Origin of the sequence: Vibrio sp. AIC-3 (assembly GCF_013114515.1) — a bacterium.
Taxonomy (GTDB): domain Bacteria; phylum Pseudomonadota; class Gammaproteobacteria; order Enterobacterales; family Vibrionaceae; genus Vibrio; species Vibrio crassostreae_C.
Genome location: NZ_VTXG01000002.1, coordinates 173,014 through 288,356, shown reverse-complemented (window position 1 = coordinate 288,356; position 115,343 = coordinate 173,014). Strand labels below are relative to the sequence as shown.

The 115,343-nt window shown below is 44.5% G+C and carries 97 protein-coding genes, 1 pseudogene, 1 riboswitch and 1 other annotated feature (2 of these 100 only partly in view); of the genes and pseudogenes, 59 read left to right on the top strand and 39 right to left on the bottom strand.

The window, feature by feature from the left end; genetic code table 11:
- The 3 genes from F0229_RS02865 to F0229_RS02855 form a co-directional block, all read left to right on the top strand.
- Positions 1-1,076 carry the 3' portion of a replication-associated recombination protein A gene (locus tag F0229_RS02865; RefSeq protein ID WP_017060249.1) on the top strand. Its footprint begins 280 nt before the window's first position, so 1,076 of the gene's 1,356 nt are visible here — the last part of the coding sequence; its start codon lies beyond the left edge, outside the window; the stop codon is at positions 1,074-1,076.
- Between the two features lie 142 nt (positions 1,077-1,218).
- Positions 1,219-2,526: a serine--tRNA ligase gene (gene serS / locus F0229_RS02860; RefSeq protein WP_017060250.1), complete on the top strand. Its 1,308-nt coding sequence runs from the start codon at positions 1,219-1,221 to the stop codon at positions 2,524-2,526.
- 221 nt (positions 2,527-2,747) lie between these two features.
- The gene (locus tag F0229_RS02855; RefSeq protein ID WP_171732193.1) at positions 2,748-3,014 is read left to right on the top strand and encodes a DksA/TraR family C4-type zinc finger protein; all 267 of its coding nucleotides are present in this window, start codon (positions 2,748-2,750) and stop codon (positions 3,012-3,014) included.
- Positions 3,015-3,138: 124 nt separating this feature from the next.
- On the opposite strand, the gene bioA is transcribed toward F0229_RS02855, so the two are convergent.
- A complete protein-coding gene (gene bioA / locus F0229_RS02850) occupies positions 3,139-4,416 on the bottom strand; it encodes an adenosylmethionine--8-amino-7-oxononanoate transaminase (protein WP_171732192.1) in 1,278 nt (425 codons plus the stop codon).
- A 159-nt stretch (positions 4,417-4,575) separates the two neighbouring features.
- Here bioA and bioB point away from each other — a divergent pair, with 159 nt between their 5' ends.
- Genes bioB through bioD form a run of 4 tightly spaced genes read left to right on the top strand, consistent with a single transcriptional unit; the run spans position 4,576 to position 8,310 of the window.
- Positions 4,576-5,628, top strand: a complete 1,053-nt coding sequence (bioB, locus tag F0229_RS02845; protein WP_136974658.1) for a biotin synthase BioB — start codon at positions 4,576-4,578, stop codon at positions 5,626-5,628.
- Complete coding sequence (gene bioF, locus F0229_RS02840; protein WP_171732219.1) at positions 5,615-6,826, top strand: 8-amino-7-oxononanoate synthase; 1,212 nt, start codon at positions 5,615-5,617, stop codon at positions 6,824-6,826. The genes bioB and bioF overlap by 14 nt, the downstream gene beginning before the upstream one ends.
- Complete coding sequence (gene bioC, locus F0229_RS02835; protein ID WP_171732191.1) at positions 6,827-7,630, top strand: malonyl-ACP O-methyltransferase BioC; 804 nt, start codon at positions 6,827-6,829, stop codon at positions 7,628-7,630.
- A complete protein-coding gene (bioD, locus tag F0229_RS02830; RefSeq protein ID WP_017065314.1) occupies positions 7,627-8,310 on the top strand; it encodes a dethiobiotin synthase in 684 nt (227 codons plus the stop codon). The genes bioC and bioD overlap by 4 nt, the downstream gene beginning before the upstream one ends.
- A gap of 84 nt (positions 8,311-8,394) precedes the next feature.
- On the opposite strand, the gene F0229_RS02825 is transcribed toward bioD, so the two are convergent.
- On the bottom strand, positions 8,395-8,562 hold the full coding sequence (locus tag F0229_RS02825; RefSeq protein ID WP_017057057.1) for a hypothetical protein: 168 nt from the start codon (positions 8,560-8,562) through the stop codon (positions 8,395-8,397).
- A 276-nt stretch (positions 8,563-8,838) separates the two neighbouring features.
- Here F0229_RS02825 and htpX point away from each other — a divergent pair, with 276 nt between their 5' ends.
- Complete coding sequence (gene htpX / locus F0229_RS02820; protein ID WP_029235495.1) at positions 8,839-9,702, top strand: protease HtpX; 864 nt, start codon at positions 8,839-8,841, stop codon at positions 9,700-9,702.
- A 314-nt stretch (positions 9,703-10,016) separates the two neighbouring features.
- On the opposite strand, the gene purB is transcribed toward htpX, so the two are convergent.
- From purB to mnmA, 3 genes are all read right to left on the bottom strand, one after another.
- Entirely contained in the window at positions 10,017-11,387 is a 1,371-nt protein-coding gene (gene purB / locus F0229_RS02815; protein WP_017068077.1) for an adenylosuccinate lyase, read from the bottom strand.
- Between the two features lie 143 nt (positions 11,388-11,530).
- The gene (gene hflD, locus F0229_RS02810; protein WP_017060259.1) at positions 11,531-12,148 is read right to left on the bottom strand and encodes a high frequency lysogenization protein HflD; all 618 of its coding nucleotides are present in this window, start codon (positions 12,146-12,148) and stop codon (positions 11,531-11,533) included.
- Between the two features lie 43 nt (positions 12,149-12,191).
- The gene (gene mnmA / locus F0229_RS02805) at positions 12,192-13,328 is read right to left on the bottom strand and encodes a tRNA 2-thiouridine(34) synthase MnmA (RefSeq protein WP_017060260.1); all 1,137 of its coding nucleotides are present in this window, start codon (positions 13,326-13,328) and stop codon (positions 12,192-12,194) included.
- 204 nt (positions 13,329-13,532) lie between these two features.
- Between mnmA and F0229_RS02800 the strand changes: the two genes are divergently transcribed.
- Positions 13,533-13,802: a hypothetical protein gene (locus tag F0229_RS02800; protein ID WP_010439986.1), complete on the top strand. Its 270-nt coding sequence runs from the start codon at positions 13,533-13,535 to the stop codon at positions 13,800-13,802.
- A 102-nt stretch (positions 13,803-13,904) separates the two neighbouring features.
- Positions 13,905-15,209: an inosine/guanosine kinase gene (locus F0229_RS02795; RefSeq protein WP_017060261.1), complete on the top strand. Its 1,305-nt coding sequence runs from the start codon at positions 13,905-13,907 to the stop codon at positions 15,207-15,209.
- 194 nt (positions 15,210-15,403) lie between these two features.
- On the opposite strand, the gene F0229_RS02790 is transcribed toward F0229_RS02795, so the two are convergent.
- The gene (locus F0229_RS02790) at positions 15,404-15,814 is read right to left on the bottom strand and encodes an H-NS family nucleoid-associated regulatory protein (RefSeq protein ID WP_017060262.1); all 411 of its coding nucleotides are present in this window, start codon (positions 15,812-15,814) and stop codon (positions 15,404-15,406) included.
- 364 nt (positions 15,815-16,178) lie between these two features.
- Positions 16,179-16,356, top strand: a riboswitch (Lysine riboswitch).
- A gap of 112 nt (positions 16,357-16,468) precedes the next feature.
- On the opposite strand from F0229_RS02790, the gene F0229_RS02785 reads away from it, so the two are divergent.
- The 9 genes from F0229_RS02785 (at position 16,469) to hisIE (ending at position 25,715) form a co-directional block, all read left to right on the top strand.
- Positions 16,469-18,061 carry a Na+/H+ antiporter NhaC family protein gene (locus tag F0229_RS02785; RefSeq protein ID WP_017060263.1) on the top strand — a complete coding sequence of 531 codons (1,593 nt, stop codon included), beginning with the start codon at positions 16,469-16,471 and terminating at the stop codon, positions 18,059-18,061.
- Positions 18,062-18,251: 190 nt separating this feature from the next.
- Positions 18,252-18,387 (top strand) — a sequence feature (His leader region).
- A gap of 53 nt (positions 18,388-18,440) precedes the next feature.
- Positions 18,441-19,337, top strand: a complete 897-nt coding sequence (gene hisG / locus F0229_RS02780) for an ATP phosphoribosyltransferase (protein ID WP_017060264.1) — start codon at positions 18,441-18,443, stop codon at positions 19,335-19,337.
- A complete protein-coding gene (gene hisD / locus F0229_RS02775; protein ID WP_017065318.1) occupies positions 19,337-20,638 on the top strand; it encodes a histidinol dehydrogenase in 1,302 nt (433 codons plus the stop codon). The genes hisG and hisD overlap by 1 nt, the downstream gene beginning before the upstream one ends.
- Before the next feature lie 9 nt (positions 20,639-20,647).
- Positions 20,648-21,688, top strand: coding sequence for a histidinol-phosphate transaminase (gene hisC / locus F0229_RS02770; protein ID WP_017068074.1), 1,041 nt, complete (start codon positions 20,648-20,650; stop codon positions 21,686-21,688).
- A gap of 131 nt (positions 21,689-21,819) precedes the next feature.
- The gene (gene hisB, locus F0229_RS02765; protein WP_017060267.1) at positions 21,820-22,908 is read left to right on the top strand and encodes a bifunctional histidinol-phosphatase/imidazoleglycerol-phosphate dehydratase HisB; all 1,089 of its coding nucleotides are present in this window, start codon (positions 21,820-21,822) and stop codon (positions 22,906-22,908) included.
- A gap of 9 nt (positions 22,909-22,917) precedes the next feature.
- Positions 22,918-23,532 (top strand): imidazole glycerol phosphate synthase subunit HisH, encoded by a 615-nt coding sequence (gene hisH / locus F0229_RS02760; protein WP_017060268.1) that lies wholly within the window; start codon positions 22,918-22,920, stop codon positions 23,530-23,532.
- 43 nt (positions 23,533-23,575) lie between these two features.
- Positions 23,576-24,313, top strand: coding sequence for a 1-(5-phosphoribosyl)-5-[(5-phosphoribosylamino)methylideneamino]imidazole-4-carboxamide isomerase (gene hisA / locus F0229_RS02755; RefSeq protein ID WP_012604374.1), 738 nt, complete (start codon positions 23,576-23,578; stop codon positions 24,311-24,313).
- Complete coding sequence (hisF, locus tag F0229_RS02750) at positions 24,295-25,068, top strand: imidazole glycerol phosphate synthase subunit HisF (RefSeq protein ID WP_017060270.1); 774 nt, start codon at positions 24,295-24,297, stop codon at positions 25,066-25,068. The genes hisA and hisF overlap by 19 nt, the downstream gene beginning before the upstream one ends.
- Positions 25,065-25,715, top strand: coding sequence for a bifunctional phosphoribosyl-AMP cyclohydrolase/phosphoribosyl-ATP diphosphatase HisIE (gene hisIE, locus F0229_RS02745; RefSeq protein ID WP_017060271.1), 651 nt, complete (start codon positions 25,065-25,067; stop codon positions 25,713-25,715). The genes hisF and hisIE overlap by 4 nt, the downstream gene beginning before the upstream one ends.
- 273 nt (positions 25,716-25,988) lie before the next feature.
- On the opposite strand, the gene F0229_RS02740 is transcribed toward hisIE, so the two are convergent.
- The 4 genes from F0229_RS02740 to F0229_RS02725 form a co-directional block, all read right to left on the bottom strand.
- Positions 25,989-26,501, bottom strand: coding sequence for a YchJ family protein (locus tag F0229_RS02740; RefSeq protein WP_171732190.1), 513 nt, complete (start codon positions 26,499-26,501; stop codon positions 25,989-25,991).
- A gap of 136 nt (positions 26,502-26,637) precedes the next feature.
- Positions 26,638-27,855: an EAL and HDOD domain-containing protein gene (locus tag F0229_RS02735; protein WP_029235300.1), complete on the bottom strand. Its 1,218-nt coding sequence runs from the start codon at positions 27,853-27,855 to the stop codon at positions 26,638-26,640.
- 123 nt (positions 27,856-27,978) lie between these two features.
- Entirely contained in the window at positions 27,979-28,713 is a 735-nt protein-coding gene (gene lpxH / locus F0229_RS02730) for a UDP-2,3-diacylglucosamine diphosphatase (RefSeq protein WP_171732189.1), read from the bottom strand.
- 77 nt (positions 28,714-28,790) lie between these two features.
- Positions 28,791-29,285, bottom strand: coding sequence for a peptidylprolyl isomerase (locus tag F0229_RS02725; protein ID WP_017060275.1), 495 nt, complete (start codon positions 29,283-29,285; stop codon positions 28,791-28,793).
- Between the two features lie 365 nt (positions 29,286-29,650).
- Here F0229_RS02725 and cysS point away from each other — a divergent pair, with 365 nt between their 5' ends.
- Entirely contained in the window at positions 29,651-31,036 is a 1,386-nt protein-coding gene (gene cysS / locus F0229_RS02720; RefSeq protein WP_171732188.1) for a cysteine--tRNA ligase, read from the top strand.
- A gap of 98 nt (positions 31,037-31,134) precedes the next feature.
- Positions 31,135-31,713: a thymidine kinase gene (locus F0229_RS02715; RefSeq protein ID WP_171732187.1), complete on the top strand. Its 579-nt coding sequence runs from the start codon at positions 31,135-31,137 to the stop codon at positions 31,711-31,713.
- A gap of 172 nt (positions 31,714-31,885) precedes the next feature.
- On the opposite strand, the gene F0229_RS02710 is transcribed toward F0229_RS02715, so the two are convergent.
- From F0229_RS02710 to F0229_RS02700, 3 genes are all read right to left on the bottom strand, one after another.
- On the bottom strand, positions 31,886-32,551 hold the full coding sequence (locus tag F0229_RS02710; protein WP_032545711.1) for a YdcF family protein: 666 nt from the start codon (positions 32,549-32,551) through the stop codon (positions 31,886-31,888).
- Positions 32,544-33,398, bottom strand: coding sequence for an NAD(P)H-binding protein (locus F0229_RS02705; protein WP_017060279.1), 855 nt, complete (start codon positions 33,396-33,398; stop codon positions 32,544-32,546). Before F0229_RS02705 ends, F0229_RS02710 begins: the two co-directional genes overlap by 8 nt.
- A 114-nt stretch (positions 33,399-33,512) precedes the next feature.
- The gene (locus F0229_RS02700) at positions 33,513-33,743 is read right to left on the bottom strand and encodes a TIGR02647 family protein (RefSeq protein ID WP_171732186.1); all 231 of its coding nucleotides are present in this window, start codon (positions 33,741-33,743) and stop codon (positions 33,513-33,515) included.
- 257 nt (positions 33,744-34,000) lie between these two features.
- Here F0229_RS02700 and F0229_RS02695 point away from each other — a divergent pair, with 257 nt between their 5' ends.
- Positions 34,001-35,308 (top strand): ATPase, encoded by a 1,308-nt coding sequence (locus tag F0229_RS02695; protein WP_171732185.1) that lies wholly within the window; start codon positions 34,001-34,003, stop codon positions 35,306-35,308.
- A gap of 362 nt (positions 35,309-35,670) precedes the next feature.
- Positions 35,671-36,513 (top strand): formate transporter FocA, encoded by an 843-nt coding sequence (focA, locus tag F0229_RS02690; protein ID WP_048614492.1) that lies wholly within the window; start codon positions 35,671-35,673, stop codon positions 36,511-36,513.
- A gap of 318 nt (positions 36,514-36,831) precedes the next feature.
- On the opposite strand, the gene F0229_RS02685 is transcribed toward focA, so the two are convergent.
- Positions 36,832-37,626 carry an ABC transporter permease gene (locus F0229_RS02685; protein ID WP_171732184.1) on the bottom strand — a complete coding sequence of 265 codons (795 nt, stop codon included), beginning with the start codon at positions 37,624-37,626 and terminating at the stop codon, positions 36,832-36,834.
- A 438-nt stretch (positions 37,627-38,064) separates the two neighbouring features.
- Here F0229_RS02685 and torE point away from each other — a divergent pair, with 438 nt between their 5' ends.
- The 3 genes from torE to torA are packed head-to-tail and all read left to right on the top strand — an operon-like array spanning position 38,065 to position 41,967.
- Positions 38,065-38,247 carry a trimethylamine N-oxide reductase system protein TorE gene (gene torE, locus F0229_RS02680; RefSeq protein ID WP_017060298.1) on the top strand — a complete coding sequence of 61 codons (183 nt, stop codon included), beginning with the start codon at positions 38,065-38,067 and terminating at the stop codon, positions 38,245-38,247.
- Positions 38,248-38,298: 51 nt separating this feature from the next.
- The gene (gene torC / locus F0229_RS02675; protein ID WP_171732183.1) at positions 38,299-39,480 is read left to right on the top strand and encodes a pentaheme c-type cytochrome TorC; all 1,182 of its coding nucleotides are present in this window, start codon (positions 38,299-38,301) and stop codon (positions 39,478-39,480) included.
- Between the two features lie 24 nt (positions 39,481-39,504).
- Positions 39,505-41,967 carry a trimethylamine-N-oxide reductase TorA gene (gene torA / locus F0229_RS02670; protein WP_171732182.1) on the top strand — a complete coding sequence of 821 codons (2,463 nt, stop codon included), beginning with the start codon at positions 39,505-39,507 and terminating at the stop codon, positions 41,965-41,967.
- Between the two features lie 343 nt (positions 41,968-42,310).
- Here torA and F0229_RS02665 read toward each other — a convergent pair whose 3' ends face one another.
- Complete coding sequence (locus F0229_RS02665; RefSeq protein ID WP_171732181.1) at positions 42,311-43,531, bottom strand: putative manganese transporter; 1,221 nt, start codon at positions 43,529-43,531, stop codon at positions 42,311-42,313.
- Positions 43,532-43,734: 203 nt separating this feature from the next.
- On the opposite strand from F0229_RS02665, the gene F0229_RS02660 reads away from it, so the two are divergent.
- Both F0229_RS02660 and F0229_RS02655 read left to right on the top strand, forming a co-directional pair.
- Positions 43,735-44,640 (top strand): manganese-dependent inorganic pyrophosphatase, encoded by a 906-nt coding sequence (locus F0229_RS02660; protein ID WP_017065328.1) that lies wholly within the window; start codon positions 43,735-43,737, stop codon positions 44,638-44,640.
- A 149-nt stretch (positions 44,641-44,789) separates the two neighbouring features.
- Positions 44,790-45,179, top strand: coding sequence for a DUF2750 domain-containing protein (locus F0229_RS02655; protein WP_004734596.1), 390 nt, complete (start codon positions 44,790-44,792; stop codon positions 45,177-45,179).
- Between the two features lie 98 nt (positions 45,180-45,277).
- Here F0229_RS02655 and F0229_RS02650 read toward each other — a convergent pair whose 3' ends face one another.
- The 7 genes from F0229_RS02650 to pspF all read right to left on the bottom strand — a co-directional run bounded on the left by F0229_RS02650 (position 45,278) and on the right by pspF (position 52,457).
- Complete coding sequence (locus tag F0229_RS02650) at positions 45,278-46,057, bottom strand: DUF2927 domain-containing protein (RefSeq protein WP_171732180.1); 780 nt, start codon at positions 46,055-46,057, stop codon at positions 45,278-45,280.
- A gap of 36 nt (positions 46,058-46,093) precedes the next feature.
- A complete protein-coding gene (locus tag F0229_RS02645; protein ID WP_017060304.1) occupies positions 46,094-46,876 on the bottom strand; it encodes an ATP-binding cassette domain-containing protein in 783 nt (260 codons plus the stop codon).
- Positions 46,873-47,874, bottom strand: coding sequence for an oligopeptide/dipeptide ABC transporter ATP-binding protein (locus F0229_RS02640; RefSeq protein ID WP_171732179.1), 1,002 nt, complete (start codon positions 47,872-47,874; stop codon positions 46,873-46,875). Before F0229_RS02640 ends, F0229_RS02645 begins: the two co-directional genes overlap by 4 nt.
- The gene (gene sapC / locus F0229_RS02635; protein ID WP_017065331.1) at positions 47,874-48,761 is read right to left on the bottom strand and encodes a putrescine export ABC transporter permease SapC; all 888 of its coding nucleotides are present in this window, start codon (positions 48,759-48,761) and stop codon (positions 47,874-47,876) included. The genes F0229_RS02640 and sapC overlap by 1 nt, the downstream gene beginning before the upstream one ends.
- Positions 48,748-49,710 (bottom strand): ABC transporter permease subunit, encoded by a 963-nt coding sequence (locus tag F0229_RS02630; RefSeq protein ID WP_171732178.1) that lies wholly within the window; start codon positions 49,708-49,710, stop codon positions 48,748-48,750. Before F0229_RS02630 ends, sapC begins: the two co-directional genes overlap by 14 nt.
- A complete protein-coding gene (gene sapA / locus F0229_RS02625; protein ID WP_017065332.1) occupies positions 49,710-51,332 on the bottom strand; it encodes an ABC transporter substrate-binding protein SapA in 1,623 nt (540 codons plus the stop codon). The genes F0229_RS02630 and sapA overlap by 1 nt, the downstream gene beginning before the upstream one ends.
- A gap of 102 nt (positions 51,333-51,434) precedes the next feature.
- On the bottom strand, positions 51,435-52,457 hold the full coding sequence (gene pspF / locus F0229_RS02620) for a phage shock protein operon transcriptional activator (protein ID WP_017060309.1): 1,023 nt from the start codon (positions 52,455-52,457) through the stop codon (positions 51,435-51,437).
- 273 nt (positions 52,458-52,730) lie between these two features.
- Between pspF and pspA the strand changes: the two genes are divergently transcribed.
- The 7 genes from pspA (at position 52,731) to F0229_RS02585 (ending at position 60,055) form a co-directional block, all read left to right on the top strand.
- A complete protein-coding gene (pspA, locus tag F0229_RS02615) occupies positions 52,731-53,402 on the top strand; it encodes a phage shock protein PspA (RefSeq protein WP_010440091.1) in 672 nt (223 codons plus the stop codon).
- Between the two features lie 14 nt (positions 53,403-53,416).
- Positions 53,417-53,650: an envelope stress response membrane protein PspB gene (gene pspB / locus F0229_RS02610; protein WP_004734605.1), complete on the top strand. Its 234-nt coding sequence runs from the start codon at positions 53,417-53,419 to the stop codon at positions 53,648-53,650.
- Positions 53,643-54,029 (top strand): envelope stress response membrane protein PspC, encoded by a 387-nt coding sequence (gene pspC / locus F0229_RS02605; protein ID WP_017065334.1) that lies wholly within the window; start codon positions 53,643-53,645, stop codon positions 54,027-54,029. The genes pspB and pspC overlap by 8 nt, the downstream gene beginning before the upstream one ends.
- 158 nt (positions 54,030-54,187) lie before the next feature.
- Entirely contained in the window at positions 54,188-55,222 is a 1,035-nt protein-coding gene (locus F0229_RS02600; protein WP_081228758.1) for an efflux RND transporter periplasmic adaptor subunit, read from the top strand.
- A gap of 1 nt (position 55,223) precedes the next feature.
- Entirely contained in the window at positions 55,224-56,309 is a 1,086-nt protein-coding gene (locus F0229_RS02595; RefSeq protein WP_171732177.1) for an efflux RND transporter periplasmic adaptor subunit, read from the top strand.
- Positions 56,302-59,412 (top strand): efflux RND transporter permease subunit, encoded by a 3,111-nt coding sequence (locus F0229_RS02590; RefSeq protein ID WP_136985593.1) that lies wholly within the window; start codon positions 56,302-56,304, stop codon positions 59,410-59,412. The genes F0229_RS02595 and F0229_RS02590 overlap by 8 nt, the downstream gene beginning before the upstream one ends.
- Before the next feature lie 76 nt (positions 59,413-59,488).
- Positions 59,489-60,055, top strand: a complete 567-nt coding sequence (locus F0229_RS02585) for a DNA-3-methyladenine glycosylase I (RefSeq protein WP_171732176.1) — start codon at positions 59,489-59,491, stop codon at positions 60,053-60,055.
- A gap of 244 nt (positions 60,056-60,299) precedes the next feature.
- On the opposite strand, the gene F0229_RS02580 is transcribed toward F0229_RS02585, so the two are convergent.
- Positions 60,300-61,484: a cystathionine beta-lyase gene (locus F0229_RS02580; protein ID WP_171732175.1), complete on the bottom strand. Its 1,185-nt coding sequence runs from the start codon at positions 61,482-61,484 to the stop codon at positions 60,300-60,302.
- Positions 61,485-61,666: 182 nt separating this feature from the next.
- Positions 61,667-63,121, bottom strand: coding sequence for a cardiolipin synthase (gene cls / locus F0229_RS02575; protein ID WP_171732174.1), 1,455 nt, complete (start codon positions 63,119-63,121; stop codon positions 61,667-61,669).
- Positions 63,122-63,487: 366 nt separating this feature from the next.
- Here cls and F0229_RS02570 point away from each other — a divergent pair, with 366 nt between their 5' ends.
- The 4 genes from F0229_RS02570 to F0229_RS02555 all read left to right on the top strand — a co-directional run bounded on the left by F0229_RS02570 (position 63,488) and on the right by F0229_RS02555 (position 68,559).
- Positions 63,488-64,921: a sodium-dependent transporter gene (locus F0229_RS02570; RefSeq protein ID WP_050546918.1), complete on the top strand. Its 1,434-nt coding sequence runs from the start codon at positions 63,488-63,490 to the stop codon at positions 64,919-64,921.
- Between the two features lie 182 nt (positions 64,922-65,103).
- Positions 65,104-66,720 (top strand): methyl-accepting chemotaxis protein, encoded by a 1,617-nt coding sequence (locus F0229_RS02565; protein ID WP_171732173.1) that lies wholly within the window; start codon positions 65,104-65,106, stop codon positions 66,718-66,720.
- 178 nt (positions 66,721-66,898) lie between these two features.
- The gene (locus F0229_RS02560) at positions 66,899-67,597 is read left to right on the top strand and encodes a TIGR01621 family pseudouridine synthase (protein WP_017060318.1); all 699 of its coding nucleotides are present in this window, start codon (positions 66,899-66,901) and stop codon (positions 67,595-67,597) included.
- 8 nt (positions 67,598-67,605) lie between these two features.
- Positions 67,606-68,559 (top strand): class I SAM-dependent methyltransferase, encoded by a 954-nt coding sequence (locus F0229_RS02555; RefSeq protein WP_065583884.1) that lies wholly within the window; start codon positions 67,606-67,608, stop codon positions 68,557-68,559.
- 93 nt (positions 68,560-68,652) lie between these two features.
- Here the strand turns inward: F0229_RS02555 and F0229_RS02550 are convergent, their stop codons facing one another.
- The 5 genes from F0229_RS02550 to F0229_RS02530 form a co-directional block, all read right to left on the bottom strand.
- A complete protein-coding gene (locus tag F0229_RS02550) occupies positions 68,653-69,270 on the bottom strand; it encodes a CDP-alcohol phosphatidyltransferase family protein (protein ID WP_017060320.1) in 618 nt (205 codons plus the stop codon).
- A complete protein-coding gene (locus tag F0229_RS02545; RefSeq protein WP_017065359.1) occupies positions 69,260-69,910 on the bottom strand; it encodes an ATP-binding cassette domain-containing protein in 651 nt (216 codons plus the stop codon). Before F0229_RS02545 ends, F0229_RS02550 begins: the two co-directional genes overlap by 11 nt.
- Positions 69,876-71,576, bottom strand: a complete 1,701-nt coding sequence (locus tag F0229_RS02540) for an ABC transporter permease (RefSeq protein WP_171732172.1) — start codon at positions 71,574-71,576, stop codon at positions 69,876-69,878. Before F0229_RS02540 ends, F0229_RS02545 begins: the two co-directional genes overlap by 35 nt.
- 5 nt (positions 71,577-71,581) lie before the next feature.
- Positions 71,582-72,748: an ABC transporter substrate-binding protein gene (locus F0229_RS02535; RefSeq protein WP_171732171.1), complete on the bottom strand. Its 1,167-nt coding sequence runs from the start codon at positions 72,746-72,748 to the stop codon at positions 71,582-71,584.
- A gap of 428 nt (positions 72,749-73,176) precedes the next feature.
- On the bottom strand, positions 73,177-73,623 hold the full coding sequence (locus F0229_RS02530; RefSeq protein WP_004734625.1) for an META domain-containing protein: 447 nt from the start codon (positions 73,621-73,623) through the stop codon (positions 73,177-73,179).
- A 188-nt stretch (positions 73,624-73,811) separates the two neighbouring features.
- Here F0229_RS02530 and F0229_RS02525 point away from each other — a divergent pair, with 188 nt between their 5' ends.
- Together F0229_RS02525 and F0229_RS02520 are read left to right on the top strand one after the other, a co-directional pair.
- Positions 73,812-74,075: a DUF1289 domain-containing protein gene (locus tag F0229_RS02525; protein WP_017060324.1), complete on the top strand. Its 264-nt coding sequence runs from the start codon at positions 73,812-73,814 to the stop codon at positions 74,073-74,075.
- A 109-nt stretch (positions 74,076-74,184) separates the two neighbouring features.
- The gene (locus F0229_RS02520) at positions 74,185-74,352 is read left to right on the top strand and encodes a hypothetical protein (protein ID WP_017060325.1); all 168 of its coding nucleotides are present in this window, start codon (positions 74,185-74,187) and stop codon (positions 74,350-74,352) included.
- 57 nt (positions 74,353-74,409) lie between these two features.
- Here the strand turns inward: F0229_RS02520 and F0229_RS02515 are convergent, their stop codons facing one another.
- The 3 genes from F0229_RS02515 to F0229_RS02505 form a co-directional block, all read right to left on the bottom strand.
- Complete coding sequence (locus tag F0229_RS02515; protein ID WP_017065764.1) at positions 74,410-74,712, bottom strand: thiamine-binding protein; 303 nt, start codon at positions 74,710-74,712, stop codon at positions 74,410-74,412.
- A gap of 127 nt (positions 74,713-74,839) precedes the next feature.
- On the bottom strand, positions 74,840-75,061 hold the full coding sequence (locus F0229_RS02510) for a hypothetical protein (protein ID WP_017057116.1): 222 nt from the start codon (positions 75,059-75,061) through the stop codon (positions 74,840-74,842).
- Between the two features lie 233 nt (positions 75,062-75,294).
- A complete protein-coding gene (locus F0229_RS02505; protein WP_171732170.1) occupies positions 75,295-76,533 on the bottom strand; it encodes a DEAD/DEAH box helicase in 1,239 nt (412 codons plus the stop codon).
- Between the two features lie 209 nt (positions 76,534-76,742).
- On the opposite strand from F0229_RS02505, the gene F0229_RS02500 reads away from it, so the two are divergent.
- Positions 76,743-77,372: a LysE family translocator gene (locus tag F0229_RS02500; RefSeq protein WP_171732169.1), complete on the top strand. Its 630-nt coding sequence runs from the start codon at positions 76,743-76,745 to the stop codon at positions 77,370-77,372.
- A gap of 151 nt (positions 77,373-77,523) precedes the next feature.
- On the top strand, positions 77,524-77,880 hold the full coding sequence (locus F0229_RS02495) for a hypothetical protein (protein ID WP_017060329.1): 357 nt from the start codon (positions 77,524-77,526) through the stop codon (positions 77,878-77,880).
- Positions 77,881-78,023: 143 nt separating this feature from the next.
- Here F0229_RS02495 and F0229_RS02490 read toward each other — a convergent pair whose 3' ends face one another.
- Together F0229_RS02490 and F0229_RS02485 are read right to left on the bottom strand one after the other, a co-directional pair.
- Positions 78,024-79,148: a M14-type cytosolic carboxypeptidase gene (locus tag F0229_RS02490; RefSeq protein ID WP_017060330.1), complete on the bottom strand. Its 1,125-nt coding sequence runs from the start codon at positions 79,146-79,148 to the stop codon at positions 78,024-78,026.
- A 135-nt stretch (positions 79,149-79,283) separates the two neighbouring features.
- The gene (locus tag F0229_RS02485; RefSeq protein ID WP_171732168.1) at positions 79,284-79,559 is read right to left on the bottom strand and encodes a nitrogenase-stabilizing/protective protein NifW; all 276 of its coding nucleotides are present in this window, start codon (positions 79,557-79,559) and stop codon (positions 79,284-79,286) included.
- A 307-nt stretch (positions 79,560-79,866) separates the two neighbouring features.
- Between F0229_RS02485 and F0229_RS02480 the strand changes: the two genes are divergently transcribed.
- The 3 genes from F0229_RS02480 to F0229_RS02470 all read left to right on the top strand — a co-directional run bounded on the left by F0229_RS02480 (position 79,867) and on the right by F0229_RS02470 (position 83,786).
- The gene (locus tag F0229_RS02480; protein WP_171732167.1) at positions 79,867-80,961 is read left to right on the top strand and encodes a NapC/NirT family cytochrome c; all 1,095 of its coding nucleotides are present in this window, start codon (positions 79,867-79,869) and stop codon (positions 80,959-80,961) included.
- A gap of 16 nt (positions 80,962-80,977) precedes the next feature.
- Entirely contained in the window at positions 80,978-83,431 is a 2,454-nt protein-coding gene (locus F0229_RS02475; RefSeq protein ID WP_171732166.1) for a molybdopterin guanine dinucleotide-containing S/N-oxide reductase, read from the top strand.
- A gap of 142 nt (positions 83,432-83,573) precedes the next feature.
- A complete protein-coding gene (locus tag F0229_RS02470) occupies positions 83,574-83,786 on the top strand; it encodes a TIGR02450 family Trp-rich protein (RefSeq protein ID WP_171732165.1) in 213 nt (70 codons plus the stop codon).
- A 49-nt stretch (positions 83,787-83,835) separates the two neighbouring features.
- Here the strand turns inward: F0229_RS02470 and F0229_RS02465 are convergent, their stop codons facing one another.
- Complete coding sequence (locus F0229_RS02465) at positions 83,836-84,573, bottom strand: HAD-IIB family hydrolase (protein ID WP_017060335.1); 738 nt, start codon at positions 84,571-84,573, stop codon at positions 83,836-83,838.
- 641 nt (positions 84,574-85,214) lie between these two features.
- Between F0229_RS02465 and proV the strand changes: the two genes are divergently transcribed.
- From proV to proX, 3 genes are read left to right on the top strand one after another with little or no spacing between them, the layout of a single operon-like run.
- Entirely contained in the window at positions 85,215-86,402 is a 1,188-nt protein-coding gene (proV, locus tag F0229_RS02460) for a glycine betaine/L-proline ABC transporter ATP-binding protein ProV (protein WP_171732164.1), read from the top strand.
- A 3-nt stretch (positions 86,403-86,405) separates the two neighbouring features.
- Positions 86,406-87,500, top strand: coding sequence for a glycine betaine/L-proline ABC transporter permease ProW (gene proW, locus F0229_RS02455; protein ID WP_171732163.1), 1,095 nt, complete (start codon positions 86,406-86,408; stop codon positions 87,498-87,500).
- Positions 87,493-88,500 carry a glycine betaine/L-proline ABC transporter substrate-binding protein ProX gene (gene proX, locus F0229_RS02450; protein WP_004734648.1) on the top strand — a complete coding sequence of 336 codons (1,008 nt, stop codon included), beginning with the start codon at positions 87,493-87,495 and terminating at the stop codon, positions 88,498-88,500. The genes proW and proX overlap by 8 nt, the downstream gene beginning before the upstream one ends.
- Positions 88,501-88,704: 204 nt before the next feature.
- On the opposite strand, the gene F0229_RS02445 is transcribed toward proX, so the two are convergent.
- Entirely contained in the window at positions 88,705-89,079 is a 375-nt protein-coding gene (locus F0229_RS02445; RefSeq protein ID WP_171732162.1) for a nuclear transport factor 2 family protein, read from the bottom strand.
- 141 nt (positions 89,080-89,220) lie between these two features.
- Here F0229_RS02445 and F0229_RS02440 point away from each other — a divergent pair, with 141 nt between their 5' ends.
- The 5 genes and pseudogenes from F0229_RS02440 (at position 89,221) to F0229_RS02420 (ending at position 95,328) form a co-directional block, all read left to right on the top strand.
- On the top strand, positions 89,221-90,087 hold the full coding sequence (locus F0229_RS02440) for a LysR family transcriptional regulator (RefSeq protein ID WP_171732161.1): 867 nt from the start codon (positions 89,221-89,223) through the stop codon (positions 90,085-90,087).
- Positions 90,088-90,302: 215 nt separating this feature from the next.
- Positions 90,303-91,697: a polysaccharide lyase family 7 protein gene (locus F0229_RS02435; RefSeq protein ID WP_102575545.1), complete on the top strand. Its 1,395-nt coding sequence runs from the start codon at positions 90,303-90,305 to the stop codon at positions 91,695-91,697.
- A gap of 372 nt (positions 91,698-92,069) precedes the next feature.
- A pseudogene (locus F0229_RS22020) lies at positions 92,070-93,175 on the top strand (PqiA/YebS family transporter subunit).
- Between the two features lie 24 nt (positions 93,176-93,199).
- Positions 93,200-94,825: an intermembrane transport protein PqiB gene (pqiB, locus tag F0229_RS02425; protein ID WP_171732160.1), complete on the top strand. Its 1,626-nt coding sequence runs from the start codon at positions 93,200-93,202 to the stop codon at positions 94,823-94,825.
- Complete coding sequence (locus F0229_RS02420; RefSeq protein WP_171732159.1) at positions 94,825-95,328, top strand: membrane integrity-associated transporter subunit PqiC; 504 nt, start codon at positions 94,825-94,827, stop codon at positions 95,326-95,328. The genes pqiB and F0229_RS02420 overlap by 1 nt, the downstream gene beginning before the upstream one ends.
- Before the next feature lie 137 nt (positions 95,329-95,465).
- Here the strand turns inward: F0229_RS02420 and F0229_RS02415 are convergent, their stop codons facing one another.
- Positions 95,466-97,325 (bottom strand): helix-turn-helix transcriptional regulator, encoded by a 1,860-nt coding sequence (locus tag F0229_RS02415; RefSeq protein ID WP_171732158.1) that lies wholly within the window; start codon positions 97,323-97,325, stop codon positions 95,466-95,468.
- Positions 97,326-97,631: 306 nt separating this feature from the next.
- On the opposite strand from F0229_RS02415, the gene F0229_RS02410 reads away from it, so the two are divergent.
- The 3 genes from F0229_RS02410 to F0229_RS02400 are packed head-to-tail and all read left to right on the top strand — an operon-like array spanning position 97,632 to position 112,580.
- Positions 97,632-108,026, top strand: a complete 10,395-nt coding sequence (locus F0229_RS02410) for a DUF11 domain-containing protein (protein ID WP_171732218.1) — start codon at positions 97,632-97,634, stop codon at positions 108,024-108,026.
- Between the two features lie 27 nt (positions 108,027-108,053).
- Positions 108,054-111,569: a hypothetical protein gene (locus F0229_RS02405; RefSeq protein ID WP_171732157.1), complete on the top strand. Its 3,516-nt coding sequence runs from the start codon at positions 108,054-108,056 to the stop codon at positions 111,567-111,569.
- 60 nt (positions 111,570-111,629) lie between these two features.
- On the top strand, positions 111,630-112,580 hold the full coding sequence (locus F0229_RS02400; RefSeq protein ID WP_171732156.1) for an OmpA family protein: 951 nt from the start codon (positions 111,630-111,632) through the stop codon (positions 112,578-112,580).
- A 106-nt stretch (positions 112,581-112,686) separates the two neighbouring features.
- Here the strand turns inward: F0229_RS02400 and F0229_RS02395 are convergent, their stop codons facing one another.
- The gene (locus F0229_RS02395) at positions 112,687-113,106 is read right to left on the bottom strand and encodes a BLUF domain-containing protein (protein ID WP_017067227.1); all 420 of its coding nucleotides are present in this window, start codon (positions 113,104-113,106) and stop codon (positions 112,687-112,689) included.
- A 206-nt stretch (positions 113,107-113,312) separates the two neighbouring features.
- Positions 113,313-113,504 carry a hypothetical protein gene (locus F0229_RS02390; RefSeq protein ID WP_137001724.1) on the bottom strand — a complete coding sequence of 64 codons (192 nt, stop codon included), beginning with the start codon at positions 113,502-113,504 and terminating at the stop codon, positions 113,313-113,315.
- Positions 113,505-114,031: 527 nt separating this feature from the next.
- Between F0229_RS02390 and F0229_RS02385 the strand changes: the two genes are divergently transcribed.
- Entirely contained in the window at positions 114,032-114,457 is a 426-nt protein-coding gene (locus F0229_RS02385; RefSeq protein ID WP_171732155.1) for a hypothetical protein, read from the top strand.
- Positions 114,458-114,675: 218 nt separating this feature from the next.
- A protein-coding gene (locus F0229_RS02380) for a hypothetical protein (RefSeq protein WP_171732154.1) crosses the window boundary here: on the top strand, positions 114,676-115,343 show its 5' portion. It continues 145 nt past the right edge of the window; the window shows 668 of its 813 coding nt (coding positions 1-668); it begins with the start codon at positions 114,676-114,678; the stop codon falls past the right edge of the window.

Genomic DNA, 115,343 nt, shown 5'->3' with positions numbered 1-115,343 from the left:
TTCGTATTGCAATTGAAAAAGCGCGCGAGAACAAGCAAGCAGGGCGCAGAACCATCCTGTTTGTGGACGAAGTCCATCGCTTTAACAAAAGTCAGCAAGATGCTTTTCTGCCTCATATCGAAGATGGCACCGTGACCTTTATTGGTGCGACGACAGAAAACCCATCTTTTGAACTGAACAACGCTTTGTTGTCACGTGCGCGTGTCTACAAACTGACGTCCCTGAACACAGATGATATTTCTCTTGTCATTCGCCAAGCGATTGAAGATAAGCAACGTGGGTTAGGTGATGTGCCTGTTGATTTTGCTGATAATGTTTTAGATCGCCTTGCAGAACTGGTTAACGGCGACGCGCGTATGTCGCTTAACTACCTTGAACTGCTGTATGACATGGCAGAAGACAACGATAAAGGCGAGAAAGCGATAACCTTGCAGTTGTTGGCTGAAGTGGCTGGTGAGAAAGTCGCTCGTTTCGATAACAAGGGTGATATTTGGTACGACCTAATCTCCGCGGTTCATAAGTCAATTCGTGGCTCAAACCCTGATGCGGCCTTGTACTGGTCAGCACGAATGATTGCTGCGGGTTGTGATCCTTTGTATATCGTTAGACGCTTGCTGGCGATTGCTTCTGAAGATATCGGTAACGCTGATCCTCGCGCCATGCAGGTAGCGATGTCGGCTTGGGATTGCTTCACGCGCATTGGCCCTGCTGAAGGGGAGCGTGCGATTGCGCAGGCGGTTGTTTATCTCGCATGTGCACCAAAGAGTAACGCCGTTTACACCGCGTGGAAGCAAGCGTTAACAGATGCTCACAATCTTCCTGAATATGAAGTGCCGCATCATTTGCGAAATGCACCGACAACTTTGATGAAGGACATGGGCTACGGGCAAGAATACCGTTATGCTCATGACGAACCAGGAGCCTACGCCGCTGGTGAAAAGTATCTGCCTCCTGAAATGGGAGAGAAGCAATACTATTTCCCAACAAAACGAGGCTTAGAGACCAAAATTGGCGAGAAGCTAGATTATCTGGCGGATTTGGACGCAAAAAGCCCACAAAAACGCTATGAAAAGTAGTCTTTTTTGGATATCGTTACCTAGTCATAAAATTTCAATTAAATCGTTATAAATTGGTCGAAATAACACCAGTTTTAGGGGTTTAGCAGTGATTCAGTAGCAAGCTACTGAATATTCAAATAACTAAAGCATAGGATTAGCAATGCTGGATTCTAAATTACTTCGAGCTGAGCTGGATGAAACAGCGGCAAAATTAGCACGTCGAGGCTTCACCCTTGATGTAGAGACAATTCGTGAACTTGAAGAAAAACGTAAGTCCCTTCAGATGAAAACTGAAGAGCTACAAGCGTTACGTAACTCTCGATCGAAGTCCATTGGTCAAGCGAAAGCAAAAGGCGACCATGAAGAAGCTGAGCGTATCCTTGCAGAAGTAGGCAACTTAGGCGCAGAACTAGACCAAGCTAAAGTAGCATTGGCTGATCTTCAATCTGAGCTAGAAACGATCACAATGTCTATTCCTAACCTACCTGATGCAGAAGTGCCAGATGGTAAAGATGAAGACGATAACGTAGAAGTTTCTCGTTGGGGTCAACCTAAGACTTACGACTTTGAAGTGAAAGATCACGTCGATCTTGGCGAAATGTCTGGCGGTCTTGATTTTGCTAGCGCAGTTAAAATCTCGGGTTCTCGTTTCATCGTGATGAAAGGCAAATTTGCACGTCTACACCGTGCTATTGCTCAGTTCATGCTAGACCTTCACACTGATGAGCACGGCTACACAGAAATGTACGTACCGTATCTAGTGAACCACGATAGCCTTTACGGTACTGGTCAACTTCCTAAGTTCGGCGAAGACTTGTTCCACACAAGCCCGCTAACTGAGCAAGTAAGTGACGTACCTCTTAAGACTCTATCGCTTATCCCTACTGCGGAAGTACCGGTAACGAACATGGTTCGTGACACGATCACTGATGAAGCTGAACTGCCACTTAAGATGACAGCTCACACGCCGTGTTTCCGTTCTGAAGCGGGTTCTTACGGTCGTGACACTCGTGGTCTTATCCGTATGCACCAATTCGATAAAGTTGAATTAGTACAAATCACTAAGCCAGAAGACTCAATGGCAGCGCTTGAAGAGCTAACTGGCCACGCTGAGAAAGTACTTCAACTTCTAGAGCTTCCTTACCGTAAAGTGATTCTATGTACAGGTGACATGGGCTTCGGTTCTGCGAAAACTTACGACTTAGAAGTATGGGTTCCAGCACAAGAGACTTACCGTGAGATTTCTTCTTGTTCAAACATGTGGGATTTCCAAGCGCGTCGTATGCAAGCTCGTTTCCGTCGTAAAGGCGAGAAAAAACCTGAACTTGTACACACACTAAACGGTTCTGGTCTTGCTGTTGGTCGTACTATGGTTGCTATCCTTGAGAACAACCAAGAAGCAGATGGCCGTATTGCTATCCCAGAAGTACTTCAACCATACATGGGCGGCGTAACGCACATCGGTTAATTAGATTGATTAAGCATTAGGTTACTTATAAAACCCAGCCAACAGGCTGGGTTTTTTATTGCCTATAGAATAGTGCAGTGGCGAGAAATAAATAATTTTTGTTACCTATGTGTAATAGTGTTTTATTGATTTTGATAATTATTACAATCCTTAAATGTGGCTATAATATGCTCTTACCGCGGTAGGTATAGATTTTCTCGTTCAAATACTGAGGAGGGCTTATGGCCGTAGGATGGGCTGGTGACGATAGTGTCAGCCAGCAAATACAAAATACCATTGATGATGAGCTCTCTCGTGTAAGAGGAAACCTTCGAGGTGGTGAGGGTTTGCGTTATTGTGATGAGTGTGGTGATGAGATTCCGGAACAAAGACGACGCGCGATCAAAGGCGTTCGTTTGTGTATAGAATGTCAGTCAATATTAGAGCATGACGCACATCGACATTCATTGTTTAACCGTCGAGCAAGTAAAGATAGCCAATTACGTTAAACTGACGGTTACCTTCAAGCAGTTAAGGCCTTACTTTTATGTAAGGCCTTTTAGTTTAATTAAATGATTTATTAATGAAGATATATAGAAATAATCGTCGCTCTTGTTTAGAGCAATAAACGCCTTATTTAAAGCAATGAGTATTTTGTAATGCAGTGTCGATAGCAGCGACCAATTGCTCAATATGTTGTGGTTTGATAATAAACGGAGGCATCATATAAATTAGCTTACCAAACGGACGGATCCAAACGCCTTGCTCTACAAAGTGAGCTTGAATGGCTTCCATATCGACGGGTGTGTGAGTTTCAACGACGCCAATAGCGCCTAACCAACGCACGTCTTTAACCAGTTCATGTTCTCGCAACGGTGGTAACAACTCAGAAAAGAGCTGTTCAATCTGTTGAGTCTGATTTTTCCAATGGCCTTGCTCGATGATGGATAAACTTGCCGCACCGACTGCGCAAGCCAATGGGTTGCCCATAAAGGTTGGCCCATGCATAAAGCAGCCTGCTTCACCGCCACATACCGTGTCAGCAACTTCCTTACTCGCAAGCGTCGCTGACAATGTCATATAGCCACCAGTTAAAGCTTTGCCTACGCATAATATGTCCGGTTGAACATCGGCATGCTCACAAGCGAACAGTTCCCCTGTGCGGCCAAATCCGGTCGCAATCTCATCCAAGATCAGCAATACGTTGAATTCATCACACAGCAAGCGAACTTGTTTTAGGAACTCAGGGTGGTAGATGCGCATGCCGCCAGCCCCTTGAACGATAGGCTCTAAGATCACCGCTGCGACTTCTTGATGGTGTGCTGCCAGCTTTTCTCGAAAACTATCGATGTCACTTGAGTTCCACTCATCCCAAAAGCCTGTTTTTGGCGAATCAGCGAAAATATGTTCCGGCAAAAAGCCTTTGTAGAGGCTGTGCATCGAATTGTCAGGGTCGGTCACTGACATCGCCGCAAAGGTATCACCGTGGTAGCCATCTCTTAGTGTGAGGAACTTTGAACGAGGTTGTCCTTTAGCGTGCCAATATTGCAATGCCATCTTGAGGCTAACCTCTACGGCAACTGAACCTGAATCGGCCAAAAATACATGCTCAAGATTACTTGGCGCGAGATTCAAAAGCTTCTTACATAGATCGATAGCGGGCTGGTGGGTGATGCCACCAAACATAACGTGTGAAACCTTATCGATTTGACTATGAGCTGCAGCGTTTAGCTCTGGATGATTGTAGCCGTGGATGGTTGACCACCAAGATGACATACCATCAATAATTCGTTTTCCGCCTTCTAATTCTAGGTAAACACCGTCTGCGTTGGTGACTGGGTAGCAGGTCAGAGGTGTTAACGTTGATGTGTAGGGATGCCAGATATGCTGGCGATCAAAGGCGAGATCCATAGTAACTTCCATTCTTGGTGTGATTAAAAAATAACCAGATGTAAACTTTTGATATTATCAATGTGTTGACAGTCTAAAGCTTGTCGGTAGACTAGCCAAGCATAAATGCAATCTCTATTGATAGAGATGAAACATCAAATAATAAAAAAGGATCGACACGTGGAAGTTCGTCATGACTGGACAGTTGCTGAAGTAACAGCACTGCTTGAAAAACCGTTTATGGATTTAATGTTTGAAGCTCAAGTGGTTCATAGACAGTACCAAGAGCACAACCACGTGCAGGTGAGTACGCTTCTATCGATTAAGACCGGTGCTTGTCCTGAAGACTGTAAGTATTGTCCTCAAAGTGCTCACTACCGAACGGATGTCGACAAAGAACGCCTAATGGAAGTAGAGCGTGTTTTGCATGCGGCGCAAAAAGCCAAGAACGCGGGCTCGACTCGTTTCTGTATGGGCGCGGCGTGGAAAAACCCGAAAGAACGCGATATGCCTCACTTGACTGATATGATCAAAGGTGTGAAAGGTATGGGTCTAGAAACCTGTATGACACTAGGCATGTTAACCCCTGATCAAGCTGGCGAGTTAGCGGATGCAGGCTTGGATTACTACAACCATAACCTTGATACGTCTCCCGAGTTTTACGGCAGCATCATCACCACTCGTACTTACCAAGATCGTTTAGATACGCTGTCTCACGTACGTGATGCCGGTATGAAGATCTGTTCTGGTGGCATTATTGGTATGGGCGAAAGTACTAATGACCGTGCAGGCCTGCTGGTAGAGCTAGCGAACCTTCCGGTACACCCTGAGAGTGTGCCAATCAACATGCTCGTGAAAGTGAAAGGCACACCGATGGAAAACGTCGATGATGTTGAATCTTTTGACTTCATTAAGTTGATTGCGATTGCTCGTATCATGATGCCAATGTCAGCGGTTCGTCTATCTGCAGGTCGCGAGAATATGAATGAACAGATGCAGGCGATGTGCTTCATGGCTGGCGCGAACTCTATCTTCTACGGTTGTAAGCTACTGACTACGCCAAACCCAGATGAAGACACGGACATGCAGTTGTTTAAGAAGTTAGGCATCAACAGCCAACAAGTGGCTCAGAAGCCTGATGAAATTCAAGAAAACGAACTGTTAGATCAAGTAGTGGAGCGCGTTGCTGCTCGTCCAACGAAAGATGACATGTTCTACGATGCCACTGTTTAAATCCCGTATCAAAGATGCCCTTGTTCAACGCCGTGAGCAGGGGCTAACTCGTCAACTTAAAGTGCTCGAAAACAGTAATGGTCCTTTGCTTAATTGCGAAGGTTCTCGCTTTATTAATTTTTCGAGTAATGATTACCTAGGCTTGGCGAACGACCCTGAATTGGTGGAGGCGTGGCAAGCTGGGCTTTCCCTTTATGGTGCTGGCAGTGCGGCATCGCCATTGGTCACGGGTTTTAGTCCTGCTCATAGAAATTTAGAAGCTCAGCTGTGTGAATGGTTGGGCTTTGAACGTGCGATTCTCTTTAGTTCTGGTTTCAGTGCGAACCAAGCCTTGTTGTTTTCTCTGCTCGAAAAAGACGACTCTCTGCTGCAAGACAAGCTTAATCACGCCTCTTTGATGGAAGCGGGGATGCTTTCTCATGCAACCATGAAACGCTTTAAACACAACGACACGCAGCATCTAGAGTCTCTATTAAGCCGATCTCTACAATCCTTGGTCGTCACTGAGGGCGTATTCAGCATGGACGGCGATCAAGCGCCTCTCAGCCAGATATCTAACCTGACTCATCAATACGACAGTTGGTTGGCGGTTGATGATGCCCACGGTATCGGCGTATTAGGTGATAAAGGAGCTGGGAGTTGCAGTGCAGCACAAATCTCCCCCGATATTTTGGTGGTGACCTTTGGCAAAGCATTTGGCGTTTCTGGTGCTGCGATTCTTTGTTCGTCAGAAGTGGGTGATTACTTAACTCAGTTTGCTCGTCATCATGTGTACTCGACGGCGATGCCACCTTCACAAGCGGTGGCTTTATCTCATGCCTGTAAGATGACTCAAACTCAAGAGTGGCGCCGAGAAAAGCTGATTGAGTTAGGGTCTCTCTATGCAGAGCAGGTGAGCGGCTTGAAAGGCTTTGTGGATACTAAGACTCCGATTAAGCCATTTGTGATAGGTGAAGCACAAGCGGCATTATCAATAGCTGAAGAGTTAAAGCAAAACCAAGTTTGGGTGACCGCAATAAGGCCGCCAGCCATACCTGCTGGAACTGCTCGATTACGAATCACGTTAACAGCTAACCATAGCCCAAAACAGATTCTCCAGTTAACCAGGTCGTTGCATCAAGCCATTGAACGAAACATCGACTTAAGCACTGAACCGGGTATCCATCCAAGCTTTGAATCAAATAAAGAGGCTCAGTAAATGTCACAAGAAGCAGTAGTGCATAATTACGTTGGCCAAGATAAGAGTGCGATTGCCGAAGCCTTTGGTAAAGCGGCAACAACCTATGACAAACACGCTGAATTTCAACGCGATGTTGGCCACCGATTACTGGATAAATTACCCAGCGATCTGTCAGGCTTTAAGGTGCTGGATCTAGGTTGTGGTACTGGCTATTTCTCCGAGCAACTTGTAAAACGAGGCGCCGAAGTGGTTTGCGCTGATCTTTCTGTTGGAATGCTAGCAACAGCAGAGAAGCGGTGTGGTGCATCTGTATCTTTATATCAACAAGCCGATGCCGAACAATTGCCGTTTGAAGATGGGTGCTTTGACATCGTTTTCTCTAGCCTTGCGTTGCAATGGTGTGACGATTTGTCGTCGCCTTTGAGAGAGATTAAGCGTGTTACAGCGGCTGGTGGGCGTGTTATTTTCTCAACTTTGCTTGATGGGTCGCTGTTTGAACTGAAAAAGTCGTGGTCCAAAATTGACGCACATCAACACGTTAACCATTTTATTACAATCAATAAGGTAAAAATTGCGTTAGCGCAATCTAGCTGTACCGTTCATCAACTAGACTTGCCCACCATCACCGTTTGGTACGACACTGCGTTTGAACTGATGCGCGACCTTAAAGGTATCGGCGCTAATCACGTAAGTGGTCGCTCACAAGGTTTAACAAGTCGTCGCATGTTGCAGCTTGTTGATCGGGAATATCGAGAGTTTAAGAACCATCAAGGTTTCTTACCAGCAACATATCAAGTTTGTTTAGGGGTTATTCAATTATGATTGATGCATTATTCATTGCAGGTACGGATACCGAAGTGGGAAAAACTGTGGTTTCAAAAGCGATTCTTCAAGCTTTGGCCGCACAAGATTTATCAACAATTGGTTACAAGCCAGTTGCTGCAGGGAGTGAAAAATCTCCTGAAGGACTGCGTAATAGTGATGCACTGCATCTTCAAGAAGCGGCGACGCAAGATATTGCTTACGAAGACGTCAATCCATACGCGTTGTTGCTACCATCATCGCCTCACATCGCTGCTAAGCATGACGGCGTGGTGATTGATGAAGCCGTATTATCTGCAAAGCTGGAAGAGCATAAGCAAAACTCTGACATCGTGTTAGTTGAAGGTGCTGGTGGTTGGCGTGTACCGGTTTCAGATGATGAATACTTGTCTAGCTGGGTTAAAAAAGAGCAGCTTCCAGTGGTACTGACTGTGGGTATTAAGCTTGGTTGTTTGAGCCACGCACTGCTAACTGCTGAAGCGATTCGTGCTGACGGACTAAACTTAGTTGGTTGGGTAGCAAACCGTATTAATCCTGGCACTGAACATTACGCTGATATTATTGCGATGCTTGAAGATAAGCTAGGTGCACCAAAGTTAGGTGAGATCCCTTACGTACCAAAAGCGAAGTCTAAGAATATTGGCAAGTACATTAATGTACAGCCATTGCTTGAGCTTTAATTCTCAAGTTATACGAGAAATAAGAAAAGGGCTGCGATTGCAGCCCTTTTGCTATTTTAAGCCTGTGTAGAGTTAAGCTTGGGATCAATGTTCTTTTGTAAGTCCCATTAGTGCTTGTTGTGTCTCTGTTATATTGGTTTGCGCTGCTTGTGGCGTAAGAATACCGATCTGTTTCTTTGCTTCTTCTTCAGTAATCCCTAGGTGACAGCACAGTAAATCGATAGCCATTTGAGTGTTAGTACCTTCAACCATGATCCTTTCCTTTTGTTCCATGAACTAGCCAATACAGTAATTGACTGACACTCTAAACGGATCGTTGGTGGTTAACCATACTACTTAGGTCTAATGGACGATTGAGAAATGAACCACTCCCGTAATCAAATGTTGCAATTTAATGCTTAACCTTGTTTTCTTAATCTAAGACTATATGTATAAGTAAGTATAAGTCTTCAAGGTTGGAATCTATTGCTGTCTGCCTTGTCTATAACAATAAGTTTTATAAAAACAGCTTTCATGCGGAGATAAGTAATGAAGCGAGTAATGTTGTTCCTTGCAACTAACCTAGCGGTTGTATTGGTACTAAGTGTTGTTCTTAATGTTGTATACGCAGTTACAGGTATGCAACCCGGTAGCCTCTCAGGTTTATTGGTGATGGCTGCGGTATTTGGTTTTGGCGGCTCATTCATTTCATTAATGATGTCGAAGAAAATGGCGCTACGCTCGGTAGGCGGCATGGTCATTGAAAGCCCACGTAACGAAACAGAACATTGGTTGATGGAGACGGTAAGCCGTCAATCTCAACAAGTTGGTATTGGTATGCCAACAGTGGCGATCTACGACTCGCCAGACATCAACGCATTCGCGACAGGTGCTAAGCGTGACGATTCATTGGTAGCAGTATCAACAGGCCTGCTGCACAACATGACGCGTGATGAAGCTGAAGCAGTATTAGCGCATGAAGTGAGCCACATCGCGAACGGTGATATGGTGACCATGACGTTAATGCAAGGTGTAGTGAACACGTTCGTTATCTTCCTATCTCGTTTCATCGCCAACATTGTTGCGTCGAATGACAACGAAGAAGAGGGTGGCAGCAACATGATGGTGTACTTCGGTGTGTCTATGGTGTTGGAATTGGTATTTGGTTTCTTAGCAAGCTTCATTACGATGTGGTACAGCCGTCATCGTGAATTCCATGCCGATGCAGGTGCAGCGAACCTAGTAGGTAAAGAGAAGATGATTGCAGCGCTAGAGCGCCTAAAGGTGAGCCATGAGCCACAACTAGAAGGTTCTATGATGGCATTTGGTATCAACGGTAAGAAGTCTCTAACAGAGCTTCTAATGAGCCACCCGCCGCTAGACAAGCGTATTGCTTCTCTACGTAACATGTAATCGCTACGTATTCTTCAGTCGCTAATCGACAAGATACATTTGAAAGGCTTCCTTCGGGAGGTCTTTTTTGATCTTGGCATCTAAGACAGTAAGTATTCGAGGAATAGGTGTCTGGCGATAGAGGGTTACTGGTGATGAAGCATTACGATATTGATTGGTTGATATCGCACGGATTGAGATGAGTAGGGTAATGATACTGGGTTGCTTTGTATTATTTTGCTGACGTCTCTTGTGCTCAATACACTTTGTTCCGCTCAACAAAAAGGCTTCCACATGGGAAGCCTTAGTCTATTCTGTGATTCGAAATTCGAACCTTACAGTTTGTCAGTTAGCTCGATTGCTTGGCCGATGTAGTTCGCTGGAGTCATCTCTTTCAGGCGAACTTTCTCGTCTTCAGGGATCTCAAGACCATCGATGAATGCACGCATGCCTTCGCCATCTACACGTTTACCACGAGTTAGCTCTTTTAGCTTCTCGTATGGTTTTTCGATGCCGTAACGACGCATTACTGTTTGTACTGGTTCAGCCAATACTTCCCAGTTCTTGTCTAGTTCAGCAAGTAGCGCAGCGCGGTTAACTTCAAGCTTGCTAATACCTTTCAGAGTCGAAGTGTATGCAATGATTGCGTAGCCAACACCCACACCTAGGTTACGAAGAACCGTAGAGTCAGTAAGGTCACGCTGCCAGCGAGAAACTGGAAGTTTTTGTGCAAGGTGGCTGAATACTGCGTTCGCTAGACCAAGGTTGCCTTCAGAGTTTTCGAAGTCAATTGGGTTAACTTTATGCGGCATTGTCGAAGAACCGATTTCGCCAGCAATAGTCTTCTGCTTGAAGTGACCAAGAGCGATGTAGCCCCAAACGTCACGGTCGAAGTCTAGAAGGATAGTGTTGAAACGAGCAATTGCATCGAATAGCTCAGCGATGTAATCGTGAGGTTCGATTTGAGTTGTGTACGGGTTCCAAGTTACGCCAAGAGATTCAGTGATGAACTCTTCGCTAAACTGGTGCCATTCAACTTCTGGGTATGCAGAAAGGTGTGCGTTGTAGTTACCTACAGCACCGTTGATTTTCGCTAGGATCTCAACGTTTTCGATTTGCTTGTATTGACGTTCCATACGGTACGCAACGTTAGCCATCTCTTTACCCATAGTAGAAGGAGAAGCTGGCTGACCGTGTGTACGAGACAGTAATGGAATATCACGGTACTCGTTCGCAAGTGCTTTGATAGCATCAATTACGTTACGGATTTCTGGAAGAATCACTGTGTCACGAGCTTCTTTAAGCATAAGCGCGTGAGAGGTGTTGTTGATGTCTTCAGAAGTACATGCAAAGTGAATAAATTCGTTTACAGCGTGAAGTTCAGGAACGCCAGCAACTTTCTCTTTCAAGAAGTACTCAACCGCTTTAACGTCGTGGTTAGTCGTGCGCTCGATCTCTTTGATACGTAGAGCATCTTCTTCGCTGAAGTTAGCGGCTAGTTCATCAAGAAACTGGTTAGCTTCTGCACTGAACGCTGGTACTTCTTTGATTGCATCAGTTGCTGCAAGCTTTTGTAACCAACGAATTTCAACGATAGAGCGGTACTTTAGTAGTCCAAACTCACTAAAGATGCTGCGTAATGCAATAGTCTTACTTCCGTAACGGCCGTCTACTGGTGAAACAGCAGTCAATGCTGACAGTTCCATGGTGTTCTCCTGAATTGAGTTTTCTAAATTTTGAGAGGTTTATACCAGTAACAATCTCAATTGTCACGCACATTGCGCAATCGTTTGCGTGAGAGTTGTGTTGATACAAAAAACAAGCTCGCGACGAGGCGCGAGCTAATAAACTACATTCGAGCTAGTAGGATTTGAGCCTGCTCGATCATCTTCTTACGACCGAAGATAAGGTGGCGACGTTTACCGCCAACTTGACGCCATAACACAGCGCTTCGAATCCCTGATAGAAGCAGTGCGCGAACCTTATGTTGGCTCGATGTCTGCTGAAGTACAGACGGAGTACCAGAAACCTGAATGCGAGGGCCGATAGGGCTGACGACATCAAGGTAGATACTTGCAAGGTTGCTGATCATTTGCTCGTCAAACAGATCAAAGTGTTCAGTTTGGCGCTCTGCAGTTTGAATGCGGTCACCAAGCTGAGACATAGAGTCGTTGCGAGAAGACAGCTTACGCTCAAGCGCCATCAAGCTGATGATGTAACGCGTGATATCGCTACCTGCTGGAGTACTATCGATACCTTTTACTAAGCACTCAAGGCCAAGCTTTAGGTTCGCTTCACGTCCAAATACGCCCACGGTATTCGATGGGTTGGTATTTAAAATGGCACTGAGTGAAGCTTCAAAGGCATCTTTATCACAATGGCCGTCTTTCGCTACTTGTTGAACCAAAGCCACAGCTTGGCAAATTCCGGCGAAAGCAATAGTACGGTCATAAAGTGTATTAGCCACGTAGTAACTCCTAGTTGTCTTCTATCGTTTGTCGTTTGATTGATTAGATGCGCTTTTCGATGATACCACCACCAAGACATACTTCGCCTTGGTAGAACACTGCAGATTGACCTGGGGTCACTGCGATTTGTGGCTCATCAAAAATAACCTTAATGTTCTCATCATCAATTGGGATGATTGTACAAGGAATATCTGTTTGACGGTAACGTGTTTTTACCGTGCATGTCATAACTTCAGTAATTGGTGTGCGATTTACCCAATGAAGTTGAGATGCGATCAAGCCTTCTGATTTCAGAAGAGGGTGGTCTTTACCTTGTACTGCGATAAGTACATTACGCTTAAGGTCTTTTTCACCAACAAACCATGGTTCTTCGTTACCGCCACCACCTTTAGTGCCGCCAATATGAAGGCCTTTACGCTGACCTAGCGTGTGGTACATCAAACCTTGGTGTTGACCAATCACTTGGCCTTCAGGTGTTTCGATGTTACCCGGTTGTGCTGGTAGGTATTTGCCTAGGAACTCAGTGAACTTGCGCTCACCGATAAAGCAGATGCCTGTTGAATCTTTCTTCTTAGCTGTGATCAAGTCTTGCTCTTCAGCAATACGTCGCACTTCTGGCTTCTCTAATTCACCGACAGGGAATAGGCTGCGTGCCACTTGATCTGAGCTTAGCGTGTATAGGAAATAACTTTGGTCTTTGTTGCTGTCTAGACCGCGTAGCATTTCTGGTTTTACGCCAGCATCAAGCTCTTCTTGAGTTGGGAAAGTACGACGAACGTAGTGACCCATCGCAATGTAGTCTGCGTCTAGCACTTCATCCGCAAACTCTAAGAATGCTTTAAATTTGATTTCTTTGTTACAAAGAATATCTGGGTTAGGTGTACGACCTGCTTTGTACTCTTCAAGGAAGTATTCGAATACGTTGTCCCAGTATTCTGCAGCAAAGTTGATAGTGTGAAGGTGGATACCTAGTTTGTCACATACCGCTTGAGCATCAGCAAGATCTTCAGCTGCCGTGCAGTATTCTTCGTTATCGTCTTCTTCCCAGTTTTTCATGAAAAGGCCTTCTACCTGATAGCCTTGTTGCTGAAGAAGATACGCCGATACTGACGAATCTACACCGCCGGACATACCGACAATTACTTTCTTTTCGCTGTTTCCAGAGCTGATATCTGACATGTCTAAACACCGTTACTATTACTTGGTCGCAAATTCTAACAGAAAGAGAAACGCCGTGACAGATCCGAGACCGGAATCACAGTTTCATTTGCACAAATAGTGCGCTGACTTTGTTAGAGAATCGCATGAGAGCGAGGTGAGTCGCTAGGATGTCAGAAGTATATGTGGCATAGTCGCTCGAAATCCAAGACCTGAGATAAAAAAATGTCTGAACAAAACGAATTTATGCAAGAAGAAGAGCTGATTGAGATCATCGAGAACCAGCTTGAAGATGGCGAACCAGTGAAAGTGAAAGAGACGTTGATGCGTTTAATGATGACAGGCACTCCACGTGAAGAAGCAATTGCGGCTATGGCATGTGCACTGGCAATTGAAGTATTTGACGTTATGAAAAACGGCGCGGAGTTTAATCAAAAACGTTACGCAGAGCATTTGGGCATGCTGCCTGATTTAAGCTTTATGGAAGGCGAATAAAAAAAACCTTCAGCAAACGTTTGCTATAGTTTGAAAGATTGCCGCGTTAAATATAGCGCGGTAGAATCCGCCACCTATTTCCCCTTGACTTAGACTAGCCCTATGAAATTCCCTGGACAACGTAAATCAAAGCACTACTTTCCGGTTCACGCTCGTGATCCTCTAGTGAGCCAAGCTCAAAGCAGTAAAAGAATGTCACGCACTCATATTATCGGTATTGACCAAACATTGGTGGATATTGAAGCAAAGGTGAGTTCTGAACTTATTGAGAAGTATGGTTTGAGCAAGGGACATTCACTGGTTATTGGCGACGCAGCCGCTGAATCTTTGTATCAAGAATTAAAAGAGCAGTGCCTGATTACCAATGAATACGCTGGTGGCACAATTGGTAACACATTACACAACTATTCAGTGCTAGCGGATGACCGTTCTACACTGTTAGGTGTAATGAGCCAAGATATTAAGATTGGTAGTTACGGTTATCGCTATTTATGTAATACATCAAGCAGAATGGATCTGAACCATTTACAAGGGGTAGATGGCGCAATTGGTCGCTGCTTTGCATTAATTACAGAAGACGGTGAACGTACTTTCGCAATTAGCGAAGGACAAATGAACCAATTAAAACCAGAAAGCATTCCTGAAAAAATCTTCAAAAGTGCTTCTGCTTTAGTTTTAACGGCTTATTTAGTTCGCTGTAAGCCAGGCGACCCGATGCCTGAAGCAACAATGAAAGCGATCGAATACGCGAAGAAATACGATGTGCCAGTCGTTCTTACACTAGGTACTAAGTTCGTTATTCAAGATGATCCAGAATTCTGGAAAGATTTCCTTGAGCAACACGTAACGGTTGTTGCAATGAATGAAGACGAAGCTGAAGCGTTAACGGGTGAAAGCGATCCACTGGCTGCATCAGATAAAGCGCTAGACTGGGTAGACCTTGTTCTATGTACTGCGGGACCTGTTGGCCTATTTATGGCTGGTTATACAGAAGATGCAGCTAAGCGTGAAACGTCACTGCCTTTACTTCCAGGTTCAATTGCGGAATTCAACCGTTTTGAATTTAGCCGTCCTGCGCATAAAGATTTATGTGAAAACCCAACTAAAGTGTATTCGCACATTGCGCCATACATGGGTGGACCAGAAAAGATCAAAAATACCAATGGTGCAGGTGATGCTGCGTTATCAGCTTTATTACATGATATGGCTGCTAATAAGTACCACAAAGAAAACGTGCCAAACTCAAGTAAACACCAACATTCATTCTTGACGTACTCTTCGTTCTCACAAGTTTGTAAATATTCTAACCGTGCTAGCTATGAAGTGTTGGTTCAACACTCTCCACGTTTATCTCGTGGCCTTCCTGAAAGAGAAGATAGCCTAGAAGAAGCGTACTGGGAAAGATAAGTTACTTTCTTTAATCAGTAGTACTATCAGTATCAGTTGGTTTCTAATACTGATAGTACAAATATAAAAAAGGCTCCGAAAGGAGCCTTTTTTGTTTCTGAATATATTGAAGTCGTAAATAATACTTTGGTCGACTTAAATATTAATTCTATCGCTTAGCGTGTAATTGATTACTCACTAAGTAAACTAAATGTTTAGATAGCAAACTCTTCTAGAGATTTACCAGCATCTAGCTGTTCTTGGATAGCTGAAGGCGTACGGCCTTGACCTGTCCAAGTCTTCTCGTCGCCGTTTGCGTCTACGTATTTGTATTTCGCTGGGCGAGGAGCGCGTTTAGCTTTTGTTGTTTTAGATTTTGCTTCACCAGAAAGTGCAGCAATAAGATCGGCAACATCAATTCCGTCTTTTGCAATTTGTTCAGCAATAGCAGAAAGCTTAGCTTCTTGCTCTGCTTTAGCAGCACGCTCTTCAGCTTCAGACTCTTGACGCTCTTGTACAACAATAGTCAGCTTGTCTAGCGCTTCTTCAAGTTGCTCAAGAGTTAATTCACGTGAGAACGCACGAAGGCTGCGGATATTTAATAGAGTTTTTGTTAATTCAGACATGATATTTTCCATCAAGGTAAACTAAATAATCTTCCTAATAATAAACAGAGCCTAGGAATAAAACAAATAGTATTTCTTCTATTACATATTTAAATATAAAAGTGAGATGAATAGTTGAAAATTCAGAGCAGTATTTCTATTGAATTTATAATAATTATTAAGAATATCTTAAAAAATGATATGTGACAGGTGGAGTAGTCAACTTATGTAGACTATTCTTCTATTGATTAGTTCATTAACAAAAAGCTATTTTTCTCGGAATGATATGTTGCATTGTTGCTCTTGATGAGTACAATTGCGGCTACCTGATGCGAGGTGTTGGTTAATTTGTTGTTAAACTCTGGTTTACACGGTTAATAATGTTATCGCACGTAGAGGTGCAATTATAAAAAGTAACTTCCGTTGGGGTGATGCCAATGAACGGGAATGAAAGGTGTAATTGCCGAAGTAAATTGTATATCTAAGCAATTTGCTGGGGTTGTGCTCAATAGGTACAACACTGCCATAGTCTTAATTTTAAACTATGGAGCGCTACTGTAGGGTTGGGTGAAGTGTTCACTTCCCTTTCGCTTAGTTCAACATGAGCTTGGTCAGCCGTATCAAGTTTGTCTGCAGTAGATCTCTAGCCAAATAAAAAACTGGTTTTTGAAGATCATGAATTTAATAGATTTTGCAACATCACCTTTATCTTTGCTTCCGCCCCTTGTGGCTTTGAGCCTTGCTATTGTTACCCGCCGTGTATTGGTTTCTTTGGGTGTCGGTATCATCATGGGTGCGATTCTACTTGCTGATTACTCAGTAGGTAACGCAGCTAGCTACGTGTTTACTAAAGCATCTGGTGTTTTCATCGAAGATGGTGGCATCAACACTTGGAACATGAGCATCATTGCATTCCTAATTATTCTTGGAATGACAACGGCATTATTAACACTGTCTGGCGGTACTCGCGCATTCGCGGAGTGGGCACAGTCTCGCGTTAAGAGCAAACGTGGTTCAAAACTACTTGCTGCTTTCTTAGGTGTATTCATCTTTGTTGATGACTACTTTAACAGCCTAGCGGTTGGTGCTATCTCTCGTCCTGTAACAGACCGCTTCTATGTATCTCGCGCTAAGCTTGCTTATATCCTAGATTCAACTGCTGCTCCTATGTGTGTGATCATGCCTGCTTCTAGCTGGGGTGCTTACATCATCACGATCATTGGTGGCATCTTAGTGACACACGGTGTGACAGAGTATTCTGCACTGGGTGCTTACGTTCGTCTTATCCCAATGAACTTCTACGCTGTATTCGCACTACTAATGGTGTTCGCAGTAGCATGGTTCGGTCTAGACGTTGGTAAGATGCGTGAGCATGAGATCGAAGCATCTCAAGGCCGTGGCTTTGAAGGTGACAACGATCAAAAGCAAGCTCACGATCTAAACGAAGAGTTAGATATCGAAGAGAGCGAAAACGGTTCAGTTTCTGATCTTGTTATGCCAATCGTATCGCTAATTGTAGCGACAGTGGCTGCAATGCTTTACACAGGCGGCCAAGCGCTGGCTGCTGATGGCCAAGCATTCAACCTTCTAGGCGCATTCGAAAACACGGATGTAGGTAAGTCTCTTGTTTACGGTGGTGTTATTGGCTTACTAGTAGCACTAGCGACAGTATTCAAGCAAAAGCTATCTATGACTGATATCGCAAGAACAATGTGGATCGGTGCTAGCTCTATGTTTGGCGCGATTCTGATTCTTGTGTTTGCATGGACTATCGGTTCTGTTATCGGCGACATGAAAACGGGTTCTTACCTATCGTCTCTAGTAACAGGCAGCATTGATTACCACTGGTTACCGGTTATGTTGTTCCTTCTAGCGGGCGTTATGGCGTTCTCTACAGGTACATCTTGGGGTACGTTCGGTATCATGCTACCAATCGCGGGTGATATGGCTGCAGCATCGGATATCGCACTGATTCTTCCAATGCTAAGTGCGGTTCTAGCGGGTGCAGTATTTGGTGACCACTGTTCTCCAATCTCAGATACGACGATTCTGTCTTCTACTGGTGCTCGTTGTAACCACATCGACCACGTCTCGACTCAGCTTCCATACGCGTTGTCTGTAGCGTTCGTATCGTGCATTGGTTTCATCACTCTAGGTATGACATCTTCAATTGGCATCGCATTTGGCGCAGCGTCTCTAACGTTTGTTGCTGTATGTTTTGCATTGGCTTACTTCTCTCGCTGCAAAATGGCGACGTGCAAAAGCTAAAATTGAAAGTTAATCAGTAAACTATCAGGGAGGCGTTTGCCTCCCTTTTTTGTGCCTGTTAATTTAATTTTAAGTTTCGTGAAAAAAGTTCGAATAAATGGTTGAAAAAGGATGTCAGCTTAGTTAGTGTGGAGACAAGACAGCAAACAACCTAAGAGCTGATAAGTATGCGTAAATTAGTAATGAACATTCATCACCATCATCACCCTATCTAGTCTTTCGGGGAGATTTACGTATACCCGGGAGCAAGATTACTCCCGGAGGTTAAGTCAAAAGAATTTAGATTTAAACCCTCGGGATGACAAAGTCCCCGAGGGTTTTTTAGTTTTAGCGCTTTTAAATAATCAATAAATTCAAATATTTGCACAGGGATACAGCAATGCAGACACAACGCCTAAGAATCGCAATTCAAAAGAAAGGTCGCTTAAGTAAAGAGTGCCAAGACCTACTTAAAAAATGTGGTGTTAAATTTAATATCATGGGTGAGCGCCTAGTGGTTCACTCACTAAATATGCCAATCGACTTGTTACTCGTTCGTGATGACGACATCCCAGGTCTTATCATGGATGGTGTAGTTGACCTTGGTTTCATCGGTGAAAATGAACTAGAAGAAGTTCGTCTAGATCGTGTTGCTCTTAAAGAGCCTTCAGAGTTCCGCACACTACGTCGTTTAGACTTCGGTGGTTGCCGCCTTTCAATCGCTATTAATAAAGACGAAGAATACAATGGCCCACAAGACTTAGCGGGCAAACGTATTGCGACAACCTACCCACAACTACTTAAAGCCTACATGGACGAGCAGGGTGTTGAGTTCAGCACTTGTATGCTAACAGGTTCGGTTGAAGTCGCGCCTCGCGCTGGCCTTGCAGACGCTATCGCTGATTTAGTTTCTACAGGTGCAACGCTTGAAGCGAACGGCCTAAAAGAAGCAGAAGCTATCTTCCAATCGAAAGCAACACTGATTCAACGTGTTGGCGACTTCGACGCAGACAAGACCGCACTGATTGAAAAACTACTGACTCGTATGCAGGGTGTTCAACAAGCGAAAGAGTCGAAGTACATCATGCTTCACGCGCCAACCTCTCAACTAGAGCAAATCAAAGCACTACTGCCTGGTGCTGAAGATCCAACGGTTCTTCCTCTATCTACAGACAAAGACAAAGTTGCCGTGCACCTAGTAAGTACAGAGAACTTGTTCTGGGAAACAATGGAACAGCTGAAAGAGTTGGGTGCAAGCTCGATTCTAGTATTACCAATCGAAAAAATGATGGGGTAGTGACGATGAGAACCGTTGTTTGGCAATCTTTAAGTGAATCACAGCAAGACTCGGTATTAGAGCGTCCAGCTATTACTGAAGGTGCAAACATCACAGCGACTGTTTCTGATGTTATTGCAAAAGTACGAAATGAAGGCGATGCCGCGCTTAAAAAGCTGACTGCAAAGTTTGATGGTGTAACTCCAGAATCTATCCGAGTCAGTTCGGGTGAGATTGAAGAGGCGTGTGCTCGTCTAACACCAGAGATGAAGCAAGCGTTAGAGCAAGCTTATAGCAACATTGCTAAGTTTCACGAAGCTCAAAAGCCGCAGCCAATTAAGGTTGAGACACAGCCTGGTGTTGTGTGTGAGCAAGTGACGCGCGCGATTAATACTGTTGGCCTTTATATTCCCGGTGGCAGTGCGCCACTACCGTCAACGGTTCTTATGTTAGGTGTTCCTGCTCAAATCGCAGGTTGTCGTAAGGTTGTGCTTTGTTCACCTCCGCCAATCGCTGATGAAATCTTGTATGTCGCTAAGCTTTGTAAGATCGACGAAGTTTACAACGTTGGTGGTGGTCAAGCGGTTGCAGCAATGGCTTACGGTACCGAGAGTGTGGCTAAAGTCGATAAGATCTTCGGCCCAGGTAATGCCTACGTTACGGAAGCAAAGCGCCAAGTGAGTAATGACTTCCGCGGAGCAGCTATTGATATGCCAGCTGGCCCATCTGAAGTGTTAGTGATTGCTGATGAAACGGCTGATGCAGACTTCATTGCAGCGGATTTGTTGAGCCAAGCGGAACACGGGCCTGACTCTCAAGTAGTATTGGTAACTCCATCTCCAGTGGTTGCAGACCAAGTAACAGAAGCGGTTCAAAAGCAACTGAAAGAACTGTCTCGTGCGAACATCGCTCAGCAAGCATTGGCTTCAAGCTTAATCATCATTGCTGAATCGATCACTCAAGCGATTGCGATTTCGAATTTCTACGGTCCTGAGCACTTGATCGTTCAAACCAAGAACCCACGTGAATTGCTGCCATTGCTAGATAATGCAGGCTCAATTTTCCTTGGTGACTGGTCTCCAGAATCTGCAGGTGACTACGCATCCGGCACAAACCACGTTCTTCCGACTTACGGTTATACCAAGACGTATTCAAGCCTAGGTTTGGCTGATTTCTCTAAGCGAATGACGGTGCAGGAGCTAACAGCCGATGGGTTGAAAGGCCTAGCGCCAACAGTAGTAACAATGGCGGAAGCCGAAGGTTTGGATGCACACAAACGCGCTGTGACTATCCGAGTTGAAAAGTTAAATAAAGCGAAATAAGGGTAGGGCATGGAAAAGTTAGCAAGAAAACAAGTTCAGGCTCTAACACCTTACTTGTCTGCAAGACGCATAGGCGGTACTGGTGATGTATGGCTAAACGCCAACGAATCTCCGTTTGATAACGAGTACAACCTGAACTTGTCTCGTCTTAACCGTTACAGCGAATGTCAGCCAAAAGAGCTGATTGATGCTTACGCTCAATACGCAGGCGTGAAATCAGAGCAAACTCTGACAACGCGTGGTGCTGACGAAGGTATTGAATTACTGATTCGTGCTTTCTGTGAGCCGAACGAAGACGCTATTCTTTACTGCCCACCCACTTACGGTATGTACGCAATCAGTGCAGAGACGATTGGTGTTGAGCGTAAGGTTGTGCCTCTGACTTCTGAATGGCAATTGGATCTTCCAGCTATCGAAGCTCAGCTCGACAACGTAAAAGTGGTGTTTGTTTGTAGCCCAAATAACCCAACCGGTAATTTGGTTGATCGCAAAGACATCATCAAGTTGCTTGAAATGGCACAAGACAAAGCGATTGTGGTGATGGATGAAGCGTATATCGATTTTTGTCCAGAAGCGTCAACCGTTGATTTGCTTGAGCAATATCCAAACCTAGCGATTCTGCGCACCTTGTCGAAGGCCTTTGCTTTGGCGGGCTTACGTTGTGGCTTTACGCTAGCGAACAAAGAGCTTATCGATGTACTGTTGAAAGTGATTGCTCCTTATCCAGTGCCAATCCCTGTTGCTGACATTGCCGTTCAAGCACTTTCAGAGCAAGGACTCGCGCGAGCTAAGTTCCAAGTTCTGGATTTAAGTGCTAACCGAGCGTATTTGCAGGCGGGTCTATTAGGTATGCCTCAAGTGACGGTTTTTGATGGCTGGGGTAACTACTTACTGGTGAAATTCCCGAACGGCGATGAGTTATTTAAAGCGGCTTGGGATACGGGCATTATTTTGCGTAATTCACCTATTGAAGACTGTGTTCGTATTAGTATTGGTAACCGCGAAGAGTGCGAAAAGACACTTGGATTCATTCGTAACTTTTATCAGTAACGAAAGGCTTACCAGTAATAACATTTGCCAGTTTGAGTTGATTAATCGCAGATTGGCAAGTGAAACCAATATTTTGGGTTAGCGTTTGATTTTAGCTAGGCCACCAGATTTAAAATTAAAAGGAAGTTCAAGTGAGTAAACAACAGAAAATACTTTTTATAGACCGTGACGGCACCTTAATTGTAGAGCCGCCAGTTGACTTTCAAGTAGATCGTTTAGACAAGCTAAAATTCGAACCGCGAGTAATTCCTAGCCTACTTGCACTGCAAGACGCTGGTTACCGTCTAGTGATGGTGACTAACCAAGATGGTCTAGGTACCGATAGCTACCCACAAGAAGATTTCGATGCACCACACAATATGATGATGGAGTTCTTCGAATCTCAAGGCGTTAAGTTTGACGACGTGCTTATTTGCCCTCACTTTGACGAAGACAACTGCTCTTGCCGTAAGCCTAAACTGGGTATGGTTAAAGAGTACCTACAAGGCGGTAAAGTCGATTTCCAACACTCTGTTGTGATTGGCGACCGAATGACGGATCTTCAACTGGCAGAGAACATGGCTATCCGCGGTATTCAATATGGCCCGGATGCGGAAACTGAAGGCACGCTTAACTGGCCACAAATCGTTAAAGATCTGACGGTTAATGCGCGTATTGCTGAAGTAGTTCGTACTACTAAAGAAACCGATATCAAGGTTGCAGTAAACCTTGATGAAACCGGTGGCAACAAGATCGATACCGGCATGGGTTTCTTCGACCACATGCTTGATCAAATCGCGACACACGGTGGTTTCCAAATGAACCTGACTGTGAAGGGCGACCTGCACATTGATGATCACCACACAGTCGAAGATACCGCTCTGGCTTTAGGCCAAGCATTGAAAGATGCACTAGGCGACAAACGTGGTATTGGCCGTTTTGGTTTCAGCCTACCAATGGATGAGTGTTTGGCTCAGTGTGCGTTAGACCTTTCTGGTCGTCCATACCTGAAGTTCGATGCTAAGTTCAGCCGTGAGCAAGTGGGTGATCTTTCAACCGAGATGGTGGTTCACTTCTTCCGTTCTCTAACTGATACATTGGCTTGTACGCTACACCTTTCTTCTGATGGCAATAATGATCACCACATCATTGAGAGCCTGTTCAAAGCGTTTGGCCGTACTCTTCGCCAAGCAATCAAAGTTGAAGGTAACGAGTTACCAAGCAGCAAAGGCGTTCTGTAAGGGTTCGGTATGAAAGAGCAAAAAGTCGTTATTATTGATACTGGTTGTGCCAACGTTTCATCGGTGAAGTTTGCGATTGAACGTCTGGGCTACGCAGTTGAAATTTCAAAAGAACCAGAAGTTGTTCTTGCTGCCGACAAGCTATTCCTACCCGGTGTAGGTACAGCAAGTGAGGCAATGAAGAACCTGCAAGAGCGTGACCTTGTTACCCTTGTCAAGCAAGTTGAGAAGCCTCTGCTGGGTATCTGTTTAGGTATGCAGCTGTTAGGCAAACTGTCTCAAGAGAAAGGTCAAAAGGCTGATGAGTTAGTTGAATGCCTAGGTTTGTGTGATGGCGAAGTTCGTTTACTTGAAACGGGCGACTTACCATTACCACACATGGGTTGGAACACAGTAACAGCAACGCCTAATCACCCGCTATTTAAAGACATTGAAGAAGGCGAATACTTCTACTTTGTTCATAGCTTCGCAATGCCAGTGGGCGACTACACAATCGCACAATGTGATTACGGTAATCCGTTCACTGCGGCGGTTCAAAGTGGCAATTATTATGGTGTTCAGTTCCACCCAGAGCGATCTTCGAAAGCTGGCTCTAAGCTGATTCAGAACTTCTTGGAATTGTAATAAGGATTAGGCAGCGGCTAACGTTGCCATATAAGGAATGTAAATGATTATTCCCGCGTTAGATTTAATTGAAGGCCAAGTAGTTCGCTTATTCCAAGGAGACTACGGGCAAGTAACAGAATACAAAGTAGACCCAGCAGAGCAGTTTAATCTGTACCACCAAGCTGGCGCTGGCTGGCTGCACCTTGTTGACTTAACGGGCGCAAAAGACACAACGGCTCGTCAGTTAGACTTGATTGCTAAGCTCCTTGCTAGCACGCCTGCGAACATCCAGATTGGTGGTGGCGTGCGTAACGAACAAGATGTCGTTGATCTGCTAGAAGCTGGCGCACAGCGCGTTGTGGTTGGTTCTACAGCCGTTAAGCAACCTGAGTTGGTGAAAGGTTGGATGGAGAAGTATGGCGCGGAAAAAATCGTGCTGGCTCTAGACATCAACATTGATGAAAGCGGCACACGTAAAGTGGCGATTTCAGGTTGGCAAGAAGATTCAGGTGTGACTATTGAAGCGCTGATTGAAGACTACCTCACGGTTGGCCTTAAACACGTGCTGTGTACCGATATTTCACGTGACGGCACGCTAGAAGGATCAAACGTAGAGCTCTATGTTGATCTTTGTAAGCAGTACCCACAAGTGCAATTCCAATCATCGGGCGGCATTGGCAGCCTAGCTGATATCGAAGCGCTTAAAGGCAGCGGTGTTGCGGGTGTGATTGTGGGTCGTGCGCTACTTGATGGCAAGTTTACCGCAGAGGAGGCATTTGCATGTTGGCAAAGCGAATAATCCCTTGTTTGGATGTCCGTGACGGACAAGTGGTTAAGGGCGTTCAGTTCCGTAACCACGAAATTATTGGTGACATCGTTCCGCTAGCACAACGCTATGCAGAAGAGGGCGCCGATGAATTGGTATTTTATGACATCACCGCATCAAGTGATGGCCGTGTGGTCGATAAAAGCTGGGTGAAACGCGTAGCTGAAGTGATCGATATCCCTTTCTGTGTCGCTGGTGGTATTAAATCAGCAGAAGATGCAGCGCGCATTCTTGAGTTTGGTGCGGATAAAGTGTCAATCAACTCACCGGCATTGGCTAATCCACAGCTGATTACTGACCTTGCTGATAAGTTTGGCGTTCAGTGTATCGTTGTCGGTATCGATTCATACTTCGACAAAGAAACCGGTAAATATCAGGTTTACCAATTTACAGGCGATGAAGCGCGTACTAAAGCAACCAAATGGGAAACCAAAGATTGGGTGCAGGAAGTACAGAAGCGTGGCGCAGGTGAGATTGTGTTAAACATGATGAACCAAGATGGCGTTCGTAACGGCTATGATATCGATCAGTTAAACATGGTGCGTGAAGTGTGTAATGTGCCATTGATTGCCTCTGGTGGCGCTGGTGCAATGGAGCACTTTGCTGAAGCTTATAAAAAGACCAACGTGGATGGAGCACTTGCGGCTTCGGTATTCCACAAACAAGTCATCAATATTGGTGAACTTAAACAGTATTTAAAACAACAAGATGTAGAGGTGCGACTATGAGTTTTGAACCCGTAAGCTTATCAAAAACAGAAGTAGGCGCATTGTCAGAGCGTATTAACTGGGAAAAAGTAGATGGCTTAGTGCCAGCGATTGTTCAAGATTACCAGTCAAGCCAAGTGCTAATGATGGGATACATGAACCCAGCCGCACTTGAGAAAACGGGTGAAACTGGCAATGTGACGTTTTTCTCTCGCACAAAAGAGCGTCTTTGGACGAAAGGTGAAACGTCGGGCAATGTATTGCAACTGCAAAACATCGCCTTGGACTGTGACAGCGACACCTTACTGGTTAAAGTTAATCCCATTGGTCCAACGTGCCACACAGGTACAACAACGTGTTGGGATGGAGACAAGCAAGAAGAGTCTCAGATGGTGTGGCTTCATCAGCTTGAGCAGCTATTGGCTGCCCGCAAGGACGCCGATCCTGAATCTTCTTATACTGCCAGTCTATATGCCCGTGGCACCAAGCGTATTTCGCAAAAAGTGGGCGAAGAAGGCGTTGAAGTCGCGCTTGCGGCGACGTCGGGCGATAAGGCGGAGTTAGTGTGTGAATCAGCAGATTTGATTTACCACCTAATGGTTCTTCTTCAAGACCAAGGCTTATCGATGGATGATGTGGTAAACAAGCTGAAAGAGCGTCATAAGTAAGCTCTCTTTAGATTAATAGAACCGCGTAAAAGACAGACAAAAGCCCCGCAAACAAAAATGTTTACGGGGCTTTTTAGTTTTTTAATTTTCAAGATTTCAAGATTTCAAGATTTCAAGATTTCAAGATTTCAAGATTTCAAGATTTCAAGATTTCAAGATTTCAAGATTTCAAAGCCCTACGTCACTTTTCTAACCTCTGACTTTGCGTCATTCCGAGGAGCCTAAGCGACATCAGGAATCTCTTCTCTTAATCTGACTTCTTAGTCGAACGAGTTACCCGCAGCACTTCTTGTATTTCTTACCACTGCCACAAATACACGGATCATTACGGCCGATTTTAAAGCTCTCAACGGTTTGATTTAAGCGTGGGTCAATTTCTGGTTGTGTAGTTTGTTCCTGCTCTGGGAAGGTACCATCAATGTAGTACCAAAGACCGTCTTCACGTATAAAGCGAGAGCGTTCTTGCATGCAGTATTGTGCGCCTTCTTCATTGAAGTAAGCTTTAAACTCAACAAAGCCTTCGTCTTGGTGCGAGCCTACCGCAGTATCGATGACTTCTAGTCCTGCCCAATCACCGTTGATAGATTCGGCAATACCTTCTCTTTGCGCTTCTGCGTTGCAGCTAGGGTGGTAAGTCGCAACAACATAGTCAACTAAACCCAACACGTGCGCTGAATAACGAGAGCGCATCAACTGTTCAGGCGTTTCAACAGCACTGTGGTGAAGGTGCGCTGATTCACAGCACTGTTGGTAAGTATTTTTGCTACCGCATGGGCATAAAGACATAGTCAGATCCTGTAAAAATGGCCTCTATTAAGAGGCCATAAGTGAATGCGTGGGAGTTTACCAAGAAACGATCGCTCACCAAAGTTTGGTTTCTGTTGAAGTTATTGAAATTATCAAAGTGTTAGCGCGAAGTTTACTATTTCAAGGCTGGAGACAATAGCTCTTGTGCCCAAGTCGTTGCTTCATCGTAAGCTTGGCCTAGTTGAGCCTCACTGAGCTTGAGAAGTTTACGAATGCGCGTTGCTTCGTCCCATCGGGCTTGTTCATAAGCAATAACCATGGCCAAAATCGCACCTAACACGCCTTTACGTTGGATAAGGGCCTGTTTAATCTCATCGTCGATTGGCACTGAGTCCAGTACTTGCTTCAACGGTTGGTCAAACAGTGAATCCAGTAGCGAGAACATACCGGTCAAAAAGGCTTGTCCTGGCTCAACCTTCACATTCATCTTCTCGACTAAGAGCTCACATTGACGCGCGCGTAATACCGCTAAACCGTAGAGTGAGTCCGGCTTGTCTTCTTTCGCTGATGCGATCGCCACAAGTGAAACGAACTTACGCAGCTTTTGTTCACCAAGGTAAATAAGCGCTTGGCGGAATGAACGAATCGTTGTTGGTGAACCGCCAGCGGAGTTTACGTAGGTAAGTAGCTTATACGACATGGTCACATCGAGCGTAATCAAACGCTCTACTTCACCAAAGTCGATAGGGTCGTGCGCAATCTCTTTTAACAGCTGAACGGTCGTCAGGAATGCCGGGTTGAGCGCACGCGTTTGGATCATCTCTGGCTTGCTAAAGAAATAACCTTGAAAGTAAGTGAAGCCTGCTTTTTTCGCTTCTTGGTATTCTTCGTACGTTTCTACTTTCTCAGCAAGGAACTTGATATCTAGCCCTTTGAGAGAGTTCATAAACATCGCTGCTTTGGCAATTGGCGTCAAACGGATATCGAACTTGATAATTGAAACGTAGGGTAAGAAGCGCTTCCAAGCTTTACTTGGCACAAAGTCGTCTAGCGCAATGGTATAACCCGCGTCAAAGATGGTTTTGATTGCTTCAAGTAATTCGTCTGTTGGTTCGCAGTCTTCAAGAACCTCAACAACGAGGCTTTCTTTGGGGAACAGAGTAGGGACTAAGTTGATTAGGCTTGCATATGGGAAGTTCACGAACCCAAGCTTATCACCCAACGTATTATAGTGGGTCGATAAGAAGTGATCGGAAAGCAAACGGCTAGTAGCGAGCTCCGGCTCTACTTCAGGGAAAGTGTTCTTAGGACCATCCCTGAATAGCAACTCGTAACCTATGGTTTTCTTGCCTGTGTCGAGTATTGGTTGACGCGCTACGTATGAATATTTCAACTTGGTACTGTGTTCGGTTTATTTCTGGTAGAGAGATAATAGCTAATTCACTAGAAATTACCATACACTTTCTAAGAAAGTCTGACCGACAATAATAATCAAAGTGAAAGTTTAAGCGTGATGTTAAAAGCTATTGCTAAACGCTCGATTCTGTAGTTCAAAACTTTGCGGCGTGAACACCAGCACTGAGCCTTGCGTATACCAATCGCCAAGTACGATACGGGTTTTAGTGCAATTGTTAGCATTAAATGTATGGATGTCTGGGCGGTGAGTATGGCCGTGGATCATCAGTTCGACATTGTTTCGTTCCATCACATCTTCGACTTCTTGCTGTGTCACATCCATGATGTCGAGAGACTTGGTCTGCTTGTCATCTTTGATATCTGATTGAACCTTTGAAACAATTTTCTTCTTGATGAAAAATGGAATTCGGTTGAAGACCCATTGTAACCATGGCTGATGCACTTTTTCGCGAAAGGCGAGGTACTTTACATCTTCAGTACATAGAGTGTCTCCATGCAATACTACCGCTTTTTGCCCGTAGATATCGATCGTAGAAACTTCGTCGAGAAGTTGTACGCCCGTTTGCTTAGCAAATTTTTTGCCGACTAAGAAGTCGCGGTTCCCTTGAGTAAAGTAACAAGGCACGCCGGTTTTCACTAAGTCGATAAACGCTTGGCGGATAGAAGTCGCGAATTCACTCTTATCATCGTCACCAATCCAGAATTCGAAAAGGTCACCTAATACGTAAAGTGCATCCGCTTCTACGGCTTCTTTCTTCATAAAGGTTAAGAAGCAGTCTGTGATGTCTTCTCGTGACGGAGAAAGGTGCAGATCTGATATAAAATATGTTTTCATAGGTCTAAAAAAAGGGAGCGATTCGCTCCCTATATCCTGATTTTATCGGCTCATCAATACTAACCGAAAGCGATGAATTAAGCTTCGATTGTAGTACCAGTGATGATCACTTCTTCTAGAGGTACATCTTGGTGCATACCCATAGAACCAGTGCTAACACCTTTAATCTTGTTTACGATGTCCATGCCTTCAACAACTTCTGCGAATACACAGTAGCCCCAACCGTCTAGGCTTTCGCTACGGAAGTTTAGGAAAGAGTTGTCGTTAACGTTGATGAAGAACTGAGAGCTGGCTGAATGCGGTTCCATAGTACGAGCCATTGCTAGCGTACCAACTTTGTTCGCTAGACCGTTGTTTGCTTCGTTCTTGATCGTTGCACGAGTTGCCTTTTCTTTAAGGCCAGAAGTCATGCCGCCGCCTTGAATCATGAAACCATCGATAACACGGTGGAATAGTGTGTTGTCGTAGAAACCGTCACGGCAATACTGTAGAAAGTTTGCGCTTGTTTCTGGTGCTTTTTCTTCGTTAAGTTGAACTTTGATATCACCAAAATTTGTGTGAAGGATGATCATGATTGTTACCTTACTGTCTTTTTAATATGAAGTTCGAATTCTAGCGCATGTTGGCAGACTTTCAAATCACCAAATCATTAACTTAACTCGGATGTTTGAGGTAATACCAATCGTAGTAAATAACTGGCCATCCTAGCTTGTTAAAACACTTGATAACGTCGTTAGAAATTTTAAATGTAGAATAACTACTTATCGAAACTTTTTGTCGAAAAGAGCTTCCTTGTTCTCAAGCATTTTTTCTGCGCTATTTATGACCATCTACTTACCGTGATTGGTATAATTCCTGCTTTTAGGGATTACCTATTAAGGTATGACTTGTTATACTGCGAGCTTATTTTGATTAATCCATAAAATAGATAGAGATCATGCTGAAGATATATAACACGCTCACAAGACAGAAAGAGGAATTCAAACCAATTACAGCTGGCAAAGTCGGCATGTATGTCTGTGGGGTAACCATATACGATCTCTGTCATATTGGTCATGGTCGTACGTTCGTTTCTTTCGACGTAGTAACTCGTTACCTTCGTTACCTTGGTTACGATTTGAATTTCGTTCGTAACATCACAGATATCGATGACAAAATCATCAAACGCGCTAACGAAAACGGTGAGTCTTGTGACTCTCTGACTGAGCGTTTAATCGGTGAGATGCACGCTGACTTTGATGCATTGAACATGAAGCGTCCAGATGTTGAGCCTCGTGCGACAGAATACATCACTGAAATCATTGAGCTTGTTGAAAAGTTGATTGAACGTGGTTTCGCTTACGTTGCAAGCAACGGCGACGTGATGTTCGAAGTAAAGAAATTCGACGAATACGGCAAGCTTTCTAAGCAAGACCTTGATCAACTTCAAGCGGGTGCTCGCGTTGATGTTGAATCTGCAAAACGTAGCCCATTAGACTTCGTTCTTTGGAAGATGTCTAAACCAGGTGAACCTACATGGGAATCGCCATGGGGCCAGGGTCGTCCAGGTTGGCACATCGAATGTTCAGCAATGAACTCGTCTATTCTTGGTAACCACTTCGATATCCACGGTGGTGGTTCAGACCTGCAGTTCCCTCACCACGAAAACGAAATCGCACAGTCTTGCTGCGCGCATGGCACTCAGTATGTAAATACTTGGATGCACAGTGGTATGGTGATGGTAGACAAAGAGAAGATGTCTAAGTCACTAGGTAACTTCTTCACTATCCGTGACGTTCTAGCACATTACGATGCTGAAACGGTACGTTACTTCCTAATGTCTGGTCACTACCGTAGCCAGCTAAACTACAGCGAAGATAACCTAAACCAAGCTCGCGCATCACTAGAGCGTCTATACACGTCACTTCGTGGCCTAGACCTTACAGCAGCTCCTGCTGGTGGCGAAGAGTACGTGACTCGATTCTCTACTGCGATGAACGATGATTTCAACACACCTGAAGCTTATTCAGTACTGTTTGAAATGGCTCGTGAAATCAACCGTATCAAGCCTGAAAGCATTGAAAAAGCAAGCGGACTTGGTGCATTGATGCGTGAACTAGCAGACATCATCGGTATTCTTCATCAAGAGCCAGAAGCCTTCCTACAAGGTGATGCGGCAGGTAACGACGACGAAGTGGCTGAAATCGAAGCGTTGATCAAACTGCGTAACGACTCTCGTGCTTCAAAGGATTGGGCAAACGCCGATCTTGCACGTGATAAGCTAAATGAGTTGGGTATTGTTCTGGAAGATGGCCCAGAAGGCACGACTTGGCGTCGTAAGTAAATCTTATAAAAAGGGCTGATTTTCAGCCCTTTTTTCTAGCACGAATTCTCTATTTTCACCTTTTCTATCTTCAACTTTTAATTAACAGGAATATTTCTGTGGCTCAGATGTATTTTTATTACTCGGCAATGAATGCGGGTAAATCAACAACGCTTCTTCAATCTTCATTCAACTACCAAGAGCGCGGCATGACGCCAGTGATCTTTACGGCAGCGTTGGACGACCGTTATGGTATCGGTAAAGTGAGCTCACGAATTGGTCTGCAATCTGAAGCTCAGCTGTTTAAAAATGACACCAACATGTTTGATGCGATCAAAAAGCTCAATGGGGAAGAAAAGCGTCATTGTGTTTTGATCGATGAGTGCCAATTTTTATCGAAGGAGCAGGTGTACCAATTAACAGAAGTGGTTGATAAGCTGCACATCCCTGTACTTTGTTACGGCCTACGTACCGATTTCCTGGGTGAACTGTTTGAAGGTAGCCGTTACTTACTGTCTTGGGCAGATAAACTTGTTGAGCTTAAAACAATTTGTCACTGTGGCCGTAAAGCGAACATGGTAATTCGTACCGACGAGCACGGTGTGGCGATTGCTGAGGGCGACCAAGTGGCTATTGGCGGTAACGACAAATACGTTTCTGTTTGCCGTCTGCACTACAAAGAAGCGTTAGGTAAATAAGCAGCTCTATTTGCTAACGCGAAAGAACGAAAAACGGTGACCAAGTGTCACCGTTTTTGTTTATTGGGCCTGTGTTTTGCTTTCTTCTAAGCCGAGCTTTTGTTTTATTTCCTGCCGAGCTTTTGTTTTATTTCCTGCCGAGCTTTTACTTTGTTCAAAGTCTAACTTTTGCTTATTCGAAACCGAGCTTCTTCAATGCTTGATAGGCGTGGTCAACGTCGTCGGGGATCGGCATCTCAATCTGAAAGCCTTTCTCTGGGTAGGATTTGATTCGCTCGTAATCAGCAATTAATGCGCCTAACACCATATCTAACGGCAACTCTTCGTTAAAGTAATCATCCCAAGTTTGCCATCGCGACGTCACGGTAATCTCGGAAGTTTCGTCAGGCCATTGTTTACTGAAGGTTGCGTAGGTACGTTTCTCCATGAAGGGCTTCTGAACTAAGGTTAGCCTCTTCGGCGATAACCCTTTTTCTGTCAGCAACTCATGAGTGAATCGTACATTTTCCCCAGTATTTGTTGCGTGTTTCTCTATGATAATGTCAGAGTCAGGCACGCCACAATCCCGTGCGATAGAAGCGAATGTTTCTGCTTCTGAGCGTTCAAAGCTTCTTTCGGTAAAGCGCCCCACACCGCCAGAAAAAACGATGTAAGGCGCGATCTGTTGGTGATAAAGCTCGGCTGCATATTCAGCTACGCGAGTATCGTTGCTACACAATACAAAGATACAGTCGGAAGGCGTAACCTTGTGACCCATCGACATAAAGTTCCAAAGGGTGTCGACTGAGCGATGCAGTTTTATGTTGGGATTTTTGTTAGCAATAGATTGTTCAGTCATGAAGTGCGTCCAGTGTGGATTCGAATTTAAATGAATAACCTAAGTCGAGAATCTTCTTCGAAGAGATTAACTTGTCTGGGGTATCAACAACAGCGGGCAGAGGCTCACTGCTGTTGGCGCTTTTCAGTGCCGCGGCATAAAACTCCGCCTTACTGACTGTATTTGGTGTGGTCACGTTAACTATTTCATTGTGCAGTTGACTGATAGCGAAATCGACAGCACCAATTGCATCATCAAGGTGCAGCATGTTGGCTGGAGCTTGAGTACTGACTTGTTTTAACTTGCTTGCGAAGCGTGATGGGTGACGGCTTGGGCCGATTAAGCCACTAAAGCGAAGAATGGTGTAGTCGATACCGGAATCAATCACTGACTGTTCAGCTTGCAGCATGATTCGTGCGTTATCGGAAAATAAAGACGCGTGCTCGTTATCTGAGGTCGAAAGGGGGAGTGATGCATCCAGCTCGTTCAGCACACCCGGCTTAGTTGGGTATACCGTAGTTGAACTAACCATAATGAGCTTTTTAATGTTGGCCTTTTGGCATGCATTGGTGAGTTGCTGCCAGTAGTCGGCATACTCTTGTCCTGCTCCTTTTCTAAAGCCAGGAGGGAAGCTGCCAATCACAATTTCAGTGTTGTTTTCGAGTAACAATGAATAGAGTCGCCCGATAGTCTGTTGTGGATCGGATGAATCAAAGCTAAACACTTCACATGGAATTTGTTCGCTACCAATGGCATCTGCTCCCGCTTGGGTCGTTTTCGTGACCACTACTCGGTTACCATGTTTTTCTAAATGTTCAGATAAAGGTGCACCTACCCATCCTGCACCGACAATAAATATAGAAGCCATGTGTTCCTCACAACTGCAAATGACGAATTTACAATAAGCCTAACAAAGCTTTGCCCAAAAATGAAAAAACTCCACGGCCGAAGCAAGTGGAGTTTTTACTAGAACAATGGAGCTTTAGTTTAGTACGCGAAGAAGCTTGTCTGCGCGCTCTGCCATCTCGATACCTTCATCTGTTAGGTAACCGCCGTCTGGCTGAGTACAAAGGTTTTTTTCGAATAGGCGCTTAACAGCGTCTTGAGTTTCTTGAGTTGCCTCTTGATGGACTTTAATTCCAGTAGCTGCACTACTTACATCAAATTGAAGAAGGAGGTTTAAATCAGCAATATGTTCAGCGTTGTACTTCATAATTAACCTATATATTCATAACGTTCTCTACCTTCACCTTAGTGCGCATTCTCGGCTCAGGCAATAGCAAATAAAGAGAATTGATAAGTGATACCAAATTGATTGATTAATCATCGAGTGATGAGTTTATTTTGGTTATATTGGGTGATTTGCACCCACTTAAATCATCAGTGATGTTTATTGCTAAGTGGTTGTAATATATTGTGACTAGAAATAATTTGCATTGAGCGAATATTGTATAAAAAGGATATGCATAAGTGAGAGCGAACAAAGTAGCATTAACGATCAGTATGCTATTTGCTATCTCAGGTTGTCAAAGCACACCCTCAGAGCAGACAGACGCGAACCAAACCACAAACAACAATAATGAATCGACAATAGAGGTCCGTTCATTTCAGTCTGTCCAAAGCGTTTACTCCGAATGGGAAGTTAAGCTTGAAGACCATGCTCAATTGTCTCTCTATGCACCAGAGAATTACAATGAACTATTAGACGCATGGGATGATGCTGAAAGCATTTATGCGGACTTACTTAAAGACGAAACTCGGATAACCAAGAGTTACTCCATTTTTTCGAGCCTAACTTACGCTGAAGCCTTCGATGAAAAAATCGCTTTGATCAAATCAAACTATGACTCGATCTTAGTGTTAAAGAAGAAGGCTGATCGAGTACTCGCGGATTCGATTGTCCAAATGGATTACCTGAAGTTTCTTGGCGCAGATACCATGTTTACCTCGAGCTACAAACGTTTGTATTCAGAATATAGCGAGTTGTTCGAGTATGTGCTGGTCGATGAGCTTGAAGACGCTCAAGAAGCGCAGGTGGAATTTCTTAACAATGCTCGCTTACTAGAAGTTAAAGTGGCGCATAAGAAATACATCGAACCTTTGAAGAACGAATTAGAGTTCTTGGAAGATGAAGATTTTGATGATGTTGCTCCGCTGACCTTTGCTAAGGCAGCATCTCAAATTGCGTTGGCCGAAAGCCAAGTGAAAGCCAGCCCTCGTGAAAAGTCGATCATTGAAGATGCGGTTCACGCTGCAGAGTTTGAATTGAACCACGTGCGCAGTGTCGCTCATGAAGTCAAAGTGCTGGCGAGTGTAAAAGGCGACAAGTTCGAACAGTCGGTTTTGAATGCAGAGAACCAACTACTGAGTATTTCACAAATCGTCAATGATGAAGATTACCGTGATGTTGGGTTACGTCAGCAATCTCAAAAGATTGTAGCGAGTATTAAAGCGTTAAAAAGCTCTGATATGACAGGGCTTTTAAAGTCAGAGATTGAAACTTTGACTGAGCAATTGGCTAAGCTGGAGTCTGAAAACCAGAAGCAAGCGCAGCAACTGTCTGAAGCAACCAAGCACAGTGAGTTGCTCGGTGAGCAGATTACCAAGAGTGATGCTCACATTAAAAGCTTAGAAGAGTTAGTGGATAGTTTGAAAAGCTTAGGTGGCAAAGTTGCCAACGAAAGTGACTCTGGTGTGATGTCTCCGGCTGTTGAATCTACTCTAGAGGATTCAATCCTAGAACAATCATCAGAAGAAGTGATTGAACCTTCGGTTTAGCATCATTAATTTCTTTATTTGTGATTGAGTTAAAAGCGCCTTAGGGCGCTTTTTTACGTTCTGTTGATCTATATCAAAATCTAGAAATAAAAGCGCTCTGTGAGCCATTTTAGTGTACGTTATTCTTTTGGTTTTAACGTAACTTGTTGATATTTATAGGTGTGTTATTTTCTATGCTGATAACTAATCATTCAGCAGAGTTTTCTTTTTACTACTAAAGTCGTATGAATTTGGAATAACTCGGACTATTTGCTTTCAACAAGGCTGTGAGAGCTATTTTGTGCCTAAAATAGCTCTTGAATTCAGAAATGAAAGAGAGGATTATCGCGCTCCCGACGACATGTTTCAAAATGTAAATCATCATGAATCTAAACCAATTTGACTCATTATTACCGCCACAAATGGCTGAGCGCGCTGCAGATATTGGCGTAGGTAAAGCAACCAAAGATCCAATCAAATCTTTTCTCCTAGCGATTTCCGCTGGCATACATATCGGTATTGCGTTTGTGTTTTACACCATCGTAACGACTGGTGCTGGTGATTTGCCGTGGGGTATTACTCGCTTATTAGGTGGTCTTGCATTTAGCTTGGGCTTAATTCTCGTTGTTGTTACCGGTGGTGAGCTATTTACCAGTTCGGTGCTGACTCTGGTTGCTCGTGCAAGTGGCAAGATTACTTGGCGCACGCTCGTTAAGAACTGGGCTACGGTTTATGTAGGTAACTTGATTGGCGCATTGCTACTGGTGGCTTGTATGTTACTGACCAAACAGTACATGTTCGACCACGGCCAAGTGGGTTTGAATGCAATGGCGATCTCTCAACATAAGATGCACCATGATTTTATCCAAGCTATCGCGCTCGGCATCATGTGTAATGTATTAGTTTGTATCGCGGTATGGATGACGTTTAGTGGACGTACTCTGACTGACAAAATTGCGGTAATGATTTTACCTGTAGCGATGTTCGTATCGGCTGGTTTTGAGCACTGTATTGCAAATATGTTCCAAGTGCCTTTAGCTATCGGCATCAAAACATTTGCTCCAGCTGAATTTTGGACAATGACGGGCGCTAATCCTGCGGACTATGTTGATCTGAACATGATGGACTTTCTGATGAACAACTTGCTGCCCGTTACCATCGGTAACATCATTGGCGGCGGTATCTTTGTTGGTATGTGGTACTGGTTGATCTACCTACGTGACTAACTCAGTTGACGAAATGAGTTAACGCTCTGTGGAAACACTGAACTGACTTATGACATTTACAAGACGGCCTGCATTGCAGGCCGTTTTTTATTTGTGGAAAACCTACTTCTTCATCTCTCTAATGATCATCTGAAAATTCAACAGCGCTGATTACCATGTGTGTATATGTCTTTGAAATCACCCAAAGATCGAAGGCGATGATCTTTCCTTGGGTCGAAATGGACAAAAAAGGATCTATATTGATTTGGTTATCCACAATTTCTGTGGATAACCTGTATCAAATTCAGTGAGTAACCAGATCTAAGTGGAGTAGGGAGGTTATTTCGAAGGCTGTATTTGAGCGAGAACTCGCCCTTCTTTGGTCAGAGATGTCTTCAATGAGAGGTGAAGTACAAGGGCTAGAGAGCAGCTCATCATCACGAAAATCGCCAGCATGATCATCAGTTGATACTTAATTGCGATCATTGGTGAAGCTCCCCCGAGAATTTGACCTGTCATCATCCCCGGTAGCGTTACTAAGCCTGTGGTTGCCATTGAGGCCATAATAGGAGACATCGCTTTCTGTATAGCATTACGCACAAAAGGCGCTGCAGCATAAGTAGGAGACGCGCCTAACGCGATTGCTGCTTCATATTCTGATTTCTGTGTTTCAAAAGCACCAAACAGGTTCTGCAATGCCACTATATTACTGCTTAAGCTATTACCCAATAACATCCCTGCGATCGGGATAAGGTACTGAGCGTTAAAAACCGGTGTTGGTTTAATGATAAATAAGCAGATGAACAAGACAATGGGTACACAGGTTACCGCTAGGCTCACAGCGACAGGCACTAACAAGAGGTTTCGGGGTAACTTGGACTTTTCAACAATCGAGCTTGCCCCAACGATAATCATCGTAAATAACCACAGTAAATTGACCCACAAGCTATTCAAAGTGAACAGGTATTCTAGGTAGAGGCCAACCAGAAATAGCTGAACAGTCATGCGAATGATGCTGATAGAAGCCTCTTTTCCAAGGCCAAGTTTTAGCTTGTGGTTGATTACAATTGGTAGCAAGAGAAGTGAACTGAAAAACAATAATTGCCACCAAGATATATCAATAACGTCTTGCATAATGCTTCCTTTTAATAAGGCTTCTATCATATCTGAAAGTGCCAAATGATGCATTTCAGAGTCATACCTGTCGAACTCAAAAAAGGCTCAATTATTTAACATTCAAAGTACAAAATAATGGTTATTTGAGGGTTTTTTGGCTACTACTTAGTAGGTAAAACGTTAAAATTGGTTACAATACGGTTGCGTAAATGTTGGAATTTAACATTTGTGAAATATACTTAATTCTTCACATTTGTTAATACTTTTTAATAACTTTGTTTAACTAAAAACAACTTTGGATGAGCTCAAAAAAGTATTGATTAGCAAGGGTTATAACGGGAGATTTGATTGAACCCTACTTTGAGTATGGTCTAAAATTTGTCGTTAGATACTTAAGAACTTTAGCCCCATAGAATGGGTTACTCGAAATTACTAAATACAAAATAGGCAAAATGTATGAGTGATGTTAATAAAATTGAAACTAGCGAAAAACATTCGCTGGAGTGGAAGTCTTTCCTCTTCATCGCGGTGGTTCTCTTCCCAATATTAAGTGTGGCTTTTGTAGGCGGTTACGGCTTCCTAGTTTGGGCACTGCAAGTGTTTGTATTCGGACCTCCAGGTGCTCACGGCGGCATGTAATGCCCTCTAAGTAACAACATTTTTTAAAATCAATATTTAAGAGAGCTAAACATGAAATCATTTTTAGTTAAATTATGGCGCACAATTACTCGCCCAGCAGTACACATCAGTTTGGGTGTACTAACTATGGGTGGCTTTATCGCCGGTGTTATTTTCTGGGGCGGTTTCAATACAGCGCTAGAACACACAAATACAGAAGAGTTCTGTGTAAGCTGTCACACCATGCGTGACAACGTATACGTAGAACTACAAGAAACGGTTCACTGGAAAAACACTTCTGGTGTACGTGCTACTTGTCCTGACTGTCACGTTCCACATGAATGGACAGCAAAAATCGCTCGTAAGATGCAAGCTTCTAAAGAAGTATTCGCTCAAGTATTTGGTGACCTAGATACGCCTGAGAAATTCGAAGCTCGTCGTATCGAACTGGCTAAACACGAATGGGATCGCTTCTCTTCGAACAAATCTCTAGAGTGTAAAAACTGCCACAACTACGATTCAATGGATTTCGAAAACATGCGCCCAACAGCGCGTATCCAGATGAAGAACGCGGCAGAGCGTGATCAAAGCTGTGTTGACTGTCACAAAGGTATTGCTCACAACCTTCCATTAGATATGGCATCAGCGAGCGGTATTGTTGGCGAGCTAGAAAACGTAGCAAGCAGCACATCTTACGCAAATGGTTCAGACGTGATCTCTATTCGTCACCTACCAATGTACACAGATGAAACAGCTGAAGTTGAAGCGGGTCTATTAAGCCCTGCAAGTAAAGTTGCTGTGATCGACGAAAAAGGCGACATGATCAAGATTCAAATCGACGGTTGGCGTAAAGCGAAAGGCTTCGGACGTGTAATCCAAGAAGACTTCGGTATGAACATCTCGACTGCAATCTTGACGAAAGAAGTATCTCAAAGTGACGTAATCACTGTTGGTGAGAAGAAAGAAGATGAGCTAACTGGCCTTCCTTGGGAAGAAGTTAACCTAGCACTTTGGATGAAGAAAGAGTCTATGGTTGATAACTTCGATCCAATCTGGAACGCAGCTAGTCAAGCGTACCAATCTAACTGTTCAACGTGTCACTCACAGCCAGATGAAGCTCACTTCAGCGCTAACGGTTGGGTAGGCATGCTAGATGGTATGATTGCATTCGTTAACTTCGATACAGATACAGAAGCATTGGTTCTTAAGTATCTACAGAAGCACTCATCAGATTTTTCTGAAGGCCATCACTAATAAGACGTCAATTGGAGTAACACAATGGCAATTACAAGAAGAAGTTTTCTGAAAGGTGTCGCGACGACAAGTGCGGCATCGGTTATCGGTCCAAGCTTATTGGCGTCGGCTTCAGCATCTGCTGCAGAAACAGACGGCGCGTGGAAAGTCTCTGGTTCTCACTGGGGTGCATTCCGAGCTCGCGTTTACGCGGGTAAAGTACAAGAAATTAAACCTCTAGAAATCGATCAGCACCCAACAGAGATGCTGAAAGGTATTAAAGGTATTATCTACAGCCCATCACGTGTGCGTTACCCAATGGTTCGCCTAGATTGGTTGAAGAAGCATAAGTACAGCGCAGACACGCGTGGTAACAACCGCTTTATTCGTGTGACTTGGGATGAGGCACTAGACCTTGTTTACCGCGAGCTAGAGCGCGTACAGAAAGATTACGGACCATGGGCGCTTCACACAGGTCAAACTGGTTGGAGACAAACAGGTCAGTTCCATAGCTGTACTAACCACATGCAACGTGCAATGGCACTTCACGGTTACTCTGTGAAGAAAATCGGTGACTACTCAACAGGTGCTGGTCAAACGATCATGCCTTACGTGCTAGGTTCTACTGAAGTTTACGCACAAGGTACATCTTGGGAACTTATCCTAGAAAACAGTGACAACATTGTTCTTTGGGGTAACGATCCAGTTAAAAACCTTCAAGTAGGTTGGACATGTGAAACTCACGAGTCGTTCGCATACCTAGAACAGCTGAAAGAAAAAGTTGCTAAGAAAGAGATCAACGTTGTTTCTGTTGACCCTGTTAAAAACAAAACAGGTCGTTACCTAGAAAACGAGCAAATGTACATCAACCCACAAACTGATGTGGCGTTCATGCTTGGTGTTGCTCACGTTCTTTACAACGAAGGCCTATACGACAAGAAGTTCATCGAAACTTACTGTCTAGGTTTTGAAAATTTCATCAAGTACGTTCAAGGTGAAACGAAAGACAGAGTTGAGAAGACGCCAGAATGGGCTTCTGCTATCTGTGGCGCAAGCGCGGACTCTATTCGTGACTTCGCTAAGATGCTGGTTAACGGTCGTACACAGATTCTTGTTGGTTGGAGTATCCAACGTCAAGAGCACGGTGAACAGCCTTACTGGATGTGTGCAGTTATCGCAGCAATGGTTGGCCAAATTGGTCTTCCGGGCGGTGGTATCTCTTACGGTCACCACTACTCTGGTATCGGTGTATCTTCAACTGGCTTCGCTGCTCCGGGTTCATTCCCGCTGAACATCGACAAAGGTCAATCGCCTAAGCACACTAACACTGATTACAACGGTTACAGCCGCGTAATCCCTGTTGCTCGTTGGGTAGATAGCCTGTTAGAGCCAGGTAAGAAGATCAAAGCAAACGGCGCAACAGTGACACTGCCTGACATCAAGATGATGGTATTCAGTGGTAACAACCCGTGGCACCACCACCAAGATCGCAACAAGATGCGTAAAGCATTCAAGAGCCTACAAACTGTAGTGGCTGTTGATTTCGCTTGGACTGCAACTTGTCGTCACTCTGATATTGTTCTTCCAGCTTGTACTCAGTGGGAACGTAACGATATCGATGGCTACGGCGCGTACTCTGGCCGTGGTTTGATCGCAATGCACAAGCTAGTGGATCCTCTGTTCCAGTCTAAGACTGACTTCGAGATCATGTCTAGCCTAACTAAGCGTTGGGGTCGTTACGACGATTACACGCGTGGTATGGACGAAATGCAGTGGGTTAAATCTCTGTACGACGAATGTCGCGCATCAAACGAAGGTAGCTTCGAAATGCCTGAGTTTGCTGAGTTCTGGGAGAAAGGTTTCCTAGACTTCGGCAAAGGTAAGCCATGGACTCGTCACGCTTCATTCCGTGAAGATCCAGAGATCAACGCACTAGGCACGCCTTCTGGTTTCATCGAAATCACAAGCCGTACTGTTGGCAACATGGGTTACGAGCACTGTCAAGAACACCCAATGTGGTTCGAGAAATCTGAACGTTCACACGGTGGTCCAGGCTCTGACAAGCACCCGTACTGGCTACAATCTTGTCACCCAGACAAGCGTCTTCACTCTCAGATGTGTGAATCTGAAGAGTGGCGTGCGACTTACGCGGTACAAGGCCGTGAGCCAATCTACATCAACCCAGTAGATGCTAAGAAGAAAGGCATCAAAGATGGCGATGTAGTACGTGTGTTTAACGACCGTGGTCAACTACTAGCAGGTGCTGTTCTAATGGATAGCTACGCTCCTGGTGTTGTTCGTATCGAAGAAGGTGCTTGGTACGGTCCGATCAACGAGAAAGTGGGCGCGCTAGATACATACGGCGATCCAAACACACTGACTCAAGATATCGGTACGTCTGAACTTGCTCAAGCAACGTCAGCAAACACATGTTTGGTTGATTTCGAGAAGTTCCAAGGCAAACTGCCTCCAGTAACTTCATTCGGTGGTCCAATCGAAGTAGCTTAAGCCTCTCGCTTAAAAGCTAAGATTAGAGCTTGAATTAAAGCCCCTGTAAGGATTCTTACAGGGGCTTTTTGTATTTCTAATATCTGTACAGAGATTTCTAATTAAGTCTTGTAGTCGCGTTTATGAAGGCTTTTTAGCGGCGAGTTATAAAGTATGGCTTGAGATAAGTTGCAGAAGCAACGTGGTAACAGCTATGGGGCAAAGGAAGAGGGTTTTTGAGTGCTTTCTAAAGAGCTAGGTCGTCGAAAGTAAAAAGGCCGATACAGAGTACCGACGATTTGAAACCTAAGGAGTGAAGCCTAAATCTTGAATAAAAACTTGAGCCTTGAATAGAAACTTAAGCTTAAAGTTCGAACATAAACCAATAACCGTATGCACAGATCAAAGCGGGCACACTCGAATACAAGGTCGCGATAAGCGCTGCTTTAGGTGCCATGGCAATCGCAGGGAATAACGCATCACCATCATTTGAAATCGCATTACCAACCTGAGCCGAAAGTGGAAGCGCACCTGATAGGTACAAGCTAGTGACCAATAATTGCGGTCCACAGCCCGGTAGCAAACCCATCAACACGCCAGCCAGGGGGAGCATGATGCCCCAGCTTGAGAATAGCGTCGCAAAATCAACATTTGCTATCACAGAGCCAAATTCAAAGAAAAGAAAGGCAACCACCACCCAAGCGGTGACAAAGTTTGTATCTTGAGCGGTCTTTTGCAATGGGTGAGAGCCTATACACTTTTCGTCCTCACTCACGGCTGATTTGTAATCCTCAATTTCACGGGTTAGCCCCCACAGAAACATCGAGCTGATCAGCAAAACTGTCCCCGCCCATTCCATCGACATTTCAGGCAAAGCGAGCAGCTCGTTCACATCGACTTGAAAAGAGCCAAGTAGGGCAACGGCAGCACCCGGAATAATCAGTACAGACCACAGGTAACCTTGCAGGTTTATCGCCTTTTTAGAAACGGCTTCTTTGTCTTTCTCTTGAGATTGTGATGAACAGCTACGCACTGCTTCATTTTTCTCTGACTGTTTCGGACGTAAGAAATCATCAGCGTGAAATAGGTTGATGATGCGACCTGACGCTGTACCGACAATGACGCCCATTGCCATCATGGCTAAGCCTGTTTTAGGTTCGCTCGCAATCAACAAGAAGGCAGCGTCACCCATGGTGGAAACCAGTACAGCAACGACGGCTCCAAACCCCAGCTTCCCGGAAATAAATTGCGTGGTAACGACTATCGCACCACCACAACCAGGCAATGCCCCCATCAGCGCAGCAAACACCACTTGGTTAGACCGAGACTGATGGACGAGCTTATTGAAGACGTTATCTTTGTTTATGTACAGACTTAACCAGTGGTAAATAGCCAAGGTTAAAGCAACATAACAAGACACTGCCCAAAACGCGTCAGATAAAGTAGTGACCGTCAGTTCTCGCGTAGCAGGCGCCGCAACCAAAGCTGCAAGTGAGACAGGCAAAATCAGGCGCTTAAATGACAGTGAAAACTGAGTTGTTTTCGCAGCACTACTGCTTGGCAAAAAAGAGATTAGTCTATCCATAGGTGTTACTCAAAATTAGTGGCTTAAGATAAATATATACGAATGATAATAATTATCAATTGCATTTGTTGTTTTTTTTTATCTATTGTTACTATTGGCTAAACCCACGAAACATGACCAATCTAAAAAAATGAGGTAAAGTATGGCTAATAAAGAGAGGCTCTAAAGGTAGAGTCATAATTGTTAGTGTAATAGGAAGAAACATGATTTTAGTTGTTGGTCACAAAAACCCTGATAGTGACAGTATTTGTAGTGCGTTAGTTGCAACTGAGCTTCTTAAGGCTCGTGGCGAGGAAGCGACACCAATTCGCCAAGGCGAGATCAACCGCGAAACTCAACACATTCTAGAAGTCGCTGGTGCTGAAAAGCCAGAGCTTCGTACTTCTGTTGCTGGTGAGAAAATCTGGCTAGTAGACTACTCAGATCTAGCACAAGCACCAGATGATGTTGCTGATGCAGAGATCGTAGGTATTGTTGATCACCACCGTCTAGGCGACGTGATGACAGTAAACCCAATGGAAGCTTGGATCTGGCCTGTTGGTTGTACAAACACTGTACTTTTCAACATGTTCAAGATTGAAGGTCACGCAATCTCTCAACAAATCGCTAAACTAATGATGTCTGCAATTCTTTCAGACACAGTTGGTTTCGCTTCTCCAACATGTACTCAAAAAGACAAAGACGCGGTTGCTGAGCTTGCTGAAATTGCTGGCGTAACTGACGTTGATGCATTCATCAAAGCGCTTCTAATCGCAAAAACAAACATCGAAGGCCTATCTGCTGCACAGCTAGTAGAAAAAGACCTTAAAGGCTACCCATTCAACGGTCGTGATGTTGTAGTTGGTCAAGTTGAACTTGCGACTCTTGAGCAAGTAGACGGCATGATCGAAGCGCTAGAAGCTGATCTTGAAGAGCGTTGTGAGAAAGACGGTCTAGCGTTCGCTGCGGTAATGCTAACAGATATCACTACTGCTCAAACTCGTCTTCTATACAAAGGTGAGTGGGCTGAGAAATTGGTTAAGCACGAGAAAGGCGGCGTATTAATGATGGAAAATACACTAAGCCGTAAGAAGCAAGGCTGGCCTTGGCTACAAGGTGAGCTTGTTTAATCAAGTCGCTTAATATTAAACGCCTGCTTATTTAGCAGGCGTTTTTCTTTGAAGTAGACTTTCTTCTTCATCGATAATGTTTGAAGTTAACAACACTCGGCATAAAATAGCTTTAAGAGCAAAGTTACTGACTAAAGTAGGAAATTAAGATGACTACACAGCTAGACGATAAAAAAATCGCTGAAATCAACAAGTATACGGGCGAGCAACGCCTGAAATACTGTGTGAAAGAAATCGTAGCAAACCGTGAAGTATGGATCTTAACCGATGAACACGGTTGTGTAATGCTGAACACAGAAGATGAAGATTGTGTTCCAGTATGGCCAAACCAAGAGTTCGCAGAATCATGGGCAACGGGTGATTGGTCTGAGTGTAAAGCTGAGTCTATTTCGTTGAACAAATGGCACAGTCGCTGGACGAATGGTCTAGAAGACGACGAACTTGCTGTTGTAGTATTCCCGAACGAGCAAGAAGAAGGCGTTATCTTGTTCCCGGATGAGTTCGACTTCGAATTGAAAAAGCAGGCAGCTAAGCGCTAGTTCTTTCGTAATACAGTAACATCGTAAGTCAGCGTTGCCTTTCTTAGGCAGCGCTATCATTCAATTATCCCATCTAAGTTACTTCCAACGTATATTCGTCAATACCCAATCAACTGATACAAAGGCGCTTGCTGTGCGGCTTTAGAAGCTTGCTGAAGCACACCTGTTTTGCTGTATCTCTTGAGTATCTTTCGAACGATAGGTTTTACTTCAGATTTTGTCATTCCAGCTTTCAATTCTGGTTCATACAGCAATTGCAGTAGCACTACGTCTAACGGCGATAATAAGTCTTCTGGCGTGTGGTCGTTGAAAATAGAAGGGTAGGCTTTATCTGAATCATTCGGCAGGCCTAGAACTTGTGTGATCTCTTCCACGATACAGGCGACCAGCTTACCTCGCGATCTTGCCTGATCAACCGGGATTACAATCCCAGCGTATACAATCTCGCCTTTAGAATTGGTTCTATAGCCCGCCGTGCAGATGGCGCTATTTAAATGTTGAGTTGATTTGAGCTTGAGCACCGATTTCGCGTCAGATACCCACTGGCTCTGCCTTGTGTATATCCATTTAACGTTCGCTTCGGACTCTTTACTGACGATTGTTATTGGATGTTGGGTGACTTCAGATAAGTGTTTGATATGAAGCTCTGTGATCTCTTGATGCAGTTCCTCATCGCCCACTCGATGATCGATCCAAATCTTGATCGGTTGTTTCCACTTGGCGAGCGGTTTGTTGCCTTGGGAGTATTCGTGTTGAAGCGCGACGTTATAAAAGGCAGTTTCGACGAAGCTTCTATCTAGCCATGTGAGCGGTGTGCTTGTCGCGTTAAAGGACAACAGCACCAACAAGAGGGGAAGCATTGAAGCTGTTCGATACATACTTTTCCCCTCTGCTAAATGTAGCGTGATTCCAGGTTAGTGGTTCGGCGCTTTGGAGAAATGGCTCTCAACCAATCTTTGGGTGATTTGGTGAGTTGGATTGGTTAGCACTTGATCTGTTTCCCCACTCTCAACCACATTGCCTTCATGCATGACAATAATCTTGTCGGTAATGTGCTTAACAATACCGAGGTGTTGAGATACATAAACGAACGATACGCCCATCTCTTCTTGTAACTCTAAGAACAGATTGATGATTTGCGAGCGCATTGCCATGTCCAAACCATTTAAAGCTTCATCAGCAACAATGATGGATGGCTGAAGTATTAAGGCACGAGCCAAACAAACCCTTTGTTTCTGGCCTGCAGCAAGCATCTGAGGGTAGAAATACGCATGTTCCGGTAGAAGGCCTACGCGCAGTAGTGTGTCTTTCACACGACGCATACGAGCTTCTGGAGGCATGTTGGTGTTTCGCTTTAATGGACCTTCAAGAATTCGACCGATCTGAATGCGCGGGTTAAGTGACGTATTCGGATCTTGGAAGATCATTCGAATCAGCTTACAACGAGTCGAGTAGTCTTTGTGCTCTAGCTTTTCGCCATTCACGCGGATCTCGCCTGCGGTTGGCTCCACCATGCCTGCGAGCATTCTGGCTAATGTTGATTTGCCAGAACCATTCTGGCCGATAAAACCAATTGTCTGGCCTGCTTCAAGAGAAAAGCTAACTGGCTTCACCGCCTGATGAATCTTTTTACGGAAAAGACCAGAGCGAGTCGTAAAGTCTTTAGACAAATCACTGACTTCTAATAATGCACTCATGATTTCTTTTTCTTCTCCATATTCAGAGGGAAGTGACAGTTGAACTTATGGTTCTTGATACGTTTCGTATGTGGGATCTCGACACACTGCCTTTGTGCGTATGGGCAGCGAGGCCCTAATCGACAACCAATAGGAAGATGTTGCAGCGGTGGAATTGACCCCGGCAAAGACTGGAGCTTCTCCTTGTGGGGAATCCAGTCGTTAAAGTCTGGCATCGCTTTTAACAAAGCAACGGTGTACGGGTGCTTTGGTGCATCCAACAGCTTCGGTGTATCAGCGGATTCTACCGATTGACCACAGTACATCACGGTAATGCGAGTCGCCCATTGGGTAATGGTGGTTAAGTCATGGCCGATCAACACGATGGTGGTGTTATTGATCTGGTTCATACGACTCAAAAGACGCAATATTTGAGACTGTGTAATTGGGTCTAAATCGTTGGTTGGCTCGTCAGCAATCAAGACTTTTGGCTTGGCAGCGATCGCCATTGCGATCATGACTTTTTGACACTCACCATCTGTCAGCTCATAAGAGTAACTGTCCATTAGGCGAGAGTGGTCTTTGATGCCGACTTTGTGTAGTAATGCGATCGCTTGCTTCTTACGCCACTTAAATCGTTGCCACCAACGACCTTCAAACGAATGGGAAGGGATCGCTTCAACGAGCTGGCTACCTACTTTTTCAGAAGGGTCAAGACACGTTGATGGCTCTTGGAAGATCATTGCGATATCGCGGGCGATCACTCGGCGTCTTTCTTTCGGCGTCAGTTGCAGTAGGTCGATATTACCTAAGCGCATTCGGTCTGCAGAAACCTTCCAGTTTTCTTTACATACTCCGACGATCGCTTTTGCAACCAAACTCTTACCTGAGCCTGATTCACCTACTAAGCCACGAATTTCCCCTTCATTGAGGGTAATACTCATTCGATCTACGGCTTTAACCATCCCTTGAGGGGTCTCAATCTCGATGGTTAGATGTCGAATATCAAGTAACGGCATTATTCGATTCCTGCATTTAGCGCTTGGCGAACACCTTCACCGACGAGGTTAATCACGATAACTGTAAACATAATAGCTAAGCCGGGTAGGGTAACTGTCCATGGCGCAAGGTAAATCAACTCGACCGAATCACCCAAGATGGAGCCCCATTCGGTACTCGGTGCTTGAGCGCCAAGCCCTAGGAAACCTAAAGCCGTGATATCAAGAATTGCGACTGACAGTGCCAGCGTAACTTCAAGAGCGATCACGGTAAGGATGTTCGGAAGGATTGAGTTCCATAGCAGGTAAAAATCGTTCGCACCATCAAGGCGAGAAGCCAGAATATAGTCTTTTTCTACTTCAGCATGCACGGCAATGTACACCGAGCGTATAAAGCGCGGGATCAGTGCCAAGCACAAGGCGAGCAAGATATTAAACTCCCCAAAGCCAAGGAATGCCACGAAGATAATCGCCAGCAGAAGAGATGGAATCGACATAACAGTATCAAGCAGGTGGTTTAGCGTGCTTGATAGTAAACCGCGCGTCATACCAGCAAGTACGCCAATCAGACAACCAATGACGGCTGCGATAAAGGTAATCACCACCGCGGCGCCGAAGGTTAACTGAGAGCCAATTATTAGGCGAGAGAGAATATCTCTGCCTAAGTCATCCGTACCCAAAAAGTATTCTACCGTTCCCGCAGGATCCCAAGAGGGCGGCGTTAATAGGTGACCGGTTTGTTCTTGTGCATCATGCGGGGCTAGCCACGGTGAAGTGACGGTGACCAGAATGATAAGCACCAAACACCACAAGCCAAACATAGCGAGATTATTGCTGCGGAAGCTGCGCCAGAAACGTTCGAACTGGGTTGGAATCTGTTCTTCTTGGTAGACGTTATTTGTTAGCATACCATTCCTTCCTTACCAGTGGATTGATCATCGCGCCCAGTAGATCGGACAGAATATTAGCGGTCAAAACTAAGGTAGCCACCACAATTACACCAGCTTGAATTGAAACGTAATCTTGATTCGATAAAGCATCCAATAACCAGCGGCCAATACCCGGCCAGTTAAAGATAGACTCGGTAATAATAGCGAGCGTTAACATACTCGATAGCTGAACGCCGACCTTAGGAATAATCGGTGGTATCGCATTTCTTAACACGTGCTGCGTGACGATCTCTCTTGTTGAAAGACCTTTAATTCGTGCGGCGCGGATGTAGTTTTGAGTCATCACTTCAGCCACTGACGCTCTCATCAGTCGAATTACCTGAGTCGTTGGGGTGAGTGCCAATACAAGACAAGGTAACGCCATATGTTCGATAACACTTTGCAGTGCGTGTGCTCGATAACGACCCTCAGCAAAAAAGGCATCAATTATAGCGAAGCCAGTGACGTGTTCGATTTCGTAAAGCAGGTCGTATCGCCCACCAACTGGGAACATCTCAAAGTGCAACGAAAACACCATGATCATCAGTAGTGCGACCCAAAATATAGGTGCAGAGTAACCGGCCATTGAGGTGAACGATATGGTGGTATCAACAAATTTACCTTGTCTCATACCAGCAATGGTGCCGAAAGGGATACCGATGATGAGTGCCAACACAAAGGCAAAGAAGCACAGCTCTAGCGTTGCAGGGAACACCAGGACCAACTCATCGATGATAGGCACACCGTGTTTGCTTAGGCCAAAGTTTAGCGTCGATAATTCAGTGATATAGCTAATCCAACCGGGCCAAAAATCTTGAATTGCCCAAGGTGAGGTTTGGTCTAATCGAAGCAGGGAAAAACCTACCAAGGTCAGAATTCCTAGCGTAATAACGAATAAGTTTACACGTCTTAATGTATACCAAAACATTACTGCACCTCTCTTCTGACTTGATCAAAAGGTTGGGCATTGAAAGGACTTGCTTTAAAGCCTGTTAGCGAACGATCGTGCACGCGAAATTGCACGCCATGAGCTAAAGGAATCACAGGAACTTCTTCATTGAGAATGTTTTGGGCTTGTCGGTACAAGTTCACACGGTGCCTTTGTTGATTGATCTCTAATGCTAAGTCGAGAAGGAAATCAAAGTCTGAATTACACCACATCGAGACGTTTAACCCTGCACGCTCAGAGCTGCATGAGAGCAGCGGACGTAAGAAGTTGTCCGGGTCACCGGTATTGCCTATCCAGCCTGTAAGCAACAAGTCTGTTGAGGAAATAGAGGACAACTGTGTGCGGTCAAATCGGTCGTCGGTATAGAGTTTCAATTCAATACCAATATCGGCTAAGTTTGCTTGGATAAGTTCTGCCGTTTTTCTTGGACTTGGATTGTATGCGCGTGGCTCTAGTGGTACCCACATTGAAAGCTCTAACCCAGGTTCAACGCCAGCTTCTTTGAGAAGCGCAACCGCATAGTTTCGGTCGTAGCGAACTTGAACGCTGTCTTTTTGGTGAGCCCAAGAAGTCGGAGGAAGCAAGGTGTAGGCTTTGGTTCCTGTACCGTAATACACAGAATCAAGAATGTTCTGACGATTGATGGCTAAGTTGAGCGCTTTACGAACTCGAGAGTCACGCAGTGCAGGGTGCTCAGTATTCAGCGCGATGAAAGAGACATTAACCGCCGGAGTAGCAGAAATCTTCAACTCTTCATGAGCCTGAATAATAGGGATTTGGCTAGAAATTGGTGAGTTGAGCACGTCACACTCACTACGCAGAAGCTTGGCAAGTGTGCCTGTTCCACGTTGCGAAGTATCGAACACAACTTGGTCCATTTGTACTTCACCTTTCCAGTAGTGCTTGTTCTTTTTCAAGCGCACTAGGTCGTTGATTTGGTATTCATCTAAGTAGAAAGGGCCAGTGCCGACTGGATTGGAATCGATTCGATTTTTCTCATCCGCTGCAATGAGCTGATTGGCATACTCCTTAGAGTGAATGACTGCATAGCTGGTGGCGATATTGTTGAGAAACGAATTGTCTGGGCGACTTAATTGGAATTTCACCGTTAGGTCATCAACTGCGGTGATATCGACAATCAGGTTTTTGAAGTCGATTCCGGCAAACCATGGGTATAGGCCGCCACCCACATAATGAAATGGGTTTGAACTATCAATGACACGTTCAAAGCTAAACACCACATCTTGTGCATTCATGCTACGAGTTGGGGTGAACCAGTCTGTGGTTTGGAACGCAACATTTGGGCGCAGTTTGAACGTGTATTCTGTACCTGATTTATCAACAGACCAACTTGTCGCCAAGTTCTGTTTTGGTCGGTACGTCATCGGATCAAGAGTGAGCAGTGTATCGAAGATTTGAGGACTCAGCGATTCTGCGGTAATGCCACTATCAACCAGCTGTGGGTTGAAGGTACTAGGATTACCTTGGCCGCAATAAATGAAGCCTTTTTCACGGATTTGCTCGTGATTCACACTCTCACCACATCCAGCGAGAAAGCTCAACGTGCAGATGCTCAGTGATAGTCTTATTAGTGCTTTCATAAAAAGAAATACTTTTCGAAACGAGGCGTTAGAGGGGCCTCAAGATCCGGACAATTTAACATTTTATTTATTCGGCTCCAAATAATAATCAAGCGTGGACAGCTATTTATCGTTAGCTTGTCCGACAATCGCGTACTTCCTCACCATTCCACGTAATTGGTTGTAGGTTAACCCAAGTAATTCTGCGGCTTGTTTCTGGTTATATTTGCTCTGTTTGAGGGCTTGGTTGAGTAGCTTGATGTCTTGTTGTTCTTGCCATGCTTTGTAATCAAGCGGCAAAGAAAACAAGCTCTCTGATGAAGTATGGCTGTTAGACGGCTCATTGCCAGTTTCCGGAGAGGAATCTTGCTCTGTTTTCCATGCGGGTTTAAATGGGTTAAACACCAAATATTCAATAGGATAGGGATCTTTTCCGTGCTGATAGATAGCTCGCTCAATGACGTTTTTGAGTTCTCGTACATTCCCTGGCCAAGAATAATCCAAAAGCGATTCAACGGCAGAGGGGGCAAAGCCAACAAACAACTCCAATTCCAATTCACGACACATCTTAATGGCGTAATATTCTGCCAGTAGCATGATGTCTTCTTTTCGCTCTCGAAGAGGGGGTATAGTAATCACGTCAAACGCCAGTCTATCTAATAGGTCTGCTCGGAATTCGCCCTTTAATGCCATGTCTGGTAAGTCGGCATTGGTTGCACACACCAGTCTGACATTGGCACTTAGCGCCTTTTGCCCACCGACACGTTCATATTGCCCGTATTCAATAACGCGCAGTAGTTTCTCTTGAACCGCAAGGGGAGTGGTCGCCAGCTCATCCAGAAACAGCGTTCCGCCTTCTGCTCTTTCAAAACGACCTTGATGACGCCCTTTCGAACCCGTAAAGGATCCCGATTCATGACCAAACAGTTCTGAATCAATCAAACCTTCACTTAAGGTTGAGCAGTTCAATGAGATCAAAGGTTGATCCCAACGTCTTGAAAGGTAATGCAGTCTTTGTGCGATCAACTCTTTACCTGTGCCACGTTCGCCAATGATCAGAATGGGTCTTTCTATTGGTGCGAGTTGGGAAACTTTATCTAACACAGAGAGAAAGCTAGGTGATTCACCAATGAGGTTCTGCTGCATAGCGGGTCCTTGTATGAATTAATCGCTGGAGAGGTTATGTAAGAGCCATAGTGGTGAAAAATACCAATACTTGGCTAAATTCATCATAGCATGGTTCGAGTTAATCACCATTTTATTGTAAGTAACTGATAATAAATGGCTTAAAAGTTGGCACGCTACTTGGATTATTTATGGTAGGTTTAACAACAAACGTAAATTTTTGAGCAAGTGGATTGATAAAGTCGCACAACGATTTGAAACGCATTTGCCATCATTGTAATTAAGGAGTTCCTCATGGGTATTTTTTCTCGCTTTGCAGACATTGTAAATTCAAACATCAGTGCACTATTAGATAAGGCTGAAGATCCAGAAAAGATGATTCGTCTTATTATCCAAGAAATGGAAGACACCTTAGTTGAAGTTCGTACCAACTCAGCAAAAGCAATTGCTGACAAGAAAGAGCTAGCGCGTAAAGTAGAAGCTATCGAAACACAGATTCTAGATTGGCAAAATAAAGCGACACTTGCCCTGACCAAACAACGCGAAGATTTGGCGAGAGCGGCGCTAATCGAAAAGCAAAAACTGGAAGACATCATCAAGAGCCTTCACACCGAACAAACCTTGGTTCATGAAACCATCGAAAAATTGACGAGTGAAATTGGTAAACTTGAAACAAAGATCGCAGAAACTCGTGCAAAGCAACAAGCATTAATGATTCGTAACAATGCAGCGAGCAATCGTCGTGATGTTCAAAAACATCTGCATTCAAGCAAAACCAACGAAGCAATGGCGAAGTTTGAGCAATTCTCGCGTAAAGTGGATGAATTAGAAGCTGAAGCGGACGTTTACGCTAAGACTGGCAACGCAAAATCTTTAGACCAAGAGTTTGCCGAGCTACAAGCTCAAGATGAAATCGAAAAAGAGCTAGCGAAACTGAAGCAACAAGTTGAAAACCGCGATAAATAATCTAGGAGTTGTCTATGTCAACATTTCTAATTGCAGGTCCACTGATTGTCTTTTTAATCTTCGTGGCACCGCTATGGTTATTCTTACATTACCGCAGCAAGAAGAAATCCAGCAATGGTCTTTCTGAAACGGATCTTCAACGTCTGCATAAGCTTTCTGCGCAAGCCGAATCCATGCAAGACCGAGTGAAAACGCTAGAAAAAATACTGGATGCGGAGTCGCCTAACTGGAGACGAAACTATGAGTAGAGAACTGTATCGCGACACGATTAACGGCAAATTGTCTGGTGTGTGTGCAGGGTTAGCGAACTATTTTGGCCTTGAAGTGTGGTTGGTTCGCATCTTAGTTATCTCAGCAGCACTGCTTGGTGGTAGTTTTCTGGTGTTATTAGCGTATTTAGCTTTGACATTTATGCTTGAAAAACAACCACCTCAGTATGTCGACCAAATGAAGGCGAAACAAGAGCATACGCTGAAGCAAAAGCCTTGGGAAAAAGGGCAAACTGCAGAGTCGCTATTGAACACTTTAGAGGGTGATTTCCAGAAGTTAGAGACCAGTGTCCGCAACATGGAAGCTTATGTCACCTCAGATACGTTTAAAGTGAATCGTGAATTTAAGAACATGTAGTGGTAAAACCTAAAAAGGATTAGATAACGGTTTAGGAAAATTTATTCCAAGCCGTTATTTTTTTTAATAATTTTCTCTAAATAAATCTTACGCTGACTGGTAAGTTACATGTGATTAATCTATGTTATAAAAATATTTATAGATATGGATGATCACCAATGTATAGAGCCTCCGTTGTCCTATTGACAGCCTTAGCTGGGTTGTCTGGGTGTGGTAAGGAGCTTCCTCCCGTACCTGAACCTGATTCTAGACCCGCCAAACTCTTCACTGTTTCCGTCGGTAGTAATGCCTTTGAACGTAGCTTTCCAGCCACCACTGAAGCGGGTGACAAAGCCGTACTCGCATTTCGTGTTCCAGGGCTACTTCAGACTATCGATGTCACGTCTGGTCAACAGGTGAGTAAAGGTGAAGGGCTTGCAACGCTCAATCCTGACGAATATCAGCTGTTAGAGAAGCAAGCAAGAGCCAACTTTAAGCTTGCTGACGTTCAATACCAGCGTTCGATTAAACTACGCAAAGACCGAGTCGTATCAGAGCAAGATTTCGACCAAGCGAAAGCCAATCACAACTCTGCTAAAGCGATGCTTAATCAAGCCAAAGCAAACCTTCGCTATACCACTCTTGTTGCGCCTTACGATGGAACGATTTCCATTATTCCGGCTGAAAACCATGAATACATTGCGGCTAAACAAGGCGTGATGAATATTCAAACCAATCAAATTCTTAAAGTCGTCTTCTTATTACCCGACCAACTTATTACGCGCTTTTCATCAGGGTTCGAGACGGATGCAACCATGGTTTTTGATGCGTTTCCTGAAAACTCTTACGTTTTAACCTTCCAAGAAGTGGATACCGAAGCTGACCCGAAAACAGGTTCGTACAAAGTCACCATGGTAATGGAAAGACCAACCGATGTGGGTATTTTGCCCGGTATGTCTGGCTCGGTAAATCTCGTTTCATCGTTAGCGGCGGCCACCAAAATACCAACGTCAGCAATGATGACCGATGGGGATGATGTCTCTGTATGGCGTGTGAATAGCGACGGCATTGTTGAAAATGTTGCCATTGTCATCGATGAAAAACGCCATATCGTCTCTGGATTGAACGATGGCGATCGCATTGTGACTTCTGGCGTCAATGGTCTTGAGTCGGGCATTAAAGTTCGAGAGTGGATCAAGGAAAGGGGGCTATAACATGAAAACACTTAAAGTGGCTGCTGGCCTGTCGTGTTTAGCCTTACTGACGGCTTGTGAAGATAAGCAAGCTGTAGAAGTGAATAACACGCCCTTGGTTAAAGCTATCGAGATTTCAGTCATCGATTTTAGCGACAAACTCTATTTCCCTGCGGTAGCAAACGCTGCTGAGAAGGCTCACCTCAGTTTCCGAGTTGCGGGTGAAATCTTCAAGCTAGATGTGAAGGAAGGTGAACGAGTTGCCAAAGGGGACATCATTGCCGAGCTTGACCCAACCGATTATCAATTGGATGTGGACAATGCTCAAGCTCGTTACACGGTAATCAATAGTCAATACCGACGTTCGAGTCCGCTAGTGAAGAAAGGCTTATTGGCTAAGTCGCAATTCGATGAAATTGCCGCTCAACGCCAGATTGCTTATGCCGAGTTGGAACTGGCGAAACTGCGCTTATCGTTCACTATGCTTCGTGCGCCTGTTGATGGGATTATTTCTCGTGTCAGTGTCGATCAATATGAAAATATTCAGGTAGGCCAACAGATTGTGAACATTCACAGTGTTGAGGATGTTGAGGTTGTTATCCAACTGCCTGACCAGATTTACGTGAATCAGCCTAGCGAACAGCTGTTATCGAATGTTGAGGCTGTGGTAAGAGTGCCCAGTGGCAATGAATACACAGCGGCTATTAAGGAGTTCACCACTGAACCTGACCCAAGCACGGGCACGTTCACGGTGACGCTTGCTCTACCTATGCCGGAAGATGATTTGATTCTGGATGGTATGGCCGTTGAGGTGACGTCAAATGGGCGAGATATAGGCTTGGAGTTAAAAGCTGGGGTACTTATCCCAATCGAAGCTGTGTTTAATGCGGATGGCGATGATTTAACGCGTCAGAACTCTTATGTATGGGTGCTTAATGACGACAGTACCGTCTCGAAACAGCAAGTCGTAATAGGAAAAGCCAATCAGAAAACATTGCAGATCATGAAAGGATTAGAAATGGGGCAGCATGTCGTTGTTGCAGGCGTATCGCGATTGCGAGATGGGATGACAGTGGAAGTATTGTCTCAGGAGACGAACAATGAGTGAAGTAAATAACAAGCCCCAAAATGACGATCAACAGGGTGATGATCAGATCACAGGTGTTGCTTCTTACTTTATACGTAACAAAGTCATTAGCTGGATGCTATCTCTGATCTTTCTTATTGGTGGTGTCTCTGCCTTTTTCGGCTTGGGTCGTTTAGAAGATCCTGCCTTTACCATCAAAGATGCGATGGTTGTGACCTCTTACCCAGGGGCCACACCTCAACAAGTTGAAGAAGAAGTTACTTACCCACTAGAAAAAGCGATTCAACAACTTACCTATGTGGACGAAGTGAACTCTATCTCTAGCCGCGGCCTATCACAGGTAACGGTGACGATGAAGAACAACTACGGCCCAGATGATCTTCCGCAAATATGGGATGAACTTCGCCGAAAAGTGAATGATCTCAAGGTTGAACTGCCACCCGGCGTCAATGATCCTCAAGTCATCGATGATTTCGGTGACGTTTACGGTATTTTGCTGGCGGTGACGGGGGATGGCTATAGCTACAAAGAGCTGCTGGATTACATTGATTACCTAAGGCGAGAGCTAGAGTTGGTTGATGGGGTCAGTAAAGTCTCCGTTTCCGGCCAACAACAAGAGCAAGTGTTCATTGAGATATCGATGAAACGGATAAGCTCTCTGGGTCTGTCTCCAAGCACGGTATTTAACCTTTTATCGACTCAAAATATTGTATCAAGTGCAGGAGCGGTAAGGATTGGTGATGAATATATTCGAATCCATCCAACGGGTGAGTTCCAGAATGTTGAGCAGCTTGGCGATTTAATTCTGACAGAAGGTGGCGCTCAAGGGCTTATCTATCTAAAAGATGTGGCGAATGTAACCCGTGGTTACGTTGAGGTACCGAGTAACATCATTGGTTATAACGGCGAACTCGCGCTTAACCTGGGTGTCTCTTTTGCGCAAGGCGTGAACGTGGTCGCAGTGGGTGAAGACTTTGATCGAAGACTCGCCGAGCTTAAATATCAACAACCCGTCGGTATCGACATCTCCGAGGTTTATAACCAACCTAAAGAGGTGAACAAGTCGGTAAGCGGATTTGTGGTGAGTTTAGGGCAGGCGGTTGCGATCGTAATCGTGGTGTTACTGTTCTTCATGGGACTAAGATCGGGCCTATTGATTGGTTTGATACTGCTATTGACCGTATTCGGTACATTCATTTTCATGCAGTACTTCAAGATCGACCTGCAACGTATTTCACTGGGCGCGTTGGTTATCGCCTTGGGGATGCTGGTGGATAACGCCATTGTGGTGGTGGAAGGGATATTGATCGGCACGCAGAAGGGGCGAACCCGGATGCAGGCCGCCACCGATATCGTAACCCAAACCAAATGGCCGCTGCTTGGTGCGACGGTTATTGCGGTGACTGCGTTTGCTCCTATTGGTTTATCTGAAGACTCAACAGGCGAATACTGTGGCACCTTGTTCACGGTGCTACTGATCTCCTTGATGCTGAGTTGGTTTACTGCCATCTCGCTCACGCCGTTCTTTGCCGACATGTTCTTTAAAGGTCAGAAGGTCGACCCAGATAACGAAGGTAAGGACCCGTACAACGGGATGGTTTTTGTTATCTACAAAAACTTCCTCGAGTTCTGTATGAAGCGTGCTTGGTTAACCATGTTTGTTCTGATTATTGGTTTAGGTGCGAGTGTGTACGGTTTTGGTTTCGTTAAGCAAGCCTTCTTCCCGTCTTCAACCACACCTATGTTCCAAGTGGATGTGTGGATGCCGGAAGGTACCGATATTCGAGCGACCAATACCAAGCTTAAAGTGCTTGAAGGTTGGTTAGCAGAGCAGGACGAAGTTGAACATATCACGACAACTGCGGGTAAAGGCCTGCAACGTTTCATGCTGACTTATGCGCCAGAGAAAAGTTATAGCGCTTACGGCGAGATAACGGTTCGTGTGAAAAGTTATGAAGTACTTGAAGGGCTAATGAAACGTTTCCGTGAGCATGTAAATGGTCAGTTCCCAGAGATTGATTACAAGCTGAAACAGATCGAATTAGGTCCTGGTGGCGGTGCGAAAATTGAAGCGCGAATTGTGGGTTCTGATCCAACGGTTTTACGTTCAATCGCTGCTCAAGTTATGGACATCATGCGTGCTGATGAAGGTGCATTTAACGTTCGTCACGATTGGCGTGAAAGAACTAAGGTATTAGAGCCTCAGTTCAATGAAAGCCAAGCGCGTCGTTATGGTATTACCAAATCTGACGTTGACGATTTCCTAGCAATGTCTTTCTCTGGTAAGTCGATTGGTGTGTATCGTGATGGTACAACGTTAATGCCGATTGTGGCTCGTTTGCCTGAAGACGAGCGTGTCGATATTCGTAACATCGAAGGCATGAAGATCTGGAGCCCAGCATTAAGTGAGTACATCCCACTTCAACAAGTAACGTTAGGTTACGAGCTAGAATGGGAAGATCCACTGATCATCCGTAAGAACCGTAAGCGTATGCTGACGGTAATGGCGGATCCTGATCTATTGGGTGAAGAGACGGCCTCAACTCTACAGAAACGCTTACAACCACAGATTGAAGCGATTGAGATGCCTCCGGGTTACTCATTGGAATGGGGGGGTGAATATGAGTCGTCAGCAGATGCACAGGCGTCACTGTTCACAACCATGCCTCTGGGTTACTTGTTCATGTTCTTAATCACTGTGTTCTTGTTTAACTCGGTGAAAGAGCCTCTGATCGTTTGGTTAACGGTTCCATTGGCGTTGATAGGGGTGACGACAGGCTTGCTAGCCTTGAATACACCATTCGGCTTTATGGCGCTGTTGGGCTTTTTGAGTCTATCTGGGATGCTTCTGAAGAACGGTATCGTACTACTTGATCAAATTGAGATTGAGATGAAATCTGGTAAAGATCCGTATGTAGCGGTTGTTGATGCGGCTCTGAGTCGTGTTCGCCCGGTATGTATGGCGGCGATTACCACCATTCTAGGTATGATCCCTCTACTACCGGATATCTTCTTCAAACCAATGGCAGTAACCATCATGTTTGGTTTAGGCTTTGCGACTGTACTCACGCTAATCGTAGTGCCTGTGCTGTATCGTTTGTTCCATAAAATTGAAGTGGCTTAACGTCAACTAACCTTTGAAATAATGCCCCTATTTGGGGCATTATTTTTATGTACGATTACTAAAAGAGACTATCGAAATGGAAGCGAATACAGTGGATAGAACGTGTGCATGGGCGCTTAAACATGAGCTTGAAAGGGAGTACCACGACGTAGAGTGGGGCGTGCCTGTTTATGATGACCAAGTTCTGTTTGAGTTCATTACTTTAGAAGGCGCTCAGGCGGGCCTGAGTTGGATTACGATCCTTAAAAAGCGTGAAGGCTATCGTGCTGCATTTGATAATTACGATCTAAACAAGCTAGCTGAGTTGAATGAAGACAACGTGCCGCACATCATTGAAAACTTCGATGTGGTTAAACACAGGGGTAAGATTGCTTCGGTATACAACAATGCACGAGCAACGCTTGAATTACAGAAAGAGTTCGGCTCTCTTTCTAATGCCTTATGGCAATTTGTTGATAATGAAGTGATCGTGAATCAATGGACTGAGATGTCTCAAGTTCCCGCTTCTACCGAGCAATCTAAAGCGATGAGTAAGTTTTTGAAGAAGAGAGGCTTTAAGTTTGTAGGAGAAACAATCTGTTACGCATTTATGCAAGCAACAGGTATGGTCAATGATCATTTAGTCGGTTGCCCACACAAATAAAGTGTTATTTATTTCAGCGGAACAATCACTTAGAAATTGAAAAATTCATAGCCATTTTTTCATCGCTCTGAGATCTTTAAGTGGATGTGCTTTAAGGTTCAATATTGGCTTTGAAAGCTTCTGGACTATGAGCGGTTTGTATTATGAGCTGAAGTATCTGAATATGAGTATTTTGAGTTATGCTTTAAACAGAAAAAGGCAGGAATATCCTGCCTTTTTTGCATATTAGACCTATCGTCTCAGATTAAATCAGAGCGCTATAACGTTCTAATCCCGCCTCTAGATCAGCAATCAGGTCATCAACATCTTCTAACCCAATATGAACACGCATCAAGGTACCTTCGAAATTAGGATTGGCAACAGTTCTCAAGCTGTCAAAACTGCTTGGTTCGTTAGCTAGAATCAAACTTTCAAATCCACCCCAAGAGTAACCCATACTAAAATGTGTCATTCCATCAAGTAACGCTGTCGTCGCTTTGATATTAGAGTTGTTTAGTACAAAAGAGAACAAGCCATTACCGCCAGTAAAATCTCGTTTGAAGAATTCATGGCCTGGGCAAGACTCAAGAGCAGGGTGACGAACGTGGTTAACTTCAGGACGAGTCTCTAACCATTTTGCGACCTTCAAGCTGCTTTCTGCGTGTTGGCGTAGACGCACATCAAGAGTACGAATGCCGCGAAGCCCTAAATAAGCATCATCAGGTGAGACACATTGCCCCATCAAGTAACTTTGCTCTCTTAGTTGATCCCAGCATTTCTCATTGGCGACTGCCGTACCTAGCATCACATCAGAGTGACCCACGATGTATTTGGTCGCTGCTTGAATCGAGATATCAACACCAAAATCAAACGGTGAGAAGTTCACGCCAGCCGCCCAAGTATTGTCTAGCATAACGATGATGTCATGTTCATGAGCGATACGCGCTAGTGTTGGAATATCCTGCACTTCCATGGTGACAGAGCCTGGAGACTCAGTAAACAGCACCTTAGTGTTTGGCTTGATAAGGTCTTGGATACCTTCACCAATCGTTGGCTCGTAGTAAGTTGTCTCTACCCCCATCTTTTTCATGATGGTGTCACAGAAATCACGAGTAGGTTCGTAGCAGGTGTCAACCATTAAAATATGATCACCTGTTTCTACAAAAGAGAGAATGGCATTCGAAATTGCTGCTGTACCACACGGGTACAGTGCACAACCCGCGCCGCCTTCTACTTCAACCATCGCATCTTGGAAGGCAAAATGAGTGTTGGTTCCACGACGTCCGTAAAAAAGGGTCTTGTTAGCGCGGTTAATCGTAGCTTTACGCTTCTCTTCTACTGAGTTAAATACGACAGTTGAAGCGCGTTGTACTGGTGGGTTAACAACACCATTGGTCCACTTCTTATCACGACCGGCAGTGATAAGTTTAGTGGTTTTGTTCTCGGACATGCTGTGAATTCCTTATCAATCGGTTATGTCCTATTTAAAACATGCCAAGAGTGTTCAAAGCAAGAGCGGAGCGGGGATTTTTGCGCTTTTCTTACGATTTTTAACCTTTCACTCAGTTAACAGTGAAAGGTTAAAAATGATCGATGGGGAAACAACGAGCCATAATCGACTCATTGCTGGAATTATAGGAGTGGGTTGAACAAGTAGAACAGCCTCTCAAAGAAGCGATTACTAAGGTTTCTTTGCTCCCACTGTTCTAACTCTACAGAGTGGGATGAAGCGATATAAGATTTCTGCAGCTCAGACAGTTTTTGCGTGAAATGCACATCATCCACAGCCAGAGTCACTTCAAAGTTGAGCCACAAACTGCGCATGTCGATATTGACGGTTCCGATCAAGCAAAACTCTTCATCGATCACTACCGATTTGGTATGAAGAAGGCCACCGTAAAATTCATAGATCTTCACGCCAGCTTCAAGCAACTCGGTATAAAACGCACGAGAAGCCCATTTAACCATTAGTGAATCGTTATTGTGTGGAATGATCAGTTCTACAGTTACGCCGCGTTGAGCTGTCATCTTAAGTGTTTCGAGTAAGTCAGCACTTGGCACAAAATAAGGTGTAGTAATACGTACAGAATGATTCGCTTGATTGATGGCGATGGTCAGTACTTGTAAGATCAAATATTCCGGCATGCCAGGGCCAGACGGCACTACTTGAACCGGATGATGTGTCATGATTTCTTCAACTGGGCATTCAGGTATATCAGGGAGAATGCGTTCACCAGTCTCAACTTCCCAATCCCAGCCATGAATAGCGGATAACACATTAACGGTTGGCCCAGTCACTCTGACCATTACATCAATCCACTGACCAACGCCGGAACTTTGTTTGAAGTGAGTAGGATCGACCATGTTCATTGAACCCGTATAGGCGATAGTCTCGTCAATCACAATGATTTTGCGGTGTTGTCTTAAATCTAGGCGACGTAAGAAAATACGCCATGGGCTCACTTCTAGTGCTTGTACGACTTGAACGCCTGCGTCCTTCATCATTGACTGCCAGTGGCTTTTGAAAAAGCGAGGGCTACCGGCTGAATCGAGCAAAACTTTAACATCTACGCCACGTTTTGCAGCGCGAATCAGCGCAGAGGCAACCGAATCGGTCAGGCCACCTGGATGCCAAATATAGAAAACCATCTTGATACTGGTTTGTGCATTTTCTATATCTTCGATAATTGCGTGTAGGATCTCGTTTGGTGAAGATTGCAGCGATAGAGTGTTTCCACTGAGTGCAGGGATGCCCATTCGATTGTTACAAAGCTCGTCAATCTTATGGATAGGGGAGCCGACTTTCCCTGGTTGGTGAAGTTGGCAATCATTCAATTGACGGAACCAGTCGCCGAAAGGGGTAAACATACGATGAGCGCGTTCAGCCCTTTTTCTGCCTAGGTTTAGCTCACCAAAAAGGAAGTAACAAGCTACACCAACAATCGGGATAATGTAGATAACCATTAGCCAAGCAAGAGAAACGCTGACAGAGCGTCGTTTTAGTACAACACGAAACGTCACACCGGCTACGAGAACCCAGTACAAAACAACAGAGGCCAAAGTTAAAAAATGATAAAGCTTATCCACATTGAATACTCGAAAAAAGAGACACTTAGATAGTAATGCTATTTAACGTATATGGGAATTTAAGGATTCAACTATTTACAAAATAGAGCAAAAGATGTAAATAGGTTAAAGTTGTTAAGTTTTGGTCAACTTAAGAAGAAAATGATTGTTTTGTATGAAAAGTCGGCATTTAACCATAAAAATTTACATCTTTAACGAAATTTGTACGGTATGCTCTTCCAATTTTATTCTTAAACTGGTTTACTTGCTAGACAACGAGCGTCAATCAAATCTTTTAGGTGTGTAAATTTATTTATACACCTTCCTTTTAAAGACGCCACCCAAAGCAAAACACAACATCACATAACACAAAAGTTTGGAGTACACGTGGCTACTAGTAATACAACCACAACACCCCGCGATACCTGGGGTTCGAAGTTAGGATTCGTAATGGCTGCAGCAGGTTCTGCTGTTGGCTTAGGTAACATTTGGAAATTCCCATACACAGCAGGCGAAAGTGGCGGTGGTGCATTCGTTGCCATTTACCTGTTTTTTGTAATTTTTATTGGTTTCAGTGTCATGCTGACTGAATTTGCGATTGGCCGTCATACGCAAAAATCAGCAGTAGGTGCATTTAAAACAACTGACCGTCGTTGGACGTTCGCTGGCGTTATCGGCGTATTCAGTGGTCTACTTATCATGGGTTTCTACCCAGTAGTAGGCGGTTGGTCAATCGCATACATCGGTAAAATTGCAGGTGGTCTTCTAGACGCACCAGAAGCAATTGGTGATAGCTTTGGTGGCTTTATCTCAAACCCAGTTCAACCACTAATGTGGATGGGCTTATACCTACTACTTAACGTTGTTATCGTTATGAAAGGTATCTCTGGTGGTATTGAGAAAGCAGGTAAGATCCTGATGCCGCTTCTTTTCATTATCCTTATTGTAGTATCAATCAAAGGCATTATGCTTCCGGGCGCGATGGCTGGTCTTGAGTTCCTATTCAGTCCTGACTTCTCTAAAGTAGACAGCAATGTAATCCTAGCCGCTCTAGGTCAAGCATTCTTCTCTCTAAGTCTTGGTATGGGTTGTATGATGACATACGGTTCTTACCTTAAGAAGAAAGAGAACCTAGTTCAGACAACAGCAATGGTAACCGCAATGGATACTGGTGTTGCTATTCTAGCTGGTGTTGCAATGTTCCCTGCAATGTTCGCGTTCGGTATGGAACCTGCAGCGGGCCCTGGTTTAGTATTCGTTGTTGTTCCTCAGCTATTCGCTGAAATGGGCGGCGTAGTTGGTCTTCTATTTGCTCTTATGTTCTTCGTTGGTTTGAGTGTTGCGGCACTAACATCTTCAGTATCTCTACTTGAAGTTGTGGTTTCTTACCTAATCGATGAGAAAGGCATGAAGCGTGTAACAGCGGTACTGTCTGCAAGTGTTGTAATGGCGATTCTATGTATCTTCGCTTCTCTATCACTTGGCGGCTTCGGTCCAACACTGTTTGATACTGGCGCGTTCGACATTTTCGACCTACTAACGGATAAGATTTTCCTAGCGGTTGGCGGTATGTTGGTATGTATCTTCGCTGGTTGGAGACTAAACCGTGCTGACCTAGAGAAAGAAATCACTAACGATGGTGAAGTATCTTTCCCACTATTCGGTCTATGGTACACGCTAGTTAAGTACATCATCCCAGTAGCTATCGCAATCGTTGCATTCATGGGTATCTCTTCTGGCTTCGACAGCGGTAAAGGTGCAATCATGCTACTAGGTATTGGTATTATTGCTGGCTCTGCGCTTATCTCTAAGAAGCTATAGTTTTAAGAAGCTACAATCGCGAGATAAAGTAATTTAATAAACGGGAGCTCATTAGCTCCCGTTTTTTTATGTCTGGAACTTAATTATCTAAGAAAAATAATTATTAAAGGTATCCGTCTGATAGCCGATATAAATGGAACGAATAGCTGTTAGAGCTATATTTTGATTTAGGTAGGTGTTGTGTGAAATTGTCAGTGAGAAAGAAACTGTATGCCGGTTTTGGCTCTATATTGGCGGTGCTTGTTACGTTAGTCAGTATTGTATGGATAGAAGTTATCGGCGCGCACCAGAGCTCAGATGAAATTAGAATGGACGATGTTCCGGGTACTGTTACCTACCTGGTACTGATTGATGAAGCGGGTGATGTATACCGAGATGCGCTTGGTGCAATTACACTGGTTGATAACGCACTCAATGATTATCGAACCAGCAAGAACGAATTTGCTCAAGCTATCGAGCAGGCTAAGCGTTTGGAGAGTAGAGGTTCGGAAGACCACCGCCGTATTCAGCGAATTGAAGACCTGATGGGGCGTTTCACTCAAGAGTTTGAATCAAAGCTTGTGCCGAAGATCAATGATGAAGCTGCGCTACTAGCCAATATTCAACAGCTACGATCTTTGTATGAGAGCAATCTTATCCCTATTGAGAACTTACTGGATCAAGCGTCAGCAAGTGAGCGCGCAGATACAGAACAGTCACTACTGACACTAACCGACACGTTTACTACCATCGAGCGCACTATCATGGTGTTGTCTGCTATTGCGATTGTCTTTGGTTGTGTGATTGCGTATCTATTGTCTAGCTCTATTACCAATCGTCTTACTCGTGTAGAACAAGTAGCACGACGTATAGCAAATGGTGACCTAACGGCAGGCGACATTATTGATGATTCTGGTGATGAATTGGCTGAACTGGCTAAGTCGATTAACCAGATGCAGAAATCACTAGTAGACCTATTAGGTTCAATCTCGTCTGTGACTCACCAAGTCCAATCGGTGACAGGGGAGCTCTCTTCTATTAGCCAAGACATCGTTACTGGTGCATCAGCTCAAGCAGACAAAGCTAACTTGATTGCAACGGCTGCTGAAGAGCTAAGCTTGACCATTTCTGAAGTGGCGCAGCAAGGTACTTCAACTTATGAAGAAGCACGTCGCTCAGAAACCTCTGCAGAAGATGGCCGCAACGTGATTGTTGAGATGGTGGCGAGTATTCAACAAGTGTCGACTCAAATGAGCGATATGTCGTTGCAAATGAATACTCTAGGTTCTCACGGTGAGCAGATTGGTAGCGTTATCAAGGTAATCGAAGACATTGCTGAGCAAACTAACCTGTTAGCTCTTAACGCTGCAATTGAAGCGGCACGTGCAGGCGAGTTTGGTCGTGGTTTTGCTGTGGTAGCCGATGAAGTGCGAGCGCTAGCAGAAAGAACAACCAAAGCGACACGAGAAGTCTCGGGCATCATTCAATCGATTCAATCGGGCACTCAAGAAGCGGTGACTTACACTCAAGATAACTGTCGTTTAGTTGAGATTGGTGTTGAGCAAAGCTCAGGTGCTGTTTCGGCTCTAGAAGCGATTGTGAGCGGTGCGGGCAATGTACAAAGCATGGTTAACTCTATTGCGACTGCGGCAGAAGAACAGACGGCTGTGACCAAAGAAATTGCAGCGGACATTACCGCGATTAGCGATATCTCTGAGCAATCTCTGCAGCTAGCAATTCGTAGCTCTGAAAACACATCAGGCTTGAACGCTAAGGTTGCTGAGCTAGAAGCATTAGTCGGTAAGTTTAAACTGGCGTAAAGCGGTGACTTGGTTCTATTTGCCGTGTGGTAATCGAGTAAAGACCAAGCACTGATTGCTAGTTGTTGAAAAGAAGCCCAATGATTCAATGTTTATTGAGTGAGTTGGGCTTTTTCGTAGCTGGAATCTGGGTTCAGACGCGGTATACTCCACGTTCTACAATGGAGCTAGCCTTTACATGTTCGATATTCTTCTGAACCACTCTGATTTTTTACTTATCAACAAGCATCCTGGAGTCAGCGTCCACAAAGACGATGGCGATACCATGTTGCTTCAAGAAGTTGCTAAGGCAATTAATGAGCCTAAGCTGTATCTCGTTCATCGACTAGATAAAATGACTTCGGGCATTCTGCTGCTGGCAAAAAATGCGTCGGCGGCGAGCGAGCTTTCACAGCTATTTGCAAAGCGTGAAGTAGAAAAATACTACCTTGCGATTGGCTCTAAGAAGCCAAAGAAAAAGCAAGGTTTGATCTCAGGAGACATGGAGCGTTCACGACGCTCAAGTTGGAAACTTCTGACATCCAAAGAGAACCCTGCGATTACTCAGTTTTTATCAGCAACGGCTGAACCCGGTGAGCGTCTGCTGTTATGCAAACCCTATACAGGGCGAACTCACCAGATCCGTGTCGCGATGAAGTCGATCGGCTCAGCCATTGTTGGTGACCCTATTTATAATCCATCGAGTGAGGCTGACAGAGGTTATCTGCATGCCTTCGCGATTCGATTTGCCTATCAATCACAAGCCTACGAATATGTCTGCGATCCAAGAAGCCTAAACTCCTTGGGTGAGAAGTGGCATCAAGAAACCGTGTCGAACGGTTTGGACAGTTGGCTTGAACCTTGGTCATTAACTTGGCCAAAGCTAAACACTAAGTGAGTGAAATAATGGAAGCATCAGCTTTACCTCTGTTTTTTAGTCATATTGAACAGCAACTTAATGAAGTACCAAACGAACTACGCCGTATTTTCCACGGGCGCGGTAAGTTTTGGCCTGGTCTAGAGCAACTGACATGTGACTGGGTTGATGGACAGCTACTGGTTAACGTGTTTAAAGAAGTCGACGATGAATTCTTGTCATCTCTTAAAGCTGGATTGGTTGAACTCACCAACAAAGATATCTGGCAATCAAAGCAGGGCACAAGCATTGTTCTGCAACACCGTTATGCCGATGGTGCGCCTTCAGAGGTTCTATGGGGTGAGTTGAATGACTCTCCGGTTGTGGTTGAGCATGGCCTTAAGTACCAATTAGACATTGGCCGTAATCAGAACTTCGGTTTGTTCCTAGACATGCGTAATGGTCGCCAGTGGGTACAAGATAATGCCAAGGATAAGAACGTTCTTAACCTGTTCGCATACACTTGTGGTTTCTCTGTTGCGGCTATCGCTGGTGGCGCTCGTCAGTGCATGAATGTGGATATGTCACGTGGCTCGTTGAATAAAGGCCGCGATAACCACCGTCTGAATGATCACGATATGCGCTCGGTTAACTTCCTTGGCTACGATATCTTTAAGTCGTGGGGCAAAATCAAGAAGGGCGGTCCTTACGAGCTCGTTATCATCGATCCACCTTCGTTCCAAAAAGGCAGCTTTGCTCTAACCAAAGATTACAAAAAAATCTTACGTCGTTTGCCTGAACTTCTAACTGAAGGCGGTGAAGTGATTGCGTGTGTGAACTCACCAGCAGTATCACCAAACTTCCTGATTGAGACGATGGCAGAAGAAGCACCAAGCGTTGAGTTCATTGAGCGTCTGGACAACCCGCCTGAGTTTGTCGATGTCGACCTTGATTCAAGCCTGAAGGTATTGAGGTTTAAAATCACGGCTTCAGCTGAAGCTTGATGTCATGATTTAGCGGGCATTATCCATACTAATATAGAAAACGCCGCTCACAATGAGCGGCGTTTTTATAGGTGCAAGAAACTAACTCATTTATTAACTAGCTTGGTTTTTTAGTGTCTGAAAACCAAAATAAATACGCATGAACGTGGTTAGCCAACAAGCTGCACCAAAGGTGTAAGCGATAACCGCAAAGTGTTGAGGCCAAATACAAAACGCGATGAAACAAGCGATGGTTTCAGTGCCTTCGGTTAGCCCTGACATGTAGTACAGAGACTTATGCTTATAGACTGGGTTTTCAATGCCTCGCTTGCCTGCCATAACCGCAAACGCTAAAAAGCTGCTGCCTGTGCCGATAAAAGAGAAGATCAAAAATGCACCGGCAATGGCGTTGTGTTCTGGGTTGGCAATGACAAATCCAAAAGGGATCAGCGAGTAGAATAGGAAATCTAGGCTGATATCGAGGAAACCGCCCGCATCACTAATGCCTTGGATTCGAGCCAAGGCTCCATCAAGCCCATCACATACTCTATTAAACACAATGAAGCCTAACGCCCACTCATATTGTTGAAATGCCAACGCTGGAAACGCTAAACACCCAATCAGAAATCCGAATAACGTGGTTTGATTGGCCGTGATACCCAATTGGTTTAGTAACTTAGCAGACTGATTTAATGGCCACTTAATGACCTTAATGGAGTACTTATCCAGCATGGTTACTTCTCCATGGCCAAGACAGTACTTCTGCCCCTTGAGGTACATCGGCTTCGTCGTGCGTGACCATTAATGTAGGGATATTCGCTTTGGTCAGCTGTTCGAAGACCCAATCGCGAAATTGTGCTCTTAACTCTTGGTCTAGCTTGCTGAACGGCTCGTCAAGCAGGGCGAGTTTAGGCTTGGCTAACAACATACGAGTCAAGCTTATTCTTGCGCGTTGACCGCCGGATATTTGATCCGGGAAAGATTCAGCTAAGTGAGTTAGCTCTATGTCTTTTAGTGCAGCCATTGCTTGTTTTTGGCGAGCGGAACCTTTAACAGAGTTCGGTAACGAAAAGGCCAAGTTTTCCCATACTTTGAGGTGCGGAAACAACAAGTCATCTTGAAACAAAATACCGACTTCACGCTGATGTGATGGAAGCTCGTCGAGCTGAATATTGTTCAACACAACGGTGCCAGAGTACGAAAACTCTTCACTTAAGTGACCAGCAATCGCATCCAGTAAGGTCGACTTTCCGCAGCCACTCGGCCCCATCAAAGCCAGTATTTGGCCAGATTCTAATGTGACGTTTAGCGCTGAGAACAGCGAATCTCCATCGGTTTTACGGATGGCGAGGTCGTTGAGGTACAGACTCATTACTTAGGAAACCTTTAAAAGTAAGACGGCGATATCTCAGTTGAAGTCGGCTGACTAATATCGCTAAAGAGAAAAAGAACAGAGGCAATAGGGCCTGCCAAATGGCATAGATTGCTGTCACCCTGCGGTCGAAACCACTGGTAAGTGCAACGGCTTCTGTGGTGATCGTGCTAATACGGCCCGCGCCGAGCATTAATGTTGGAAGGTATTGGGCCAAACTCACGCTGATCCCGACCGCCCAAGCAAAGGCAATCGCAGGAAGCAAGATTGGTAGTTTGATCGAATACCAACTCTGAAATGGCGATTTACCTAGGCTCAGCGAGGCTTTAATCAACCCATCATTGAAGCTTTTCCACGGGCCATCCAAAGACAGGTACACAAACGGGAAAGCAAAGAAAACATGCGCCCAAATCACCCAGAACTCATAGGCACTACTGCCGATGTAGAGGGTCGTGACTTGCATACCAAACAACACTGAAAGCTGTGGTATTAGCATTGGAATAGCGATAATGAAGCCCGGAACTTGCCACTTGTATTTGATTCTGTATTCGTGAGCAACCAGCGCAAGCAACAAAGCGATTGAAGCAGCAATCAGACCAATCCATAAGCTTTGACCAACGGTGCTCATGATGCCTTCCCACTCGAACTCCCAGAAGCGCGTGCTGTAGCGGCTCGGCAGTAAATCAGGGAAGCGCCAACGCTGAGCAACGCTCCAAATTACCATTAAAGGAATGATCAGCAGTGAAAGGCTAGCAAGGACAGTGAATACCGTTTTCCCCGGAAGGTTTGCCCCTGTTCTTCCGGAATACTGCCAAGTTCGAAAGTACTTAAGAACCGCCCATTCAACTAAACGCGCCAAGGCGATGATCAACGAAGCTAAACCAAACAAAACGATGGCACCAGCAGCAGCTCGCGGAAGTAGGTTAAGATCCGGATCGTTGAACCATTGCCATACCAAAACGGCAAAGGTCGGCGGGTTGGTTGGGCCTATGATCAAAGCAATATCGACAACCGAAACACTGTAAGCGAGTACCGCCAGCATTGGGAAACGAAGCTTAGTAAACCATTGTGGGAAAATACATTTCCACCAGATCTGAGCGCGGCTGTAACCGAGCGATGCACTGACCTTGGTGATACGCTCTACATCAATTTGCTGAAGTATCGAAATGCTCATCAGCAATAAGAAGGGGACTTCTTTGAGTGCGAGCATAATAATTAAGCCGAACGCGTATGGGTCTTTCACCAATAACGCCAATTCAGAGCTGGTAGCCGATTCGCCGAGCAAGTGATGTACCGCTCTTGCGCCAAGCCCCGTTGGACTAAACAGAAAAGCAAAGCCGATAGCGAAAGCTACATGTGGAATGGCAAGCATTGGCGATAGCGTAAACTCAATCTTTCTCCAAAACTTGTTTCCCCAAGAGGCTTGAAGAATACAAAAGGTCAGGAAGCAGGCTATATAGCTGCTTGCAATTGCTGAACCTAGGCTTAAGCCAATAGAGTGCCAAGCCCCTTCCCATTGAAAGACTTGGCTAAAACCGTTGAGTGTCGGCTCCTCTAAACCAAGGGGCGGGATGAAACTCAGTGACGAAGCCACGACTCCCGCTACCCCAGGAATGGTCGGGATAATGCATACAGCTGTAACAACAAAATATAGAGCGCGTAGCATGAAGACTAGTTACCGTATCGCTTAAGCCACTCTTTCTCGAGCGCGTTTTGCCAGCTAGGGTGTGGTTCATCAACCGATTTAAATTGCTGGGTGTTTTTAGCGCTGCCAGTGAGGTACTTGCTGCTCAGAACCGAAGGATCGCCCCAAACATTGAGGTCCCCCTTGCGAGACTGTGCTTCAGGGCTCAGTAAGAAGTTAATGGTCACTTGAGCACCCGCGGTTGCATTGGCGTTCCAAGGAATCGCAAGGAAGTGAATGTTAGATAGAGCGCCGCTTTCTAGAGCATAAGCCTTAGTGGTTTCGGCTAAGCGACCACTGGCTTGTGCTGAATAAACAGAGTTTGGATTAAACGTAATCGCGAGATCGATCTGTCCGTCATCCAGAAGTTGGATGCTTTCCGATGTGCCTGCTGGGAACTGCTTTCCACCGCGCCACGCCACTTTATGGAATTTATCTAAGTAAGCCCACAGTGGTGCCGTTACTTCTTGGAAGTTGTCTTCTGAAACCGGCTGAGCCAGCGCAGGGTTATTGTTTGTTAGTTCAATCAGTAGTGACTTAATGAAGCTCGTGCCATGAAACTCTGGTGGGCGAGGGTAGCTTAAGCGGTTCGGGAAAGCCTGAGCGTAGCTTAACATCTCAGAGAATGATTGTGGCGGGTTGTGAAGTGTTTCTTGGTCATGAATGAACACCAGTTGTCCCACGCCCCACGGTGCTTCTAAGCCTTCTGTCGGCTCTGAGAAATCGACATCAATTGGCAGAGACTTATCGACATACTGCCAATTTGGAAGTGATTCCGTAAATGGCCCAAACAATAGCGCGTTGTCTTTCATCGAACGGAAGTTCTCGCCATTAATCCAGACGATATCGACGCTGCCTTCACTGTTCTTTCCTGCCGCTTTTTCAGCAAGCAGTCGAGTGGTGGTTTTCGCAATATCGGTCACTTTCACATGCTTTAACGTGACACCGTAGTCACTTTGTAATTTCTTGCCTGCCCACTGTAGGTAACGATTGATCTCTTGGCTTCCGCCCCAAGCGTGAAAGTAGACAGTTTCTCCCTCTGCCTGCTGTTCTATTTGGTTCCAGCTGTCGATGGATGTTGCTTCATCAGCATAAATGGTTGCGCTGTATGCAACGGTTGCCATGATTCCTAACGTACTTACTATATTGTTCATAAACTTTTCCATTTGGTAGTGAACGGGCAAGAGCATTGTATTTTCAAACTCCCTAGGGCGTGTTGACCCTTCGTGGTTAACGAAAGATAAACATGCCCTAATAGTTATTCTATCTGTTTCTGAAATAAATTCTAATTCAACAGTAAATTCAATCAATTACTTGAGAACAAGCAGGGAGTTCTCGGTTGAGTTTTGTTCGATCTGTAATCACCTCGAAAACTCGACAGACTCTAGGCTTTTGCCATCCTAGCAACAGACCGCTGAACCGTTGAATTTATTGCATCTAAATGAGAGATTTTTGAGGTTTATTGGAGGCTGGTACGAAAAGTCGGCGATGAGTGTCAATTTTGAAGAAGTAGTGAGGGCAAGCTGACAATAAAAAAGGAGCCATCAGGCTCCTTTAATCAGTATTTGGTTTCGATGACGGATTAGTTTACCCAGTCACGAATTGTGTACGTTAGCGTGTGTACATCGTTTTTCAGTACTAGCGTATCGTTTGTTAGCGTTACGTCGCTCCACTCGCTTAGAGTAGCAGAAACCGATTGTTCGATTTCCATCGCAGAGCCGTGACACATTTTCATTGTCATGCCCATTTGCTTGATACGGAATTGACCGTCTTTCAGCTCGCCTTGACCGAAGAAGTTGTTACAACCAGCCATGCCGTTTGCAGTCATCTTTTCGCCGATCTCTAGACGAGGAGCTGCTTGGTCTTCGCTTTTCACAATGTCCTTGCCATCAATTTGCGCAAGTTCCCAATTATGGTGCTGTAGATCGGTTGGTGTTACTTGCATCGCGTTGTCACCTGTTGTTGTGCATGCTGCTAGCATCATAGGTAAAGCGGCTACTGCTAGTAATTTTTTTGAACTAAACTTCATATTATAAGGCTCCAAAGGAAAGAACGAAGTTACCGGATAAGTGTAACTTGATGGGTTCAAAGTATAGTTTACAAAACACTATATGTGTCAGTATAAGGTCATAGTTTAGTATGGATTTCATGAGCCAGGCGACAAATTAATCGCTTATTTTTGAGAGAGTAAGCGTAATTTTGAATGTGTAAGGAGGCATGGTGGAGCAGTTAGAGTTTTTCCAAGTTCCAAGCCCTTGCGTTGGGGTTTGTTCAAGCGATGACAAAGGCTATTGCAACGGTTGTATGCGCAAGAGAGAAGAGCGCTTTAATTGGATGTCGATGACACCGTCAGAACAATTGCACGTGATAAAGCTGTGTCGTCAGCGCTATAGAAGAAAAATAATGAATCAAAAAAACTTGATTGGTAAGCAGGTCGATGAAGAGGGAAATACCAGTCCCCAAAGAGATCTTTTTGGCTAAAGAGGAAGTATTTAGATTTTATTTAACTCCGAAGTAACTATTACTTTACATAATGGTTGGGGTGTAATATTAAAGTAGGTACCTTTGTACCTGAAGGAGTGGTGTCGGTATGAATAAAAAGAACGTAAAAATCAAAAAAGAGCCAGTCAAAGCACTTGACCGAAAACCGATCGGGGCAAAAGATGACCCTGAAGAGACTCCGCGTGATTGGCATTCGATGTCAGAAGAAGAACGAATGGAAATCCTTTCTCACCTCTCAGACATGCCTTTCCAATAACACCACTGGTTCTTCAGAGCCTTTCTTAAAGCTCAGTTTTCAGAAACAAAAATGTGATTAAACAAACATGTGATTCGCTTTCGTTACACCGCGATGGTACGTGCAAAATGTATCATCGGCCTCGGTGGTTTTACTGTGAATCTTAATGTTTGTGATCACTTCTACCGCCCCTGCATCGTAGCAAGCTTGTTCTGCTTTTTTAACGATATCGAGTAATTGGTTGAGTTCACCTTTCATCGTAGTTTCCATCGCACCGACTTGGAAAGGCACATCGGCAGCTTTCACAACTTCAATGGCTTTATCAACCACTTCGAAGTTGTTGCCTTCTTTAACGCGAGGTATCACTTGGAAGGCAACCATCACTTCTTTTTCTCTTTTTAACTCAGACACTTTCTGCTTACTCTAGGATAGGGAATTGTTGCAGATGATAGGTTAATGCGGAGACGAATTCTACAGCGATTATGCTGGTTGGATTACTCTCTTTGTCCTACTTGTTACCCCAGTGGTCACTTACCCAACCACCTATGTGCTCATCAAAATGACTGCCACTGAACCTCTGGTTGCGTTCAACCGAAGTATCACAATCATCTTTATTATCTATTAGGGTTTGTATGTAGTTTGCCATCGGGTCATTGGAACGTTGACGATCTCGGCGAGTTGCCACTTCCTTAATCAGTTGTAATCGATATGTAGAGCTAGCACGTTTCATTTCAATGACCTCCTGTTGTAGACACTAATAGAAAAATCTAGTTGCTAGATATAGGGGCGTCAACGTGATTTAAGAGTATTTTTTTTGAGCAACCAAGAATCAATACGTTGGCATCATAATTCACAAAAGTGTCATTTAAGTTGGCAACTTTAGGGAAGTTTTCGGGTGTGAATTTGTATTTTGTTGCATATAAAAAAGCCCAGTACAAACTGAGCTGACCATTCTATTTCTGGTTACTTAGAGCTATTTGGTTTGCTTTTAAATTGCTTAATGCTTTTCTTTTTAGCTGTTCTTCGATTGGCCATTTTATCTTTAGGTGGACGCTTGCGAGCGGTCGTTTCAGATGCAGGTTTGTCGGTAACCGGGAAACCCTCTAATGGTTGCAGCACTAACGGCTTATTGGTCAAGGTGCGAATCGCATTGAGGTAGTCAGTTTCGCTGTGGCTAACCAGAGAGACCGCGCAGCCAGTACTTCCTGCTCTTGCTGTACGACCAACGCGGTGTACGTAAGTTGCTGAGTGAGAAGGTAACTCAAAGTTAATCACAATAGGTAGTTGATCAATATGGATGCCTCGAGCCATCACATCAGTCGCGATAAGCACACGAGTCTCGCCATTTTTGAAACTTTCTAATGCTTGCTCTCGTTCTTCTTGGCTCTTATTTCCATGTAACGCACTCACACTGATTTTGGCTTTATTCAATCGTTTGGTTAATGCATCGGCATTGTCTTTTGCGCCAATAAATACCAATACTTGCGGCCATGTGTGTTGATTGAGTAGTGCGATGAGCGCTTGAGCTTTACTGCCTTTGTTCACTAAATACAGGGTTTCTTCAATAGTCGCGACCACGCTGTTTTCTTGATGTGTCGTGACCTTAACTGGATTTGAAAGAAGCTCTTCAGCCTGACCTACTAATTCGGGCGGAAGTGTCGCAGAGAACAACAGTGACTGACGTTTGCTCGGTAGTGCTGAAGTAATCGCTTGAATATCTGGCCAAAATCCCATGTCGATCAGGCGGTCGGCTTCATCAAGAACCAATGATGAACACCGAGCTATATCCAGTTCATCACTTTTGATTAAAGCAAGTAGGCGGCCCGGTGTGGCGATGGCTAATTGTGGTTTAGTCGATAATTGTTGCTGTTGATCATCAGTATTTACGCCGCCCGTTAGCGTTACCAATTTGATATTGAGCGTTGTCGCGATCGGTTCTAAAGATTTGGTCACTTGAGATGCAAGTTCACGGGTTGGAACAATGATCAGTGCTTGCAGTTCATTCACATCTTGGTTGATGTTATTCAGTAAAGGTAAGCCGAACGCCAATGTTTTACCGCTGCCCGTTTGAGCCAATGCGAGTACGTCTTTCCCCGCAATAATGGTAGGAATTACCGCTTGCTGTATCTCTGTCGGCTTATTGAATTGAGATGAGAGCGCGGAGACGGTTTTTGCGTTAAGGGTTAGGCTATCAAATGACATAAATGAACCAAGTATCAAAAAGGAGGTGGAGTCTATCAGGGCTACAAATGTTAGAGAATCAGTTTTGTATGTTAGACGATAAACACATTCATTATACGCGCGAATTATGTCTGTTAGCTATACGCGATAATTAAGCGTTTATCATATTGTAATGGCACTGAATGGACGTACAATGTCCGCCCTAAAAATGTTCATGAAATGAGATCGAAATGAGTTGGGACAGTATCTGGCTGTTTATCGTTATCGTGTTTTTTATTGCCATTATCCCGGGCCCAAATGCGCTGTTGGTATTAAGCACAGCCTTAACTCAAAGGAAGCTGTTCGCATTTGTGAACGTGTTGGGCGTGTCATGTGGTTTCTTTTTTCATGCCTTTATCTCGGCTAACGGCATAAGCTTATTACTGTCGAACACTCCCATGGCCTTTGAAGGGCTAAAGTGGGCTGGGGTTTTGTATCTTGTCTGGCTTGGGTATAACCATTTTCGTGCGGCGCTGCGCGCTCAAGAGGGCGTGCTCTCTGTGGTCAGTGCATCGGGAAGTAAGCTTTATAAGCAATTTTTCAAAGGGCTTCTCACTAATCTACTGAATCCTAAAATTGTCCTGTTTTATCTTTCTATATTCCCTCAATTTGTTTCAACAGATGCGATTGTGACAGACAGTTTGATACTTGGTGCAATTCAAGCGTCAGTGGTGTCGATGTGGTTCTTAGTTGTGATCTTAATGGCGGATACCTTTAAGCGCTTGTTAGTTCAAAAGCGCACCTCGCAAATGATGAACATTGTGTGTGGGATTCTATTCGTGGGCTTCAGCATTCAGTTCTCATTTTTTACTGAATGCTAAGCAATCAGTGTTTCTCTGTATAAATCTCTAAAGCATTAGCTCGGGAAGTCGATATAATTATTAGCTATCAATTTGGTGAATGTGTTTATTTGAGACCAATTGAAGCTACAGCCTATTGCTTGACCGAAATAACAGAGACAGGGAGTCACCAATGCGTGAAGATTCATTCACCCAGAAACGCAAATATTACCGCTTAAAGTACCCTCAAAAGGCTCGTCCGGTGATGCGAATTAAGGATGAGCTTTTTCATGTCAGCGAAGTTTCTGAAAAGGGTGTACGCCTGATGATGCGTAACATCATTCCGGTTTATCGTGGCTTTTCAATGGCCGGCACCTTGAGGTTGCATGACAACAACAGTATCGATATTAGCGGTGCTGTATTGCGACAAGAAGGTGACGAAGTGATCGTTCAGTTATCACAAGGTCCGAGCTTCAAAGATATGGTGTCTGAACAACGCCACATTAGGCAAAGATACCCAGTGTTTTTTGCTAGCCTCAGAGTGGCATAGAAAGCTTTTAAAGTTAGATTCACTCATCCAAGCCGATATTAAAAAGCCCAGCACTTTCACAAGTGCTGGGCTTTGTTCTATCTATAGCCCAGATTCTTATAAACCAAAGGCGATACAGGTAAAGCTAATGAGCTTAGTTCGCCTTATAGCTCGTCTACTGTAGCCCAAACTGCGGCTAGCATATCGTGACCAAACGCGACACTTCGTTCTGGAGACCAGCCGTAAAGTTCGTCAGCGTGACTGATGTGATCTTTAAATGGCATCTCGACGGTGTAAGCCAAACACTTGAATTGCTCACCAATCCAGTTTGTGCCAACTGTCATGTTTGCTTTGCCTGGTTCGTCTTTATCGTAACCAAATTCATCTTGGAACTCTGGCGTGATAGTGAGTAGTGCTTGCTTGAAGTGGCTCTCTAGCTTCGCGATGCGCTCGTTGTAAGAAGGTGTGCCTTCGCTACCTGCTACAAAGTTATATGGAATCGCTTCGTCGCCGTGAATATCTAGACACAGGTCAACGCCCGTTTCCAGCATACGCTCGCGAACAAGGAATACTTCTGGGCTACGTTCCATAGACGGCGATTGCCATTCGCGGTTCAGGTTTACGCCAATCGCGTTAGTACGCAGGTGACCACGGATGCTGCCATCTGGGTTCATGTTTGGCACAACGCGGAACACAACGCTGTCTAGAAGAGAGCGACCAACCGTATCTGTTTCATCAAGCAGACGTTGTAGCAATCCTTCAATCAACCATTCAGCCATGGTCTCACCAGGGTGTTGACGGCCAATTACCCAAATGTTTTTCTTCTCTTCACTTGGCTCGCCGATGGTTAGCAAAGTGATGTCGTTGTTGTCTAGCGTCTGACCTAGAGTTTCAAGCTTACAAGCAGGGTGCGTTTGAGCATTGTGCAGAAGATCTTGGTGACGATCGTATGAGTACGGCGCGAAGTACGCGAAGTACATTGAATCGTGTTCAGGGATGATATCGAAGCTTAATGTATCGCCATCGAACTGAGATGGGATACGGAACCACTCTTCACGGTCATACGATGCAACTACATCGTAATCTTTCCAGCCTTCAGGGTAGGCAGATGTTGCCAATTGACCGATTTCAAAGTGGTGAGATTGTTGAGCTTCACTTTCTAAGCGGAAGTGAAACCACTGAGAGATTTCAGTTTGGTAGTCTGCTGGGATCGTCAGTTGAATGTTTTGTGGTGAATCTGCAGAAACGACGTGAATGTTGCCGCTTTCGAAATTGCTGAAAATTTTCATTGTAGTTTTTATCTCGTAGTTGAGTTGCCGTAAGACTAGCACACTTTTTTTCGAGCAAACCACTAACTAAATCGTAATGAGATGTTATTTCAACTATCTACTTTTTAGTTCTCTACTTTGAGCAGTACTTCCTATCTATCGACGCTGACAAGTTGTACACCCACGACAGGCTGAACGTGTGTGGCGATCTAACTTGCTGCGTTGAACCTTACAATAAGCGTTTTTCAGCGCTCTTCTTCCTGAGAACCAATCATCGGGTTTTAACAGGATCAGATAACCATTAAAGAGTTTCATAAGCTCGACTCTATTTTGGTTGATGAACTTGCTATCAAACCCAATTTCGAAGTAATCAAGCGCTTGTTCAATCGAGGTGAAACTCGCCATTTTTTGTTGGAATTCTGTTTGGTTCATTGAGTGAGGAGTTTATGAAAAATAGATAGCCAATATTGTAATAGATTTACAATTTACTTCTTTGACTTAGAAAGCCGTTTTGTCTCGTTGATGTTGGATTAATCAATAATGAATATTTAACCGCTGCTTCTTATTTGGTGGGTGATTGTATCTGGTGGGGAATAATTTCGTGAAGTGACCTTGGGTTCTCATAAAGGTTCAATTTTTGTTCCTCAGAATGCGATTTGTGATCCAAATCAAACTGATCTACCCCTAAAGTACTATTCTGATCTTAATTGTAACCAATTGTTGAAGATGATTAAGAATTATGACAATAAAAAAAAGTTATATCGCACTAATAGCGGCGGTTGGTATAGGTATTGGCTGGTTAACCTTAGGGGGAACTGCAGCCGTTATGCACTATACATCGAGCACTGAGTTTTGTGTTTCTTGCCACACAATGGAAACACCCCACAAAGAATACCAAGGTTCAGTTCACTTCAGTAACGCAAAAGGCATTCGAGCTGAGTGTGCTGATTGCCATATCCCAACGGATCCGATTGACTACGTGATCACCAAAGTAAGAGCGTCTAAAGACATCTACCACGAATTCATCTCAGGCAAGATCGACACGCCTGAAAAATACGAAGCACACCGTGAAGAAATGGCTGAAACAGTATGGGCTCAATTCCGTGAAAATGATTCAGCGACGTGTCGCTCTTGTCACGATTTCGATGCTATGGAAGAGTTCGAGCAATCTCGTGATGCGGCGAAAATGCACGCTTACGGGAAAGAGAATAACCAAACGTGTATCGACTGTCATAAAGGCGTCGCGCACTTTGCCCCAGAAGCTCAACTAGACAGCAAAGCCTTCGAGACCTTGATTGCCTTTACTCAAAGTACGCCAGTAGATGCGAAAGTGGTTTACCCAGTAACCGACATTGCAATGGGCGAATTTGGTAACCTAAATCCAACAGCAAAACTAGAAGTGGTTAAAGCTGAAGGCGACAACCGTACTGTGACTCTGAATGCTTTCCAAATGAAAGGCGCAGAGCAAGTGCTTTACTTCGGTGAAGGCCAACGTGCAATCGTTGCGACACTAACTGATAAAGGTCAAGAAGCCCTGACTACTGGTGAATACGAAGCCGATGCTTATGGTAACGAGTGGCGTTCTGTTGCGTTAACGGGTGACATTACTTCGCCAGTTGTTGATAGCCTAGATCCAATCTGGTCTTACGCAGAAGAGTTAGACAACGTCTACTGTTCGACTTGTCACGCAAAAATTCCTGGTGAGCACTTCACTGTTAACGCTTGGGGACCAGTAGCTAAAGGTATGGGAGCTCGTACAGATATCTCAGAACAAAACCTTGAACTTCTGACTAAGTACTTCCAAAACCACGCGAAAGACGTTGTTGGCCACTAATAGTAAGGAATAAAAAATGACAGATATTACACGTCGCGGATTTTTAAAAGGCACAGGTATGACTGCTGGTGCGATGGCGTTTACATCGTTCTCTCCAATGTCGGTCGCTTCGTCAAACACGCGTGGTAAAGGTGTTCTAACGGCAGGTCGTATGGGACCAATGCTGTGTGAAGTGAAAGATGGCAAGTTAGTGTCGACCACGAATGCGGTACCTCAAACCGTTTTTAACAGCCTTCAAACCACAGGCCCAGATCAAGTACACACCAAAGCACGTATTAAATACCCTATGGTGCGTAAGAGCTACTTAGATAACCCGTTAGCGCCTAAAGCAGAGCGCGGTAGCGATGAGTTTGTTCGCGTATCTTGGGACGAAGCTTACAAACTCATACACGAACAACATATGCGTATTCGTGCAAATAACACCCCAGATGCAATTTTCGCAGGTTCATACGGCTGGCGCTCAAGTGGTGTGCTTCATAAGGCACAGACTTTACTTCAGCGTTACATGGGCATGGCTGGTGGTTACTCTGGTCACATGGGCGATTACTCAACAGGTGCTGCGCAAGTTATCATGCCGCACGTTGTGGGCTCGATTGAAGTATATGAGCAACAAACAACGCACCCAATGGTGCTAGAACACAGTGATGTAGTTGTACTTTGGGGCCTAAACCCAATGAACACTTTGAAGATCGCTTGGAGTTCTACAGACTGCTCAGGCTTAGAGTTCTTCCATCAGTTGAAGAAGTCGGGCAAAACGGTTATTGCTATCGACCCAATGCGTTCTGAAACTATCGAGTTCTTTGGCGACAACGCTGAGTGGATTGCTCCACACCCAATGACTGATGTCGCGATGTTGATGGGGATTGCTCATACGTTAGTTATCAAAGGTAAACACGACCGAACGTTCATCGAAAAATACACGACTGGCTATGATGTTTTCGAAGATTACCTAATGGGTAAAGAAGACGGCGTAGTGAAAGACGCACAGTGGGCGTCGAGCGTGTGTGGTGTGCCAGCTAAACAGCTTGAATTGCTGGCTGATATTTTTAGCAGCAACCGCACAATGTTGATGGCAGGTTGGGGTATTCAACGTCAACAGTTTGGTGAGCAACGCCACTGGATGTTAGTAACTCTTGCTGCAATGCTTGGTCAGATTGGTTTGCCAGGTGGTGGTTTCGGCTTCTCTTACCATTACTCTAATGGCGGTAACCCATCTCGCGATGCTGGCGTATTGCCTGCAATGTCTGCATCTTTAGGTGCTGTAGCGGGTAGTGATGAGCGAGGTTGGTCTGCGACAGGCAAGGTGATCAACTCGTTCCCTGTTGCTCGTATTGTAGAAGCCCTAGAAAATCCGGGCAAAGCGTACAAGCATAATGGTCATGATCGTGTATTCCCAGATATCAAAATGATCTGGTGGGCGGGCGGTGGTAACTTCACTCATCACCAAGACACCAACCGTTTGATCAAAGCGTGGCAGAAACCGGAATTGGTTGTTATTTCTGAAATCTACTGGACCGCAGCTGCGAAGCATGCAGATATTGTTTTGCCTATTACAACATCGTTTGAGCGTAATGACCTGACGATGACTGGTGACTACAGTAACCAGCACCTAGTACCAATGAAGAAAGCGGTTGAGCCACAAGGTGAAGCGCGTAATGACTTTGATGTATTTGCAGACATGTCAGAGCTGTTAGCTCCAGGTGGTCATGAAGTATACACCGAAGGCAAAACAGAAATGGAATGGTTGTACCAATTCTACAAGGCTGCTCAACAAGGTGGTCGCGCTGCACGCGTGGCTATGCCGAACTTCAGCAAGTTTTGGGAAGACAATCAACTGATCGAAATGAAGTGGAACGAGAAGAACGCACAGTTTGTTCGTTACGCTGACTTCCGAGAGAATCCAATCATGAATCCACTAGGTACACCAAGTGGTAAGATTGAAATATTCTCAAAAACGATCGAAGGTTACCAACTAGATGATTGTCCTCCACATCCAACTTGGATGGAGCCAACCGAGTACACCGGCAATGCTAAAGATGGCGAACTGCAATTGATGACAGCGCACGCGGCGCACCGTCTACATAGTCAGTTCAACTACGCGAAGATTCGTGAAGAGTACGCGATCGCAGACCGCGAGCCGATTTCAATTCACCCTGAAGACGCAAAAGCGCGTGGCATTAAAACAGGTGATTTGGTTCGTGCCCACAATGGTCGTGGCCAAGTATTGGTTGGTGCATTAGTGACTGATGGCATCAAACAAGGCTCTGTATGTATCCATGAGGGCGGTTGGCCAGATTTAGATAAAGATACAGGCCTATGTAAAAACGGCGGCTGTAACGTACTTACGTTGGATATTCCGACCTCTCGTTTGGCAAATGGTTGTGCAGCGAACTCTGCGCTTGTGAAAATCGAAAAATACACAGGCCCGGTCTTAGAATTGACGGCATTTGATCCACCTAAAAATGGCTAATCTTTAACGAGAAATAGCTAATCGAATGAAGCCAGCCTAACCGCTGGCTTTTTTATGATCTTTTTTGCGATGGAAAGACTATTACTGTATGTCGAGTAGACAACCCATAATAATCAACGACATCAAAGAAAGAGAGAAGCCCATGAATCGGATCAACCCAAAGAAGTTATTTCGTAGCAAATGGACAGCCGTTAATCCTGTGAAGAGAGAAAAGCACTTTATGGTCACAGAAGTAGAATTTGATGAAGGGGAGGTCGTGCGCTGCATGATAGAGGCGGTAATGACCAAACGAGAAGAAGACATCAATTGGCGAGAGCTTACTGATAATCAAAATTGGCTCCCAGGCTGGAAGTAGGGCTAGAAGCCTGTTTGATCAGAATCTGTTGTTCATGGTGAACTGCTGTTTATCGGATACTCGACGACTTCTGTTGCCAATATCTGAGCCCTTCAAGAACACCTTCCGCATGAGTTGCTCTACTGGTATACACATTGTCTCGGTCAGAAAGGTGAGCTACTTCAGGGTAATGGTTTGCCACCAAAATCGAGTTAACGCCTTCTATTGTCAACATTGAGGTGTCGTTAGCTGAATCACCGGCAACGCAAACCTGGTCAATGCTCAAGTCGTGTTGCTTCAAAAGATGGTGGATAGCGGTTGCTTTGTTGACTCCCTTTGGTGTGATGTCTAGATACCAGTCGTGTGAATACGTTAGGTGGACATCTAAGCCGTGTGACTGTAAGTGAGATTCGATCAATGCATGTTGTGGCTCAGACAGCTTACCTTCAAACGTCATCTTGTAATCACCTTGATGATTCTCTATACGCTCGCCCATAAAGTCGAGTGGTGCGAGTGCGGACTCGACTTTTGACTTATTCCATGAAGCCTCGAGTTGTTGGTGCCAGATATGGTCGGGCTTTTGAGAGTGGTTATGATGAATCCTGGTACCAACATCGCTGATAATACTGTGTGGTTCTGGGTAGTTGTTTGATGCTAAGCCGTCTTGAATAGAGGGTAACGTTCTTCCTGTTGCGATGATAAAGCGGATATCAGGTTGCTCGGTAAGGTAATCGAAGAATTGGTTAACTCCATGAGAAGAGCCTCCATCCAGCGTTCCGTCAAAGTCACACACCAGCATTTTTATCATTCGAATTCCTTGTCTTTTTCTCTCATTCATCGCGGGGAAAGGTTTATTTCATTTATAAAGAATGGCTCAGCAGTGAGCACTCTACAAGCTTAATTCCAGCTTAGGTAATCGCCAATTGAGAGTTTGTAGCAAGTATCACAGTTGGTGTGATGTATTAAAATTCTTGGTTGAAAAGGTTGATTTCAACTTGCTGACTTTAGCCGGTTGACCTTTGGTTTTTAGGTAGAGATTGAGAGTTGATCTTATCTTTCCTACCGAGCTAACTTTCGACTCGGAAACATCATGAAAGCTTAATAAATAGTTCGTATTCGAATTATTTGTACACGAACTAATTGTGGCTTTTGTTGGTTCATTCAGCCTATTAATTACTCTAATGTAAAATTAATATTCAATAATCTACGACTAAGTAATACATAATATTGGTAGTGCGTCTTTCTAATTTATCCCTTTAATTATCAGTGGCTTGTTATGTTTTCGCTTGTTTTTTTGTCTTGCTGTCACTGATCTGGTTTCGGTCTGTCACCTTGTTTTACCGAACGAAGTTCCTTGATTTGCATGTGCTAATTACTTAGAGTGCTAATTGTTATTCGGGTTTAAATAACCATTTTTAAGTTTAAATAACTGAGAAAGGATTAGATTACATGGATCCCATACTGGAAGTTAAGGGACTGTACAAGGTGTTTGGTGAAGACACCGACCGTGCTTTTACAATGATTAATGAAGGCGCAAATAAAGATAAAGTTTTCGAAGAAACAGGGCTAACGATCGGCGTTAACGATGTTTCTCTTAGTATTCAAGAAGGCGAGATTTTCGTCATAATGGGACTGTCAGGATCTGGCAAATCAACCCTAGTACGCCTTCTTAACCGCTTGATCGAACCTACCAAAGGCAATGTGCTTCTTCGAGGCAAAGACATTGCCCACATCTCAGAAGATGAACTCCGCGAAGTTCGCCGCAACAACATCTCGATGGTTTTCCAAAATTTCGCTTTGATGCCGCATATGACGGTTATCGAGAATGCCGCGTTTGGTCTAGAGCTTGCGGGTATTGAAGTTGAACAACGAAAGCAGTCAGCACTTGAAGCGCTAGAACGTGTAGGTCTTGGCGCATATTCAGAGTCTTACCCAGATGAACTGTCTGGTGGTATGAAGCAGCGTGTTGGTTTGGCTCGCGCTTTAGCATGTGACCCTGACATTCTGTTAATGGACGAAGCGTTCTCTGCACTCGATCCACTGATTCGTACTGAGATGCAAGACGAGTTAATCCGACTTCAAAATGACGATAAACGAACGATTGTTTTCATCTCGCATGATTTGGATGAAGCGATGCGTATCGGTGACCGAATTGCGATTATGCAAAATGGTGAAGTGGTTCAAGTGGGTACTCCTGATGAAATCTTGAATAGCCCTGCGAACGACTATGTTGAAGCCTTCTTCCGTGGTGTGAATGTCGCAAGTGTTCTTACCGTGAAAGACATCGCACGCAAGAAACCTGCAGCGGTATTTAAGAAATCTGAACACGATGGTCCAGCCTCGGCTCTGCAAATCTTGATGGATAACGACCGTGAATACGGCATCGTTGTTGAGAAGAGCAGTCACTACTCAGGCATTGTTTCTATCGACTCCCTTCGCAAAGCACACAAAGAGAATAAATCATTGGTTAGCGCTCAGCTAAGTGATGGTTTAACTCTCAATCCAGATTTACCAATCAATGATGTACTTGGCCTTGTTGGCGGTGTGCCTTATTCCGTTCCTGTTGTGGACGAGCAAGGTAATTACTTTGGCGTTGTGACTAAGTCACGACTGCTACAAACATTAGATAAGGGATAGATCATGTCGTCGGAACAAACAAATAATGACCCATGGTCGCAAGCAGCTCCTTCAACTCAGCCAGCAAGTGATCCTTGGGGCCAAACAACGGAAACTGCACCATCTGCGGATTGGCTAAGCAGCGAAACCGTTGAGGTTACGCCTTTTGACCCACTGAACCCTTTTGCTGAAGCTGTACTACCAGTCGATACTTGGGTTGAGTCTGGTCTGAATTGGTTGGTTGAACACGGACGCCCATTATTCCAGGCAATCCGTGTGCCTATCGATTTTATCCTAAGTTCATTTGAAACGGCGTTGGTGTCTACGCCAGCACCATTCATGTTGATCATCTTGTTTCTAGTGGCATGGCAGTTTTCAAACTTGAAGCTTGGCGTTGCAACGGCCGTATCTTTGACTTTCATTGGCTTGATTGGCGCTTGGTCTGAAGCAATGACCACATTGTCACTGGTCATGACATCCGTATTCTTCTGCCTATTGATTGGCTTACCCATGGGGATATGGCTCGCTCGAAGTAACACGGCGGCTAAATTCGTGCGCCCAATTTTGGATGCTATGCAAACCACACCAGCCTTCGTTTATTTAGTACCGATCGTCATGTTGTTTGGTATCGGTAACGTTCCGGGTGTCGTGGTGACCATCATATTCGCACTTCCTCCTGTTGTTCGTTTGACCATCTTGGGTATTCAGCAAGTCCCGGAAGAATTGATCGAAGCGGGTCACTCATTCGGTGCAAGCAAAAAGCAGATGCTTTACCGAATTCAACTGCCACTTGCATTACCAACCATTATGGCTGGCGTAAACCAAACACTGATGTTGTCGCTATCTATGGTGGTTATCGCATCAATGATCGCGGTAGGTGGTTTAGGGCAAATGGTACTGAGAGGTATCGGCCGTCTAGATATGGGACTGGCCGCTGTTGGTGGTCTCGGCATCGTTATTTTAGCAATCCTGCTTGACCGCATTACTCAAGTTCTCGGGGTAAATGCAGGTAATACAAAATTACGCTGGTACCACATGGGCCCTGTTTCTCTTGTGCTCAATGCGATAAATCGCGGTAACAAATCAGAACTACAATTAAGGAAAAACACCAATGAATAATTCATGGAAGAGCAAACTTGCAGTTAGCATCGTTTCTACATTAGCAGTATCAACGAACGTGTGGGCAGCAAGCTTACCGGGTGAAGGTGTATCAGTTCAGCCAGTTCAATCGTCTGTAGCGGAAGAAACATTCCAAACGTTGATTGTTAACCGCGCCCTTGAAGAGCTTGGCTACGACGTGAAATCTACGCAAGAAGTGGATTACAACGTAGGTTACACCTCTATCGCAAAAGGTGACGCGACGTTCCTAACAGTAGGTTGGTTCCCGCTTCATGCTGATAAATACAAAATGGCGGGCGGCGATGACAAATTCTACCGCGAAGGCCAATATGTAAGTGGTGCCGCTCAAGGTTACCTAATTGATAAGAAAACGGCTGAAAAATACAACATCACTAACATTGGTCAACTGACGGATCCGAAAATCGCGAAGCTGTTTGATGCTGACGGTGATGGCAAAGCAGACCTTACAGGCTGTAACCCAGGTTGGGGTTGTGAGATGGTGATTGAACACCAACTTTCGGCATTCAAATTGGACGATACGGTGACTCACAACCAAGGTAACTATGCGGCGATCATCGCAGATACAATTTCTCGTTACCAAAAGGGTGAATCAATCCTTTATTACACGTGGACACCTTACTGGGTAAGTGGCGTATTGGTTCCTAACGAAGATGTAGTTTGGTTGGAAGTACCTTTCTCAGCACTTCCTGGCGAGCGTTCGAATGTGGATACAACGTTATCTAACGGCAAAAACTACGGCTTCGAAATGAACTCAATGCGCATTATTGCGAACAAAGAGTTTGCTAAAAACAACCCATCAGCAGCGAAGCTTTTCGAAATCATCAAACTTAACATCAATGATGTAAGTGCTCAGAACATGATGATGAGTAAAGGCAAGAACAGCTCTGCGGATATCGAAGCGCACGTAAACGGTTGGATCAAAGCGAACCAAAGCACGTTCGATGGTTGGATTACAGAAGCGAAGAAAGCAGCACTGTAACTTTGACTTGTATTTGCTCTGTCTTACCAGACATTTTGATTTGAAATGATGAGCGTGTTGAGTGATTGTGTAGAGTCACTGAATCACCTTCAAATCAAGTGAAAAGGCGACAGAGTTAAACATTAAAAAGCCAGCAGTCCATTTGGATTGCTGGCTTTTTGTTTTCTGTTTTTATTTTTGAGCTTCTATCTTTTAATTACAGCTCTAGCGTTCGCCTTGAACTTCGAAGTTGTCGCTTACTAAGCGAGCGCAACCATCCGCTTCTAGTGCCCAGTGCTCACGATGTACAACACCAAACGCTTTGTTCATTGTCCAGCTAGCGGTAAGAATGTAGCCGCCTTCTGGGTGCTCTTCCCACTTAACATCGGTGTAATCAACGTCTTTGAAGCCTTGGTCGATGATGTTTTGCCAAAATGCTTGAATCGCTTCACGACCTTCAAAAGTACCAAATGGACGCGCTTCCATTACACAGCTTTCAGTATATTGATCGGCACAACCTTTCGCATCTTGGTTGTTGAAAGCCTTTTGCCACGCGTTAATGCCTTGCTTACATGCTTCTAAAATTTGGTTGTCTAACATTGTCTTTCTCCATAACAGTCTTGTTTCGAGCACTGTCTTTTTTATTTGGTATTTCGATAAGTTGAATTGAGTTTAGTCTTGGAAATTAATTTGAAAAACAGAGATAATGGAAAATACTGTTTGTAAAAAGAGAACAATAAGATGAGTAAGCTAAAGCAGATGTCGATTTTCGCTCATATCGTAGATCAGGGTTCAGTCTCGGCTGCGGCTGAAAAGTTAGAGTTGTCTAAATCTGTCGTCAGTCAACATCTCAAAATTCTAGAACAAGAGTTAGGCGCCTCTCTCCTTAAACGCACAACACGAAGACAAACTTTGACAAGCATGGGTGAGCGCTTTTATTTGAGTTGCAAAGACATCAATGTGATCGCTGAATCGGCTTGGGATATGGCAAAAGCCGAGCTAGAAGAGCCACAAGGCCGGATTCGTATCACAGCTCCGAATGCCTTGATGGATTTATTGGTAGCGCCTGTTATTGCCGAACTGATGAAACAATATCCGAAGTTAAAGCCAGAACTGATAAGCGACGATCAGCATTTAGACTTCATGGAGCACGATATTGATCTCGCGGTACGAGTGGGCAGTTCTCGTGACAGTAACTTAAAGCAAAAGCGTTTAGGTGAGTTTAAAGATGTGTTATGTGGCGTTGAAAGCATGCGTAAACGTGAGCTTGAATCGATTCCTTACATTGCAAACTCTTGGCAGGGAAAGCAGGTGACTCATCATTTTAGTTCTCAAACTGAGCAGGACTTTGTCTACCAACAGCAAGCTAGTTGCGTCACCAATTCGTTCCACAGTTGCCTTGCACTGATTAAATCTGGCGTCGGTATCGGCGCTATTCCAGACTTTTACCTTCATCAGCTATCCGGTGAGGTGGTCGACATGATGCCAAGCTTTCAATTACCCACTAACACGGTTTATGCGCTAAACCCATTCGCTTCAAATACGCCTATCGCCATCAAGCTGTGTATCCAAGCGTTGGAGGAAAAGCTCAAGTGTAATTTGGTTTAAAGCTTCTCGTTATAATGCTGTCTTATTAGATGATGTGTTTGGTATAAGAATGGTTCATGTCACATAGTTATTCATTTGTAATATAATAATTCATTATCGTGATGTTTGTTCAACTTGTCGTACAAATATTGTCCTATAGTGGTTCTCGTTACTTCGGTAACACCCTACAAAATATGGAATAAATAATATACGTTAAACATATCATGGAGACTTGTATGACCTTTAAACCTTGCAAACTCACTTCTTGCAAACCTCGAACTCACCAATTTAAACCTTACAAACAATTGTCGTGCGCGGTTCTTTTAGCGATGGCTACTTATGGCGTATCGGCTGAAACACTGAACATTCAATCCGCATCAGACTGGGGCGGAGCGCACAGCTCTTACCCAGCATCGAATACGATTGATGGCAGTACTGATTGGTCATCACGTTGGGCAGCTCAGAATGCGCCCGTTAATTTAGTGCTCGACCTGGGATCAGTACAAAATGTTCAAGACGTCGCGATAGCTTGGGGTAAAGGTGAAGAGCAAACTTATAAATTCGAGATCAGAGCGCTAGCTGATGAAAGTTCAAGTAGCTGGGACAAGGTTTACTATGGATATAGTAGTGGCAGCACATCTGGTTTTGAAACCTACGATGTGACGGATGTTCAAGCTCGTTGGATTCGTATCAAAGTCTTTGAAAACAGCGCGGAAAGTGTTTGGACGAATATTACTGAAGTCGAAATCAGTGGCAACGATAGCCCTGACTACGGACTCGATCCAAACCTACCGCCATCAGGCAACTTCGACTTACTGGATTGGTATGTGAGCATTCCCGTTGATGAAGGTGATGGCTACGCGACTTCTATCAAAGAGAACACGCTTGATGCGGGTTATGAAGACCAATTCTTCTATACCGGTAGTGATGGTGGCTTGGTGTTCTACACACCTGTCGAAGGTGTGACAACATCTAGCGGAACAAAATATGTTCGTACCGAATTAAGAGAAATGCTTCGTCGCGGTGATACCTCTTACTCCACCTCGGGTAAAGACAATAACTGGGCGTTTTCGTCTATTCCATCGAGTGACCAGTCTGACTTTGGTGGTATCGACGGGACGTTAAATGCGACGTTAGCTATCAATCATGTGACGACAACTACTTCGAACACTGAACAAGTGGGTCGAATCGTGATTGGCCAGATCCACGCTGAGAAAAACGAACCTATTCGTCTGTACTACCATAAACTGCCAGGTAACGACAAAGGCGCAATCTACTTCGCTCATGAAACCTCGAAATCGAACGGTGGCGATGAAACTTGGCATAACCTTTTAGGTAACATGGTAACTTCTGACGGTGACTTAAACAGCACTAGCAACCCAAGTGGCGGAATTGCACTCGATGAAACCTTCTCGTATTCCATTGTTGTTGAAGGTGACAAGTTGATTACTACCATTAGTCAAAATGGTTCAGAATTGGCGGCAAAAGAAGTGGATATGAGTAACAGCGGTTATGACGATGCAGATAACTACATGTACTTCAAAGCAGGTATCTATTTGCAAGATAACTCAAGTGACGACAGCGATTATGCGCAAGTAACTTTCTATCAGTTAAACAACAATCACAACTGATCACGCTGTAAATAGTGCGTGACTACGGCAACGAGTTAAATCGTTGCCGTTTGTATTCGTTCAATGATTAAAAGGAGGTGGCCAATTGGTCATCTTTTCTTTTATCTTTCTACCTCTCATTTCTACCATACTGTATTTGTTTAATTGGGTGCATATTGGCAAAAAATCCAACCCTTACTTATAGTTAGTCTTAGTGTCTAGTTGCTTATCAACCGCTAAGAGGTGCCGTTATTGTCTGATCTTTGTACCAAGTCATGCATCGAATGTGGGTTAGTCAGTCAGTTCCGGGAATTACCTTCGGGCAGTGAGGCGTCTTGCCCTCGTTGTCATCATACATTGTGCAGCATCGGTGCGAGTAAGGGACAAGGAGTGATGGCCTACGCAGTGGCCAGTTTGATCACACTCGTGATGAGTCTTACTTTTCCCTACATGTCATTTAGCGTCCAAGGTATCAGTCAACAAATAACCCTTTATCAAGCCGTGGATATGATGAATAGGTTAGATAATTCACTGATTGCCGCGCTCTTATTTCTTGCCGTTATTTTCCTGCCTGCTTATTTTCTGATTAGCGCGATCTGGTTCTATTCGTTGACTTAAAAAAGGCGCACCCACTCGCCGAACCTAAGCCGTTTAGCGATCTTCATTTTAAAGACCTTGAGCTGGGTTAAACCGTGGCTCATGGTGGATGTATTTTTGATTGGTGTGTTGGTTAGTTTGATTAAAATAGCAGCACTAGCCGATGTCTCTATGGGCATATCGTTTTGGGCATTTGGTATCTACGCTATGCTGGTGGTCAAAACCATTTCGTTGGTTGATTTTGATTGGATCTGGGACCGATTGATCCCACCTAAGCCGTTGCATGAATCGGTAACGGGTAGCCTTTTTCAAAAGCACGATCATTTGGTTTGTCATGTTTGTGGGCAGGTCCACTTGTACGATGACCAACTTAGTCAGTGCTCTCGTTGTCATGTTCACCTACACCGATTTAATCCAACTAAAAACCTTCAGATAACGTGGGCTCTATTACTCACATCCATTATTTTTTATATCCCGGCAAACCTATACCCAATGATGTATACGTCTGCATTCGGGACGAGTGAAGGTTCAACCATCATCGAAGGTGTCATCATTCTGTGGAATATGGGGTCATACCCAGTCGCTTTGATCATCTTGCTTGCCAGTGTGTTTATACCGATGGCAAAAATGATTGCGCTGGCATACTTGTATTGGAATGCAAAAAGGGTTCAGGGTTTACCTGTTGATGAAGCGACTCGATTTCTCAAAATATACCGTGTTACTGAGTTTATTGGTCGGTGGTCATGATAGATATTTTTGTGGTTGCCATTCTGGTTGCCTTGGTTCAATTAGACGGATTGATGGCGATTTATCCTGGGCCTGCTGCTTTGTCTTTTGCTGCCGTCGTCATTTTCACTATGTTGTCGGCAATGATTTTTGATTCTCGAATTATATGGAAATAATCTCTCGGTAGAGGTGTGGGGTATATGGAAAAACAAAGCGCGTCAGATGCGAAAGTATCAAAAAAAAATGAATTGTCTCCGGTCTGGATTGTGCCCATTATCGCGGTTCTGGTCGGCTGTTGGATGTTGTTTCAGTACTTCAACAATCGCGGACCAGAGATCACTTTGATCTTGCCTGATGCTTCAGGTATCGAAGCGGGAAAGACAGCAATTAAGTCTAAAAATGTACATGTGGGCACTATTACGGATGTCGCGCTGAGTGAAAATTACGAATACATCATAGCCAAAGCTCAGATAGACAAGAAAGCCTCACGCATGATCAATAAAGAAACCCAGTTTTGGGTGGTTGAGCCCCATGTCGGCACCGATGGCATTAGTGGGCTTGAGACTATTTTGTCGGGGTCGTACATTGAGTTGAAGCCGGGTAAATCGAGTGAGTCTCAATTGAAGTTCGATGTATTAGACACACCACCCGTCGCGGGACCAGATACCAAAGGAATTCGTGTGGTGGTTTCACATAATAAGGCCAATCAACTGCGTGTAGGAGAACCTGTCTTGCATCATGGCTTCGTGGTGGGTCGGGTTGAGAAAACAAGCTTTGACTATGAAAAGAAAGAGGGTAAATACCAACTGTTTATCTTTGCACCTTATGATGGCCTGATTTTCGAAAAAACGCAGTTTTGGCTATCTTCTGGAATCGATGTGAAGTTTGGTGCGAATGGTTTAGACGTTAACTTTGCGTCAATAGAAAGCATCCTGACTGGCGGTGTGAGCTTTGATGTAGCCGAAAGTATTAAGCCTGGATTGCAGATAAAAGAGAACCTTCAAGAGTACATTCTGTACGACAATTACGACGCGGTTTTACAAGGTAAGTACACGACATCGATCGAGTATGTGTTGCTATTTGAAGAATCGGTTCGAGGTTTAAGGAAAGGGGCTCCAGTGGAGTATCGAGGTGTCAGGATTGGCACTGTGGATACGGTGCCGTTACAAATTCGCATGGATAAAGATGGCAAGGTCTCGAACCGTATTCCTATCTTAATCAAGCTGGAAATAGAACGAGTTTCTGAAGTCTTTAGAGCCGTGAATGCCGAAGCCTTTGCTGAACGCGTCAAGCTGCAAATGGGCGAAGGGTTAAGAGCAACCTTGAAAACGGGTAACTTGCTCACGGGAGCGCTGTTTGTCGACATTAATTTTTATGAAGATGAGGAGACTTACGAACCCAGAGAATTTGATGGTTACCCTGTGTTCCCGGTTGTCGCGGGTGGTCTAACCGAAATTCAAAATCAGATCACCGATTTCCTAACCAAGATTAACGAGCTACCGTTAGACGCGACTATCGCCAATTTAAACGGATCGCTTGCATCATTAGATACTACCTTGAAGAGTGTCGATCAACTGATGGGTAGTGAGGGCGCAAAAGCGTTACCACAAGATCTGAGTGACACCATGAAGCAACTTGAGGCGACATTAGAAAGTTACGATGATGACTCCGACGCTTACAAGCAATTGATCAGTGCATCTGAAGAGTTAGAACATGTGTTAAAAGAGCTTCGCCCACTGATTAAAATACTGAACGACAAACCCAATGCGTTAGTGTTTGGTAGCGAAGTAGAAGAAGACCCGATTCCAGTTAAGGGAGTGGAATAATGAGAAAGCAATTTATATCACTGGTTGTGTCAGTTGGGTTCTTGGGGTGCGCAGCGCCTACTGATGGTACTAACGCCTACCTCTTGCCTGAAAGTACATTGGATAAGCCCATCTTTAAGGTCAAAACTAGTGTTGATTTGCCGGATTACCTCGACACGATAGGAATAGCTTATCGCAAGTCTGAAAATGAATTGGTGTCTGCGCGTAAACACGTTTGGGCGGAAAACCTTGAAGGGTTGCTTGAAGAGCGAGTCAATACTTCTGATACATCGGGAGAGCCTGAAAGAGAGTTGACGATAACCTTTGAGCAGTTCAATGGTTCTTATACCGGAAACGCAGAAGTGAAAGGAACTTGGGTATTGAGCGAGCAAGGCTCAGAGCTCGCGCGTGCCGACTTCGAATCAAAAGTACCGTTGAAAGAAGCAGGTTATGAAGCACTTGTTGAAGCCCTAGGTGAGGGGTTAGATGAGGTGCTATCTGAGATACAGACGCAATTGCCTTAGGTGTCTGTCAGTGTGAATACCGCTGGTAGTTATCTGGCTAATTGACTTATTCACCCGATTACTATTGGGTAGCCTCTCGGAGAATTAAAAAGCCACCTATTGTTTGGTGGCTGTTTATATCCAGTAAACCTGAGTCGTTAACCATATTTATTAATAAATGCGATAACATTCTTGTTACTCAGTAATTCGATTTTGTCGATAGTCAGTACGCAATAGCGGTAGTTTTTGTTTTTGAAGGTGATGTTCGACTTTTGTTCTGTTGGTTCTGAAAACTTCCATATTTCAAATCCGATGTTCTTCATAAGTTCCAATGCACTTGGGTTCTTTATGATCATGGAATACTTTTTAATCTTAGTATTTCTTGCAAGAAGCTTCATATCGGAAATTAGGTTCGCAATAGATTGTTCGCGCTTTTCAGAGTGACCGCTAACCACAATGTAATTTAAGTTCTGGTTAGAATCTAAAGAGCAAGCTTGCTTAATATGCAGATGTTTATTTTGATATTGCTCGAATACCTCTTCGTTGAAGAAAAAACCTAGGCTATGACTAACAATATCGCCATTAACATCGACCATTTTTCTGCCATGCGCCTTTTTTTCACTGCAATAGAGAAACAGGTCGATAGTATCAAGAGCTGAAGGATCCACCTTTGTATATTGTGAAATCAGCTTTATTCTATCTATTACTGCTTTGTCATTCTGATCTGTCATTAGTGGCATGATCTGACAGTCGCAGCCTTCTTCTATTTCCCCTTTAGTGATAGACGATATTCGGCTTTGAAACGAAAAGAACCTCTCACGAAGGAAGTCTTCAAGTAATGCACTGTCTTCGTTATCTTCTGAATCAAAGGATTTCAACGTTGTATACAAGTCCAGACCAAGGCTGTCCAGTAGCTTTAGGGCTTTGTAATTACTTGGTTTTACTTTGCTATTTTCCCATCGATTTATCGTTACGACATCTACAGAGCTGAATTCATCATCTAAGTGATTAATGTATGCCGCAAAATCCTTTTGCGTTAACTTCAATTTCTTGCGCGCTTCGCGCAGTAATTGCGGAAATTTCATCATGGTAGAATATTCATCTTTGATTAGTGACATTACGTTCCGATTAGTCAGATAGTCTATTTTATCAATCGTTAATATACAGTAGCTATAATATTTATTTTTGAATGTAATATTACATTTTTTAGCAGAAGGTTCTGAAAATTTAAATACTTCAAACCCCACACTCTTCAAGAGTCTCATCATATTGGGGTCTTTTACTAAAACAGAGTATCTTTTTATATTTTCATTCTGAGAAAGTAACTGTATATCTGAAACTATATGCTCAATAACATGATGTTTTGTCTCTGAGTGTGAGCTTATATTAAAATAATTTATGCTTTTGCTTGAATTTAAAGAGCAGGCCATTCTTAGATCTAGCTCTTGAGTTTTTAATGTCTCAAATTGATGGTCTTCAAAGAAAAAGCCTATGTTGTGACTCACAATGTCGCCATCTGTATTGATCAGCTTGTGACCATGTGCTTTTTTCTCACAGTAGTAGAGATATAAATCAATTTGGTCCAATGGCGAAATATCGACTTTTGTGAATTTAGAAAGTAGTTTGATTCTGTCGATAACGCCAGTGTCACACGGCTCTGACATTAAAGGCAGTGACTTAAAGTTGCGTTCGCCTTGTTGTTGATTCAGGCCTGATAGAGCTGAAATTCTACTTTGAAATGAGCCATAGGATTCGTTTAAAAACAGTTCGATTAGTGTGTCTTTTTGTTCGGATTTAAAGCTCTTTATTGTCTCAAACAAATCTCCGCCAAGGTACTGTAAGATCTTGAGTGCTTTGTATGTACTAGGCTTTACCTTACTGTTTTCCCAACGATTTATCGTTACGACGTCAACCGCATTAAACTCATCGTCCAGCTGATTTAAGTAGGTTGCAAACTCTGTTTGTGTAAATTGAAGTTCCTTTCTGAAGTTACGTAACAACTGTGAAAACTCACTCATTAAAACATTAACCTTCTGATAATTAACTCAATGTCTTGATTCTAGTTTAGACATCGGATTCTCTATTTAACATCTTCAGTAATTTGTTTTTTACGGATGTTAATTGTTCGGATTATTTGAACTGTATGTTGCGCATGTCCCTAACAGGCTAAGTGCCAAATTAGTGACGTCAAATCTATGGCTTTTTGCCTAGACACTTGTCAATCTACTGTGAAGTGCGCGTTAATGTTCAGATACAATCTTGCCTTTTTCTTATCCATTCTATTGTTTCCATTTGCCTCCTATGCGGATACAACGGGTCTTGTTATGGATCTGTCTGTTGACAGTGCGTCTTATGACAACGACCAAGAGGTAGCTTATACGCTTGTTTTAACGAATGAGTCGGATAAAGCTATTGCTGAGTTGGACGTTAAGGATGAGCTGTTAAATATCTTAACGACAGATGACCAAGGGAATAATGTCAGCGCGTTCTCGCAAGTCTCGACTCAAGCGCAATCCTCCTTCCTGTCATCTCCAGGTGATTACAGTCGCTTCGGAAACTTAGATGCATCAGGTGTGCGTATTGCGGCTGGTGGGTCGGTGACCTACACCATGGTCGCCACCGTTTCTGCTGACGCAGCCGGTACGATTGATAACGTCGCAAGTGCGAGCACTGGACTATTGGATGCTGTTGAATCAAATACAGAATCCATTCAGCGTGGTGTGTACCAACATGATGTTGTTGTTTCAGTCGATAAGACGAACTATCAACTCAATAACAAACTCACCTACAAGATTAAGGTTTCGAACACTGGCGATACGTTTATTCAGACGATCGACGTTCAAGATGTCATTTCAGACATAAAGGCACTCAATATTGAAGGGGCTTTGCAACAAGCCTTTACTGACAACGTTAACTCAGTAAGCAAGGTTGAAGGCAGCAAAAGCGATCCAGGCACCTTCGCCGAATCAGGGGACTTATCAGTAAGTGCTGCGTCGATTGATATAGGTGGGTCAGTGACTTACGAAATTCAAGCGACCGTTGCCGACAATTTAGTCGGCGACATTGTTAATGACGGTATAACCGCTGAAACACGCGATGACTTGGTCACAGTTGATGAGGTTATCACTCCACCCACTGAGCCTAGTATCACCCTGACACATACCTTGAACCAATCGGATAACTACCTAGTCGACGATGAGTTTTCCTATACGGTCACGGTTGCTAACCAAGCAAACACTGGTATCGCGTACCATTATTCGGTTCAGCAGTTTCTTGCGGATCTTGAAACCGATCTAGGCAACGATGTCAGCAACGAAAAGAACGCAACTGACACGGTTGGTAACCCTTACGATTTTTGGACCAATGAAGTGACCTCGATCGGTTCTAATAGCCTTTCTGAACTCAATGCATCTGGAAAGGAGTCCAACAAGTCACTAGAAGACAAAGTGTCTATCTATCCCGGTGAGCAGATTGTTTATTCCGTTGTGGTGGACGTTAGCCCTGTGTCTATTGGTCAAATTCCCCAAGTTGCAGCCCGAGTGGTTGATGCTGATGGCCACGCAGATTCTGGCGATGCTTTGGCCAATATTCTCGATTCGAAAGACGTTCTGACGACGTCATCAAGTCAAATTACACGTAATAAGAACACCACAGATACGACTTATGTTCCGGGGATAGTCGGTGATAACGAAGTGGTCTATGACATTGTTATTTCTAACAAGGACACAGAGTTCTTCGCCGACGATATCGAAGTTGTCGATAAATTTGCTTGTATCGTGACAGAGCAAGCGGATGGCTCTAATGCTTCAGCATTTTCCGAGTGGAAGCTTGAAGTCGCTGATAGAAGTGGTGACGGATCGAACTATGGCTCATTTAATTACAATACTTGGACAACAAACGACATCAATTTGAAAGTCGACCTCGCACCTGAGGGTTTCGTTCATTATAAGCTGACCGCAAAAGTGGCAGACACCAGTGTGGGGCAGATTGTTGATGATGGTACCGATGCGGGCTTGTGCTTAGGGGATAACTTAGGCGAGTCGGGTTCTGGCGTCCAAATGCCAAACTCGAAATTAAAGGTCCAAAAGGAAGTGGATTCTCGTTACTACTCAGCTGGCGGTACCCTGAACTACGACATCACGGTAGAGAATAACGGTGACGGCTATGCGATTGATATACCGGTTTATGATGATTTAGTCTCTGTCATGACTCAGTCTATTAATGATACACCGACTAAAGCGTATTTGAGCTGGATTATTACTGCGAAATCTTATGCCTCTGACGGCTCAATTTCGACAAACAGTGATCCCGGCTTTACTGATGACATAGAAGGTAATCAGAAGAATCAAAAGATCTTAGATGTGAAGGCAAAGCTAGCTCCACACGATAAGATCGTTTATAGCATTGCCGCGATCGTAAACCCCATTGCCGATGATGAAATCCGTAATGAAGTGACGGTTGACAGCGTACTTTATTCCGATAGAGGCTCATACCCACGAGATTACTACTTAGTATTGGATAAGCGTGTTGATGGTCATGACGAACAAAACGCGTATACCGACACCACCAATACTGTCACTTATACGATCAGCATTACCAACCCAGCAGGGAACGGTTTCGCCTCTAACATCAATGTTAAAGATGAAATCAGTACCATAGAAGCAGAGTTACTTCACGAGCCGGGTGAAACCAAGCCCGTGTTCTCTTCGTGGACGATCAGTGCAGAAAGAGAGGCAGACTCCCCGTGGGTGAAAGCCGTGACTGACCCTGGATCGTTCTCGGATAACAATGATCTGGATGCCACCGCTCAGATCCCGCCAGGTGCGACGATTACTTATACCATTGTTGGGACACTCGATCGCAGTGTCGACAGTGAGATTCTTTGGGGAGCATTCACCAATACCGCAACAGTGACGGGACCAGATACTAATCTATCGGATACGGTACGTACCTATCCTAGCGAGCCGAATCTTGTAGTCGCTAAGACCGCTCAAAATACCGACTTTGTTGTAGGTGAGCGCGCTACGTTCGATATTTATATCTATAACCGCGGTGTTGGCTATGCAAATGACGCAACGGTACAAGATAGTATTTCAGCGCTTAACTTCTTTAATAGTTGGACAATTGTAGGTTCGACCAACACAGATAAACCGGGTTCTCGTTACGGTGACATTGCTAACGACACTGACATCGATACCGACGTTGATATCACTCCCGGAGGGTGGGTTCACTATGAGGTGAGCGGCATTGTTAAGTCTGACTATGAAGAAGAACAAGTATCGAACCGTGTTGATGTTTACGATCCTATTACAGACCGTGACCACAGCTCTTCCGCTCAAATAGATAACTCACACAGTACCTATGACATCAATGTTTCATTAGCCAAAACGACCGATGTTGTCCGCTACACGCCGGGTGAAGATCTCACCTACACCATCGTTATTGGCAATAACAGCGACACTGATGAGACCGATCTTATCTTCATGGATCGCCTGAGTGAGATCACTACTACGCTAGCGAATGATAAAGATGGTGAAGTAGAAGATGTTCTTAATCAAAACCCGTTTGACTATTGGTCTGTTGATACTGGCTCTGGTTTCGGCCCTCAAACGACTGAAGATGTGGAGTTCCCAGTTTCAATTCCGGCCAAAGACTTTGTCACGGTGCGTATTAAGGCGCATGTCAAAGACAATGCGGTATCTAACGGTGTAGCGGACAGAGACGGCGGCATAATCCGCAACGAAGCCGTGCTGATTCATGATGATAATGCCGGTTGTACTGACGATTGTGAGTATGCCAAACGTGCCGTGGCTGAAAACCATCAGGTACATAATAACGGCGGCGTTGTTCGCACTACTAACATTAACCGCTACTCTCCGGGAGATGAGTTGACTTATACCATTAGGTACAACTCTCAAGATGGACATGGTTATCGAAACAACGTAGACGTTAACGAACTGATTAATGACATATCAGTGGAGCTACAAGATGGCAATTCAGGTAATCCATTTTTCGATGATTCGGTAGGTTCAAACAAGTTTACGGTGGCGGTTGCTAAGAGCGATCCTGCGAACGCGGGTACAACAGATGGTACCAAAGACGGTGATGTTGCGAACGACATTGACATCGTAACCTCGATTGATATCGATGCTGGCGAAGACGTGACTTACACAGTAACAGGTACCGTAAGACCGGATGCGGTCGGTGATATTCATTATCGAGATACCGTCGTGATTCCCGATGGCTACCATTTAGATTTTGATAAAACGACTGATGAAGCGGTGTACGAGCCCGCTCAAACCGTGACCTATCACTTAGTGATTGAGAATGACGGCAAAGGTAACGCTCACGATATTCCAATCGTCGATAACCTCGAAGATATTACGGTCAGCTTAGTGGATGGTAATACAGGACCAGCGTATTCAGATTGGACCATCACATCGATCGCAACTGGAACTGATTCTGAGTATGTGGATGCGGGCGCAGGTGCTGGCAATGTTTACACATCAACCAACAGTAACCTAAATGTTGAAGCCGATATTCCGATGGGCGCTAAGCTTGAGTACCAAGTTGTCGCGACCATCAATGACAAAGCCAATGGCGATGTTGTTAACGTTTTAACCGTTGATGGCGACACGATATCTCATAATATTTCGCAAACTGGTCGCCAAATTGATTACGAAAAAAACATTCTGGCTTACTACGACACGGATGGTAATGAGTTGGTTGGTGCTACCAATTACATGCCTAGCGGCTACATCGAGTATGAAATCCTAATCGAGAACATCGCATCGGCGCACGTTGATGACATCAGTTTACGTGATGATATCGACCAGATAACGACTCAATATTACGATGGAACTCGCGGTTCGGCGTTTGATAGTTGGACGATTGAAACTTTCGCTGATGGATCGGGGATTTCAGATCCTGATGTAGATAACTCGATTAAAGACAATCAACCGATTGATACGCACTTTGATATATCGGCAGACAACTTTGGCGGTGTAGTATTGTCATCGTTTGTCCGCTATGTCATAAAAGCCAAGATCAGTCCGAAAGCGGTTGGTTCTTTTACTAATAAAGCTTATATCGATGAAGATGACGGTAACCAATTTATTGCGGTTTCTCCTCCTACGTCAATGGCGGATCCTGAAGTCACGTTCTCTAAAAAAGCGTTTTATGATGCAGGCTTCTCTTCGCAAAAAACTGAATATTCTCAAGCTTCTGGCGAGAGTGAGGTTTACTACCGCGTTGAGATTAAGAATGCGGGTGATGGTATTGAATATGGTTCTCGCCTAGAAGATGCGATTTCGGAAATTCAAACTCGTATTGCAGAAGACAGCACCACTTCAGGTGGTGATCCTGTTGGACAGCCATTTTTATCTGGTTGGGAAGTGCAGCTAGAAAAAACGGCAGCGGTAGGTTCGATTACAGACGCGGTTGACTTCGTTTCTGGTAATAACGTCAATATTGATAACGACATTGTTATCGCGCCTCAAGAAAGCCTAACGTTCACCATCCATGCTGAGATTCGTGAGGATGCGTTGGGCGATATTCAAAACAAAGCGAATTATGACGGTAAGGTTCGTACTGCGACTCTAATGCCACTAGGAAATAATATCAGTGTTGAAAAACGCGTGGTGTCGATCAACGGCAGCCCGTTCAGTGATGGTGATACCTATCTTCCGGGTGACGAAGTTGAGTATGAATTTGTAGTTACAAACCCTGAAAACGGTTGGGCGAATGATATTAAGATCAAAGACACAATCACAGACATTCAAGTCGAAGTGATTGGCGGTAAAACGGAATCCGCTTTTGTTTCTGGCGATATCACCCATGAAGTCAGCAATGGTATTGATGCCAACGCTGATACTTATGTACCAAGCTACAACACCAGCGGCAACCTTGATATTGATACCGATATTGCCGCGGGAGAAGCGCTGACCTTTAACTTAACCGGTGTCGTTCGTGACGACGCTTTGGGCACGATTGATGCGAACAAAGTGACCGCAGGAAGTGACTCTGCAACATCGCAAGTGATACCACCTAAAGATGCTGAGCTCGATTACTTCAAAACCTTGGTGTATACCGATGGTGAATCGGCAGGGTGTTCTGTTCCTTCAAACGATGGCAGCGGTTGTACTTACGCACCACGTGGTGATGTTGAGTATCAAGTTACGTTAGATAACACAGGCGATAGTATCGCAAATGACGTGAGTGTTATCGATGCGATTCATACCATCAAAACTGAAGATGGCGATGATGCGTTCTCTAGCTGGACAACGGCTATTGCGGTTGAACCTGTTGGCACTTACGACGTGCAAGGTAACTACAACGGTAGCGTCCCATTGAATGCAACTGTCGATCTTCGTCCTGGTGAGCGTATTGTGTTTGACGTGAAAGGCAGAGTTTCTACGTCAGCGACAGGTACCATCACCAATACAGCACAAGTGAATGGCGATAACACCAACGATATTGTCCTCAACCCTGGCCGCTCGAACATTCTAGTTGATAAGTGGACAGATACACCTACGTACGTACCTGGTGGAACGGTGAATTACTACATCGATATTACCAACGATGATGTGGATTCTGGCCTGTTTTCAATCCGCGACATCATCAGTGGCTTCGAAGTCGAAACTGTCGATGGTTCGATGCAAACCGCACTCACGGAGTGGAGCGTCGATTACAATGTGCTTTATAACTCCGCGCCATCAGACCCTGACGCTAATGATTTTTCAGAGTTAGATAAGCTAGTTGGTCAAAACAGTCCAGACATCGATTTACCTGTTGAATCGATCAAGATGGCTGGGCGTGACGATGCTGGTACGGGTGGTGGTGATAAGTACACAGCTGTCCGTATTCACGTTCAAGGTAAGGTTCGTGATGATGCGATTGGGCGCTTCACCAATACGGCTTATCTGCGACATGGTTTGGACGATTCGAAGATCGCTCGCTTACGAGAAGGCTTTATCACGCCGAAGTCGGGTCAATTGGTTCTAACCAAAGAAACGACGCCAATTGCAGAACCTGATGCCAAATACCAACCGGGTCAACCAATCTCATACAAGATCACTGTGGCTAACACAGGTGAAGGTTACCTTGTCGATCAAGTTCTAACCGATCGTATCGACACCATCATGACAGAGGTGGCTAACAGCCCAGATCAAGAGCAAGCGTTGACAGGTAATTGGATCATTAGCGACGAACAGCTTGATGGCAGTGGCGATCCAGCCCTGAACGCTCGCAAAGATGTGGTTAATAACGCACAGGGTTATAGTGCGACTTACAGCATTCACCCGGGTGACAGTTATTCATTTGTCGTGACCAACACTGTTAATGATAAGGCCAAAGGCGAGATCACTAACGTCGTTAAAGTTGATAGCGACGACGGTGAGCACTCTGCAGACGCGACCTACATTCCAGAAGATGCGCAAGTTGAGATCACTAAAGATGTCGATAAAGCAGAGTACCTTCCGGGAGAAACACTTCAGTACACCGTGACCGTTAAGAATAACGGCTTAGGTTGGGCTGAAGATGTTGCTATTGAAGATGCGCTGAAGTCGGTTGAAACCACGATTGCAGGTGGTACGACTGAACAAGCTTTTGACCCTGCTTCAATCCAAATATCGGCGGTATCGACAACCGGTGAAACCCCAGTACCGGATGCAACCCGTGGTGAAGACCTTCATGAGACGCTCGATATTGCGCCTCAAGACAGTATTGTTTTCACTATTCAAGTTGCGACTAATCCGTTGGCGACAGGCGATATTACTAACATTGCATCAGCGACCTTTGACGGCACAACATTTGATGACAGTGCTACCAGTACACCAGTGTTGGCGACGGTTTCGGTCAAGAAGACGGTTGATACGCCATCGTATGAAGTAACCAAGCTGATTAACTACGACATCACCGTAACCAACAGCTCTGATGCGTTTGCATCTGGTGTTCAACTTCAAGACATCATCAGTGACATTCAAGTCGACACGACCGCGGATAAACAAGAGTCGGCATTCCTACTATGGGAAGTGAGCTTTGACGCCTCGGATGATCGCTCTGTTGTCACTCCCAAGACGTTCGACTTGAGTGAAGATATCGATGTGAGTATGGATGTGGCGCCACAAAGTACCGTGACATTCCATGTTAAGGCGTTGATTCGTACGACGGCGATTGGCGATATCAGTAACACGGCAACCATCACTTATAACGGAACACCACAAGACTCAACGGTAGTCATGACACCGAAAGACTCTGAGTTTGTTGCGACGAAAACTAACGTACAAACCGAGTATGAGCCGGGTGGTGAGCTGGAATTCTTGATTACCATTGAAAACACCTCTAACAACTACATCAGCGATTTAAGTGTTGTCGATGACATGAGCACGATAGAGGTGGGCTATTACGATGGTACCACTGGGCCTGCTTTTGTTGCTGGAACCACTTCTTTGGTTGTTGAGTCAACCACGGTAGGAACGACGACGGAGCAAATTAGCCCGATTGAGTACAGTGTGGATATTGCACCGCACGGCACAGTTGTGTTCCGCTCAAAAGGCACCGTAGTCGATACCGCGACCGGACACATCATTAATACTGCGCAAGTAGATGGCGGCGATGTTATCAGTCCTCCAGTTCAAACAGTTGCGGCTGTGGTTCAAGCTGAGCTGTTTACCGATGCCCCGTATTACGTGCCGGGAGAGCAGGTTGAGTATCACTTAGTGGTGCAAAACATAGGCCGAGGTATAGCCAAAGATGTCGCGCTTTACACCCAGTTCTCTGAATCCATGGGTGATCATATTGATGGTAATTTTAGTAATGCGTTTGATGAATGGACACTAACGGCAACATCAGAAGGGGCTGAAACTCAACCTGGCACCTTTGATGACGACAAAGACCTGTTCACCTTGGTCGACATATCGCCGGGCGGCAAGATTGATTACACGTTCACATTGACGGTCAACGAAGACATGCTGACTAATATCGATGTGCTTGGATACTACCTCGACTTAACTGGTAGCCCAGCGATGCGCGCTCGTTCTAAAGGCATGTTGGCCTCTGAAACCTCGATGCAGGCAGTGGCAGATCAAGTATCTGCTTTGGATTTGCCGCCAGTGGGTGCTGATCTGGTTGTTGAAAAACGTTCTGATAAGCCTGAATACACCGAAGATGACGACAGTGTCACTTATTACTTAGCCGTGACCAACAACGGTCAAGGTAACGCGGCTAATGTTCGTCTAACCGATGAGATCAGTGGACTACAAAACAGCACAGGTAATAAAGTCTTTATCGATTGGACAATTGAAGGTGTGGAAGTCGACGACTCGGGCGCGGTTATTCAGCGTCATTCTTTCCCGTCGAATAAAGACTTAGACACCACCGTTAACCTGAAATCCAACAAACGAAATGCTTACGCGTTTGAAGTGGTGGGCACGCTAGGTAAGGGCTTGGATGATGACATTACCAATACCTTCACGGCGACTGAATCTGACGGTACTGAAACCAGCGACAGTGTAACTACTCACATCAAGAAGATTCCTGATAACTCTGGGGAGTTGGAGCTGACCAAGTCTGCGCTGCAAGATACCGCGCAAGTTGGCGATGCGGTTGAGTACGAGATCATCGTTGAGAACAACAATGAATCTTACTTTAAGAACGTGACGGTGGAAGACCGTTACCCAGGTGGTCTGAAATACATCGTGGATACATCAGAAGTTGTGCTAAGCGGCATTGATGGTGAGTTTGGTACGGAAGACGATCAGGTTATCTCTCAAGAGCCATCAGATACGGGCAAGTTAATGTTCACATCGTTGAACTTTGATCCGGGCGAGAAGCTGCGTATTCGTTACTTATTGCGTGTCTCGGTAGGTGCCACCTTTGGTGATTACATCAACACCGCAGTAGCGAAGGTTGATGGCTCGGCTGTTTCTAATGAAGACACCGCCAAAGTGACCATTGAGCCGGACAAGGTGTTCGATACCTCATCGATCATCGGTAAAGTTTTTGAAGATCATAACAAAGATGGATTCCAAGCTGATGCAACCGCGTTTGATGTTGAGCTAACTGCGAACTTAGCAACACAAGGCTACATCGCTGATTCGACGCACATCATTCGTGATGGTCAAGACGTTGCTATTCAAGATGGTGCGATAACCACTGCACTTGAACAAGGTTTGGAGCTTGGTGACCTTTGGGGACATTCAGTGAACCGAACACTGCCAGAAACCAGCAAAGTGGTTATTCAATTTAAAACTCGAACACAGCAAAGCTTTGATTTCTACGTCACGACCGATGCGGGCTCTCGCATCGAGTTCGACGCACAAGGTCAGATTCAGTTTAAGCATGAATCGGACAAGAAAAAGGGACTGAGCGCGGAAAACCTCAATGTAACCAGAAACCTATATCGCGATGGCGAGGATTACCTGTGGGAAATCGTTATCGAGAACAAAGGTATTTACGAAGATGGTATTCCGGGCGTTAAGTTGATGACGGTTGAGGGAATCGTTATTTACACAGACCAGTACGGTCGTTACCACGTGCCCGACCAATGGGTACTCAATAAGAAAGGTAAGAACTTCCTAGTGAAGTTGGACACTGATTCGCTCTCCACCTCCATGGAAGTGGTAAGCGAAAACCCGAAAGTGTTGCGAATTACCCCGAACAAGCTCACCAAGTTCAACTTTAGCGTTCATCGTAAAGACCAACAAAGTGAACAGAAGTAGGCCATTGGAACCGTATCTGGAAATTGTATGAAAGTATTTAGTAAGTCTCGTTTAGCGACGTGTGTGTTAACGGCCATTCCTGTGATGGCGGTAGCGAAAGACACAGGTAAGCTTGAAAAACTCGGTTCTGAGACGACTGGCATTGAAATCACTAAGCCGAACCAAGATCAAGATAGTTCGCGTATTTACCTAGAACAAGGCGCTATTTGGGCAAGCCGCGACATCACTCGCTTTGACCCAGTGCTCGACGTCAGTGTTAGCGATGAATTAGAAGTGGAACAAGGCACATTGCGTGACAGTGTCGGTTTCACCATCACCACCAACTATGGTTACTACATCAAAAAGTACCAGTTGGAAGTGTACCGAGTGGGTGACTTTGGTCTGTCTGAGCCAATCGCTGTGCTTGAAGGCGATAAACTGGCGAACGACTCTGACATCAATTGGGATGGTCAAACTGATGTTGATTATCAGTTTGAGGTCGGTGAGCAGCTGATGTTCCGCCTAAAAGCGTGGGACAAAGATGGCAACATGGATGTGACCACCGTTGGTGTGACTGACTTAGTTAAGCCGGACTCTGAAGTCGATATCGACCGAAACGATAACGACGATGAAGAGAGCAAAGGTAAAAGTTACGGACAGGCAAAGCTGATGCGTCACAACATCCCGACCAATGCGGGCTTAGCCAAGTTCATTGGCACCGGTTTGAAAGGCGTTGATAAAGTCATCATCGGTGAAGATGAATTTGATGTCGAAGATGGCAACTTATACGCAGAGCAGTACTTACCAACAGATTCCTACATTTTCCCAACCAAGGTTGTGTTTGATAACGGTGATGAACGTCGTTACAAGCTGTACGTTCGTATTCCAGATACGTACTACGCACAAACTGGCTTGGCTGATCTTTATGTTGGTAAGAATAATGTGTCTGGTAATAGCGATGCATTAAGTGTCGATGACCAGTACCAAGATGACATCTACAACCAAGGTCGCTTAGCGTACTTTGGTCAGGGTAAATTTGGCGACAAACTTCGTGTAACGACTCACTTTGATACGCGAGAAAGTGAAATCAAAGACATGTTCAAACATCCGTTCGCCTCCGACGATTCGGATGTGTTCGATATCCTCGAAGACGACGATGAGCTTTATTACGGTAACTATGGTGACAGCTCAAACATCGAAAAAGTGGTCAACACCAAAGGCAAGGTTTACCTCAATGTTGAATACGATAAGTCTCAATACTTGTGGGGTAACTACAACACGGGTTTAACAGGCACCGAGAACAACGATTACAACCGTAGCCTCTATGGTTTCAAAGCCGATTATCGCACTCGCGATACTACACAATATGGTGAAGATCGTTTGAACGTGGTTGGTTTTACCGCAGAAGCAGACTCGTTGTATGCACACGATGAGTTCTTGGGCACAGGCGGTTCTCTGTACTTTCTTCGTCATGGTGAAGCGGTACCAGGAAGCGACAAGGTTTATGTAAAAGTAAAAGATGAATCTGGCCTAGTGCAGAATGAAATCCCACTTGAGCCGGGTGTCGACTATGATTTTGACCCATACCAAGGTCGAATTATTTTGACCAAGCCACTCGACAACATCCTATCCGATAGCTTTGGTAGCGTGATTGAAAACGGCGATGATTACGAAAACTTTCTGGTTGTCGATTATGAGTATGTTCCACAAGGTTCAGATTCATTAGACGCGATGTCTTACGGTGGTCGTGCTAAAGGTTGGATCAACGATTACGTTGGTGTTGGCGTGACGTATGCAACTCAAGAAAAGGACAACCAAGACTACGAGTCTTATGGTACGGACTTAACGTTGCGTGCAACAGAAGGTACCTACATTAAGGCTGAGTTTGCACACAGTGAAGGTACTCAAACTGAGTCGAATTTTGTCTCTGTTGATGGCGGCTTAACCTTTACGCCAATTGGCGACACATTGGAAGACCGCGAGGGCGACAGTGTCCAAATCACAGCTGTCACCAGCCTTTATGATCTTGCTCCAACCATTTTTGGTGCTGTTGGTAATGACCTGAAACTTTGGTATCGAGACAAAGACGCGGGATACAGCTACGCAAGCAGCAGCGATGATTTAGAGCAAGAGGCATACGGTGCTGAACTTCGTTTGCAAGCTACCGATCGCTTGGCGGTTCTCTCTCGCTTCTCGACCAATGAAGAGCGCGATGTCGATGGTAATCTAGAAACAGATACTGAAACGATTGAGATTGAGACTCAAGTTAAAATCACCGAGCACATTAAGGTTTCGGCGGCAGGGCAACAAACTGAAGAGCTTAACCAAAACGACGAGCACAGTGATGCCACCTTAGCGGGTGTGCGTTTGGAATACATGTGGGACAGTGAGAACAGCGTTTACGTCAAAGGGCAAAAGACCGTCGACCAGTCGGATGACTATGATGAAAACGACAGCGCGTCGATTGGTGCTGAATTCCAAGTGTTGGAAGACTTGTCTCTTGGTGGCGAATACACCGATGGCGACCGAGGCCAAGTAGCAGAAGCGACTGTGACTTACGATGTATCCGATGACCACTCAACCTACGTAACTTATGTAGATGATAACTACGAAGGCCAAAACAACGTGATTGTTGGTCAGCGTGCAGACCTGACTAGCAGTGTCGATTTCTACCAAGAGAACCAGTTTGTTGATGAAAACGATGGTCATGGCCGTATCGACTCGTACGGCTTTGGCTACGATGTGACGGAAGATGTCGAGATGGGGATCGGTTATCAGCTTGGGGAAATTGAAGATGACCAGAGCATCACCACAGAGCGTGAGTCCATCAGCTTCAATGCTTCAATTGACCTAGATGACATCACCCTAAGCCACAAATTTGAATATCGAGTGGATAAGAGTGAAGACGACCCTGACATCGCTCAGCGAGAGCTGCAACAAATCGTGACGACCAACCGTTACACGCATCACTTAACGGAAGAGTACACGCTATTTGGTAAGTACAACTACTCCATCACCGAAAGCGAAACCACGGGCGAAACCATGGCGCAATTTACCGAAGCCACTGGCGGCCTCGCGTATCGTCCGATCTACAACGATCGACTCAACTTACTGAGCCGCTACACGTATATTGCAGATTTCGATCAACTGGATCGCGATGTGGATTATCAAGACGAAACCAGCCAGATCATTGAAGTTGAAGCTATCTATTCAATCGACCAACACTGGGATGTCGGTACTAAGTACGCCCATAAAGACAAACAGCAAGCTTTTGAACGAGCGTCTGGTTCGAATGAGTTGGTCAAAAGCGATATCGACCTATACGGATTAAGTGCTTCTTACCGCGTGATGAAAGAGTGGGATGTGACGGGTGAATACCACTGGAAAACAGACACTCTCAACGATGAGCTAGAACACGGTGCATTAGTTTCGGTGAACAAGCACATCGGCGAGAACTTCAAAATGGGGATTGGTTATAACTTCTCTGCGTTTGATAGTGACTTAACCAATGATGATGACTACGACGCATCTGGTGTGTTCATTAACTTAGTCGGTAAGATCTAAGCCTGCCCAAGTGGGTCGAAAGTTAAGAGTTGAGAATTCAAAGTGACAGTTAAGAGTAAGATGAAAACAATTATTTTCCTAATAAGCGCAGTGATGAGTACTTTGCTGCTTTCCGGCTGTGCAACCGACACCTATGTGAGTCAGGAGAACCGAGACAAGTTTGCTGGCATCGATGTGTCTAAGTTTTTAATCAGCGAGTGTTTGGCGCCAGAGCGTGAGGTGCACATCGCCATCGCAGAGCATTTTGCGTTTGATAAATATCAATTACGCGACCTCGACAAGATCAACTTAGATACCTTTGTTAAAGAGATCAGAGGCTTAAAAGGGCGCATCACGATTGTCGGCCATACTGATTTCAAGGGTTCTCTCGAATATAATGAGCGCCTTTCACAGCGCCGTGCTAAATCGGTCGCAGATTATTTGAAAGGGCAACTAGACCCAACGCAATATGACTGGGAAGTGAAACATCTTGGTGAGACTCAACCTCTTCTGTTTGGTAAGACAGATAAAGACCGAGCGGAGAACCGCCGTGCATTTATCGTGTTTGAAGAAGCTCAGAAGTACGAAGAGATGCCTTTCTGTGAGCCGCCAAAACCAGAACGTAAAGTTTATATGGCAATGACGCCGCACTTCGATTTCGATAAGTCAGTACTCAAGCAAGAAGACCTAACTCAGTTAGATGACTTCACAACTAAGTTGAGCGGCCTGCAAGGTAGCATAATGGTGGCAGGGCACACCGACCAAGCGGGTTCACTTTCTTACAATGAAAAGCTGGCAGAGCGCCGCGCAGAAACGGTGGTTGAATACCTCAAAACCAAACTCGACCCTAAGCAGTTCATCTGGGAAGTGAAGTCATTTGGTAAGTTGCAGCCTGCGATTAATGAACGCTCTGAAAAAGCCGATGCATTAAACCGCCGCGCGTTCATTGTGTTCAAAGAATCTGATATTACCGCCGAACAGCAAGCTCTTGCTGGCAGTGAACAAGAAGCGGTGAGCAGCGAGAGCGAGTAGAGTTCACCGAAGAATAACGAATAGTTGCCTTTACAATAAAACGCAAAAAGCCCCATACGTTGGGGCTTTTTGTTGCTTGCTCTACGGATTAAGTTGGGTCGAAGAGCTATTCTGATGGCAAATTCTGTTTCAATTCCAGAAGCATTCGGTAGGCACTTTCTCCTGACATCTCATACGGGTTGAACTGGTCTGATGTTGAAAACTGTAAATTAACCAGTTCAGTTAGGCTAGATTGTGGAATATCACCCATAGACCAATCACCAAACTGCCTACAATCGATCTCTTTGAAATATAAAATCATGACGTTTTTGTGTCGCGTGTCATTCAAGATATGATTGTAAGTATGGTTCACTGCGGTTCTCGAACCTTCAATACATTGCAGGAAATACTTATCATTGTGGCTTAGAAGGCCTGTTAAATGGCTTTGCTTATTGCGGTCGTGTGAAATCTGAAGAATGTCGTTCAAAGCCTGAGAATCGCAACTTTCACAGAGCGTACTGACATAAATTAACCGAGTTAGGAACATAGGCATCATTTCGAATTTTTGTACAAAGGGTATTAATAAATATAAGCCAAGTTCATGGAATTGCGAGTCATTGATTTAATTGTCACTCGGTGGCTTTTGGAAGAGAAGAGGATGGGGATGAAGTAGAAAAGGGCAGGTTGCAAGATACGCTAAAATGACTCGAATGTTGGCCATTCAATTATTTTAGCGACCTGCTTGTGAGCTCGTTAGTTGTTTAGAGTTGAAATCGATTCAACGTTAGAAGAGGAATCAAATCGAACGTTGACCAACACATTTTCACGTTCGAAAGTCACATCATCAAAGTCAGTCGTTGCGATCTTAAATCCATTTCTTGCGAATAAACTCGTCACCGTTGTTCGTTGTTTCTGTTCCATAGCGCATGTCAGTAGTTCGTTCATCGTGATCTCCATTAGGTAACCGTGTGCATAGTGTAAGCGTACAGGCTCTACATTATGAGATCAATTGCTTAATCGATAAGCTATATTGATATGTTCAATTGAGTGATTCAGGTATTTAAAAGCCGGATGGATAGTGGGTAAGGGAGTTATGCGACCTATGACAAGTGGAGCGTTATGTGACCACTGTTCAGCATTCCTTGAACACGAAGTTTGTCGCAAAAATCGCGTTGAAATAAGTGGTTACAAAGCAGGAGGAATTATGCCCGCCGTTTGGTATGTTTGGTCGGTTATTGGAAATATTATCGGCCTATATCTCACTTAACTAAGTACATCGATTTACGATGAGTAGACTCCTCAATAAGCCTTCTTTTTATTTGAATTTTATATGCTAAGTGGTGTTGTTATAATTGTTATTAATTGCATAGGCTTGATTTTAATATTGCTTTGATTTATAAAACAAGCATTCGTTCATTAACTTCATGATTATATTAGTTTTTACTAACCTTTAAATAACATGGAGAAAGGCGATGAATAAGAACCAAACACGCAACAGGTTAGCGAATTTAGTGCGACTTCGTAGGTCATACAAAGCATCAGACTTTCTGGTGGGTTCTGATGAACTCCGAGTTAAAAAAGATGTGTATAGCTTACGTAAAATCAAACAGTTAGAAATTCGTCAATTGGGTCTTAAAGAAAACGCAATCAATATCGTTTCGTTGGCTTTAGTCCTCTCGGCGGCGACTTGGGCATTTGTTCCTCAGTTCGGTTTACCAATGCTTGCACTGACCTTTATTTTGGCGTTTGTTACATGGCGACGATATGAGTTGCGTGCAGAGTTTAAAGGAGCCGATGAAACTGGCGACCACTGGGTTTCCGTGGCGCGCGGTTGTACTCGAGAAGAGTTCAAAGTGTTGAAAAACGTTGAATTGGCTTTGCGCGATCAGGTGTCTTAATGGTTAGATCGGTTAAGGCTTGGGTCTTATAACCGTTAAGCTCCCATAATCAATAAAGCTCGTCATTGCATGGCGAGCTTTTTGTTTTCTGAAAAACACAGATAGTGCAGGTTACTTTGAGAGGCCAATGCTTATATGTGTAATGGGGGTTGATATGAATCTTAAGTCACGGCGTTTTTGATGCTCTTTGTGGTTTTGAATATAGGGAGAGGGTGGAAATGAATACACGAGTCAGTGAGAGTTCTTTTAAAAGGCTCATCCAGTTAGTTGGTTGTGTTTTGATTATAGTGTTGAGCAATAGTCGACTCTCCAATGCTCAAAGCATCGAGTTTCCTACTTGTGTACAGAGCGAGGTTTTGAATACAGAAATCCACCTTTATGTTGATGAATCGGTGTTAGATGAATATTCCAAAGCATTTATAGCCTCTAAAATAGCGACATGGGAAAGCTATTCGAATCTGGTGTTAAAAAACTCCTGCGTCCCTATGACGAGAAAAGTCACTAAGGTGACTTATACGTCTGAAATCGACAGCCTTTGGTTTCAAGATTTGGGCGCAGCAGAGAGGTTATTAAAACTCTCGATGGAAGAACCGATTCCAGAAACAACAGAAGACGGCGCCCCCATTTTTACTGGGATAGTATTTTCTAATTATAATTTTAGCTTTGAGTCTGATTATTGTGGTATGTCTTCTTCGGTATCCTACTTTTTTTCTTTAGCGATAAACTGCCCTGATTACTTAATGGAGCATGAAATTGGCCATTTAAGTGGTGCTAATCATGACTATAAAACGTTATTGAAAGATTTTGATAGTATAGAAAGTTACATTTCTGGAACGTATCCAAGAGCTCCTCAATATTCCTTCGGTACAATTTGTGCTGACAGAGG

Excerpts from the sequence above, each read along its gene's own strand:
- serS (WP_017060250.1), top strand. The coding sequence starts at position 1,219 with ATGCTGGATTCTAAATTACTTCGAGCTGAGCTGGATGAAACAGCGGCA.
- F0229_RS02855 (WP_171732193.1), top strand. The coding sequence starts at position 2,748 with ATGGCCGTAGGATGGGCTGGTGACGATAGTGTCAGCCAGCAAATACAA.
- bioA (WP_171732192.1), bottom strand. The coding sequence starts at position 4,416 with ATGGATCTCGCCTTTGATCGCCAGCATATCTGGCATCCCTACACATCA.
- bioF (WP_171732219.1), top strand. The coding sequence starts at position 5,615 with ATGCCACTGTTTAAATCCCGTATCAAAGATGCCCTTGTTCAACGCCGT.
- bioC (WP_171732191.1), top strand. The coding sequence starts at position 6,827 with ATGTCACAAGAAGCAGTAGTGCATAATTACGTTGGCCAAGATAAGAGT.
- bioD (WP_017065314.1), top strand. The coding sequence starts at position 7,627 with ATGATTGATGCATTATTCATTGCAGGTACGGATACCGAAGTGGGAAAA.
- F0229_RS02825 (WP_017057057.1), bottom strand. The coding sequence starts at position 8,562 with ATGGTTGAAGGTACTAACACTCAAATGGCTATCGATTTACTGTGCTGT.
- htpX (WP_029235495.1), top strand. The coding sequence starts at position 8,839 with ATGAAGCGAGTAATGTTGTTCCTTGCAACTAACCTAGCGGTTGTATTG.
- purB (WP_017068077.1), bottom strand. The coding sequence starts at position 11,387 with ATGGAACTGTCAGCATTGACTGCTGTTTCACCAGTAGACGGCCGTTAC.
- mnmA (WP_017060260.1), bottom strand. The coding sequence starts at position 13,328 with ATGTCAGATATCAGCTCTGGAAACAGCGAAAAGAAAGTAATTGTCGGT.
- F0229_RS02800 (WP_010439986.1), top strand. The coding sequence starts at position 13,533 with ATGTCTGAACAAAACGAATTTATGCAAGAAGAAGAGCTGATTGAGATC.
- F0229_RS02795 (WP_017060261.1), top strand. The coding sequence starts at position 13,905 with ATGAAATTCCCTGGACAACGTAAATCAAAGCACTACTTTCCGGTTCAC.
- F0229_RS02790 (WP_017060262.1), bottom strand. The coding sequence starts at position 15,814 with ATGTCTGAATTAACAAAAACTCTATTAAATATCCGCAGCCTTCGTGCG.
- F0229_RS02785 (WP_017060263.1), top strand. The coding sequence starts at position 16,469 with ATGAATTTAATAGATTTTGCAACATCACCTTTATCTTTGCTTCCGCCC.
- hisG (WP_017060264.1), top strand. The coding sequence starts at position 18,441 with ATGCAGACACAACGCCTAAGAATCGCAATTCAAAAGAAAGGTCGCTTA.
- hisC (WP_017068074.1), top strand. The coding sequence starts at position 20,648 with ATGGAAAAGTTAGCAAGAAAACAAGTTCAGGCTCTAACACCTTACTTG.
- hisH (WP_017060268.1), top strand. The coding sequence starts at position 22,918 with ATGAAAGAGCAAAAAGTCGTTATTATTGATACTGGTTGTGCCAACGTT.
- hisA (WP_012604374.1), top strand. The coding sequence starts at position 23,576 with ATGATTATTCCCGCGTTAGATTTAATTGAAGGCCAAGTAGTTCGCTTA.
- hisF (WP_017060270.1), top strand. The coding sequence starts at position 24,295 with ATGTTGGCAAAGCGAATAATCCCTTGTTTGGATGTCCGTGACGGACAA.
- hisIE (WP_017060271.1), top strand. The coding sequence starts at position 25,065 with ATGAGTTTTGAACCCGTAAGCTTATCAAAAACAGAAGTAGGCGCATTG.
- F0229_RS02740 (WP_171732190.1), bottom strand. The coding sequence starts at position 26,501 with ATGTCTTTATGCCCATGCGGTAGCAAAAATACTTACCAACAGTGCTGT.
- lpxH (WP_171732189.1), bottom strand. The coding sequence starts at position 28,713 with ATGAAAACATATTTTATATCAGATCTGCACCTTTCTCCGTCACGAGAA.
- F0229_RS02725 (WP_017060275.1), bottom strand. The coding sequence starts at position 29,285 with ATGATCATCCTTCACACAAATTTTGGTGATATCAAAGTTCAACTTAAC.
- cysS (WP_171732188.1), top strand. The coding sequence starts at position 29,651 with ATGCTGAAGATATATAACACGCTCACAAGACAGAAAGAGGAATTCAAA.
- F0229_RS02710 (WP_032545711.1), bottom strand. The coding sequence starts at position 32,551 with ATGACTGAACAATCTATTGCTAACAAAAATCCCAACATAAAACTGCAT.
- F0229_RS02705 (WP_017060279.1), bottom strand. The coding sequence starts at position 33,398 with ATGGCTTCTATATTTATTGTCGGTGCAGGATGGGTAGGTGCACCTTTA.
- F0229_RS02700 (WP_171732186.1), bottom strand. The coding sequence starts at position 33,743 with ATGAAGTACAACGCTGAACATATTGCTGATTTAAACCTCCTTCTTCAA.
- focA (WP_048614492.1), top strand. The coding sequence starts at position 35,671 with ATGAATCTAAACCAATTTGACTCATTATTACCGCCACAAATGGCTGAG.
- F0229_RS02685 (WP_171732184.1), bottom strand. The coding sequence starts at position 37,626 with ATGCAAGACGTTATTGATATATCTTGGTGGCAATTATTGTTTTTCAGT.
- torE (WP_017060298.1), top strand. The coding sequence starts at position 38,065 with ATGAGTGATGTTAATAAAATTGAAACTAGCGAAAAACATTCGCTGGAG.
- torC (WP_171732183.1), top strand. The coding sequence starts at position 38,299 with ATGAAATCATTTTTAGTTAAATTATGGCGCACAATTACTCGCCCAGCA.
- torA (WP_171732182.1), top strand. The coding sequence starts at position 39,505 with ATGGCAATTACAAGAAGAAGTTTTCTGAAAGGTGTCGCGACGACAAGT.
- F0229_RS02665 (WP_171732181.1), bottom strand. The coding sequence starts at position 43,531 with ATGGATAGACTAATCTCTTTTTTGCCAAGCAGTAGTGCTGCGAAAACA.
- F0229_RS02660 (WP_017065328.1), top strand. The coding sequence starts at position 43,735 with ATGATTTTAGTTGTTGGTCACAAAAACCCTGATAGTGACAGTATTTGT.
- F0229_RS02655 (WP_004734596.1), top strand. The coding sequence starts at position 44,790 with ATGACTACACAGCTAGACGATAAAAAAATCGCTGAAATCAACAAGTAT.
- F0229_RS02650 (WP_171732180.1), bottom strand. The coding sequence starts at position 46,057 with ATGTATCGAACAGCTTCAATGCTTCCCCTCTTGTTGGTGCTGTTGTCC.
- F0229_RS02645 (WP_017060304.1), bottom strand. The coding sequence starts at position 46,876 with ATGAGTGCATTATTAGAAGTCAGTGATTTGTCTAAAGACTTTACGACT.
- F0229_RS02640 (WP_171732179.1), bottom strand. The coding sequence starts at position 47,874 with ATGCCGTTACTTGATATTCGACATCTAACCATCGAGATTGAGACCCCT.
- sapC (WP_017065331.1), bottom strand. The coding sequence starts at position 48,761 with ATGCTAACAAATAACGTCTACCAAGAAGAACAGATTCCAACCCAGTTC.
- F0229_RS02630 (WP_171732178.1), bottom strand. The coding sequence starts at position 49,710 with ATGTTTTGGTATACATTAAGACGTGTAAACTTATTCGTTATTACGCTA.
- sapA (WP_017065332.1), bottom strand. The coding sequence starts at position 51,332 with ATGAAAGCACTAATAAGACTATCACTGAGCATCTGCACGTTGAGCTTT.
- pspF (WP_017060309.1), bottom strand. The coding sequence starts at position 52,457 with ATGCAGCAGAACCTCATTGGTGAATCACCTAGCTTTCTCTCTGTGTTA.
- pspA (WP_010440091.1), top strand. The coding sequence starts at position 52,731 with ATGGGTATTTTTTCTCGCTTTGCAGACATTGTAAATTCAAACATCAGT.
- pspB (WP_004734605.1), top strand. The coding sequence starts at position 53,417 with ATGTCAACATTTCTAATTGCAGGTCCACTGATTGTCTTTTTAATCTTC.
- pspC (WP_017065334.1), top strand. The coding sequence starts at position 53,643 with ATGAGTAGAGAACTGTATCGCGACACGATTAACGGCAAATTGTCTGGT.
- F0229_RS02600 (WP_081228758.1), top strand. The coding sequence starts at position 54,188 with ATGTATAGAGCCTCCGTTGTCCTATTGACAGCCTTAGCTGGGTTGTCT.
- F0229_RS02595 (WP_171732177.1), top strand. The coding sequence starts at position 55,224 with ATGAAAACACTTAAAGTGGCTGCTGGCCTGTCGTGTTTAGCCTTACTG.
- F0229_RS02590 (WP_136985593.1), top strand. The coding sequence starts at position 56,302 with ATGAGTGAAGTAAATAACAAGCCCCAAAATGACGATCAACAGGGTGAT.
- F0229_RS02585 (WP_171732176.1), top strand. The coding sequence starts at position 59,489 with ATGGAAGCGAATACAGTGGATAGAACGTGTGCATGGGCGCTTAAACAT.
- F0229_RS02580 (WP_171732175.1), bottom strand. The coding sequence starts at position 61,484 with ATGTCCGAGAACAAAACCACTAAACTTATCACTGCCGGTCGTGATAAG.
- F0229_RS02560 (WP_017060318.1), top strand. The coding sequence starts at position 66,899 with ATGTTCGATATTCTTCTGAACCACTCTGATTTTTTACTTATCAACAAG.
- F0229_RS02555 (WP_065583884.1), top strand. The coding sequence starts at position 67,606 with ATGGAAGCATCAGCTTTACCTCTGTTTTTTAGTCATATTGAACAGCAA.
- F0229_RS02550 (WP_017060320.1), bottom strand. The coding sequence starts at position 69,270 with ATGCTGGATAAGTACTCCATTAAGGTCATTAAGTGGCCATTAAATCAG.
- F0229_RS02545 (WP_017065359.1), bottom strand. The coding sequence starts at position 69,910 with ATGAGTCTGTACCTCAACGACCTCGCCATCCGTAAAACCGATGGAGAT.
- F0229_RS02540 (WP_171732172.1), bottom strand. The coding sequence starts at position 71,576 with ATGCTACGCGCTCTATATTTTGTTGTTACAGCTGTATGCATTATCCCG.
- F0229_RS02535 (WP_171732171.1), bottom strand. The coding sequence starts at position 72,748 with ATGAACAATATAGTAAGTACGTTAGGAATCATGGCAACCGTTGCATAC.
- F0229_RS02530 (WP_004734625.1), bottom strand. The coding sequence starts at position 73,623 with ATGAAGTTTAGTTCAAAAAAATTACTAGCAGTAGCCGCTTTACCTATG.
- F0229_RS02525 (WP_017060324.1), top strand. The coding sequence starts at position 73,812 with ATGGTGGAGCAGTTAGAGTTTTTCCAAGTTCCAAGCCCTTGCGTTGGG.
- F0229_RS02520 (WP_017060325.1), top strand. The coding sequence starts at position 74,185 with ATGAATAAAAAGAACGTAAAAATCAAAAAAGAGCCAGTCAAAGCACTT.
- F0229_RS02515 (WP_017065764.1), bottom strand. The coding sequence starts at position 74,712 with ATGGTTGCCTTCCAAGTGATACCTCGCGTTAAAGAAGGCAACAACTTC.
- F0229_RS02510 (WP_017057116.1), bottom strand. The coding sequence starts at position 75,061 with ATGAAACGTGCTAGCTCTACATATCGATTACAACTGATTAAGGAAGTG.
- F0229_RS02505 (WP_171732170.1), bottom strand. The coding sequence starts at position 76,533 with ATGTCATTTGATAGCCTAACCCTTAACGCAAAAACCGTCTCCGCGCTC.
- F0229_RS02500 (WP_171732169.1), top strand. The coding sequence starts at position 76,743 with ATGAGTTGGGACAGTATCTGGCTGTTTATCGTTATCGTGTTTTTTATT.
- F0229_RS02495 (WP_017060329.1), top strand. The coding sequence starts at position 77,524 with ATGCGTGAAGATTCATTCACCCAGAAACGCAAATATTACCGCTTAAAG.
- F0229_RS02490 (WP_017060330.1), bottom strand. The coding sequence starts at position 79,148 with ATGAAAATTTTCAGCAATTTCGAAAGCGGCAACATTCACGTCGTTTCT.
- F0229_RS02485 (WP_171732168.1), bottom strand. The coding sequence starts at position 79,559 with ATGAACCAAACAGAATTCCAACAAAAAATGGCGAGTTTCACCTCGATT.
- F0229_RS02480 (WP_171732167.1), top strand. The coding sequence starts at position 79,867 with ATGACAATAAAAAAAAGTTATATCGCACTAATAGCGGCGGTTGGTATA.
- F0229_RS02475 (WP_171732166.1), top strand. The coding sequence starts at position 80,978 with ATGACAGATATTACACGTCGCGGATTTTTAAAAGGCACAGGTATGACT.
- F0229_RS02470 (WP_171732165.1), top strand. The coding sequence starts at position 83,574 with ATGAATCGGATCAACCCAAAGAAGTTATTTCGTAGCAAATGGACAGCC.
- F0229_RS02465 (WP_017060335.1), bottom strand. The coding sequence starts at position 84,573 with ATGATAAAAATGCTGGTGTGTGACTTTGACGGAACGCTGGATGGAGGC.
- proV (WP_171732164.1), top strand. The coding sequence starts at position 85,215 with ATGGATCCCATACTGGAAGTTAAGGGACTGTACAAGGTGTTTGGTGAA.
- proW (WP_171732163.1), top strand. The coding sequence starts at position 86,406 with ATGTCGTCGGAACAAACAAATAATGACCCATGGTCGCAAGCAGCTCCT.
- proX (WP_004734648.1), top strand. The coding sequence starts at position 87,493 with ATGAATAATTCATGGAAGAGCAAACTTGCAGTTAGCATCGTTTCTACA.
- F0229_RS02445 (WP_171732162.1), bottom strand. The coding sequence starts at position 89,079 with ATGTTAGACAACCAAATTTTAGAAGCATGTAAGCAAGGCATTAACGCG.
- F0229_RS02440 (WP_171732161.1), top strand. The coding sequence starts at position 89,221 with ATGAGTAAGCTAAAGCAGATGTCGATTTTCGCTCATATCGTAGATCAG.
- F0229_RS02435 (WP_102575545.1), top strand. The coding sequence starts at position 90,303 with ATGACCTTTAAACCTTGCAAACTCACTTCTTGCAAACCTCGAACTCAC.
- pqiB (WP_171732160.1), top strand. The coding sequence starts at position 93,200 with ATGGAAAAACAAAGCGCGTCAGATGCGAAAGTATCAAAAAAAAATGAA.
- F0229_RS02420 (WP_171732159.1), top strand. The coding sequence starts at position 94,825 with ATGAGAAAGCAATTTATATCACTGGTTGTGTCAGTTGGGTTCTTGGGG.
- F0229_RS02415 (WP_171732158.1), bottom strand. The coding sequence starts at position 97,325 with ATGAGTGAGTTTTCACAGTTGTTACGTAACTTCAGAAAGGAACTTCAA.
- F0229_RS02410 (WP_171732218.1), top strand. The coding sequence starts at position 97,632 with ATGGATCTGTCTGTTGACAGTGCGTCTTATGACAACGACCAAGAGGTA.
- F0229_RS02405 (WP_171732157.1), top strand. The coding sequence starts at position 108,054 with ATGAAAGTATTTAGTAAGTCTCGTTTAGCGACGTGTGTGTTAACGGCC.
- F0229_RS02400 (WP_171732156.1), top strand. The coding sequence starts at position 111,630 with ATGAAAACAATTATTTTCCTAATAAGCGCAGTGATGAGTACTTTGCTG.
- F0229_RS02395 (WP_017067227.1), bottom strand. The coding sequence starts at position 113,106 with ATGTTCCTAACTCGGTTAATTTATGTCAGTACGCTCTGTGAAAGTTGC.
- F0229_RS02390 (WP_137001724.1), bottom strand. The coding sequence starts at position 113,504 with ATGAACGAACTACTGACATGCGCTATGGAACAGAAACAACGAACAACG.
- F0229_RS02385 (WP_171732155.1), top strand. The coding sequence starts at position 114,032 with ATGAATAAGAACCAAACACGCAACAGGTTAGCGAATTTAGTGCGACTT.